Consider the following 93,828-nt stretch of genomic DNA (forward strand, 5'->3'; position numbering starts at 1 on the left):
TCTCGATCCCAAGCGCGCCGACGGCATTGCCGAAGACATCCTGTCGCTGGCGCGGGCGACGCGGCTCGACGCCGATGTGGCGATCGATCGCCAGACCCCGACGCTGGACGCGCTGCGCGCGATCGACGCGCATCTGTGCGACCTCAAGGAGATGCAGATCCGCGACGGCCTGCACATCTTCGGCCGCCCCCCGCAGCCCGCGCAGCGCGACGAACTGCTGGTGTCGATCGCGCGGCTGCCGCGTTCCGACCTCAAGCCGCAGGACGCCTCGCTGCATCGCGCGCTGGCGCGCGATCTCGGCCTGACCGATTCCACCGGCGCCTATTTCGATCCGCTGACACGCGACCTCGCCGCGGACTACACCGGCGCGCGCCCGGCGATCCTGGCCGATCTCGGCGACAACCTTTGGCGCACCAGTGGCGACACCGTCGAGCGCATCGAGGCGCTGGCGCTGCGATTAGTTGCGAAGCTCGGCCATGCGCCACCCTCTCCCACGAGGGGAGAGGGTGAAGAGCACGCATGGCCTCACGCCCGCCCGGTGCTCGACTGGATCGCGGCGTCGCTGCGTCCCGCGATCGAGGCCTGCGGCGACGCCGAGCGCAATGCGCTGCTGCGCGGGCTCGGCGGCCGCTTCGTCCGCCCCGGTCCGTCCGGCGCGCCGACGCGCGGGCGCCCCGATGTGCTGCCGACCGGGCGAAACTTCTTCGCGGTCGATGTCCGCGCGGTGCCGACGCCGTCGGCCTGGCGGATCGGCGCGCTCGCCGCCGAGCGGCTGGTCGAGTCCTATTGGCAGACCGAAGGCGAATGGCCGCGCGCGATCGCGCTGTCGGCGTGGGGCACCGCCAATATGCGCACCGGCGGCGACGACGTCGCGCAGGCACTGGCGCTGATCGGCGCCCGTCCGACCTGGGAAGACGCCACCGGCCGCGTCACCGGCTTCGCGGTCGTGCCGCTGGCGGAGCTGCAGCGGCCCCGAATCGACGTCACGTTTCGCGTTTCAGGACTGTTCCGCGACGCCTTTCCGACCCAGATGGACCTGATCGCCAGCGCCGTCGCGGCGATCGCCGCGCTCGACGAGCCGGACGATGCCAATCCGATCGCCGCCCATGTCCGCGCCCGCGCCGCCGAACTGATCGGCATTGGCAAGACGCCCGATGACGCGCGGCAGCAGGCGTCGCTGCGCGTGTTCGGCTCGAAACCCGGGGCCTATGGCGCAGGGCTGCAGGCGCTGATCGACGACGGCGGCTGGGACAGCCGCGGCGATCTTGCGGATGCGTATCTCGGCTGGAGCGGCTACGCCTATGGGGCCGGCAGCGACGGCAGCGAGGCCCGCGACGCCTTCGCCGCGCGGCTGCAGGCCACGCAGCTCGTGGCCCACACCCAGGACAATCGCGAGCACGACATTCTCGATTCCGACGATTACTACCAGTTCATCGGTGGACTCGCGGCGACCATCGAGACGCTCTCCGGAGCGGCGCCGAGGATCGCCCATGTCGACAGCTCTCGCCCCGAGGCGCCGCTGCCGCGGACGCTGGGCCACGAGATCAGCCGCGTGGTGCGCGGCCGCGCCGCCAATCCGAAATGGATCAAGGGCGTGATGCGCCACGGCTACAAGGGCGCCTCCGAGATCGCCGCCACCGTCGACTATCTGTTCGGCTTCGCGGCCTCGACCGACGCGGTCGGCAGCCATCATTTCGATCTGCTGTTCGCCGCCTATCTCGCCGACGAGCAGGTGCGCGACTTCATGCGCGACGCCAATCCGGCGGCGTTGCGCGACACCGCCGAACGCTTCGCCGAGGCGCTCCGGCGCGGGCTGTGGACGCCGCGCTCCAACCACGCCGCCGACCTGCTTGCCGAACTCACGACCCAGAAGGAAACCGCATGACCGACGCGTCCGATCGCGACGACAACGCCCGCCACGCCGAGAAGGCGAAGAAGCGCAAGGCCGCCCACGACAGGAAGCTCGAGGGCATGTCGGCCGACAAGGGGCTGCTGATCGTCCACACCGGCACCGGCAAGGGCAAGACCTCGGCCGCGCTCGGCATGGTGTTCCGCCATATCGGCCACGACATGCCGGTCGGCGTGGTGCATTTCACCAAATCGGAGAAATGGAACACCGGCGAGGCCAAGCTGCTGGCGAAATTTCCCGATCTGGTGACGCTGCACATCATGGGCGAAGGCTTCACCTGGGAGACCCAGGACCGCGAACGCGACGTCGCCGCCGCCCGCGCCGGCTGGGAGCGCGCCAAGGAGCTGATGCGCGACGACCGACATCGCATGGTGCTGCTCGACGAACTCAACATCGTGCTGCGCTACGACTATTTGCCGATCTCCGAAGTGATCGCCTTCCTGCTCGACGAGAAGCCCGCCGACAAGCACGTCGTCATCACCGGCCGCAACGCCAACCCGGCGCTGATCGAGATCGCCGATCTGGTGACCGAGATGACGCTGGTGAAACACCCGTTCCGAAATGGCGTGAAGGCGCAGAAGGGCGTGGAGTTTTGATGTCTCCCCTTCGCACCCGTCATTCCGGGGCGCCGCGCAGCGGCGAACCCGGAATCCAGACGTTCAGGGCACCGCGAGATTCCGGGTTCGCGCCTGACGGCGCGCCCCGGAATGACGACGGGGTAAGGGCACGGCCGCCTTCACCTCTCCCCGCTTGCGGGGAGAGGTCGGATCGCATCGCCAGATGCGATCCGGGTGAGGGGGCGTCTCCACGAATCGCAGCGCTCGGCCTCGTCGAAACGCCCCCTCACCCCACCCCTCTCCCCGCACGCGGGGAGAGGGAGCAGGCCGCGCTTGCAGCGATCGCATTGCTAAATGAGCGAACCCTGCAAAGCGGGCTCGTGCGATGACCCCCACCCCCGCGCTGATGATCCAGGGCACCTGCTCCAATGCCGGCAAGTCGACGCTGGTGGCTGGGCTGTGCCGGGCGCTGCTGCGGCGCGGCCTGCGAGTCGCGCCGTTCAAGCCGCAGAACATGTCGAACAACGCCGCCGTCACCGCCGATGGCGGCGAGATCGGGCGGGCGCAGGCGGTGCAGGCGCGCGCCGCAAGGCTGCCGCCGAGCGTGCACATGAATCCGGTGCTGCTGAAGCCCGAGACCGACACCGGCGCGCAGGTGATCGTGCAGGGGAAGCGCTTCGGCCGGCTCGGCGCGCAGAACTTTCTCGACAAGAAGGCGGCGCTGATGCCGCATGTGCTGGACAGCTTCGCGCGGCTCGCCGGCGACGCCGACATCGTGCTGATCGAGGGCGCTGGCTCCCCGGCCGAGATCAATCTGCGCCAGGGCGACATTGCGAATATGGGCTTTGCGCTCGCCGCGAATGTGCCGGTGGTGATCGCCGGCGACATCGAGCGCGGCGGCGTGATCGCCAGCCTCGCCGGCACCCATTTGGTGCTGAACGACGACGAGCGCGCCTTGGTGCGCGGCTATCTGATCAACAAATTCCGCGGCGACGTGCGCCTGTTCGACCACGGCCTGACCGCGATCACCGAGCTCACCGGCTGGCCGTCGCTCGGCGTGGTGCCGTGGCTGCCGCAGGCGGCGCTGCTCCCGGCCGAGGACGCGGTCGATCTCGACCGCGCCCGCGCCTCGTCCTCCAAGCGCATCATCGCGGTGCCGATGCTGGCGCGGATCGCCAATTTCGACGATCTCGATCCGCTCGGCATGGAGGCCGGCGTCAGACTGGTGTTCGTCCCGCCGGGCCAGCCGATCCCCGCCGAGGCCGACGTGGTGATCATCCCCGGCAGCAAGTCGACGCTGGGCGATCTCGCCTTCCTGCGCGCGCAGGGCTGGGACATCGACATCGCCGCCCATGTCCGCCGCGGCGGCCATCTGCTCGGCCTGTGCGGCGGCTATCAGATGCTCGGCCGCTCGATCGCCGATCCCGACGGCATCGACGGCGCGCCCGGTACGGTCGATGGGCTCGGACTGCTCGACATCGAGACGCTGATGCAGGGCGACAAATCGACCACGCTGGTCGCGGGTTCGCATTGCGCCACCGGCGCGCCGGTCGAGGGCTACGAGATCCACCTCGGACGCAGTTCAGGCCCGGACTGCGCGCGCCCGGTGGTGACGATCGACGGCCGCCCCGACGGCGCGATCTCGCGCGACGGCCGGGTGCAAGGCACCTATCTGCACGGGCTGTTTACGAACGACGCCTTCCGCAAGGCCTGGCTCGCCGGCCTCGGCATCGCCTCCGAGCTCGCTTACGAGTCACAAGTCGAAGCCGCGCTCGACGCGCTCGCCGATCATCTGGAGGCCCATCTCGACGTCGACGCGCTGCTGGCGATCGCGCGGTCGCGTCAGAGCACCAGCCAGAGCGCCGCGTAGATCAGGAACTGCACCGCGCAGGCCGCGATCAGCACGCGTGTGGCGCGGCCGATATCCGCCGGCGTCGCAGCGGCGCGCGCGCCGGCGTTGAGGAACGGATCGTCGGTCAGCTCGCCGCCGTACGTCCGCGGCCCGGCGAGCGCGACGCCGAGCGCGCCGGCCATCGCGGCTTCCGGCCAGCCGGCATTCGGCGAACGATGTTTGCGCGCGTCGCGGCGCATCACCGCGAAGGCCCGCCCGATCGATCCGCGCACCACCGGCGCGACCGCGGCGATCAGCAGACCCGACAATCGCGCGGGCACGAGATTGACGAGGTCATCGAGCCGCGCCGCCGCCCAGCCGAACGAGCGATAGGTCGGATTGAGATGACCGATCATCGAATCGGCGGTGTTGATCGCCTTGTAGATCAACAGACCCGGCAGTCCGAGCAGCGCCAGCCAGAACACCGGCGCGACCACGCCGTCGGAGAAATTCTCGGCGCTGGATTCGATCGCGGCGCGGCACACCCCGGCCTCGTCCAGCGACTGCGGATCGCGCCCGACGATCAGCGCCACCTTCTCGCGCGCGCCGTCGAGCCCGCTCACGCCGAACGCGGCGCGGACTGCGGCGACGTGTTGATACAAACTCCGCTGCGCGATCAGCGTCGCGGCGAGCGCGGCGACCGCAATCCAGCCGCCCCAGGCTTGCCGCAGCGGCGCCTGCAGCAGAATGCCGACACCACCGGCGAGCACGACGAGCACCAGCACCGCCAGCACCCCGGCGAGCTTGCGCCGGCGCTCCGACCAGGCGTCGCGATTGAGCGCGCGGTCGAGCCGGCCGATCAGCGCGCCGATCAGCACCACCGGATGCGCCATCCGTTTCCACAGCCAGTCGGGATCGCCGATCAGCGCGTCGATCAGCAGTGCCGCGACGACAATCAGCAGCGCGGTCGAATCGAACAGCATGTCAGCGCTCCAGCCGCGAGAGTTCCTCGGTCAGCCGATCGAGCGCGTCCGCCAGCATCGGCCCGCCGCACACCGTCAGCTTCTCGGGAATCGTGAGCCGCTTCGACGGCGGATACAAGCGTTCGAGCGCCGGGTGCAGCACGAAGGCGCGGCCTTCGTCCTCGGCGAAATCGCTGTCCTCCGACACCAGCAGATAGTCCGGCCGCAATCTCACCACCGCTTCGAGCGAGGCGAAGCCGCCATGCCCGATGCCGAGCGCGTCGGCGGCGTTGACGAGGCCGGCGGTCGACAGCAGCGAGGTGATCAGGCTGTCGCGGCCCGACACCCAGCCGCGCCGCTCCAGCGGCAATACGCGGAAAGGCCTGTCGGACGCGGCTTGGCGCGCTCGCGCGATCGCCGCATCGATCCGCGCATTCGCCGCCGTCGCGCGCTCGGGATGGCCGACCAGATCGCCCATCCGGCTGATCTGCGCCTTGGCGTCGTCGAGCGTGCGCGCCGCATCGAACTCGACGACGCGCTGGCCCTGCTGCTTCAGCAATTCGCGCGTCGCGCGCCGTGTGTAGCGGCCGCCGACGACGATGTCGGGCTTCAGCATCAACACGTCTTCGGCCTCGCCCGACAGCACCGGAAACCGGGCGGCCCGCTCCGACAGATAGGATCGCGCGGCGTCGCGCGCATAAGGGCTGAGGCCGAGGATCTGCTCCGGATCGGCGAGCGTGATCAGCAACTGATCGGTGCAGACATTGATCGACGCGAGCCGCGGCAGCGGCGCGGCAACCGCGGCGGACGACAGTCCCGCGATCAGCGCCGGCGCGAGAGCGAGCCAGGCGCGGGCGCGCATCGCTCAGACCCCGGCCCAGGGCAGGATCACGCCGCTGTCCTGATAGTCCGCCCGATAGGCGCTGACGCGAAACACCCGCTGCAGAATTTCGTCCGACAGCGCCTGATGCGGCGTGCCGTGCGCCGCGAGCCGCCCGGCCGCCATCACCAGCACGGTATCGGCGAAGCGCGCGGCGAGGCCGAGATCGTGCGTCACCACGATCACCAGCGTGCCGGCATCGGCGGCCTGCCGCAGCGTCTGCATCACGTCGAGCTGATAGCGCGGATCGAGCGAGGCGGTCGGCTCGTCGGCCAGCACCACCGGCGCCTCGACGGCGAGGACACGCGCCAGCGCGACGCGGCTGCGCTCGCCACCGGACAATTCAGTTACGTTGCGATCGGCGAACTGCACCACGTCGGTGATCCGCATCGCGCGCGCGACCGCCTCGGCATCGCGCGGCGACAACCGCGCCGGATCGGTGGCGCCGTGCGGAAACCGGCCGAGCGCGACCACGTCGCGCGCCGGCAGCGGCCAGTGCACCAGATGGCCTTGCGGCAGATAGCCGAACCGCCGGGCGCGCTCGCGCAGCGGCAGCGCCGACAGCGCATCGCCGCCGATCGTCACGTCGCCGCTCGCCTCGATCAGTCCGGCCAGCGCGCGCAGCAGCGTGGTCTTGCCGGCGCCGTTCGGCCCGACCAAAGCGACCAGATGGCCGCGCGCGAGGTCCAGCGACACGTCGTGCAGCACCTGCCGGCCGGACAGCGCGACGCCGAGGTTTCGCGCGGCGAGGAAGCCGTGTCCGCTCATGCGACGCCTCCGCCCAGCGCGCGGCGCTCGCGCATGATCAGATACAGGAAGAACGGCACGCCGATGATCGAGGTCAGCACGCCGACCTTGATGTCGGTGGTCGACGGAATGATCCGCACCGCGATATCGGCGGCGAGCAGCAGCGCGGCGCCGGCGAACGCGCTCGGGATCAACAATCGCGCCGGATCGTGGCCGATCAGCGGTCGCACCAGATGCGGCGCGACCAGGCCGATGAAGCCGATCGTGCCCGACACCGAGACCGCGCCGCCGACCCCGAGCGCGACGCCGACGATCACGATCAGCCGGAGGCGCGCGACGTCGACGCCGAGACTCTGCGCGGTTTCCTCGCCGAGGCTGAGCGCCCGGAACGCGGCGCGCTGACTGAGCAGCAGCGCGGCGCCCACAATGATGAAGGGCAGCGCCAATGCGACGTGACGGAAGCTGCGGTCCTCCAGCGAGCCGAGCAGCCAGAACGCGATTTCCAGACTGGCGAAGGGGTTGTTCGACAGATTCATCACCAGCGCGGTCGCCGCACCCGCGAGACTCGAGATCGCCAGCCCCGCGAGGATCAGCAGCAGCAGGCTGGCGCTGCGGCCGGCGACCGTGAGCAGGACGAACACCGAGACGAACGCCATGGTGATGCCGGCTACCGGCAATGCGTAGGAGCGGACATCGGCCCAGCCGAGCGAAATGATCAGCACCGCGCCGAACGCCGCCGATTGCGGCGCGCCGAACAGCGACGGCGACGCCAGCGGATTGCGCAGTAGGCCCTGCAATGCTGCGCCCGACAGGCCGAGTATGCCGCCGATCGCCAGCGCCAGGATGGCGCGCGGCAGACGGATCTGCTGCACGATGATCTCTTGCACCTCGCCGCCACGGCCGATCAACGCATCGATCACGGCGAGCGGCGACAGCTTCACCGGGCCGACGCCGAGCGAGCCGAGCGCGAGCAGGCCGACCACGATCATCAGGGCGGCCGTGACCGCCGCCGCGCGTGACGCGGGATTTGGACGCATCGTCATGTGGCGGTCATTTCTGCACGACAGGCGCGCGCTCGTCGAGCCGGTGATAGCCGTTGGCGCGGTAGATGATGGTCGAGACGATCCAGCTCGCAATGAACAATCCGACGATGCCGTAGCCGAGCGCGCCGAGATTCTCGTTGAGCTCGGAGATCCACTCCCAGAACGCGCCTTCGAGGTGCAGCCGCCCGCCCAGCAGCCCGAGCGTCTCGATGCCGCCGATCACGATCGCGACCAGCACCGAGACCGAGGTGATCGTCATGTTGTAGTACAGCTTGCGCACCGGGTTGCGATAGGCCCAGCCATAGGCGCCGAGCATCAGCACGCCGTCCAGCGTATCGACCAGCGTCATGCCGGCGGCGAACAGCGCCGGGAAGATCAGGATCGACCAGTGCGAGATCGAGCCCGCGCTGTTGGCGGCCAGACCGAACAGGCTGATCTCGCTGGCGGTCTCGAAGCCGAGCGCGAACAAGAGACCGATCGGATACAGCTGCCAGCTCTTGGAAATGAAGCGGAACAGCGGCCGGAACAGCCGCGCCAGCCAACCGCGCTGCTGCAGCAGCGCGTCGATATCGTCGTCGTGAACCACCTCGCCGGCGCGGACTTTCTTGAAGGCGCGATAGACGCCGCTCAGCACCGAGAGATTGGCGAGCGCGATCGCGAACAGGAACAGCGCCGACGCCGAGGTGCCGATCACGCCGCCGATCTCGCGATAGCCGGAGAACCGTTCCGTCAGCGAATTGGCCGCCAGCGCGATCGCCAGCGACGCCACCAGCACCACGGTCGAATGGCCGAGCGCGAAGAACAGCCCGACCGCGACCGGCCGCTTGCCCTCCTGCATCAGCTTGCGGGTGACGTTGTCGATCGCCGCGATGTGATCGGCGTCGAGCGCGTGACGCAGGCCGAGGCTGTAGGCGAGGACCGCGGTGCCGATCAGCACCGGCTGCCCGGCAAAGGCGGTCAGCGCCCAGGCCCAGGCGGCAATGTTGGCGATCACCAGCCCGCCGAGCACGGCGACCAGGCGGATGCGGAATCCATCGGAGGGCGGGGACACCCCGCTCCTGGACACAGCGGTGTTGGGAGCAGCGGCGTTGGAAGGAGAACTTTCGCGGGCAATGGTCTCGGACATCAGGGTCCCCGAACGGTGAGCAGTTTCCTGTCACCCATGCGGCGGACCGCCCCAGCCGCGCGCACCGCACGCTGGAAGATGACGCGGCTCAGGCCGGTCTCCTGGCTCGCGGGTCGTCGCAATCCCTCGCCTTCCCGCGCCCGAAGGGCGCAGTGGCATGATGAAGGATCGCTCGCCGCCTACAGTTGCGGGCGCAGCGCCGGCTTGAGACGCCAAAGGCGCCCGGACCGGCTTCCCTGTGCCGGGAGACTCCCGGCACACCTGAACGGTTCGATAGGAGGGGGGCGGACCCGCTTTGTCAATCGCCGCCTTGGTCGGGAGCGGTGCGCTCTACGCAGGCGTGCCGAGCTTGAGCCCGATCATGCCGGCGACGATCATCGACAGGCAAAGCACCCGCACCGCATTGGCCGGCTCGCCATACACCGCCATGCCGACCACGATGCTGCCGGTGGCGCCGATCCCGGTCCACACCGCATAGGCGGTGCCGAACGGCAGCGACTTCAGCGCAATGCTCATCAGGCCGAAGCTGGCGAGGATCGCCGCCAGCGTGCCGAGCGCCGGCCAGAACCGGGTGAAGCCGTCGGAGTGCTTCAGGCCCACCGCCCAGACGATCTCCATCAGGCCCGCTGCGAGCAGCGCGAGCCATCCGCTCACGGCGCGCGGCGCCGCGACGGCAGGGTCAGCACCGCGGCCTGCGCGTAGCCGCGATACGGCCGGTCGAATTTCAGCCCGGCGCCGGTGCGCACCGCGATCTGCATCAGCGTCGCCTCGAGTTCATCGCGCGGCGTGACGTCGAACAGCGCCAGCCAGCGGCGCAGCGCAGTGCGGATGGCCTGCGGCAGACCGCTCTGGTCGCCGAAATCGACGATGTGCAACTGGCCGCCCGGCTTCAGGCTGGCGACCGCCCGCTCGATCACCGCGGTCCACTCCGGGATCATCGACAGGCTGTAGGAGATCATCACCCGGTCGAACGCGATCGGTTGGCCGAACACCGCCTGCGCGGTGAAGCTGGTAGCGTCGCCATGGGCGACCTTCGCCGAACAGCTCAGCCCGGCGCGGGCGATGGCGCTGATCGCCGAAGTCAGCATTTCGGTCGAGACGTCGAAGCCGTAGAAGCGCACGCCCGGGTAGCGGCTCGCCGCCGCGATCAGGTTGCGGCCGGTGCCGCAGCCGATTTCCAGCACATTGTCGCCGACGGCGGGCGCAAGCCCGGCAATCATCCCGTCACGGCCCAGAAGATAGTAGCGACGCGTGGTATCATAGATATGCCGCTGATAGCGATACATCCGGTTCATGCGCGACGTCGCGTCGACCGGCCAGGACGGATCAGCAGAAATTTCGGAGCGGATCATGGTCACGGAGTACGCCCTCGATCTGGGATTGTCCGCCATCCATCCTATTTTGCGACGACATGGTGATGACAGATGCGCCGGCGGCGCGCGCCGGACTGTCGCAAAACTGCAGTGCGACGCGGCTATTCTCGAACGATTGCCGATTCGAGGGTGGTATGAATACGCAGCAGCTCATCGCGGACGCGGTCCGCAACAGTAAGGATCGCAGTGAATCGACGATCTGGGATCGTCTGTTTTCGATCTGGTTTCGACGTCTGGTCTATACCCAGATATGGGAAGACCCCGAGGCGGATCTCGCGGCGCTGCAATTGCCGATCGGCTCGACCATCGTGACGATCTCCTCGGGCGGCTGCAATGCGCTGTCCTACCTCACCGCGAAGCCCGCGCAGGTGTTCGCGGTCGATCTCAACGAGGCGCATCTGGCGCTGCTGAAGCTGAAGCTCGCAGGTTTGCGGGCGCTGCCGGACTACGAGCAGTTCTGGCGCTTCTTCGGCGAAGGTACCGCCGACGACAATGCCGACCTGTATCGGCAGCGGCTGCGGCCGCAGCTCGATGGTGACGCGCGCAGCTACTGGGACGAACGCGACTTCCGCGGCCGCGCGCGCCATCGCTACTTCACCGACGGCTTCTACCGTCACGGCGCGCTCGGCAGCTTCATCGGCTTCGCGCATCTGCTGGCGAAATTCGCCAAGATCGACCTCTCGGCCCTGCTGAAGGCGGCGCCGGACTCTCCCGAGCGCAAGGCGGCGCTGCAGCAGCTCGATCGCTTGTTCCACTCGCGCTTCGCCAGGCTGCTGACGCGCACGCCGGCGCTGCTGTTCAGCCTAGGCATCCCGCCGCAGCAGCGCGAACTGCTCGGCGGCGACCAGCCGCTCAACGAGGTGCTGCACGCGCGGCTGCTGCGGCTGATCAACGTCTATCCGAACGAGACTAATTACTTCGCCTGGCAGGCGCTGAGCCGCAGCTATCCCGGCCCCGGCGACAGCTGCCTGCCGCTGTATCTGCAGCGCAGCCGCTACCCGCAGATGCGCTCGGGCGCCGGCCTGATCATTCCGGTGCACCAGAACCTGCGCGTGTTCCTGGAAAATCTGCCGGCCCGGCAGATCGACGCCGTGGTGCTGCTGGACTCGCAGGACTGGATGGCGCCGGACGAGATCCGCGCGCTGTGGGACGCGATCGATCGGTCCGGCAAGGATTCAGTGCGGGTAATCTTCCGCACCGCGGGCGCCGAATCGCCGCTCGACACCGAGGCGCTCGCGCCGCTGCGGGAACTCTGGCAGCGCGACGCCGAGCGCAGCGCGATCGGCTTCGACCGCGACCGCTCCGGCATCTACGGCGGCTTCCACTGCTACACGCGACGCCCCGGCGCGAACTGATCGGACTGCGCGCGCGAGGGAGCAAGGCGCTGCCACCGCGACCTCTCCCGCTTGCCGGGGAGGTCGGATCGCATGGCGATCCGGGTGGGGAAAGCCTCTCCGAACAACGCGGACTCAGTGCTCGGCTCGCCCTCTCCCCAGCCCTCTCTCGCAAGCGGGAGAGGAGCGGGCTGTGCCTGCCTTGCCGAATGCCGCCTGATCGGGCAAGACTCGCGTCATATTTCGCAAATTTGACGAGGCCGGTTTGATCGACAAGCTCGAGCTGCTGATTGCGCTCGCCAAGGAACGCCATTTCGGACGCGCGGCGGAAGCCTGCGGCGTGACGCAGCCGACGATGTCGACCAGTATCAAGCAGCTCGAGGAAATTCTCGGGGTGATGCTGGTGCAGCGCGGTTCCCGGTTCCTCGGCTTCACGCCGGAAGGTGAGCGGACGCTGGACTGGGCGCGGAGGATCGTCGCCGATACCCGGGCGATGAAGCAGGAAATCAACTCTCTCAAGGGCAGCCTCAGCGGAGAGCTCCGGATCGCCGCGATTCCGACCGTGCTCGGCATGGTGGCGTCGCTGACCACCCCGTTCCGCGCGCGCTATCCGGATGTGCGCTTCAGCATTCAGTCCTGCACCTCGTCGGAAGTGCTGGGCCTGCTGGAAAATCTCGAAGCCGACGCCGGCCTCACCTACATCGAGAACGAACCCGTCGGCAAAGTCCGCACCATCCCGTTGTATCAGGAGAGCTACCGGCTGATCACCTCGCCGGACGGCATGTTCGGCGATCGCGATCAGGTGACGTGGAAGGAAGTCGGGCAGGTTCCACTGTGCCTGCTGACGCCGAACATGCAAAACCGCCGCATCATCGACCGCGCGCTGCGCGAAGCCGGCACCGAGGCGCTTCCGACCCTGACATCGAATTCGATCATCGTGCTTTACACTCACGTCAAGACCGGGCGCTGGGCCAGCGTGATGCCGGCGAAGCTCGCCGAAACGCTCGGGCTCGGCGACGGCGTCCGCACCATTCCGATCGTCGATCCGATGGTGTCCTACAGCATCGGCCTGGTGGTGCCGCCGCGCGAGCCCTACACGCCTCAGGTCGCGGCGCTGATGCAGACCGCGCGAGAGGTCGCGCCGTCGCTGCAGAACTGATCTGCGACAGACACCTCGGCAATCTGGTTCAAGAGTGGGAGCGTCCTCGTCATTGCGAGGAGCACTCGGATCGGCGCTTCGCGCCGTCCGAGCACAGGCTCCGCGACGAAGCAATCCAGAGCTCCGTGCACCGGGCCTGGATTGCTTCGCTTCGCTCGCAATGACGGGGAGAGGCTTTTATCCTGGTAACTGAATTTACTGGCCGCGCTCCGAGCTGCCGCGCCATCGGGCGCGCCTCGAAGGATGCGGATCAGTGCCCCGTCATTATCGTTTCCGTATCGCAGCATTGGACAGCTTTATTGATTCTTTGAACGATTCTCATTTTCATCGGTCGCGAGACAACGCCGAAAAGAGCGCCGATGCATAATGAATCATGGGATCCGACCCGCGCCGCTGAGATCATCGCCGGGTTGACGCACAAGGAAGGACCGACGCTGGTGATCCTGCACGCGCTGCAGGAAGCGTTCGGCCATGTCCCCGAGGCAGCCGAGCCGATGGTGGCGCAGGCGCTCAACCTGTCGCGCGCCGAGATCCACGGCGTGCTCACCTTCTATCCCGACTTCCGCCGCACGCCGCCCGGCCGCCACGTGCTGAAGCTGTGCCGCGCCGAGGCCTGCCAGGCCGCCGGCGGCGACGCGCTGGCCGCGCGCGCCGAGGATCGGCTCGGCGTCGGCTTCGGCGCCACCACCGCGGACGGCGCGGTGACGCTGGAGCCGATCTACTGCCTCGGCCTGTGCGCCACAGCGCCCGCGGCGATGCTGAACGATCGCGTGGTCGGCCGGCTCGACGCCCGCGGTCTCGATGCCTTGATGACGGAGGCGCAGCGATGACGATCCGCGCCTTCATCCCGCGCGATTCCGGCGCGCTCGCGGTCGGCGCCGACGAGGTCGCGGCCGAACTGAACCGTGTTGCGCATGAGCAGGGCGTCGCCCTCGATCTGGTCCGGCCCGGCTCGCGCGGGCTGTACTGGCTGGAGCCGATGCTCGAAGTCGAGACGCCGGCCGGCCGCGTCGCCTTCGGACCGACCACGGCCGAGGATGTCCCCTCGATCCTCGACGCGATCCTCAGCGACGCCCCGCATCCGCTGAAGCTCGGTCTCACCGAGGAGATCCCGTGGCTGAAGCGGCAGACCCGCCTCACCTTCGTTCGCTGCGGCATCGTCGATCCGCGCTCGATCGACGATTATCGCGCCCATGGCGGGTACAAAGGGCTCGAGCGCGCGCTCGGGCTCAGCTCCGAGACGATCATCGACGACGTCGTCAAATCCGGCCTGCGCGGCCGCGGCGGCGCCGGCTTTCCGACCGGCACCAAATGGCGCACCGTGGCGCAGGCCGGCCGCGGCCAGAAATACATCTGCTGCAACGCCGACGAGGGCGACAGCGGCACCTTCGCCGACCGGATGCTGATGGAGGGCGATCCCTTCATGGTGATCGAGGGCATGACGATCGCCGGGATCGCGGTCGGCGCCACCAAGGGCTACATCTATATCCGCTCGGAATATCCGCACGCGGTCGAGGCGATGAACGCCGCGATCGAGGCGGCGCGGCGCACCGGCTATCTCGGCGATCACATCTGCCATTCGACCGATCCTTTCGATATCGAAGTGAGAGTCGGCGCCGGCGCCTATATCTGCGGCGAGGAAACCTCGATGCTGGAAAGCCTCGAGGGCAAGCGCGGCACCGTGCGCGCCAAGCCGCCGCTGCCCGCGCACAAGGGCCTGTTCGGCCGGCCGACGGTGATCAACAACGTGCTGACCTTCTCGGCCGTGCCGTACATTCTCGACGGCGGCGCGCAGGCCTATGCGGATTGCGGCATGGGCCGCTCGCGCGGCACCAAGCCGATCCAGCTCGGCGGCAACGTCAGGCACGGCGGGCTGTTCGAGGTCGCGTTCGGCATCACGCTGGGCGAACTGATCGACGACATCGGCGGCGGCACGCTGAGCGGCCGACCGGTCCGTGCGGTGCAGGTCGGCGGGCCGCTCGGCGCGTACTTCCCGCGGGCGCTGTTCGACACGCCGTTCGACTACGAGGCTTTTGCTGCAAGGAGCGGCATGGTCGGCCATGGCGGCGTGGTGGTGTTCGACGACACCGTCGACATGGCCAAGCAGGCGCGGTTCGCGATGGAATTCTGCGCGATCGAATCCTGCGGCAAGTGCACCCCTTGTCGCATCGGCTCGACCCGCGGCGCCGAGACCGTCGACAAGATCATTGCCGGCGACAGGCCCGCGGCCAACATCGCCGTGCTGGAAGACCTCTGCAACACCATGAAGTTCGGCTCGCTATGCGCGCTGGGCGGGCTGGCGCCGATCCCGGTGCTGTCGGCACTGACGCACTTCCCGGAAGATTTCGGCCTCGCGCCGCGCCGCCTGCAGGCTGCGGAATAAAGGACGCTCCATGGCTCTGGTTCAGGAAATCGACTACGGCACGCCGCGCTCACCATCGACCACGATGGTGACGCTGACGATCGACGGCCGCAGCGTGTCGGTGCCGGAAGGCACCTCGATCATGCGCGCCGCGATGGAGATCGGTACCGCGATCCCGAAACTCTGCGCCACCGACATGGTCGACGCGTTCGGCTCTTGCCGGCTGTGCCTGGTCGAGATCGACGGCCGCAGCGGCACGCCGTCGTCCTGCACCACGCCGGTCGCCGACGGTCTCGTGGTGAAGACCCAGACCGAGCGGCTGAAGCAGATCCGCAAGGGCGTGATGGAGCTGTATATCTCCGATCATCCGCTCGACTGCCTGACCTGCTCGGCCAATGGCGATTGCGAATTGCAGGACATGGCCGGCGCGGTCGGCCTGCGCGATGTGCGCTATGGTTATAGCGGCGAGAAGCACCCCAATCCGGGGCTCGACGAGTCCAATCCTTACTTCACCTATGATCCGTCGAAGTGCATCGTCTGCTCGCGCTGCGTCCGCGCCTGTGAAGAGGTGCAAGGCACCTTCGCGCTGACCATCGCCGGCCGAGGCTTCGGCTCGTCGGTGTCGCCGGGAATGCAGGAGAGCTTCCTCGGCTCGGAATGCGTGTCCTGCGGCGCCTGCGTGCAGGCCTGCCCGACCGCGACGCTGAACGAGAAGAGCGTGATCGAGATCGGCACGCCGGAGCGCTCGGTGGTGACGACCTGCGCCTATTGCGGCGTCGGCTGCACCTTCAAGGCCGAGATGCGCGGCGAGGAAGTCGTCCGCATGGTGCCCTACAAGGACGGCAAGGCCAATCGCGGCCATTCCTGCGTCAAGGGCCGCTTCGCCTGGGGCTACACCAACCACAAGGAACGCATCCTGAACCCGATGATCCGGGCGAAGATCAGCGATCCGTGGCGCGAGGTCAGCTGGGACGAGGCGTTTACTTACGCGGCGTCGGAGCTGAAGCGCATCCAGGCCAAATACGGCCGCGACTCGATCGGCGGCATCACCTCGTCGCGCTGCACCAATGAAGAAACCTTCCTGGTGCAGAAGCTGATCCGCGCCGGCTTCGGCAACAACAATGTCGACACCTGCGCCCGGGTCTGCCATTCGCCGACCGGCTACGGCCTCTCCACCGCGTTCGGCACCTCGGCCGGCACCCAGGATTTCGACTCGGTCGAGCACACCGACGTGGTGATGATCATCGGCGCCAACCCGACCGACGGCCACCCGGTGTTCGCCTCGCGCCTGAAGAAGCGGTTGCGCCAGGGCGCCAAACTGATCGTGGTCGATCCGCGCCGGATCGACCTGGTGCGCTCGGCGCATGTCGAGGCCGCGCAGCATCTGCCGCTCAAGCCCGGCACCAACGTCGCCGTGCTGACCGCGCTGGCCCATGTCATCGTCACCGAGGGACTCACCCATGAGGCCTTCGTGCGCGAGCGCTGTGACTGGAGCGAATACGAGCACTGGGCGGCGTTCGTGTCCGATCAACGCAACAGCCCGGAAGCGACCGCGGCGATGACCGGCGTCGATCCGCAGGCGCTGCGCGAGGCGGCACGGCTGTTCGCCACCGGCGGCAACGGCGCGATCTATTACGGACTCGGCGTCACCGAGCACAGCCAGGGCTCGACCACCGTGATGGCGATCGCCAACCTCGCAATGGCGACCGGCAATCTCGGCCGGCCCGGCGTCGGCGTGAACCCGCTGCGCGGCCAGAACAACGTCCAGGGCGCCTGCGACATGGGCTCGTTCCCGCACGAACTGCCGGGCTATCGCCACATCTCGACCGACGCGGTGCGCGAAAGCTTCGAGGCGCTGTGGGGCGTGACGCTGAACAACGAGCCGGGGCTGCGCATCCCCAACATGCTCGACGCCGCGGTCGATGGTTCGTTCAAGGCGCTCTACGTGCAGGGCGAGGACATCCTGCAGTCCGACCCCAACACCAGACACGTCGCCGCCGGGCTCGAAGCGATGGAATGCGTCATCGTGCACGACCTGTTCCTCAACGAGACCGCGAACTACGCGCATATCTTCCTGCCCGGCTCGACCTTCCTGGAGAAGAACGGCACCTTCACCAATGCGGAGCGCCGGATTCAGCGGGTGCGCAAGGTGATGACGCCGCGCAATGGGCTGGAAGACTGGGAGGTGACGCTGCGGCTCGCCGAGGCGATGGGTTTCAAGATGAGCTACGAGCACCCGTCGCAGATCATGGACGAGATCGCGGCGCTGACCCCGACCTTCGCCGGCGTCTCCTACGCGCGGCTGGACGAACTCGGCTCGATCCAGTGGCCGTGCAACGCCAAGGCGCCGGACGGCACGCCGGTGATGCACATCGATGCCTTCGTCCGCGGCAAGGGCAAGTTCGTCATCACCGAATATGTCGCCACCGACGAGCGCACCGGGCCACGCTTCCCGCTGCTGCTGACCACCGGCCGCATCCTGTCGCAATACAATGTCGGCGCGCAGACGCGGCGGACCGCCAATACGGTGTGGCACGACGAGGACCGACTGGAGATTCATCCGCACGACGCCGAGCAGCGCGGCGTGCGGGATGGCGATTGGGTGCGGCTCGCCAGCCGCGCCGGCGAGACCACGCTGCGCGCGCTGATCACCGATCGCGTCGCGCCGGGCGTGGTCTACACCACGTTCCATCATCCGGACACGCAGGCCAACGTGGTCACCACCGATTACTCCGACTGGGCGACCAACTGCCCGGAATACAAAGTGACGGCGGTGCAGGTGGCGCCGTCCAATGGTCCATCGGAATGGCAGCGCGCCTATGACGAGCAGGCGGCCGCCGCCCGGCGGATCGCGGCGCCTGCGGAGGCCGCGGAGTGACGATGCGCCCGACCATCCACACCGGCCATACCCGGACCTGGCGCAACGGCCGGATGCAGGACGGCGCGCGCGCCATCCCCGAGGAGACGCCGGTCGCGATCAGCTACAATGGCGGCACCCATGCGGTGATGATGGCGACGCCGGCCGACCTCGAGGATTTCGCGATCGGCTTCAGCCTGAGCGAAGGCGTGATCGCGGCGCCGTCGCAGATCGAGACCTTCGAGATCGTGCCGCTCGACGACGGCATCGAACTGCGGATGTGGATCGGCGGCGCGCAGGCCGAGCGCCTGCAGCAGCGCCGCCGCCATATCGCCGGCCCGACCGGCTGCGGCCTGTGCGGCGTCGATTCGATCGCCGAGGCGCTGCGCCCGGCGGCGATCGTCGGGCCCGGTGGTCGCTTCTCGCCGCAGCAGATCATCGCCGCGATCGAGGCGATGCCGCCGCTGCAGACACTCAACATCGAGACCCGCGCCGTGCATGCGGCGGCGTTCTGGACGCCGGCGCGCGGCATCGTCGCCTTGCGCGAGGACGTCGGCCGCCACAACGCGCTCGACAAGCTCGCCGGCGCGCTGGCGCGGCAGCGGATCGCCACCGGCGACGGCATCGTGCTGCTGACCAGCCGCGTCTCGGTCGAAATGGTGCAAAAGACCGCCGCGCTCGGCGCGCCTTTGCTGGTCGCCGTCTCCGCACCGACCGCGCTGGCGGTGCGGATGGCGGAGGCCGCCGGCATCACGCTGGCCGCGATCGCGCGCGCCGACGGCTTCGAGGTGTTCACCCATCCCGGCCGGATCAGCGGCGGGACGCGCGAGGGAGCCGCCGATGTCGCCTGACCGGCTGGTCTACATGGCCAATCAGATCGGCACGTTCTTTCGCAGCCAGGGCGCGGACAGAGCGGTGCCCGGCATCGCCGAACATCTGAAGAAATTCTGGGATCCGCGCATGCGCAAGGCGATCGTCGCGCATCTCGACGCGGGCGGCGAAGGGCTCGCGCCGGACGTGCGGGCGGCCGTGGAGGCACTGAAAACCACACAATAAGAAGACGGCAAGGGACGAGAGATCAGCCCGAAAACGGGCGATTCAACAGGGGAAGGAAACGACATGACAACCTTGGAAGGAGCCGGACGGCTGTCCGGCGCGCGGCCGGGTCTGCTCGATCGCGAACGCATCATCGCGGCCGCCGGCTACAATCGCTGGCTGGTACCTCCGGCGGCGCTCTGCATCCATCTGTGCATCGGCATGGCCTACGGCTTCAGCGTGTTCTGGCTGCCGCTGTCGCGGGCCGTCGGCCTGTCCGCGCCCAAAGTCTGCGCGAACATGTCGATCTTCCAGGAACTGGTGACGACCACCTGCGATTGGCGCGTCGCCTCCATGGGCTGGATGTACACGCTGTTCTTCGTGCTGCTCGGCGCCTCGGCGGCGGTCTGGGGCGGCTGGCTGGAGCGGGTCGGTCCGCGCAAGGCGGGCTTCGTCTCGGCGATCTGCTGGTCGGGCGGGCTCGTGCTCGGCGCGATCGGCATCTACACGCATCAACTCTGGCTGCTGTGGCTCGGCTCCGGCGTGATCGGCGGCATCGGGCTGGGGCTCGGCTACATCTCGCCGGTGTCGACGCTGGTGAAATGGTTTCCGGATCGCCGCGGCATGGCCACCGGCATGGCGATCATGGGCTTCGGCGGCGGCGCCATGATCGGCGCGCCGCTGGCCAACATGCTGATGAACTATTTCAAGACCCCGACCGACGTCGGCGTCTGGCAGACCTTTCTGGTGATGGGCCTGATCTACTTCGTGTTCATGACCATCGGCGCGTTCTCGTATCGGATCGCGCCGCCGAACTGGCGGCCCGAGGGCTGGACGCCGCCCGCCAAGGCCAACACCATGATCACCGAGCATCACGTGCATCTGCGCGATGCGCACAAGACCCGGCAGTTCTGGCTGATCTGGGCGGTGCTGTGCCTCAACGTCTCGGCCGGCATCGGCGTCATCGGCATGGCCTCGCCGATGCTGCAGGAGATCTTCGCCGGCAAGCTGATCGGCCTGCCCGATCTCAGCTTCAACCAGCTCTCGGCCGAGCAGAAGACCATGATCGCCGGCATCGCCGCCGGCTTCGCGGGGCTGCTGTCGCTGTTCAACATCGCCGGCCGGTTCTTCTGGGCGTCGCTGTCGGACCACATCGGCCGCAAGAACACCTACTACGTGTTCTTCCTGCTCGGTATCGCGCTCTACGCGCTGGCGCCGACGCTGGCGGCGATGGGCAGCAAGGTGATGTTCGTGCTCGCCTTCGGCATCATCCTGTCGATGTATGGCGGCGGCTTCGCGACCGTGCCAGCCTATCTCGCCGACATTTTCGGCACCCAGTTCGTCGGCGCCATCCACGGCCGGCTGCTGACCGCCTGGGCGACCGCCGGCATCATCGGGCCGGTGGTGGTGAACTACATCCGCGAAGCGCAGATCGCCGCCGGCGTGGAACGGGCGCAGGTCTACGACTTCACCATGTACATCCTCGCCGGGATGCTCGTCGTCGGCCTGATCTGCAATGCGATGGTGAAGCCGCTGGCCGACAAATGGTTCATGAAGCCGGAGGAAGTCGCCGCGCTGCAGGCCAGGGGCGCGGCCGCCAACATCGAGGGCGGCTCCTACGGCATCGGCAAGGGCGGTCTCGACGCACGCGCCGCGGCGTTCTGGGCTTTCGTCGGCATTCCGCTCGCCTGGGGCATGTGGGTGACGCTGCAGAACGCGCTCAGGATTCTCTGAGTCAACACGATGATGCGGGGCGGCGGCCATCCGCCGTCCCGCGCGGCTTTCGACCTCGGCGCCTGACCGAATTCGCAGCCGCACAACAACCGGTGACGACCGCTTCCATTGGCCGGCACCGGATTGTTACTCCAGCTGATACTCCGGGAATGCACTGCATCAAGTGCATTGCAGCGAGCTTTGGTTGCGGCGGACTAATCGGCCGCGGCGGTGATCAGACGCGATTTGTTCGCAATCCTCCTTCTCAGTTGCGGCCGTTATGGTAGCGTCTGCCGGCTGGCGCTCCGACGCCGGTGGCGATGCCCAGGCGGTGTCGACAACAATAATGCGGCTGCATCAGCGGGCCGTGCGAGGGAGTGACGCGATGAAATCGGTCTTCAAACGATCCGTGATTGCGTGCGCTGTGGTCCTGGCGACCGCGACGATCCATCAGGCCGGCGCCCAGGGCCTCAAGAAATACGATTCCGACAAGAAGGACTTCTGGACCAACCCGCCGCCGGACTGGTTTCTCGGCGACGAGACCGAGGCGCAAAAGGGATTGGCGCCGCCGGCCGGGCCGCCGACCGGTTCGTCCGACGCCGAGCTCGCGGCGATGATGAAAAAGATCAAGCTGCCGCCGGGGTTCAAGATCGAGGTCTACGCCGCCGGCGTCCTCGCGGCGCGGCAGATGGCGTGGGGCGACAACGGCACGCTGTTCGTCGGCTCGTTCGGCCTCGGCAACGTCTATGCGGTCACCGACAAGGACGGCAAGAAGCAGGTCAGGACCATCCTCAAGGGCCTGAAGATGCCGACCGGCCTCGCGTTCCAGAACGGCGCGCTGTATGTGATCGATATCGACAAGCTGATCCGCTACGACAATGCCGAAGCCAATCTCGACAAGCTCGGCGACGGCAAGGTGGTGTATGACGACATGCCGTCCTACGTGGCGCACGGCTGGAAGTATCTGGCCGCCGACAAGGACGGCTGGTTCTACGTGCCGTTCGGCCCGCCCTTCAATATCGGCCTGCCGCCGACCTCTCTGTCGCAGATCCGCCGCGTCGATCCCAAGACCGGCAATGCCGAGCTGGTCGCGCTCGGCGTCCGCAATTCGGTCGGCGGCGACGTCGATCCGCGCACCGGCAAATACTGGTTCACCGAGAACGCCCGCGACTGGGTGAGCGACGACATGCCGAGCGACAAGCTCAACATGATCAGCAAGCTCGGCGAGCATTTCGGCTATCCGTATTGCCATCAGGGCGACATGCCGGACCCGAAATTCGCGATGGGGCACCAGTGCTCCGAGTTCACGCCGCCGGTGTTGAATCTCGGCGCACACGTCGCTCCGCTGGGGATGAAGTTCTACACCGGCGATCAATTTCCCGCCGAGTACAAGAACAACATCTTCATCGCCGAACACGGCTCCTGGAACCGGCACAAATATCAGGGCGCGCGGATCAAGCGGGTGATCGCCGATCCGGACGGCAAGAACGCCAGGCAGGAGATCTTCGCCGAAGGCTGGCTCGAAGGCGACCAAGGCTATCTCGGCCGCCCCGCCGACATCGTTCTGGCGAAGGACGGCTCGATGCTGGTGGCGGACGACTGGGCCGGCGCGATCTACCGCATCAGCTACAGCAAGTGAGCTGATGCGCTGATCATCACTCTCGACTCGTCATTCCGGGGCGCGAGCAAAGCTCGCGAACCCGGAATCCATACGCCCTGACTTCGCAACTCTGCGCCGCCGCCGGTGGACCCTGTCGCAAGAGACCCTGTCGCAAGACAAGGGATTATGGATTCCGGGTCTTCACAGCGGCCGGCTGGCGCCGTCCGCGACGAATCCCGGAATGACGAACTCAAATCATAACTCTGACGCAACAGAGAGAACCCGCATGCCTCCACTCGCCGCCATCGCTGCATTGGCCCTGCTGTGCGCCGCCTCGCCGCTCGCCGCCGCCGATCTCGGGGCCGGCAAGGCCAAGGCGGAGATCTGCGCGGGATGCCATGGCGAGAACGGCATCTCGGCGATGGAATATACGCCGTCACTGGCCGGGCAGCCCGACCTGTTCATCCAGTGGCAGCTTGTCTTCTTCCGCAGCGGGACGCGGCAAAACGCCAGCATGCGACCGTTCGTCGACGAGCTCAGCAACGAGGACATCCGCAATCTCGGCGCCTACTACGCCTCGCTGCCGCCGATGCAGAACAGCAAGCCCGACGATGACCCGGAACTGTCGCGCAAGGGGGCTCAGGCTGCGGCGGGGCGGCGCTGCGCCTCCTGCCACACCGACAACTACGCTGGCATCAAGGCCACCGCACGGCTCGCCGGCCAGCGCGAGGAATATCTGATCAAGGCGCTGAACGAATTCAAGTCCGGCCAGCGCTCCGGCGGCGCGATGGCGGCGATGGCCGACGTCGCCTATCCGCTGAGCGAGGAGGAAATCTACGCGCTGGCGCACTATCTCGCGCATCTGTGAGGTCTCCGCGCGTCAGCCCCGGAGCGCTCCCGGCATGGGACGCGAACGCGTGCGGCGCTGCAGCAACGGCCGCGAGCGGGCTGCGGGCGAGGCCGGGAACGAAGTCGCGTATTGGTCGTAGAGACACCGCACGGTCCGCACGGTGGCGACAATTGGAATGTTGCGCCCCACTGCCTGGTCCGCTCGTCCGTCTTACTCATGTCATGCGCCTGAAGATGTCGGCGCGCCCGCGAGGTTCCATGTCTCCCAAGAATTCGCCCCCAAAAAAGCCGGCTGCCGGGAAAGCGCCCCCCAAGAATTCCGAATCGACATCCGCGACGATCGCCGATGCCGGTATTCAGCGCGGCGAAGGCGGCGAGACCCACCAGGTTGCGACCGGCAAGACGCCTGTGCTGACCACGCGCCAGGGCACCCCGGTCAGCGACGATCAGAACAGCCTCAAGCTCGGCAGCCGCGGGCCGACGCTGATGGAAGATTTTCACTTCCGGGAGAAGATCTTCCACTTCGATCACGAGCGGATACCGGAGCGCGTCGTCCACGCGCGCGGCTTCGGCGCGCACGGCTTCTTCGAGGCCTATGAATCATTGGCCGATATCACCCGCGCCGACATCTTCCAGCGCGCCGGCGAGAAGACACCGGTGTTCGTGCGGTTCTCGACGGTCGCCGGCAACAAGGGCTCGGCCGATCTGGCCCGCGACGTGCGCGGCTTCGCGGTCAAGTTCTACACCAAGGAAGGCAACTGGGATCTGATCGGCAACAACATCCCGGTGTTCTTCATCCAGGACGCGATCAAGTTTCCGGACCTGATCCACGCCGCCAAGCAGGAGCCCGACCGCGGCTTTCCGCAGGCGCAGACCGCGCACGACAATTTCTGGGACTTCATCTCGCTGATGCCGGAATCGATCCACATGGCGCTGTGGATCATGTCGGACCGCACCATCCCGCGGTCGTTCCGCTTCATGGAGGGCTTCGGCGTCCACAGCTTCCGGCTGATCAATGCGGACGGCAAATCCACCTACGTCAAGTTTCACTGGAAGCCGAAGCTCGGCCTGCAGTCGGTGGCCTGGAACGAGGCGGTGAAACTGAACGGCGCCGATCCGGATTTCCATCGCCGCGATCTGTGGGACGCGATCCAGACCGGCAACTACCCGGAATGGGAACTCGGCCTGCAATTGTTCGATGACGCGTTCGCGGACGAATTCGACTTCGACATTCTCGACGCCACCAAGATCATCCCGGAAGAGCTGGTGCCGATCCGCCGCGTCGGCCGGCTGGTGCTGGACCGCACCGTCGACAATTTCTTCAACGAGACCGAGCAAGTCGCGTTCCAGACCGGCAACATCGTCCCCGGCATCGACTTCACCAACGATCCGCTGCTGCAGGGCCGCAACTTCTCCTATCTCGACACGCAATTGAAGCGGCTCGGCAGCCCGAACTTCAACGACCTGCCGATCAACGCGCCGAAGTGCCCCTTCCACACCTTCCAGCAGGACGGGCACATGACGCTGAACAACCCCAAGGGCCGCGCCAACTACGAACCGAATTCGTGGGGCGCCGAGGGCGGACCGCGTGAGACGCCGAAGGGATTCGAGACTTTTCCGGAGGAAGTCACCGGCGAGAAGCGGCGCGCCCGCGCCGAGCTGTTCGCCGATCACTACAGCCAGGCGCGGCAGTTCTACATCAGCCAGACCGAGATCGAGCAGACCCATATCAAGGATGCATTCGTCGTCGAACTGAGCAAGGTCGAGAGGCCCGACATCCGCACGCGCGTGCTGTCGCATCTGGTCAATGTCGACGAGGGTCTCGCAGCGATGGTCGCCGACGGTCTCGGCATGGACGTGCCGGAGGCGGCGGAGCCAGCGCGTGAGATCATCACCGACCTCGACCCCTCGCCCGCGCTCAGCATCCTGATGAACGGACCGAAGGACTTCTCGGGCCGCAAGATCGGCGTGCTGGTCAGCGACGGTACCGATGCCAAGCTTCTCGCGGCATTGCAGGCGGCGGCCGCCAAGCACGATGTGCTGATCGAACTGGTGGCGCCGAAAGTCGGCGGCTTCGAGACCTCGGACGGCGAGTTGATCCCCGCCAAGCAGAAGATCAATGGCGGGCCGTCAGTCCTGTATGATGCGGTCGCAATCCTCATATCCGAACAGGGAGCAGCGCTGCTGCAGGGCGAGGCGACGGCACGCGACTTCGTCGCCGACGCCTTCGCGCACGCCAAGTTCATCGCCTATGTGGACGCCGCCCAGCCGCTGCTCGACAAGGCCGGCGTCGAACCGGATGGCGGATTCCTCGCCTTGAGCAAGCCGGCGGATGCCGAGCGCTTCATCAAGCTATGCGGCAAATTGCGGTTCTGGGAACGCGAAGCGTCCGTTCACGCGGTGTAGCTTTACTACACATCGTACTCACGAAAATCGGCCGGCGAACCCGGCCGATTTTTATTGAGGTGAGGGATTGTGCAGAGGGCTTGTGCGGGCGACTTCGCAACGAAACGGCCGCGCCATTCCGCTCGACGGAATGGAAGAATCCGCTCGCGACGACGGCCGGGTTATTCTAGACAGCAAGGTGACCTTTCGCTCCGGACAACCACAGTCGGTCCCTTTTCATGCTGCAAAACGCCAGCCAGGCCGTCGGCGAAATCACCCAGCGCTGGCGTGCGATCGACGCCACCGAGCGCCGCGCGGATCCGTTCGGCGCGATGCGTCGCGCGGGTTTGTTTCGGATTGGGCTTCCGGGCGGCGACGCGTCGCTCGACAGTTTCAGCGCCATCGCGCTGGCCGAACAGGCGATCGCTGCGGCGACAGGCGAACTCGGCCTCGCCACCGCCTTTGCCGGACGCCAACTGATCGCGCGATTCTTCATCGCCGGCTTTGCCGACGACGCGCAGCGCAGTGATCTGCTGCCGCGCATCGCTGCGGGCGATTGCTGGGCCGCGGTGGCGATCTCCGAACCCGGCGCCGGTGCCCATCCGAAACATCTGCAGACCGCCGCCGAGCGACAGGGCGACAGTTTCGTCATCACCGGCCGCAAGGCGTGGATCACCAACGGGCCGGTCGCCGATATCTTCCTGGTGCTGGCGATCGTCGCGGTCGAGGACGGCCGAAAGCGCTACGGATTGTTCGCGGTGCCGCGCGATACGCCGGGACTGACGATCACGCCGATGCCGTCGCTCGACGTGCTGGCGCCGGCGTCGCATTGCGAACTCACGCTCGAGCGTTGCGCCGTGCCGGCCGCGGCGCGGATTGGCGGCGAGCGCGACGCCTATCCGGCGATGCCGCTGCCGTTCCGCGATATCGAGGACACCGTCGGCACCGCCACCACCGCGGGCTTTCTGGCGTGGCTGCTGCGGGCGATCGCGTCGCAGATCGAACCGAGCGAGGACCACGCGCTGCGGCTCGGGCGTCTCAAAGGGCAGGTCGCGCTGATCGACACCGCGAGCCGGGCCGCCATCCTGTCGCTCGACGACGGCACGCCGCCGGTGCCTGCGCGCTTGATCGGAATCCGCGCGCTCGCCGCCGGAATCGTCGACGAAGTCCGTGCTCATTTTGCCGTCGCGCGAACCGATGATGGCGTGAGCCGCGCGCTGGCGGCCTACGATGTCCTCGCCAATGTCGCGCGCGAGCCGCGCAAGCAGCGGCAGATCACTCTCGGCCAATCCCTCTGGAGCGAACGACACGAATGACCACACATATGCCGATCGAATCCATCGACGCCGTCACCGCGGGCCTCGCATCGGTCGGCTACATCGCCAGCCGGCAGATCGCGACCGCGGTGTATCTGGCGGAGAAGATCGAGAAGCCGATCCTGGTCGAAGGCCCGGCCGGCGTCGGCAAGACCGAACTCGCCAAGGCGCTGGCGGCCTGGCGCGGGCTGCGGATGATCCGGATGCAGTGCTACGAAGGCCTCGACGAGGCCAAGGCGCTGTACGAGTGGAAATACGCCAAGCAACTGCTCTACACCCAGATCCTGAAAGACAAGCTCGGCGAAGTGCTCGGCGGCGCCGAGACGCTGGCGGGCGCGCTCGACCGGCTGCATGATTTCGGCGACGTGTTCTTCTCCAAGGAATTCGTCGAGCCGCGCCCGTTGCTGCAGGCGCTGGAGCAACCCAATGGCTGCGTGCTGCTGGTCGACGAGATCGACAAATCGGATGCCGAATTCGAATCGCTGCTGCTGGAGATCCTGTCCGACTACCAGGTCTCGATTCCCGAACTCGGCACCATCAGCGCGGTGGTGAAGCCGCTGGTGCTGCTGACCTCGAACGGCGAGCGCGACCTGTCCGATGCGCTGAAGCGGCGCTGCCTGCATCTGCATATCGGCTTCCCCGAGCAGAAGCTCGAGGAGCGCATCGTCGAGAGCCGGGTGCCGGGCGCGTCCGAGACGCTGCGCCGGCAGCTCGTCGGCTTCATCAACCAGGTCCGCGCGCTCGACCTGAAGAAGCTGCCGTCGGTGAGCGAGACGATCGACTGGGCGCGGGTGCTGGTGCTGCTGCAATCGACCGAGCTCGACCACGAGACCGTGAAGGACACGCTCAACGTGCTGCTGAAATACGAAGCCGATATCGAAACCGCAACGCCGCAGGTCGCGGGCTTCGTCGCCAAGGCCGGGCGCGCCGGCACGTTCGGCTGATGCGCGAGGAGCTGCACCGCTTCTTCCGGGCGGCGCGCGGCGCCGGCGTGCGCGTGTCGCCGGCCGAAAGCATCGACGCGATGCGCGCGGTCGCGGATGTCGGCTTTTCCGATCGCACCACGCTGCGCGACACGCTGCTGCTGACGCTGGCCAAGAGCCAGGAGGAAAAGCAGGCGCTCGGCGACTGCTTCGACCTGTTCTTCAGCCACCCCGAGCCGCCGTCGGCAGCGGAGGACGAGTCCGAGACTGATAGCAGCGGCTCTGCGGCCGACAATGCGGCGTCGCCGCCCGGCGCCGGCGCGCCGCAGGACGGCGGCAGCGCACCGCCCGAACTCGGCGAACTCGCCCAGATGCTGCTGTCGCAGGATCGCAACGCCGTCGCTGCGGCGCTGGCCGGCGCCGCCAATGCGGCAGAGCTCTCCAACATTCGTTACTTCACCCAGCGCGGCCTGTTCCAGACCCGGATGATGGACGCGCTCGGCGTCGGGCGGCTGCGCGACGATCTCGACGCGCTGAAGAGCGCCAACCCGACGGAGGCCGAACGCCTCGCCGCCGCGCTCGACGGCCTGCGCGACGCGGTGCGCGAGCGCGTCTCGCAGGCGCTGCTGCTGTACGGCCGCGAGGAAACCGAAAATCTGCGCCACGAGATCCTGCGCAACGCGCCGCTGGCGCGGCTGGAGCGGCGCCAGGTCGCGCAGATGAAGGCGCTGATCCGCGCCATCGCGCGGCGGCTGCGCGAGCGCTACTCGAAGCCGCGCAAGCGGCAGCGCCGCGGCCATCTCGACGTCCGCCGCACCATGCGCCGCAACGCCGCCTGGGGCGGCATCCCGTTTCTCACCGCGTGGAAGCGACGCCACCGCGACCGGCCGAAGATCGTGGCGCTGTGCGACGTCTCCGGCTCGGTGGCGCAGGTCTCCGACTTCTTCCTGCTGCTGATCCACAGCCTGCACGAAGTGGTCGACGACGTCCGCTCGTTCGCGTTCTCCGGCCACCTGATCGAAGTCAGCGACATCCTCGACAGGCAGGAGCCGGAAGCGGCGATGCGCGAGATCATGGCGAAGGTCGGGTTCGGCTCGTCCGACTACGGCAATTCGCTGGCGGATTTCGAAAAGCGCTGGCTGCGCGCGGTGACGCCGAAGACCACGGTGATCGTGCTCGGCGACGCCCGCACCAACAAGCTCGATCCGCGCACCGACATCCTGCGGACCATCTCCGAGCGCGCCAAGCGCGTGGTCTGGCTCAATCCCGAAGGCCGGCTGGGCTGGGGCTTTGGCGATTCAGAAATGTTCCGCTACGCGCCGTTCTGCAACACCGTCCGGCAATGCGCGACGGCGAAGCAGCTCGAACGCGCGGTCTCCGATATCGTCGCCGCGTATCAGTAGTCGACGCGATGCGCTCGGCTCCGGCTCGTCAGGATTCGGCAAATCCCTGCGGATCGCTGAGCCGGTTGAGCCGCTGTGCGGCGGCCAGCGCGAAGCGCAGCATCATCAGCTTGCGGGTCGGCGCCGGCAGTTTGTGCTCGGGCGCCTCGCACTGCATATGCGCGCCGTAGCCGTCGGCGACGATCAGCCCGGTGTCGCCGGGAAAGATCTCGCACGGCAGATCCTGCGTGAAAGCAAAGAACAGCCGGTCGCAATGCGCCCGGTAGTCCGGCCATTTCTGGTCGGCGCGCAGATCCGCCAGCGAGGATTTGATCTCGACGATCCAGATCTCGCCGCGCTCGTTCAGCGCCACCAGATCGGCGCGCCGCCCCGACGGCAGCGGCAATTCGCTGACACAGGCGAAGCCCAGCGACCGCAGCAGCCGGCTGGTGCCGCGCGCGATCCTGAGCGCGGTTTCCGACTGCCGCAGATCGGGCGGCAAAATCATCTGAACGGCATTCGATTCCATCGCGACCAAGTCTAGCCGATTTCGGCGCCGGTGCCCAAGTCGCTCCTCCCGGCACGATTGTCGTCCCCGCGCGGGTCGCGAAGGCGGGGACCCGTATCGCAGGGCGTTTCGCGGCAGCTCACCACGACTCCGATCGAGCGCCCGGCGATGACGGCAGTGTTTTTCCGCCCTCAGCGATTTTGACTTGGCCTGTCCGGCAGGGCATGTTGCGGCCATGAGCAACACCTCCGACACCAAAGCCAAAGCCGGCGCCGCGATCATCCCGGTCACGCCGTTCCAGCAGAACTGCACGCTGTTGTGGTGCGAAGTCACCCGCAAGGCGGTGGTGGTGGATCCCGGCGGCGACGTCCCCGAGATTCTCGCTGCGATCGAAAAGACCGGCGTCAGCGTCGAGAAGATCTGGCTGACCCACGGCCATATCGATCACGTCGGCGGCGCCGCCGAATTGCGCGACGCGCTGAAGGTGCAGATCGAAGGCCCGCATCGCGACGACCAGTTCCTGCTCGACAATGTCGTGGCGAGCGGCCGCAGCTTCGGCATCGACGGCGTCCGCGACGTCACGCCGGATCGCTGGCTGGACGAAGGCGACAGCGTCAGCGTCGGCGAATTGACGTTCCAGATCCTGCATTGCCCCGGCCACTCGCCCGGCAGCGTGGTGTTCGTCAACGACGCGATGCGGTTCGCGCTGGTCGGCGACGTGCTGTTCGCCGGCTCGGTCGGCCGCACCGACCTGCCCGGCGGCAGCCATGCCACGCTGATCCGGTCGATCACCGACAAGCTGCTGCCGCTCGGCGACGATGTCGGCTTCATCTGCGGCCACGGCCCGGGATCGAGCATCGGCCAGGAGCGCATGACCAATCCGTTCCTGACCGGCGCGATGTAGCGCACGCACCACAAGGCAACGGGCCGCCCCTGAGGGACGGCCCGCTTTGATACGTGTACTGAAGTTAGTCGATGATTTCGACGATGCGCCGGGTGCCCGGCTCGACCAGAACCGTGCGGCCGTTCACCACCGTGTAGCGATATTCACGCGCCGAGTTGAACCGGTCCGGAACCTCGTAATAGGTCACGCCGTCGTCGGGCAGCACCGCGCCGACGCGGACTTCGTCGCGATAGGTGTAGGACGGACGACGCTGCTCGACGACGTAGCTGCGGAAGCGCGGGCGATCATCGACACCGAGAATGCCGGCGACGCCGCCGACGACACCACCGATGGTGCCCCCGACCACGGCGCCGACCGGGCCGGCGGCCCGCTCGCCGTCACGCGCACCGCGCTCGATGCCGCCCGGCACACCCTGGGCGTTGGCGACGGCCGGCGCGGCGAGCGCCAGGATGACAGCAGCGGTTCCGATAAAGCGATTGATCATGGCAAAGCTCCGATTCTGGGAAGGTGCTTGACAAGTCGCCGCGCCCGGATCCGTTCCGCACAATTCATCGCGGCCGGGGCCGGGGCCGGCCGCCCTCGCCGGCGCCGTCGATGAACGAAATGACAGCCTGGAACTAATTGGTAACCATCTCGCGCACGCGCGCCAGCAGATCGCCGTGGTCGAACGGCTTGGTGATCAGCTCGATACCGGCCTCGAGGATGCCGTCGGTCATCGCGGCGCTCTCGGCGTAGCCGGTCATCAGCAGCACGCTGATATCCGGCCGGTCGAGCCGTGCATGGTCGGCGAGCTGGCGCCCGTTGAGTCCGGGCAGCCCGATATCAGACAGCAGCAGGTCGATCGCCTCGTCGCCCTGCAGGATCGCCAGTCCGGACGGCCCGTCGACGGCCTCGAGCACCCGATACCCCTGATCCCGCAGCATCTCGACGATCACCGCGCGCACCACCGCTTCGTCCTCGACCACCAGCACCGTCTCGCCGCGGGCGGCACGCGCGCGCGGCCGCTTCGCCGGTTCCTGCCGCTCGCCCGCATCGCCGTGCTCGCGCGGCAGATACAACGTGACCGAGGTGCCCTCGGACCGCGTGCTGGCGATGCTGGCATGGCCGTGCGATTGCTGTGCGAAACCGTAGATCATCGACAGGCCGAGGCCGGTGCCCCGACCGAGCGGCTTGGTCGTGAAGAACGGCTCGAACGCCCGTGCGGCGACCTCGTCGCTCATGCCGACTCCGGTGTCGGACACCGTGAGGCAGACGTAATCGCCGGGCCGCAGCCCCGGCATCCCGGCGGCATCGAAGGTCGCGTTGCGCGTGGCAATCGTCAGCCGGCCGCCGTCCGGCATCGCGTCGCGGGCGTTGATCGCCAGATTGAGCAGCGCGCTTTCGAGCTGGTTGGGATCGCACAGCGTCGGCCACAGATCCGGCGCCGCCGCGATCTCGAGCTCGATCGCCTCGCCGATCGTCCGGCGCAGCAGATCCTCGAGCGAGACGACGAGCTGATTGGCGTCGACCGGCTTCGGCACCAATGGCTGACGCCTTGCGAAGGCGAGCAGCCGGTGGGTGAGTGCGGCCGCACGATTGGCAGAAATCATCGCGGCGTCGATATAGCGTGCGACGTTCTCGGTGCGGCCCTGCTCGAGCCGGGTCCGCATCAGATCCAGCGAGCCGACGATGCCGGTCAGAAGATTGTTGAAGTCGTGGGCGATGCCGCCGGTGAGCTGCCCGACCGCCTCCATCTTCTGCGACTGGCGTAGCGCCTCCTCGGTGACCTTGAGGCGCTCCGCCGCTGCCTTGTCGGCGGTGATGTCGCGCGCGACCGCGTAGCATGCGTCGGCGTCCGAGACGCCGGTCCAGGACAGCCAGCGATACGAGCCGTCTTTGGCGCGGATCCGGCTCTCGAAGCGCACCGTGCCGGCCCCCGCGCACAGCTGCGCCAGCTGGGCCCGTGTAATGCCGCCATCGGCCGGATGCTCGATCCATTCGGATGTGTTGTTCAGCAGCTCGGCCTCGGTCCAGCCGAGCGTGTTGGTCCAGGCCGGGTTGACGGTGCGCCAGACGCCGCTGCGGTCGGCGACCAGCAGCAGATCCTGCGACACATTCCAGATCCGGTCGCGCTCGCGGGTTTTTTCCTCGACGCGTTGCGCCAGCGTGGTGTTGAGCTGCGCGAGCTGGGCGGCGAGCCTGCGCGCCGCCTCCTCGCTCGCCTGCGCCTTCTGCTCGGCCTCGACCTGTTCGGTGACGTCGATATGGGCGCCGACCAGCCGGATCGGCGCGCCGCCGTCGCCGCGCTCGATCACTGCGCGCACCGAAATCCATCGCGTCTCGCCGTCGCTGGGGCGGATGATCCGGTAGCGGGCGACGTAGTTGCGGGCGTCGCCGTGCACCGCCTCGACGAACTGCCGTTCGGTCGCCTCGCGATCCTCGGGATGAACGCGCTGGACCCAGTCTTCGTGGGTTTCGGTCGCGGCCTCGGGCGGCAGGCCATGGACCAGGAGGTATTCCGGCGAGCGGCGATTGCGGAAACCGGCCCGCAAATCGACCTCGAGCCCGCCGATCCGGCCGATCTGCTGCACCCGCGCCAGCTCGGCCTCGCGTTCGCGCAGCGCCATCGATGCCGACACGTCTCGGGTCACGTCACGGCACACCACCAGCACGCCGCCGACCTGATCGTCCTGATCGATCGGGCTGAAGCCGTAGGTCCAGTAGACCTCCTCGCGGCGCCCGTAGCGCGTCACCGGCACCAGATGATTCTCGTGCCAGGTCGATCCGCCGCCGCTCATCACCTGCTCGATCTGCGGACCGATGATATCCCAGATCTCCGCCCAGCACTCGCGGCCGCGTTGCCCGAGCGCGGCAGGATGTCGCTCCGGCCCCATCGTCTGGCGGTAGGCGTCGTTGTAGAACTGGATCAGGTCGGGGCCCCACCAGATGAACATCGGGTGGTTGCTGTTGAGCAGGATCCGCAGCGCGGTGCGCAGGCTTTGCGGCCACGCCTCCGGCGGCCCGAGCGGCGAATGCGCCCAGTCATGGCCGCGCATCAGAGCGCCCATCTCGCCGCCGCGGGCGAGGAAATCCGGCGTCATCGAGCTCTTCAGGTCCAGCATTCAACCCGCGCGTTAGGCGACAGACGATCTGCGGCGAACACCCAATCTAACATCCGCCGTTGCGGGCGCAAACCTGCACGCCCGCGGTCGCCGACAGGCTCTATGGCCCGGTCGCTGTTGCCGGGGAGCGATTACTTCATCAGTCCGGCTGCGGTCAGCGCGCGGGTGATCACCGCATTGACGTCGAAGCCGCGGCGACCGCGCGGCGGCTCCTGGCCCGGTCGCGCGCCGGCGGCCGCGCGCGGCTTGAAGGTCTCCGCCCGGACGTCCTTCGCGGACATGACGCTGTCCGGTTCGGCTTTCGGCGGCGTCACCGACTTCTGGCGGTGAATGCGCCCGGTGAGCCCGAAGAATTCGGCGATGTGGTACGACGACGAGATCCCCGCTTCGAGCAGGTAGGCGCCGGCGACGCCGTATCGCTCGTCATTGGCGCGGCCGAGTGGCGTCCCGTGCGCCATGTCGGTGATGGTGTAGGATTCCACGGTCGCCTCGCCGCTCGAATTCCACCAGACCTGGTGGGGAAAGCCGACGACACTCCGCTGGGACATCGGCGCTTCCGGCAGTCCGTGCAGATCGAGCCATTGCTTCACCAGCGCATCGGCATTGGCGGAATTCACGGTGCGATCGGCGCTGCCGTGCCAGACCGACAGCTTCGGCCACGGCCCCTTGTGCGGCGACGCCTTGCGTACCAGATCGCCGAGCTCGTGGGCGGAACGCGGCGACGGATGCCGCATCTCCTTCAGCGCCTGCCGCACGGTGCCGGCGACTCCATAGGGCAGCCCGGCGATCACCGCACCGCCGGCGAACACATCCGGATAGGTTGCGAGCATCACCGTGGTCATCGCGCCGCCGGCGGACAGCCCGGTGACGAAAATCCGCGCCCGATCGATGTGGTAGGCAGCCGACATTCGCTCGACCATCTGCCAGATCGACGCGACTTCGCCGTGGCCGCGCTTGATGTCGTCCGGCACGAACCAGTTGAAGCAAAGATTGGGGTTATTGTCCCGCTTCTGCTCGGGCATCAGCAGGGCGAAGCCGTAGCGCTGCGCCAGCGTCGACCATCCCGCGCCGACATCGTAACCGGCCGCATTCTGGGTGCAGCCATGCAGCACGACCACCAGCGGGATGCGCTTCGTCAGCCCTTCGGGGATAAACGACAGCATCCGCAGGTTGCCGGGGTTGTCGCCGAAATCTGCGGTTTCAATCAGCGGGCTGGCGGCCTCAGCCGCCCGGGGCGCAGCATGCAAGCCACTGAGACTGTTGAATTTTCGCAAATGGGCGAGGAAGTCGATGGGATTTCTGTGAGACACGGCAACTCCTGATCCTCAGCCCGCTGACCAGAATATAATGCTGCGCTGCAGCAAGATAATAGGCAACCCTGAATTCCGTTCCTGCGATCGGATTGCAAAAACCCGCAGGCCGGAAATACCTCAAACTCGGCGGGCAATAACAAGGCATGGCGCCGGCCGAGGAACCGGGGTGGACCCCGGAGCACCGCGCCAATTGGACATCGCGGGCAGGCTTCAATCAACCACCGGCCGCGCCCGTCTGCTCAGATATTCTCCCGTCGCGATGGGGGCGCCGTCCGGGCTCTGCGGCAAGCGTTTGCTCGACGGCGCAGACGCCGATCTGACACATCGCGTCCGACACGAGGTCGCCGCGGCGCCGGAATTCGCCGGCGAGCGAGGCGAATTGCGCCCGCAACACGCGCATCGTCTGGAGCGAGACAATGGCGTGGGTGTTGCCGACCGGCGCCAGCCGCGCCCGCAGACTGCACGACTCGCTCTCGGCTCGCGCCGAGGCAGCCTCGGCCCGCGCAAGCCGTTCGGTCAGCGCCAGCCGCTCGGCGGCGGACTCGGCCTCGGCGCGCGCGAGCCTGTCCTGCAGATCGGCCAGCGCGCGATCACGCTGCGCGAGTTCTGCGCGCGCCGCCGCCGGCTTCGGCGCGATCGCGCAGCGCGAGGTCGCCGGCTCTGTCTGCTATCTGATCGCGCAGCAGGTCCTCGCTGTGCCGGACGCGCTCGATCAGTTCGTCGATCAGGCCGGCGGCGTGGCGGAGATAGCTGGCGCTCTGGCCGATCGCGACCAGTTCGGAGAAGCGCCGCAGAAATTTCGCGGTCTCCTGGCCGCTCGGGGATTCGGGCAGCAATTGGGGTCTGCTCATGCAGAGCGCCGGACAATTCGAGAGGGTGAACGCGGCGGACGCGGCGACTCAACGCGTAGCAACACGCTAACAACGACGCGGCGCATCCTCAACCATCTCCGCAAACCTCGGTGACGGCCGTTGTTTCGGCAGCTGTTTCGGCCTCGCGCGGGCAGCATCGGCCGCGGCGCGCGTGCGTATCAGCGCTGCTGATTCGCGGCGGCAGCCGTCAGTCGCAGCCGAACCGCCGCTCCAGCGCCTTGATCTCGGCAATCCGCTCGCGGACGTTTGCCGACAGCGGCACATCGCCCACGTCGTCGTAGGAGCACCCGCGATTGCCGAAATAACCGATCGCACGCCGCGTCTTGAAGCAATAGCCAGCGTCCTTGTAGTAGCTGTTGCGCTCCACCCACAGCGCCTGGCAGCTCTGGGCGCTGGCCGACGAGGCGGTGATCCCGGCGCCGGCGATCAACAGGCAGGCGCCCGCGATCAGTCGGGGCCAGCCGGCGAGGCCGGCCCGGCAAGATACGGTTCCAATCGATGCCATGGTCGTTGACCTCTTCCGCTGTCTCCCGCGCGGCCGCAGGCAGGCTCCGACGGCCGCGACGGGCAATCCTTGATCAGGAACAAAAATCGGGCACGGACGCACTGTCGCGCAACGAAGGTCGATTTGACAATGGCCCGGAAAACCCCGAGCAGAACCTCGCCCGCAGCGATGGCGGCGCCCGGTTGCGCCGTTCGCCGACCGGCAGGCCCGGACCGGAGTGGAAGTTGTCAGACCAGATGTACGACGTCTTCAAATTCCTCCACGTCGTCGGCGTGGTCGTGCTGGTCGGCAATGTCACGATCACCGCGTTCTGGAAGGCGTTTTCCGATCTCACCCGGGACCCGAAGATCGTCGCCCACGCCCAGCGCGGGGTCACCGTGTCGGATTTCATCTTCACGTTGATCGGCATCGTGCTGGTGATGGTGGGCGGCTACGGCGCCGCGATCGTCAAGGATATTCCGCTGTTCTCCTCGTTCTGGCTGGTCTCGGGACAGATCCTGTTCGCGATCTCCGGAATGATGTGGCTCGGCATTCTGATTCCGATCCAGATCCGGCAGGCCCGGCTCGCCCGCAGCTTCGCGGAGGGCGGCGAAATCCCGGAGCGTTACTGGCGCGACACCCGGACCTGGCTGGTTTGGGGCATCATCGCCACCGTGCCGCTGGTCGCGGCGATCTTCGTCATGGTGGTGAAGTTCTGACCCGCGGCCGGGCATTCGGCGGCGCGCCGCAACGATCGGGAAGGCCCTGATGTCCGTCGCGGAGATCGAACCGACCGTCGATCGCGAGGCGCTGCTGCCCGGCGCCCAGTTCATCGACGCCTATTGCGTTGCGATCGGCAGCAGGAACCTTGACGCCCGCCAGGCCGCGACCCGGATGATCGAGCACGGACCGGGCTGGATCGACGCGCTGATGCGGCTGCGCAATCTCGTCGTGGCGCCGTTCGGACTGAAGACACCGGCGCCGGGACCGGCGGCGGGCGACCGCATCGGCGTTTTTCCGGTGCTGGATGAGGCGCCTCACCGGATCGTTGCCGGCTTCGACGATCACCATCTCGACTTTCGCATCGTGATCGATGTGGAGAACGGCCCGGCCGAACGCCGTGTCGTCGCCACGACCCTGGTTCTGACCCATAACCGGCTCGGCCGAACCTATCTGGCGACCATCATGCCGTTCCACCGCTTGGTGGTGCGCACGATGCTGCACCAGCTCGAGCGTTGAGGCCGGAGGGAACTTCGGGAGACGGCAACCGTTGGCGAATGTGGACGGCGATACCAACCAGAATGGCGGCCCCTCGGCGCCCGACGAGAAGACGGCGACGCTCGCGCGCGCCTTCGATAGCGCTTGGGAGCGGTTCGTCGGGATCGAGGGCTCCCGGGCCGATACCGAGACCAACCGCAAGCAACTCGCCGCCAGGATCGTCGCATTGTCGCGCGCCGGCGAGACCGACGAGGCCACGCTGGCGCAATCCGCGCTGATTCATCTCTGCGTGCTGGCCGAAGCGTCGCGGCTCGGCAACCAACCGCCGGAATCTTCCGCCAATAGCGGCCTCGGCGCCATCGGCGGCGAGCCGCAGGCGCCCCATGCGCAGGCCTTCAGCCCGCAGACGGTCGCCGCGATGTCGGCCGCGCTCGAGCAATGCGTCGATACGCTGCCGCTGCAGGCGCCGTCGAGCGCGCTGCAGTTTCTGTCCGCCAACATTCTCGAACAGGCGTCGCGCGGCGAACAGGACCCGGAGCGGCTCAGCAGCAACGCGCTGGAAGCGTTGCGCAATCGCTGAATCAGGCGGCCGGTGGCAGCACTTCGGCGGCCGTGCCGGGCATGGCCCATTCCGTCACCCGCATCTCCAGATCACGGAAGTTCTGGCTGAGCTGCTCGAGCGCAAATCCCAGCGCGAAGAACCGCTCAGCCTGCTCGCCCGAGAAATCGCGCGTGAGGCCGTCGCGGCGGACCTCGCCGATTTCGGCCGCATAGGCGTCGAGCGCCGCAATCACCGCGCGCAGCGGCGGCGGCGGGCCGCGGTCGCGCAACGCCGCGGCGCTCGTGGCCAGATGCAGGGTCGCGGCGGCACGGAATGCATCCAGCGACGGACCGAGCCGGTCCTGCAAGGCCCCCGGCAGCGGCGCTGCGACGGCGCGGCCGACCATCACCAGATCGTGGCGCAGCCGCAGCAGCGTGCGGATCAGCGGCGCGATATCCGGCCCGCTCGACAGCCCGGTGGCCCGCTCGTGTTCGGCCTCGCCGCCGATTTCGTTGAGCGTCACCAGCGCGGCGCCGATGCCGTCCTGAAGCCGGTGCAGCGCGTCGTTGTCGAGGCCGCGGGTGAGGCCGGCGAGCAATTCGCCCAGCGCCACCGCCATCAGATCGAGCGCCCGTGCCGCCGCGGCAAGCGCCTGCGACTGCGCCCGTGACGGCAGCACCAGAAACGAAACCAGCAGCCCGGACAGCGAGCCGACCGCGACTTCCAGCACCCGGTCGATCGCCGAATCCAGCGGCGCCACCGGAGTCATGGTCGGCACCAGCAGCACGATGATCGCCGTGACGGTGGCGACGTTGAGGTTCGGCTTGACCGCCGCCAGCAACGCCAGAGGCGCGACCGCGAGCGCCAGCACGCCGAGCAGCGCCAGTTCGCTGTGATGCGGCACCAGAATGGTGATCGCCCCGCCATAGATCGCGCCGCCGATGGTGCCCACCAGATAGTCGAACGCGATCCTGACCGAACGGCCGACGCTGAGCTGGGTGACGATGATCGCGGTCAGCACCGCCCATAGCGGCAACCGCAGATGCAGCGCCTGCGCGGCCGCCAGCGCCAGCAGCGCGCCGAGCGTGACGCGCAGCGCCAGCCCCCATTGCGGCCGGCGCGGCCGCCAATGCGCGGGATATCGTGACCAGAATGGCTTCATGGCGTGCGTCGTGCGAACTTCCCAAAGATCGTCCAATGAGCATAGCAGTGCGTGCGGTGCAATCGGGCCCGGTCCGCAGCCCCGCTCTGCAGCCGGGCGGCTTGAACGATGCCGGCGCCACGCCTAATTTGCGGCGCAAAATGAAGGGAGCCATCATGGCCAACGAAACCGCCACGCTCGCAGGCTATGTCGCCGCGCTGCAATTCGACGACATTCCGCAGGACGTACTGGCGCGGGCCAAGGTGCTCACCCTCGATTTCCTCGGCAGCGCGATCCGCGCCCGCCGCGAGGCCGAATCGACGCCGGCGCTGCTGGCGATGCTGCGGGCATTGTCGCTGGACGGCGACGGTGCTGCGACCGTGTTCGGCGACGGCAAGCGCTGGACCCCGGCGGTGGCGGCGCTGCTCAACGGCGCGCTCGGCCATTCGCTGGATTTCGACGACACCCACGCCGATTCCTCGCTGCACCCATCGGCGCCGGTGGTGCCCGCCGCCTTCGCGGTCGGCGAGCTGGTCGGCGCCTCCGGCCGCGACGTGCTCACCGCGATCGTCGCCGGCTATGAAGTGTGCTGCCGGCTCGGCAATGCGCTCGACCCGACCTCGCATTACGCTCGCGGCTTCCACCCGACCGCCACCGCCGGCACCTACGGGGCCGCCGCCGCTGCCGCAAAACTGTTCGGCCTTTCCGAACAGCAGATCGTCTCGGCGTTCGGCGTCTCCGGCAGTCAGGCCGCGGGCTCGCTGCAATTCCTCGTCAACGGCGCCTGGAACAAGCGCTATCAGGTCGGCGCCGCGGCGATGAACGGCGTCATCGCCGCCACACTGGCGAACAACGACTTCATCGGCGCGACCGAATCGGTCGAAGGCATTCATGGCCTGCTGGTCGGCTACACCGACACGCCGCATCATGACAAAGCCGTCGCCGATCTCGGCCGCGTCTACGAGACCATGAAGATCGGCGTGAAGCCGTATCCGAGCTGCCGCTACACCCACGCCGCGATCGATGCGCTGATCGCGATGCGGCGCGAGCACAATCTGACGCCGGACCAGGTCAGGCGCGTCGAAATCGGCCTGCATCGCAACGGCATCACGCTGACCGGCGACGCCGCCACCAAGCGGCATCCGTCGTCGATCGTCGGCGGCCAGTTCTCGATGTTCTTCACCGGCGCGCTCGCGCTCGAACAGGGCAGCTTCGGCTGGGACGACTACAAGCGGCTCGGCGACCCTGCGATCGACGCGCTCGCGGACAAATTCGACGTCGTCCAGGACGCCCGGCTCGAAGGCAAGACCCATCCGTTCGGGGCGCGTGTGGCGATCACCACCGACGACGGCGTCCACGAGCGTATCTATGCCGATCCCTCCGGCGAGCCGAATTCGTTTCCGACCGACCAGGCGATGGCGCAGAAATTCCTGCAGCTCGCCCGCCCGGTGCTCGACGGCGGCGCGCAGCGCTTCGCCGACGCGATCATGACGCTGGAGCGCTTTGCCCACGTCGCGGAAGCCACCGGATTGGCCCGTCGATCCGCCGCATGAGGCGCTGACATCGTGGCATCGCTGGCGTGCGCCAGCGAGCGCGGGGCGCCGATCACGAAGCCGTGGCGAAACCATCGGCGGCGTGAAGCGTCTAGAAGCCGTCGCCTGGAATCTCTATGATTTCGGCTGAGAACGCGTCTTGCTCGCGACACGTCCAATCGGAATCAGGGGGAGAACTGCATGCCGCAAGCGACCGTCGATCGCGCGTCGGAATTTCTCGGCGGTCTGTTCACCAGCCTCACCGAGCGCGGGCGCAGCCTGTTCAAGTCGAGCAGCGACCAGCCGAAGAACAAGGACGAACTGATATCGCTCGGCGAGGCGCTGCTGTCGCGCCGTGGCGAGGCCACCGGCGTGGCGATGGCGAGCGCATTGCTGTCCGGCTACGACGGCGCCACAGAAGAGGATCAGCTCGGCTTTCTCGACGCGCTCGCAGAACAGTTCGGGCCCGACCTCGCGCAGCTCACGGCAGCCGTCGAAACCTTCCATGTCAGCGGCGCCTCACCGGATGCCGCCTCGCAACTCCTCAAGGCCGCAGAGCCGCGCCGGCAGGAGCTGATCCGCCGGCTCAACCTCGCGCCGGGCGGCACCGCGTCGCTGGTGCGGATGCGCGAGGCAGTGCTGGCGCATCTGCGCGACCATCAGCAACTCAGGAATGTCGACGACGATTTCGTGCATCTGTTCACCTCCTGGTTCAACCGGGGCTTTCTGGTGCTGCAACGGATCGACTGGAATTCGCCCGCCAACATTCTCGAAAAGATCATCCGCTACGAGCAGGTCCATGCCATCCATAATTGGGACGATCTGCGCGCGCGGCTGGCGCCGGCTGACCGGCGCTGCTACGGCTTCTTCCATCCGCAGCTGGTCGACGAGCCGCTGATTTTCGTCGAGGTGGCGCTGACGCTGGACCGGCCCGTGGCGATCGCGCCGCTGCTCGATCTCGACCGCGAGCCGATCGCCGCGAAGGCCGCCACCACCGCGGTGTTCTATTCGATCTCCAACACCCAGAAGGGCCTCGCCGGGATTTCCTTCGGCAATTTCCTGATCAAGCAGGTGGTCGAGGAGATCAAGCGCGAACTGCCCAATGTGCAGAGCTTCGTCACGCTGTCGCCGGTGCCGGGTTTCGCGAAGTGGCTGAAGCAGGAGCGCGCCAACGAGGAGTCGGCACTGCTCGATGCCTCCGCCCGCGCCGAACTCGCGGTGCTGGAGACGCCGGACTGGCAAGAGGACCCCGAGGTCGCCGAGCGCATCAGGCCGCTCGTGCTGCCGCTGGCCGCCGCGTACTTCCTGCAGGCGAAGAATCCGCGCGGCCAGCCGCTCGATCCGGTGGCGCGCTTTCACCTCGGCAACGGCGCGCGGCTGGAGAGCCTCAATTTCCTCGGCGACCGCTCGCCGAACGGGATGCGGCAATCCCATGGGCTGATGGTGAACTATCTCTATGCGCTCGACGAGATCGAGAACAATCACGAAGCCTTCGTCGAGCGCGGCAAGGTCGCCGCGGCGTCCGCCGTGCGCCGACAATTGCCGTCGAAACTGCTGACTGCCGAACCGCGCAAGAGCAACGGCGCGAAGCCTGCCGTGCCGCTGACAATCGCTCCGCCGGCGTGAGGCTTTGGGCCCAATACAATGAGGCAATGACTAACCCCGTCATTGCGAGCGAAGCGAAGCAATCCAGAACGCCGTGCACTGAGCTGGATTGCTTCGTCGCTTCGCTCCTCGCAATGACGGATCGCATCTTCGAGGAGAAGCAATCATGAGCTGGATGCCCACGATCGATCCGGAGCTCGGCGACCCGAAGACCTGCGACGCGCTCGAACTGATCATCGTGCCGCGCACCCGCGATCTCGGCGACGGCTTCGCGGTGCGCCGCGCGCTGCCGCACGGCAAGCGGCAGATGGTCGGGCCGTTCATTTTCTTCGATCATTTCGGCCCGGTGCAGTTCATCGCCGGCAAGGGCATGGACGTGCGGCCGCATCCGCATATCGGGCTGGCCACCGTCACCTATCTGTTCGACGGCAAGATCATGCACCGCGACAGCGAGGGCAATATTCAGGAAATCGCCCCCGGCGCGATGAACCTGATGACCGCCGGCCGCGGCATCGCGCATTCGGAGCGCACGCCCGACGTCGAGCGCCGCGACGGCCAGGCGATGCTCGGCCTGCAGAGCTGGATCGCCCTTCCCAAAGGGTCCGAGGAAATCGCCCCGTCGTTCCAGCACTTCGCCGCGGCGACGCTGCCGACCGTGACCGACACCGGCTTCACCGCGCGGGTGATCGCCGGCTCGGCGTTCGGCAAGAGCTCGCCGGTGACGATGGTGTCGCCGTGGTTCTACGCCGAGGTCAACGCGACGGCGGGCACCGCCGTGCCGCTCGATCCCGACCACGAGGAGCGCGCGATCTATCTGGTCGACGGCGAGATCGAGATCGCCGGCGACCGTCACGTTGGTCCGCGCCTCCTGATCTTCCGCCCCGGCGACCGCATCACCGTCCGGGCCGTGACCGACGCGCGGATGATGTTTCTCGGCGGCGACGCGCTGGAGGGCCCACGCCATATCTGGTGGAATTTCGTCTCGTCGAGCAAAGAACGCATCGAACAGGCCAAACAGGACTGGAAAACCGGCCGTTTCGCCGCTGTTCCGAACGAGAGCGAGTTCATTCCGCTGCCGGAATGATACACTCCCCGCTCCTTCGTTCCGCGCCGCCGGTCCGCCGGCCGACGCCTGCTGCCTGAAAGACCGCCCATGACCACGATGCTCTCGAGTGACCTGCCGCTGGAAAAGATCGGCCGCGGCAAGGTGCGCGACATCTACGCCGTCGACGCCGACCGGCTGCTGCTCGTCGCCACCGACCGGATCAGCGCCTTCGACGTGGTGATGGCCGAGACCATCCCGATGAAGGGCGCGGTGCTGACCCAGATCAGCGCCTGGTGGTTCGACCAGCTCGGCGGCGTGGTGCCGCACCACATGATCAGCGCCGACACGGCCGAGATCATCGACGCCGTCCCCGCGCTGAAGCAGCATCGCGACACGCTCGCCGGCCGGACCATGCTGTGCCGCCGCACCACGGTGTTTCCGGTCGAGTGCGTCATCCGCGGCTACATCACCGGCTCGGCCTGGAAGGAATACGTTGCGTCCGGCACGCTGGCCGGCGAGGCGCTGCCCGAAGGCCTGCAGGAAAGCGAGCAGCTTCCCTCGCCGATCTTCTCGCCGGCGACCAAGGCCGAAACCGGCCATGACGAGAACATCACGATCGCGCGGATGCGCGAGATCGTCGGCGACGAAGACGCCTACACGCTCGAGAGCATGACGCGGGCGGTCTACACCCAGGGCGAGGCCATCGCCCGCGAGCAGGGCATCATCATCGCCGACACCAAATTCGAATTCGGCCGCGACGCCAATGGCCGCATCATCCTGATCGACGAGGTGATGACGCCGGATTCGTCGCGGTTCTGGGCCGCCGACGCCTATCAGCCGGGCCGTCCGCAGCCCTCCTTCGACAAGCAGCCGCTGCGCGACTATCTCGACGCCGAGCGCCGCGCCGGCCGCTGGAACGGCGAAGCGCCGCCGCCGAAACTGCCCGACGCGGTGGTCGACGCCACCAGCGCCCGCTATCTCGACGCCTATCGGCGGCTGACCGGCGGCGATCTCGTGATCTCCTGACGAGATGATGTCGCGCAAGGCGGGCTTCGAAACCCTGCATCCGGAGACAGACTCATGAACGAAACGGTGCTGATCGAACGCGACGGCCCGGTGACAATCATCTCGATCAACCGCCCCGAGCGTCGCAACGCGGTCGACGGCGCCACCGCGAAGAAGCTGTACGACGCCTTCCTCGCCTTCGACGCCGACGAGACATCGTCGGTTGCGGTGTTCACCGGCGAGGGCGGCACGTTCTGCGCCGGCGCCGACCTCAAGGCGGTGGCGGCGGGCGACAGCGAGCGATCGCGGGACATCGCCGGCCACGACACGCTCGCGCCGATGGGCCCCAGCCGGCTACGGCTGGGCAAGCCGGTGATCGCGGCGATCGAAGGCCATGCGGTCGCCGGCGGGCTCGAACTGGCGCTGTGGGCCGACATGCGGGTCGCCGCCGAGGACGCCATTTTCGGGGTGTTCTGCCGCCGCTTCGGCGTGCCGCTGATCGACGTCGGCACCATCCGGCTGCCGCGGCTGATCGGCCATTCGCAGGCGATGGACATGATCCTCACCGGCCGCCCGGTCTCCGGCATCGAGGCGCAGCGAATGGGCCTCGCCAACCGGCTGGTCCACCGCGGCGAAGCCGCGCTGCACGCGATCACGCTCGCCAAGGAGATCGCGCAATTCCCGCAGACCTGCCTGCGCGCCGACCGGCTGTCGGCGCTGCAGCAATGGGACCTCGCCGAGGAAGACGCCATCATGAACGAAATGCGCGGCGGCCTGAAGGTGATCCAGTCCGGCGAAACCCTGTCCGGCGCCGAACGCTTCACCCAGGGCGAAGGCCGGCACGGCAAGTTCTGAGCGGGCGAAGCAGCGAAGCTGACTCGCCGCGCTTACCCGTCATCCTGAGGTGCGCGCTCTTGCGCGCCTCGAAGGATGAGCCGCAGGCACCGCGCTTGACGCCGCATCCTTCGAGGCACGCCCAACGGGCGTGCGACTCAGGATGACGATTCAATCCGTGTAGCAGCGCAGTCTACGGAGCAGCTGCGACCGGAATCAAATCGGCGACCTCAAAACAGCTTCAGCCCCTTCAAACTCGCATGGCCGTTCTTGCCGACAATGATGTGATCGTGCACCGCGACGCCGAGCGGTTCGGCGATCGCCACGATGGTCCTGGTCATCTGGATGTCGGCCTGCGACGGCGTCGGGTCGCCGGAGGGGTGGTTGTGCACCATGATCACCGCGGTCGCCGACAATTCCAGCGCGCGCTTGACGATCTCGCGCGGATAGACAGGGGTGTGGTCGACGGTGCCGACCTGCTGCAGTTCGTCGGCGATCAGCTGGTTGCGCTTGTCGAGAAACAGGATGCGGAACTGCTCCCTGTCGGCGAACGCCATGGTGGTCCGGCAGTAATCGATCACCGCCGACCATGACGACAGCACGGTGCGGCTCTTGACCTGCCCCTTGGTGACCCGCGCCGCCGCCGCCGCGACCAGCTTGATCTCGGTGATCGCGGCCTCGCCGAGGCCGGAGACCTCGCGCAGCCGCGCCTCGGGCGCGTGCATCGTCTCGGCGAACGAGCCGAACCGGGCGATCAGCGCCTTCGCCAGCGGCTTGACGTCGCGGCGCGGCAGCGCGCGGAACAGCACCAGTTCCAGCAATTCGTAGTCGCTGAGCGCGTCGGCGCCGGCGTCGCGAAACCGCTCGCGCAACCGCTCTCGATGACCGTGATAATGCGGCGCCTCGGCGAAGCCCGGCTGCTCCAGTTGCTCGCTGCTGTCTGCTGGCATCGGTCGCGTCGCGTTGCTGATCGCCTCAACCATGCCGTGCGCCGCGGCTTTTGCAACCGCCAATTGGCCGATGTCCCAGGCGGGAACGCCTCTCCGCTCAGTCCGCCGTCGGCAGCCGCCGCATGGTGAATTCGATGGTGTCGTCCGGCAGTTCGCGCCAGCTCTCGACGCCGCTCATATAGGCCGCCTTCGGCCAGGCCTCGAGAAACTCCCGCGCCCGGGCGCGGGCAGCGGGCCGAGGCAGGACAAAAGTCTCGCGCAGGAAGCCGTCGGCCGGCTTGCTGCGCCGCGCCATCCGCTCCGCCAGATCGCGGGGCCGGTCGTGCTGGCGATTGACCATCCTTCAAACTCCGCTACGCTACTACCGGCAATATAGGAGTAGCAGGGAACGAATCCGAGTCCCTGCGCTTGAGTCCGGCCTGTTCGGTTCCGTGTAGTGTCCTGCGTCAGTGGAGTATGCGTCAATGGCCCCCCGCGCCAATTGGAAAGGCTTTTTGCGGCTGTCGCTGGTGACCTGTCCGGTGGCGCTGTTTCCCGCCACCTCGGACGCGGAAAAGATCAGCTTCAACCAGATCAACCGCAACACCGGCCATCGCATCAAATACGTGAAGGTCGACGCCGACACCGGCGAGGAGGTCGCCTCCGACGACATCATGAAGGGCTACAAGGTCGATACCGATAGCTACATCGAGATCACCAAAGACGAGCTCGACGCGATCGCGCTGGAGTCGACCAGGACGATCGAGATCGATCAGTTCGTGCCGAAATCCGAGATCGACGATCTGTATCTGGTGCGGCCGTACTACATTGTGCCCGACGGCAAGGTCGGCCACGACGCCTATGCGGTGATCCGCGAGACCATCCGGTCGATGGACCGCGTCGCATTGGCCCGCGTGGTGCTGACCAACCGCGAACACGTCCTCGCGCTGGAAGCGCGCGACAACGGCCTGATGGGCATGCTGCTGCGCTATCCGTATGAAGTCCGCGATGCCGCGGACTATTTCGACGACATCCAGGACGTCAAGATCACCAAGGACATGCTCGATCTCGCCCGGCACATCGTCGAGCAGAAGTCCGGACATTTCGAGCCGGACAAGTTCGAGGATCACTACGAAGCGGCGCTGACCGAGCTGATCAACAAGAAAGTCAGCGGCCAGCCGCTCGCCGCCAAGGCGCGCCCGCGCGGCGACAACGTCGTCGACCTGATGGACGCCCTGCGCAAGAGCCTCGGCAATGCCAAAGCCGAGCCCGCGGCCAAGGCCGCGCCGGCCGAGAAGTCCGCGGCCAAGCCGGCCAAGGCGAAGAAGCGCAAGACCGCGCCGGGCCAGAAGGAAATGCTGCTGCCGATCAGCGGCGCCAGGACCGCCGCCGCGAAGGACGAGGCCGGCAAGGCCAAGAAGCCCGCCCGCAGTACAGCCGGTGGCAAGGCCCGCCAGGCGGGCTGACGCGTTCGACCGTGCGAGACCCGTTTGGGCCCGATGGCATCGGAACCGGCGCCCTCGACTGCTGATGTGATGCGTTCTGTTCAGGTCGGCATATAGAGTTCGTTAACGAGGCAGCCCTAGTTCTAGTACTGGGTAAAGCGTACAATGCTGCCGGATCGTCGATGAAAGAAGACCCTGCTGCTTCGGTTTTGCCGGACGAAGTCCGCGTACGGCTCTATGATCAGGCCCTGAATGACGCTCGCATCGGCGCCTGGGAATGCGACCTCGAGACCGAACGCCTGAGCTGGACCTCGGGCGTCTACGACATCTTCGGCTTTCCGGTGGGCAACCCGCTGCGGCGCACGAGCATCGTTGATCTCTATGTCGACGAATCGCGGCGCAACATGGAGCTTGCGCGCGCCGAGGTGATCCGGAGCGGTCGCCCGGTCACGCTCGATACCGAGATCAGAACGTGCCGCGGCGAAAGGCGCTGGATGCGCCTTTCGATCAATGCGGCGCGACAGGGCGGACGGCCGGCGCGGATCTTCGGCTCCAAACAGGACGTCACCTCCGATCGACAGGCCATCGAGAGCCTCCGGCAGCAGGCCGAGACCGATCCGCTCACCGGGCTGGCCAATCGTGCCCTTTTCCAGGTCCGCTATCGCGAGATCGTCAACGACGCCCTGAATCACGGCTTCGCCTCGGCGCTCGTTCTGATCGACCTCGATGGCTTCAAGGAACTCAATGATACGCTCGGTCATCTGGCCGGAGACGCATGCCTGTGCGAGGTCGCGCAGCGTCTGCGCCGCGCCTTCCACGATGCCGGCCTGGTCGGCCGGCTCGGCGGCGACGAATTCGTGATCATTCTGCGGGCTCCGACCCATCCCGCGCGGATCGCCCATGTGCTGCAGCAGACCGTCGTGATGTTGAACCGACCGCTGTTCTGGAACGGTCGCCGCATCGAGATCAGCGCCTCGATCGGAGCCGCTCTGGTCGGCCGTCCGCATCGCCGGCGAATCGCCGAGTTGTTCGCGGAAGCCGACCTCGCGCTCTACGAGGCGAAGGCCGCCGGCCGCAACCGCGCGCATCTGTTCGGGGACGAAGGGCAAAGCCGGGCGGCTTAGAGCGGGACGCGGGCGGACCGACGGAGCCGCGCCTTCGCCGACGTTGCGCATGCGCGAGCGAACGCACGACCGTGTCGGTCAGGACGCGCACCGGACCGGTCATGGTCTCGTTCCGCGCAGGATCAGGACAGCGCGCCCGGCCGGACAAATCGCGAGCTTTTCGCCGCCTTGCTAAACGGTTCGAGAATGGCGCGCTGCACCGGGTGAAGAAGAGAACTATGTCTACGCCATAGCCAGCCCTCTAGGCTCGCCCAAATGCAACGCCCCGAGGATCAGGCAAAATTCCACCAGGCCAGGACTATCGCGATGCATACTTCATCTGAAGGGTACAAGACCGGTGCCAGGGCCTATGTCAGCGGGCGACCAGGCTATCCGCCCGAGGCGCTGGACTGGTTGCGCGGCATCGTGGGTGTTGGACCCGGCAGGAAAGTCCTGGAGCTGGGTGCCGGAACTGGAAAGTTCATGCCCTTGCTGCGGCAATGCGGAGGAACGCGCATTGCCGTCGAACCCATTGATGCCATGCGCGCGCAACTCATGGCCGACTTTCCGGAGGTCGAGGCCCTCGCCGGTTCGGCCGAAGCCATCCCTTTGCCAGACGCATCCGTTGATGCCGTCGTCTGCGCGCAGGCCTTCCACTGGTTCGCCAACGCGGCTGCCTTGCAGGAGATCAGACGCGTTCTGTCGCCGGGCGGCGTGCTGGGGCTCATCTGGAACGGGCGAGATGAGACTGTGCCATGGGTCGCTGAACTGTCCGCCATCACGGACAAGTGGGAAGGAAATACGCCCCGCTATGTGACAGGCGAATGGCGTCGCGTATTTCCCGCACCGGGGTTTGAGTTTGTCGACGAACGACACGCCCGCAACGCACATGTCGGGACGGCAGAACAGGTCATTATCAAACGGACATTATCCGTCAGTTTCATCGCGGCCCTGCCTCAGCAGAAACAGGCCGAAGTCGAAGAGCAGGTGCGCGCGCTGATCGCGCGAACCCCCGAACTCTCCAAGGGCGGTGACATTTCCTTCCCTTATGAGACGAGCATGTTTGCCTATCGCACGATCTAATCAGAGCCAACGTCAGGCACTCGACTTGCTTCCTTGGACGATCCATAAATTATTCTCTCACTACTCTATGGATCATCCAGTTGGACCCGCTCAGCGATGTGATTGCCCTGCTACGGCCGAACACGGCCATCTCCAAGCCCATCTCCGGTCGGGGTGCATGGGCCGTGCGCTACGCCGCCCACGACGCCCCCGGCTTTACGATCATTCTCAAAGGCGAATGCTGGATTGCGTTTGAGGGCGAGGAGCCCTTGAGGGCGGAGACGGGCGCATTCGTACTGGTGCCCTCAACACCCGCCTTCACCTTGAGCAGTCGTCCCGGGATGATCGGGACGCCGACAGATCCGATGGACGTGCCTGTTCGCCATGGCGAGCAGGAGGGTGAGGCGGATTTCGAGTCGCTGGGCGGCACGTTTCGCATCGAGGCGGCCACTGCGCCGCTGCTGATTGCCCTGCTACCGCGGATGATCCACGTTCCGCCGTCCGGGGGGCGATCGGCACGGCTCGGTCGGCTGATTGATCTCATCGCCGAGGAGTGCCGTGGCGATGAGCCGGGCAAGGATATGATCCTCCAGCGCGTGTTGGAGGTGTTACTTGTCGAAGCCCTTCGCTCGCAGGGTGCGGCGATGGACGAGGAGCGCGCCGGTCTGCTGCATGGCATGCGCGATCCGGCCCTGGCGCGGGTCCTTGCGGCCCTGCATGCGGATGTGCGCGCAGACTGGACGGTTGCAAGCCTTGCCCGCATCGCCGGCCAATCGCGTTCCGCCTTTGCGGCGCGCTTCGGGGCTGTGCTCGGCTGCGGCCCGATCGAATATCTCGCCCGCTGGCGCATGGCGCTGGCCAAAGATGCATTGCGGCGCGGGGCCAAGACACTCGACCGGATCGCCGACGACATCGGCTACGAATCCGCCAGCGCCTTCAGCACGGCGTTCCGCAAGCGGCTCGGCTGCCCGCCGGGACAATTCGCCCGGAGGAATGGCAGCGTCGACCACGCCTGAAATCAAAGCGCGGCGATCTCCTTTACCGATCTGGACGATTGAACAATAGAAATGGATTTTGAATTATAGGTCGTCTGGTAGACCAGGACTATCAAGGAACCATCAGATGAATTGAGGTTCCTATGCAAACGATCCTGATCACCGGCACATCCTCTGGCTACGGCCTGGAGACGGCGCGCCATTTCCTCGACAGGGGCTGGAATGTCATCGCAGCGATGCGCCGCCCGGACCCCGGCCTTTTCCCTGCCTCGCCCCGGCTGCGTCTTCTGCCGCTCGACGTGATGAATGACGAGAGCATCGCCGCCACCGTCGCGGCGGCCGGGCCGATCGACGTGCTGGTCAACAATGCCGGCATCGGCGTCGTCGGCGCGTTCGAGGCGACACCCATGGCGCATGTCCGCAAGGTCTTTGCCACCAACACGTTCGGCGTCATGGCCATGTGCCAGGCGGTCATTCCGCAGATGCGCGAACGCCGCTCCGGTGTGATCGTCAATGTCACGTCGAGCGTGACGCTGGCCGCCATGCCGCTGGCGGCGGCCTATACCGCCAGCAAGCAGGCGATCGAGGGCTTTACCGGCTCGCTGGCGCATGAGCTTGGCTACTTCAATGTCCGCGCCAAACTGGTCGAACCCGGCTATGCCCCGACGACACGCTTCGCGGAGAACACGGACCTGCGGATCGAAGACCTGATCCCCCCTGCCTATGCCGGCTTCGCGACGCCCATCTTCGCGGAATTTGCTCACCCCGCCATGACGACGAAGGAAGCGGAGGTCGCCGCGGCCGTATGGGACGCGGTCCACGATAGGTCAGGCCAGCTTCAGTTTCCGGCTGGAGCCGACGCGGTTACACTCTACGAAGCCCGTCATCCGTGAGCGCAAAAGCGTCCTGATCATCACAGAACAATTAGCGCGGCATCGGCTCCCGCCGGTGCCGCCTGCTCTTCGATCATCTTTCCCATCCGGGACGCGAACCTCTCTCCGCCGAATGCCGCCGTTTTCACACGCAGAGCGAGGGAGTTTCCTGCGACTGCCGTCCGGCGCACAATCGACGGTTATCGCGTACTTTAGCGTGCAATCGCGGAATTTGGCGCGCCCGAAAGGATTCGAACCTCTGACCCCCAGATTCGTAGTCTAACAGGTGCCATTGTTCCGGCGGGGCAAAACTGCAAACCGGGCAGGAAGCCGCGGAAGGCTTTTCAATGGGTTAGCCGGCCGATTGCAAACTGTTAGGTGCTGCCGTGAGCATGCACCGGCGAACGCCCGCACGGCCGAAATCGTCGGCCGGATCAGACGCCATCCGCACCTTGCGCAGCTCGTGGATCGCGGCGAGACCATGCGCGCGTAAGCGCTTCCGCATCGACGACTCTGAGATCCCCGCAATCGACGGGGGCGCCCTTCTATGAGCTGGCAAGCGACCTCGTGGGCGGCAAAGCAGGTGACCGGATCGCCGGCGCGGAAGGCGCTGTTGCTGGCGCTGGCGAACTATGCCGACGCCGCCGGCATGTCCTATCCCGGCCAAGACACGCTCGCGCGCGACACTGAGCAGAGCATCGATACGGTTCAACGCCAAATGAAGCACCTCGCCGCCATCGGCCTGGTGCGGATCGAAAAGCGACCGGCGGTGAAGGGGCAATGGCCTGGCCTCGTCTACTTTCTGGCGATGCCTGTTGCAGAAATATCCGAGCCGCAAATTGCGGCCCGGTCCGCGCCGCACAGCTCTGCGTCCCGGTCCGGCGGCCACCGTGCCGCAAAACACCCCCCCGCCGTGCCGCAAAACGCCCCTTCACCGGGCCGCACAGCTTTGCGGCACGAACAGATAGAACAGATAGAACTTGCGCGCGGGGGCGCCCGCGCGAGCGCGACAGCTCGCGCTGTGCCGGCTGAACCGCCCAGGGCTGCCGAGGGGGACTTGCGGAAACGCAGCGCCTTCGCCGGCCGGCTGGGGGCCGGTGGTGAGGCATTGAGGCTTCGGATCGGTGATGACCGATTCGCGGCGTGGTTCGGCAAGGTCGAGCTGATCAGCGAGGTCGACGGCGAGATTGTGCTGTCCGCCCCGACGGCGTTCGCTCGCGACCACATCATCGCGCAATTCGAGACCGACGTGGAAGCCGCCTGGCGTGGCACCATGCCCGGCTTCCGGCGTGTCGTGATCGTGCACCAGCGAGGCGCGGCATGATCGCAGCCCCTCCCCGCACCAACGGAGGTTTTTTCCATCGTGGCAAGAACCCCCGAGGTTTGCTCCACCATGGGGCAAACCGGCTCGATCATGGCGCGGTTGCGCGCCACCATGGCGCGGTCCCTCCCGGAGGTTTGCGGCGCCGTGGCGCACACCTCCGGAGCGGTACGATGGCAGTCACAATCGGCGGAGGTTTCGGGCGCGGCATCCGGAACCTCCGCGTCGGTTTCTCCCAAAGTGAGGGAAACCGCCGAGGTTTGCTTCACCACGCACTCAGTGCGGCGGGCCGCGGCCTCCCCCCGCCCCTCCGGGCCCGTGCGACTGCGCAAACCCTCTCCGGATGGCATGGACCACCACCTATTACCAACGATCCATCAAATGTTGCAGAATGGCCACCGACAGTTGCGAGAGTTTGCGATAGTACGCTACTAACTGTCTCACACAAGATGTGTCTGGGGCACAGGCCTTTCTCGCGCCGCAGAGATAGTTGCGATAGTTTTCGCGCGCGTATGTATGCGCGAGAGGGGGTGGGGGAGCCGTGGCACCCCGGCGTTTGGACCACCCCTGCGTGGGCAGCGAACAATGACTCACGCGCGTATAGGGGAAAACTCTCTCTACTCTCGCACAATTCAACTAACTCACTCTCTCCACTACATAAAAACTCTCGCAATCTTTTCTACAAACTCTCTCTAACTATCGCAAACCCTCTCTCTTCCTCAGAGCAATCGATACCTCCTTGATGATCGGCTTTGAAACCTAGTCAGTACCGGATCGGAACTAACAAACTCGGGCGAAATGGAGCGGACGATGACGACGACACTTGTGGCGGGCGATCTTAAGGTGATCGATGGAGGCCTGAGGCTGGCCGACATTCGGTTGGCCGATGCGCTGGGCAAGAAGCCGGTCAACCTTCGAAGGCTGATCGATCGAAACCGCGCCGAGCTTGCGGGGTATGGCGGAATCATCGGGTCGCCCGCGTCGGGCAAGCGGCCGATCGATGCCGAGTACTGGTTGAACGAGGAACAGGCGTTGCTCATCTGCGTGCTGGCGCGGTGCGAACGCTCGCCGGCGGTTCGCCGGGATCTGATCGAACTGTTCACGCGGCAGCGGGTGACCCTGTTGCGCGAATGCCGGCTGATTTTCGGGACGCAGGCGGCCGCGAAGCTGTGGCGGCAATTCGGCCTTCCCGCGGTCGATGACGAGCCGGCTACGAAGCCTGCCCAGCGAGCCAAGCGCGCGTATGTCGACCAGGTAGGGCGCTTCCTCGCCGCCTCGACGCTGCGGCGGCCCGGCGCGCAGGTGCAATCGAGCGTCCTGTACGCGGCTTACAAGTCGTGGAGCAGCTCGACCGGTGCCGAGCTTGTGCTGAGCCAGAAGATGTTCTCGCTTATCGTCTCGGACCTGGGCTTTGCGAAGCGCTGCTCCAGCGTGATGTTCTTCGCCGGGCTGGCGCTGGTCAACCACCTCGCCCCGGTGGCTGGCGGCGCGGCGCATGGTCGGGTGGGCTGAGGCGGGTCCTTCCCCGCCAAAGCAACCCGCGGGTACGGGGGACCGCGGGATTTCAGGCTCTGAGATAAATTTTATAGCTCAAGTGAAAGCACTAAAAAGGCCGGCATTTGCGCATTTTGCATAGCTGGCCTTGGCCTTCCTCTCCAGCAATCGCCGCAGTCAAAGCGGCTGTCCCGGCGATGGCAAAACCGATCAGCCGTTCGAGGGTTGCGATACCGGCTGCCCTGACTTTGGGGGAGTGGGGGTTTTTGGTTGCCTCTCGGGGCATCGTCGCTGTGGATCGAATTACTTCCGTCACCCTTCGTCACCCTTCATCACCAAAACGGTCCGACTAAAGCGGCGCGCAGCGCGAAAAGCGGTTGCGGCGCAGCGGTTTCTTGCGAAGGCTGTCGATATGCTAAAACGCGCCATTCAGAAACTCGGACTATTCGTGCGCTCCTACGCCGGGGCCGGCGGCGGCCGGCGCTGGCGCGGGCAAGCCGAGATGCCGGTGATGCTGTCCGCGATGCACGCCGCGCGCGGGCCGCTGGCGCGGCGGACGCGCTACCTCGCCGGCAGCAATCCGCTGGCGGCCTCCGGTGTGGAGGCGTGGGTGTCCGGCCTGGTCGGCACCGGCATCAAGCCGCAATCAGCGCATGCTGATCCGTCCGTCCGATCCGCGCTCAACCTCTCATTCGAGAACTGGACGGACGAAGCCGATGCGGACGGGTTGACGGACTTCTATGGATTGCAGGCCATCATGGTCCGCCGCATGGTGATCGACGGCGAGGCGTTCGCGGTGCTCGGCACGATCGACGGTCGCTTACGGATTCGGTTGGTCGATCCCGAGCAAGTCGATCCGTCGCTCAACCGCGAACTGATCGACGGCAGCCGCATCGTGCAAGGCGTCGAATTCGACGCCGCCGGCCGGCGGGTCGCCTATCACGTCCTGCCGGAACGGCCGGGCATGCCGTTCGCGCATCTGCCGCTGAACGCCACGCGCGTCCCGGCGGATGACGTCGTTCACATGTTACGCCCCGAGGTGCCCGGCCAAGTCCGTGGCGTTTCGTGGTTCGCGCCGGTGCTGCTGCGCATTGCCGATCTCGATAGCTGGCGCGATTCACAATTGGTCCGGCAGAAGGTCGCCGCGGCGCTCGCCGGCTTCGTCACGAACAGCAGCGGCACGGGAGCGCCGTTCGAAGGCGAGCAAACAGGCGCGGCACTGATCGGCGGCCTGGAGCCGGGCACGATCAAGTTTCTCGACGCGGGGCAGGACATCAAGTTCAGCACGCCCGCCGACATCGGCGGAGAGGTGATCGACTTCGCCAAGATCACGGAACGCGAGATCGCGGTCGGCCTCGGGTTGCCGGCGTGGATTCTGACCGGCGACCTGAGCCAAGCCAACTACGGTTCGCAGCGCGGTGGCCTGGTCGAATTCCGTCGGCGGATCGAAGCCCTGCAACACGGCGTGATGTCGTTTCAGCTCATTCGCCCGGTCTGGCGCAGATGGGCAACTTTGGAAGTGCTGTCCGGCCGCGCCAGCGGCACCGTCGAGGCGGCGCTGCCGATGAAGGCGATTACGCCGCGGCAGCCGTGGATCGATCCAGCCAAGGACATCCGCGCCGAGATCGAAGCGATCGAGGCCGGCATCATGTCGCGCCGCGAAGCGGTGACCGCGCGCGGCCTCGACATCGAGGCGCTGGATATCGAGATCGCTGCCGACCGCACCCGCGCTGCGGCACTCGGGCTCGACTTCACCACCACCAAAACACCGAACACGGACGCCGGAAATGCTGACTCGCAGCAAGCCTGAGACTCCCGAACTACTGACCCGCGATGCGCCGGTGAGGGCGTCGACGTGGAACGCCGAGCGGCGAACCTTCGAGCTCGTTTTGTCCGCCGGTGCTTCTGTCGAGCGGTTCGACGGCGCCGGCGTGTTCGATGAGATCCTCGATCTGCGCGGGGCGCACGCGCCGCCGGTGCTGCCGCTGCTGAATGCGCACAACCGCTTCGACCTGCAGGGTCGGCTCGGCGATGTTTCTGGCGTCAAGCTGGTCCGCAGCGAACTGATTGGCACCGGCCGGCTGTCGCGGCACTCGCCGCTCGCGCAACAGATCGCGGCCGAGCTGGGTGATGGTGTCAAGCTCGGCGTTTCGATTGGCTACCGCGTGACCGCATGGTCCGAGCGTATGAACCAGAAAACACGGCGGCGCGAAAAGATCGCGACGACGTTCGAACTACTTGAAGCGAGCCTTGTCGCAATCCCGGCCGATCAGGCCGCTACAACTCGGAGCTTACCTATGGAAAATGAAGAGACCAACACCACGTCGCCGGCGGTCACCGTCCCGCCGCCGGCCTCGACCACCACGTCGTTGGCCACGATGACCCGCGCGGCCATCAACGTTGAAATTCGCTCGATCGCCAACACCGCCGGCCTCGGCGATGCCTGGGCAAACCGCCAAATCGACAACGAGGCGCAGCTCGACACGGTTCGCGCCGCAGCGCTCGCCGCGATGGCGCAGCGCTCGGCGGCGGCGAATTCGATCCGCAGCACCGGCGCGACGATCATCGCCGACCACAGCGACCCGGTAGCGGTCCGCTCGGCGATGGCCGATGCGCTGGCACACCGCCTGGCGCCGGGTGTGTGCAAGCTGGAGGGCCGCGCGATCGAATATCGCGGCTCCCGGATCCTCGACATGGTCGGCGAGCTCGCGACAGCCAACGGCGATCGGCTCAACCTTCGCGATCAGGACGCGCTGCTGCAGCGTGCGGTCGGCGCTCACAGCACCAGCGACTTCCCGCTGCTGCTGGCGGCGGCGGCGAACAAAGCGCTGCTGGCGCAATACCAGGTCGCCGCGCCGAGCTATCGGAAGTGGGCGGCCCGCAAGCCGTTCGTCGACTTCAAGGACCACCAGTTCCTGCGCGTCGGCGACTTCCCGGCCTTCAAGGAGATCGCCGAGAACGGCGAGGTCAAGTACGGCTCGATCAGCGAGAACGCCGAGAAGGTCGCCGCCAAGGAGTACGGGACGGGCATCGCGATCGGTCGGCGCGCACTCGTCAATGACGACCTTTCGGCGCTGTCGGACTTCTCCAGCATGATTGCACTGCGGGCTGCGGTGGACGAGAACCGCCTCGCCTATGGCGTGCTGAATGCGAACGGAAACCTGTCCGACGGCAAGGCGCTGTTCCACGCCGACCACGGCAACAAGGCGAGTTCCGGGACGTTGCTCGACGGCGGCGCTATCGCAACCGGCGTGGCGGCGCTGCGGGGTCAGAAATCACTCGACGGTCTCGTTCTCAACCTGCAGCCGGCCTATCTGGTGGTCGGCCCGGCCCGTGAGGTCGCCGCCCGCCAGTTGCTCGCCACGGTCATGGCGACGAAGTCGGCGGACGTGAACGTTTGGTCCGGTTTCGCCGAGCTGATCGTTGATGCCGAGATCACCGACAATCGGTTCTACATCTTCGCGTCGCCGGGCAGCGCTCCTGTCGTGGTTTACGGCTATGTCGGCGGCGCCGAAGGTCCGCAAGTCCGCACCGAACGCGACTTCGATACTCAAGCGGTCAAGGTCGCGGCCGGCCTCGACTTCGCCGCCGGCGCCGTCGATTTCCGCGGCGGCTACGTCAACGCGGGCGCCTGATCATGGCGACGGCCGAAGATCTGCAGGCGCAGCGGGTGGCGCTTGTCGCCGCCCGCGGCTCGGGCGAACTCCGGGTGATTTTTCATTCCGGAGGGACGCGGCGCGAAGTCGAGTATCGCAGCGTCGCTGAAATCACCGCGGCGATCGCCGCGATCGATCGCGACCTCGCCAGCCTGCAGGGCCGTCGCGTGACGACCTTCCTTCCCACCTTCAGCAACGGAATCGAATGACATGAAGAACTTCATCCAGTCCGGTGACGCCGTCACCGTTCCCGCTCCCGCCAATGTGTCGTCCGGCGACGGCGTCCAAATCGGCTCGCTGTTCGGTGTCGCCAATGCCGACGCCGTGAGCGGCGCCGACGTGGTGCTGTCGACGACCGGGATCTACACGCTACCGAAGACGTCTGCGCAGGCGTGGACGGTCGGCGCTACGATTCACTGGGATGCCGAGAACGGCGTCGCCACCACGTCGGCAGACGATGGCGGCACGCCGGCGACGGACTTCCTGCTGATCGGCCATGCGGTCGCCGCAGCGGCGAACCCGTCGGCGATGGGCACGGTGCGGTTGTCGATCTGAGCGCGACGGGCCGGCGGCGATGGCGAATTGGCGCGAGCTGGAAGCAAAGGTCGACCAGGTCACCGGCCGCACCTTCGGCGAGAGCGTGCGGCTGGCGTTCTTGAAGAACGGCGCTGCCGATCCGACCCGTTCTTCGGTGGATATCGTCGCAATCTTGCACACCGGCGGCGACCACAGCGCGGCGCTCGGCACCGGCTTTCTGACGTGGCTGTCGGCCGGCAAAGCCGAACTGGTGATCGACCGCAGCACCTACCACGTCGACGGGTTTCCGGACCTTCCGCACCCAATGCCGAAGAAGGGCGACAAGGTTCGCGCCAACGATCGCGCGGGCATGCCGTGGTGGGAAGTTGCGGCAACGTCAGATCGATATTCGAATTTGCTTGTGCTCACGCTGAACCAGGCGTGATCACGCGCAAAGAGTTAGGGCGGAGAACGAGCGGCTAGATCGGTCGTTGAGTTCGGCGCGTCCCGCCCGATACCAACGTCGGCGCGCCGAACGCGATCAGGGTGGGGTTGGCGCCCCAAACAGTGTGGACCCGCACGGCATCCTTACCCGTGCTCCCAAGCGCTCCCGCCGCTCCCGGCCTGGCAGGCCGGGGGTGGCTACATCCCACAGCAAAGGAGCCGACCATGATCGTAAAGCCTTCCGCCGTCCCCATCGCGCTGGCCGAAATTGCACGGCAGCGCGATCAGTACGCGCGCATCTATCGCGCCGCCGCGGCCTTGGCACCGGCCGTCTGTGCGGCGCTGCCCGCGGTTCGCGCGACCTGGCCAATCGCCGCGCGTGCAGCGGCATCGGCGAGCGCCGTTAGCGCGATCGTCGATCGCATCCGCAACAACACCTATCAACCAAGGAGCTTCCACAATGTCGACTGACACCGTGACCGTCAAACTGTCAAAGCCGATCGTGCATGACGCGAAGACAATCAGCGAGCTTGTGTTCAAGGAGTGCACCGCCGGCGACGCCTGTTTGTCAGACGCCGTCCAAGGCGAGAACACCAAGTTGCTCGCAATCCTGTCGGGCATGAGCGGCCAGCCGCTTCAGGTTCTGAAGCAACTGCCGATGCGCGACTACACCAGGGTGCTGGCCGCGACGGCGCCCCTGATGGGGGAGCCGCAAGCTGCAGCGGATGGATCGACGCTGTAGCACTGATAGCAAGCGAACTCTCGACGCCGATTCCGGCGGTCGAGAGCATGACGACGACGAAGGCGTTGCAGTATCACGCCGCGGCGATCCGGCTGATCAAGGCCAAGAACGGGGCCAAGTAGATGGGCACACTTACTTCGAAGCTGATCCTCGAACTGATCGACCGGCTGACCGGCCCCGCCAAGAAGGCCAACGCGGCGTTGACCGCGTTGACCGCCGCGCAGGCGCGGAACAGCGCCATGCTGGCGGCCACCTCTCAGAAATTGTTCGTCGCCACGGCAGCAGCTTACGGCCTTGCAAAGGGCATCGGAGCCCCGATCAAGGCGGCGATGGATTTTGAAAGCGCGATGGCCGACGTCAAGAAAGTCGTAGACTTCGACACCCCGGACGGCTTGGCGAAACTCAGCGGCCTGATTCTCGAAATGTCGAAGCGAATACCGATCGCCGCAACTGGCCTTGCCCAGATCAGCGCAGCGGCCGGCTCGGCCGGCATGAAGGAAACCGAGATTCCCGCCTTCACTGAAATGGTCGCGAAACTGGCCACGGCGTTCGACATGACAGCCGAAGCCGCCGGCGAGGCGATGGCGAAGATTAAAACCGGGCTTGGCTACACGGTGCCGCAGACCAGCGCGCTCGCCGACGCAATGAACTTGCTGTCGAACTCCATGGCGGCCAAGGCGCCGGCGATCATCGATTTTATGAAGCGTGTCGGCGTCGCTGGAAAGCAATACGGATTTAGCGCGACGCAGACGGCGGCGCTCGGCGCGGCGATGATCGCGGCCGGCGCGGAGTCCGAAGTCGCCGCGACCTCATTCCGCAACATCGGCAAAGCCCTCACCAAAGCCGACAACGTGAGCAAGGATACTGCCGCGGCATTCAAGCAGCTCGGGTTGACCTCGATGGGGGTTACGAAGGCGATGCAGAAGGATGCCGTCGGCACCTTCCGAAACGTGCTGGCGCGCATCGCGAAGCTGCCGAAGCATTTGCAGGCGAGCGTGCTGTCGCAGATTTTCGGCGATGAAGCGCGCGCCATCGCGCCGCTGGTCGACAACGTCAAGTTGCTTGAGGAAGCGATCGGGCTTGTGAGCAGCGAGACGAAATACCTCGGCTCGGCCGAGAAGGAATTCCAAGCGCGGACCGAGACGACCGCGAACGCTGTCCAACTCTTCAAAAACCGGCTGAACGTCCTTTCGGTCACGATCGGGTCAGCGCTGCTCCCGGCAGTGAACGACGCGATGAAGGCGATGCACCCCTTTGTGGAGCGGATGACGAAATGGGCGAAGGAGAACCCCGCGACTACGCGGGCTTTGGTCGGCACGGCTGCCGCGCTGATCGGGCTCCGTGTTGCAGGGCTCGCTGCCAAGTTGGCCTTGGGATGGATGTGGGGCGGCGTACTGGCGACCGCTGCAATCGGCTTAAAAGGGCTGTCGGCCGCGATCTGGCTCGCACAGGTTGCGCTATTCCCATTCGGAGCGGCGTTGCGGGCCGCGCGGACGGCTCTGATCGGATTTGCCGCCGCCGCCGCGATCGTCGGCTCTGGTGGAGCGCTCAAGATAGCCGCCGCCGCTTTGCTGGCGCTCCTTGGACCGATCGGGCTGGTGGCTGCGGCAGTCGGCGCCGCCGGCGTGGCGATCTACGCCTACTGGGACGAGATCAAGGGCGCGCTTGGGAAGGTCAACGATGCGTTGACCGGACTGACCGGCATCAACCTGTTCGAAGCCGGCAAGTCAATCTTGTCATCGCTTTGGGAAGGTATGAAGTCGGTGTTCTCGACCATGCTGGGATGGGTCAAGGCGATCCCCGGCGCGATCAAGAGCGCGATCGGGATGGGTGGCGGCGCCGCTGCAGGGGATGCTTCATCTGGAGCCGCTGGCGGTGCTCCCGCCGTCGCCGGCGCCCGCGCTGCTGGGGGACCCGTGCAGCGCGGAAGTACGTACTTGGTCGGCGAGCGCGGTCCGGAGCTGTGGCGGGCACCCGCGTCCGGTCGCATAGAGAACAGTGTGGACACCGTGCGGGCGATCAAGGCACAGGCGATCGCCGGCGCGGCAGGACGGGGCGGCGGCGGGAATACGATCAGCAACTCGGTGACGATCAGCGTACAGGCGGCGCCCGGGCAATCGGTGGAAGCCATCGCCGAAGCCGTCGAACGCAAGTTTTCGGCGAAGCTCGCGCAGCTCAGTCGCGGCGCCTATTCGGACGGGGTGAACTGATGAGACCTTCGCCGGCGGCGGATGTACCTGCCGGCGCGGAAGCTGGCGGTCGAGGTGTTCCAGCGCCTCGACCGCCCGCCCGCCGGCGCTTCGCATGAACTCACACGCAAAGGCGGCGCGCGGCGCCGATAGTCCCATGCAGGTTTCATCGATGGCGCATTCCGACAAGGCGATCGGCCCGCCGCGGGAGATCAGCAAGAGCGGGTTCGCGGGCTTGATCGGCGTCTCTCCCGGCCGCGTGTCGCAACTGATCAAAGATGGCCTGCCCGTCGAGGCCAGCGGCAAGATCGACGTCGCGCGCGGGAAGTTGTGGTTTCAAGAGAACGTCGACCAGCGCCGCAGCGACGCGCAGCGGCAGACCGAACTGCCGCTTAGCAATCGAGGCAAAGAGAGCCACAAAGAGCGGCTGCTGCGCGAGCAGGCCGATCAGGCCGCCATCAAAACCGCGCGCCTCCGCGGCGAGCTGGTGACTGCGGCAGCGGTTGAGGCGCGCTGGTCGGACGTGCTTCGCCGGCTGCGATCCAAGATCCTCGCCGTTCCGTCGCGGGTGCGGCAGTCGTGCCCGAACCTGACCGCGCGAGATGTCGCCACGTTTGATCTCGAGCTGCGGCGCGCGTTGGAAGATCTCGCGGGGCCGGACAATGTTTGATTGCACCGACACCCTCGAGGAAGTTGAACGCCGCGCGCTCGCGGTGCTGCGGCCGCCGCCGAAACTGACGCTTTCTGACTGGATCGAAAACAACGTCTATCTGCCCGACGGCGTGTCGTCGCTGCCCGGCCTGGTGCGGCTGTGGCCGTTTCAGCGCGAGATCGCCGACGCGATCGGAGATCCTGCGATCGAGCGCGTGACGCTGGTCAAGCCGGTCCGCGTCGGCTTCACCACGCTGCTGACCGGATCGCTCGGCGCGTTCGTCGCCAATGATCCGGCACCGATCCTCGCGCTGCTCCCGACCGAGGCGGATGCACGGGACTACATGGTCAGCGAGATCGAGCCTATCTTCTCAGCCTCGCCCGTGCTGGCAGGCGTGATCGGAGACGCGAAGGACGAGTCCGGCCGCAACACGATCCTCTCGCGCCGCTTCCCCGGCGGCTCGCTGAAGATCGTCGCCGCCAAGGCGCCCCGCAACCTTCGCCGGCACACAGCGCGCGTGCTGTTGGTCGACGAGGCGGACGGCATGGAAGTCACCGCCGAAGGCCCACCGATCGCGCTGGCGGAAAAGCGAACGCTGTCGTTCGCCGACCGCAAGATCGTCATCGGCTCGACGCCGACCTTTGAAGACGCGAGCTACATCCTGCGCAGCTACGCGCAGAGTGATCAGCGCATTTTCGAAGTGCCTTGTCCCGAGTGCGAGGCCCGCACCGAGATCGCATGGAAGCATATCGAATGGCCGTCCGGAAAGCCGCACCTCGCGCAGTTCGTCTGCCCGGTCTGCGGCTGCGCGATCGACGAACGGCACAAGGCTGGCATGGTCACCGCCGGCGCCTGGCGCGCGACTGCGCCGGACGTGTTCGGGCACGCCGGCTTTCGACTCAACGCGCTGGTGTCGCTGCTGCCGAACGCGTCGTGGGGCAAGCTCGCGGCCGAATTCGTCGCGGCGAAGGGTGATCGCACCACGCTGCAGGTGTTCGTCAACACCATCCTCGCGCAGGGCTTCCGCGCCGATGGCGGGGAGGAGGTCGACGACGAAGCGCTGGCGAAGCGCGCCGAGCCGTTCAGTTGCGAGGCGATGCCCGAAGCGGTGCTGACGATCACCGCCGGCGTGGACGTCCAGCGCGACCGCCTCGAAATCACGCTGCTCGGCTGGGCAGAAGATGGCACGATGTTCGTGCTCAAGAGCCTGGTGATCTGGGGTAAGCCGGCGGACGATTCGACCTGGGCCGAACTCGACGAATTTCTGAAGTCGCGTTTCCCTCACCCCTTCGGCGGCTCCCTCGCGATCGACGCGACGGCGATCGATTCCGGCGATGGTGAGACGATGGAATGCGTCTATCGGTTTTGCTTCCCGCGCGCCGCGCGGAAGATCTTCGCGATCAAGGGCGACGGTGGATTTCGGCGGCCGTTCATCGAACGCTCGACGTCGAGCAAGACCCGCGGCGGCCTGCTGTTCATCGTCGGCACAGACCCGGTGAAGGATCACGTCGCCGCCAAGCTGACCAGCGGCAGCAACGGGATTCGGTTCTCGGACACGCTGCCGGCGAGCTGGTTCGAGCAACTCTGCAGTGAACGCGCAATCGTCCGCTATGTCCGCGGCCAGCCCGCGCGGCGGTTCGAACGCATCCCCGGCCGGCGTGCCGAAGCACTGGATTGCGTCGTCTACGCGGTGGCGATCCGGCAACTGCTGAACCCAAATTGGGCTTCCCGCGCCGAGGCGCTGCGCAGCCCCGAACTCGCGCTCGCGCCGGCGCCGCGGCCGCGGGTGATCAGGTCGAGCTGGATGGATGGGTGAGACTCGGATATCATAGTGACTGCTGCCGATGCGGCGCGGGCCAAGCAAAGGTGGTTTAGCGATGACTGGAAAAACGCTGAAGGAGATGCGCGACCTCGCGAAGCGGCACGCGGAGCTAGGTGGTCACAGGATCAAGCGCTGGAATCGTCAGAACGGATTGCTTTACTACACCGCCATCTGTGAGAAATGCCGCGCTGAAGTTCGCGTGTATTCCCAGGCGGTAGATCAGCCGCTCGAAGAGTCGTTGAAGGACGACGGCAAGCTCATTGCGAGGGATCACGATCGATATTGGACGGGACACGACTACAATTTTGCGGACGGCCTCGCTCTCATGAAACAGTGTGACCGAAGTTAGGCCAACGATAAGGCCGTCCTCATTGCAGAGGACGACCCTTGGCCAACGCAGATCGAAGCCAAGGATCGCTGATTTGGTAATCAGCACGCGCGCCGAGGCGCCACCTTAAGGTGGGGATGGATTTCTAAGCAGGTCAGTAAGGAACGGGGTTGAAGATGGACGACTCACCTGCTGCAACCGAGCCGCGTCAGCCCCACCCTGCGATGCTAGAATTAGTGAGGGCTCTCGCGCGGGCGGCTGCTCGGGCGGATCACGAGCGAGAGATGCAGGCACAAACCGACGCACCGAAGCGCCCCCCCCCCCGGAAGGGGAGTAGATTTTTAAGCAAATCAGTGGTGGAGTGTCCGTGGGCTTCAGAACCCGGACCAGAGCTTAGGCCGCACATCCTTGGTCAGGATGCTCCCGATTGGCGTCGGGGGTGACGGCTGAATTCAGCTTCGCCAATTTGCGAAGTTGAGACGGACGCACTTGGCGGTGCGGCTCCGAACCCTGCCATATTGGCCGGGGTCGGGCGTGCTGTCCAGAGGGGCAACCCTTAAAAGCGCTCGGCGTGTCGCTCTGGCACGTTCTGAACCCCCGGCTGCAGCGGCCGTCCCGCTGCGCGGGCCTTCAGAAGCCCTCAGACCAGAGCACCACCATGACCTATCAACATCCCCTGTGTCCGCCCCCGCGCGGCGCGGACAACTACCTTGCTACCGAAGCCCGAATTGTTGCCGAGGACGATTCGCACATCGCGATCATGCTGCGCATCCCGAAATCGGCCATCGCCCGCAACCTCGCCTTCCTCGCCGCGCTCGCCGACGTGATGCCGGCGGCCGATCAGCCAGGCGCGCCGCGCGCCGCGGCGAGCTGAGGGAGGCGATCATGGTTCAACACCCTTACGGCGGCCCTGTGGTTAACCAAAGCTTGGCGACGAGCGCGACGGGCGATCGGCCGTCGGCCACGCTGCGCGCGCCCAGCGAGCCCGCTGAGCCTTGTAACCGCGTCTCCAGGAGATCACTCGTGACTGCACTGCTCGCCCTCGCACCGGTCGCCGCGCTCACCCGCACCATCAAGCCAGCACCCGCAGAGGCTGGACCACTCGGCGCGTCTGCCGCTGTGCGCCCTGACCCGGTATTCGCTGCGATCGAGCGCCATCGGGCTGCCGTCGAGCTCGCTCGGGCAAGAGCGCTCGATGTCGAAAAGCTCCAACTCCAGCTGCCGGCTGGGATTTCGGACGAATCCGATCGGCTCGATCGGGAGTTTGCCAAAGCGATCGCGCCGGTGCTTCCGGCGGCGAAGTCCCTGGCGGCCACCAAGCCGACGACCGTCCTCGGCCTGCTCAGCTTCCTGAGCTATGTCGAAAGCAGAACGATCGACGATGCCGAATTCGATGAAGGCTTCATCGACCATCTCGAGCTGCAGCTTCTGCGCACGTCCGGCGGCGCCGCGGCTGCCCTGCTGCGAAGCAATGATTCGACCGTGCCAACGATCCCGGCGCCTTCCACCGCGCCGGACCAGCCGGACCCCGTCGATCCGATCTATGCGAAAATCCGCGACGCGAAGTCGACATGGAGCCGCTGGGCTCGCATGATGGGCGACCTCGACGCAGATGAGATCAGCGCGGTCCGGCGGATCGGTCCCAAGCCCGATGACGCCAAGGCCTTGCGCGCGTGGCACCGGACCGCCGGCATCGATCATAAACGCAAATCGGCAGTCGCTCGCGCCGAACGCGAAGCGCATCGCGCCGCGCTGACATTCTCCCGCACCAAGCCGACCACGGCAGCCGGCGTGGCCGCGGCGCTGACGTACGTTCAGGCCGAACTGCGCGACAGCGAGTTCGAGCCGATCGCGATGAAGTCGATCACGGGGGCGCTGCGGCGGCTTGCGCAGCGGGAAGCGACGATGGTTTAGCGGACCTGGGGAAGAGCGGCGCGGCTCGCACGGGCCGCGCCGCCTTCGGGGTTTACGACCGTAACGCTGCATGATAGGATTTTTGTCATACTCCGAAGTTGTATAACACGCGTTAATGATCGTTGACTTAGCAGCGCCGATCTGCGATTCATTTGGAATGACGCTCGATGACCTCTTTGAAGATTTCCGCTTTCGGCAAGCCGATCTGCTGCAGCTCGTTCCCGGCCTCAACCAGGGCATGCTGCAGGCTTGGAAGGCGCGCGGCTATTACGACGTCGATCGTGACGAATCGGACGGCGCGCCACCGTTGGCCGATCGTCGCCGCAAGCACGCAAAGGCGCTTTGGACGGGGAGCGGCGTCATCGCTACCCGGTTCGTTGTGGAGACAGCCAATCTCGGCATCAAGCCGAGTGAAGCATTCGGCCTAGCTGACCGCTTTGTGGCCGACGTCGAGGACTTCATGGGACGGTTCAAACCGTCGCTCAACGAAGCGACCGGCCTCGAAGAATACACATTCGAAGCGGCGCGCGCCGAGGACTACAGGCGCGTCGAAATAGTCCGGCGGTCGAGTGGAAAGCTGTCAATTGTTCCAGCGGAGATGGTGTCCGACGCCGGCAAGCGCGTCCTGATGAACGCGATGCTCTACGGACAGCTCGCGTCGGTCGCCGTCGAAAGCGATCTGATTTTCATGGTGACGCTGAACGGCATCATCCGCCACACGGCCGGCCGCGACCGACAGACGGGCACCATCGTTCGCCAAAACGAGGAGTGATTGATGGGCGATAACAATCAGGCTTGGATGCCGAATCGCAAAGGCGTGCTGCAGCTAACCGCAGCGTCGAGTTATCTGCGCAAAAATTGGCATCTCAACTACTCAGCGGCCGCCCTCACGCAGCTCGCAGCGACTGGTGAAGGCCCGCGGTTCTACATCTACAACGGCAAGATGCTCTACCCCTTGGCCGAACTCGACGCCTTCGCCGAAGCCAAGCTAGGGCCGCTGCTGTCGCAATCCGCGCCCGCCCTCCAAGCCGTAGCATCGACGAAGAAGGTTGACGCCGCTGCAGATAGGGCGAGCCGGCGCGCCAAATGGCGCAAAAGGTAGCGGGGGCATTATGGACGCGAAGCGCCTCAGCACAGAGAACCTCCGCCGCGAGAGCGCGGCGGAGTACTTGCGAGAGCGCTACGGCCTGCGCTGCTCGGCGACGACGCTCAAGAAATACGCGACGGCCGGCGGCGGCCCCCGCTTCCACCGCGTCAATCGGACGGCGCTCTATCCGATCGCTGAACTCGATCGATGGGCGGTGCAGAAGCTCGGACCGCTGCGCGCTCGCGCATCCGATCGCCCGCACAGCGAGGCAATCGCCGAATTCGACAACAGCGCCGGCGCGCCGGCGCTGAACTGACAACGCGATCAACATCGAGGACCGCGGCGATGGCTCGGCTGCAGCAGACCTTCAAGCAAGGCGACGTGTCGCGCGCGGTCAAAGGCGCGCTGGCGGCCGGCATCAAGGTCGAAAGCGTCGAGATCACGCCGGGCGGCAAGATCATCATCAAGGCCGAATCCGATCGGCCCGCGGCGGCGGCCGCCTCGCCGCTGGACGATTGGAGAAGCAGCCGTGGTTCGCGCTGAGATCAAGGGCGTCTTCTGCACGTACAAGCATCGCGGCACGCCGCGAGAGCGGCGCTACTGGTATCACCGCAAGACGAAGCGCCCGCTGCGCGGCGAGCCCGGCTCGCCCGAGTTCATGATCGATTTCGCCGAAGCCGAGAAGCTGATCGTCGATTACCACGCGGGCCGGCTCAATAGCCTGATCCGCAAATACACCTCATCAGACGAATTCCTGAAGATGCTCGCGCCGAGCACGCAAATCGATCGGCGGCGGATGCTGACGACGGTCGAGGCCGAGTTCGGCGACATGCCAATGCCGGCGCTGGAAGACCCTCGGGTGCGGCGCGATTTCCTCGACTGGCGAGAGCGTGTGTCGCGATCGTCGGGACCGCGCGAGGCCGACCACCGGCTGTCCGCCGTCTCAGCAATGCTGACATGGGCCGTCGAGCGCGGCCATCTGCTCACCAATCACGTCAAGGGTTTCCGCCGCCTCTACCATTCCGACCGATCAGAGGTGATTTGGCTTCCCGAACACGTCGAGGCCTTCATGAAGGTCGCGCCCGTCGAGCTGCAGCGAGCGCTGATCATCGCTTTGCATACCGGTCAGCGGCAGGGTGACATCCTGCGGATGCCGTGGTCGGCCTATGACGGCAAGGCGGTGACTGTGCGGCCGGCGAAGAACAACCGCGCCGGGCGCCGCGCCAAGCCCGTCCGCGTACCTTGCACCAAGGCGCTGCGCGCGATGCTGGCCAAGCTGGAACGCGGCTCCCCGCTGATCCTGACCACCAAGACGGGCCGCGCATTCCAGAAGCGGCACTTCGCGCGGCAATGGGAGATCGCCACCAAGGCGGCCGGCCTGGACGCCGTGGTGATCGACGGCGGCGAACCCGCCGGGTTGCACTTCCACGACCTGCGCGGGACCGCCGTCACGATGCTTTCGGAGGCCGGCTGCACGCCGCAGGAAATCGCGACGATCACCGGCCATTCGCTGAAGCGGATCCACGAGATTCTGGAGCGATACCTCGCCCGGACGCGGGCGCTCGCCGAGGGCGCTATCGCCAAGTTCGAGAACTCTCCGAGAACGAAATTTGCAAACCGGCTGCAAACTCGCGCGGTCGGCAAGCCAGCCAAGAAGGCAAAAGCCCATGGAAAATAAGGCTTATATTGGCGCGCCCGAAAGGATTCGAACCTCTGACCCCCAGATTCGTAGTCTGGTGCTCTATCCAGCTGAGCTACGGGCGCGTCTGCCGCGGTTTCTCCGAATCGATCCGGAGCCGCTGGCGATCCGCAGCGGCAGGCGCTGCGAAGGCCGCCATAGCTAGCGGCTCAGATCGGGCTTGGCAAGCGTCGCCGACGAGCTTTCTCGCGGGAGACGGGATCGGGCTGGTTCAGGCCCTGGCGCGCTCGTTGCGCAGGCTGTGCAGATCGACCGGCCGATCCGGAATCGAAATCCGGAAGGTCGCGCCCAGCGTTCCCTCGACCAGCTTGATGTCGCCGCCATGGGCGCGGACCAGCTCGGCGGCGATGGCGAGGCCGAGGCCGGAGCCGCCGGCCCGGACCGAGCCGTGGAACGCCTCGAACAGATGGTCGCGGGCCTTCTGAGGCACGCCGGGGCCGGTATCCGACACTTCCAGAATGGTCACCGAGCCCTCGCGGCGGCCGGTGATGCGGATCTGCTGCAGGGCGGCGTCGCTGCGCGGCTGGCTCTCCAGCGCCTGCGCGGCGTTGCGCACGAGATTGAGCAGCACCCGGAACAGCTGGTCCGGGTCGGCATCCATGGTCAGCCCGCGCTCGATCGCCGAGACCCAGGTGACCGAGCTGACGGCGGTGTCGGAAGCGAGCCCGGCGGTCTCGCGGACTTCGTTGACCACCGGCTCGATCAGGATCATCCGGCGATCCGGCGCGGCTTCCTGGGCCCGGCCGTAGGACAGCGTCGACTGGCAGAACGCGATCGCGCGCTCCAGCGAACGCACCAGCTTCGGCGCGAAGCGCTGCACCCGCGGATCGGGCACGCTGGAGAGCTGGTCGGACAGCAGCTGCGACGACGCCAGCAGGTTGCGCAGGTCGTGGTTGATCTTCGACACCGCGAGGCCGAGCGCGGCGAGCCGGCTCTTCTGATGCAGCATCGACACCAGGTCGCGCTGCATGTCGGACAATTCGCGCTCGGCGAGGCCGATCTCGTCGCCGCGCGGTCCGGGCACCACGATCGAGGCGGGGCTCTCCGGATCGCGGCGGAAATTGACCATATTGGCGGTCAGCCGCCGCATCGGCCGCACGAACAGGAAATGCAGCGCCAGATAGATCAGCGCCGTGGTCAGGCTGGTGATGGTCAGCGACACCAGCAGCAGATTGCTGGAGAAGCGGTACATCGCGATTCGCAGCGGCGCCTCGTCGATCACCACTTCGATGAACTGGGCGCCGCCTTCGGCCGGACCGATCACCCGGACCGTCTGGTTGCCGCTCTCCAGCATCACCACGAAGGCATCGATGATCGCACCCCACGGCGTGACCTGGCGCATGTCGACCACATGGTCGATCGTTGTCGGCAGGTTCGATGTTGCCAGCAGGCGGCGCTGCTGGCCCATCTTGATCGCCACCGCGCGGGCATCGATGCTGTCCAGCACCTGCCGGGCCAGCGTGTCCGGCACCGTGCCCGACGGCGAGGCATCCAGCACCAGCGCGGCCGTATTGGCCGCCGCGAGCCGGTCGTTGAGCCGGTTCAGGCGGAAGTTGGCGATCGACGGCACATAGATCAGGATTTCCGCGATCAGGATCAGCGGAATCGTCAACAGCAGCAGCTTCCCGGACAAGCCGATCTTCGGCTCCAGGCCTCGCCGCCATGCCCGTGTCTCAGGCTGTTGATCCGTTGCCTGCACCCGAATTGCCCTGACTTCCATTCCGCCTGGATTCGGCGCAATGAATATATGTCTCAAAATGCGCCCTGGACAACGCCAGGTCAAATTACCGTTCGATCATCTACGGTTTGCGCGGCCCGGATTTTCATCGCCGACTATGCCTAACGCCTGATTGGCGAAATCGACGACGCGATGCGGCAAAAGCATCATCGCGCGCAATTGACGAGGCCATGTCGCTCCCGTATAAGCCGCGCCTACTGTCCGCGATGGCCCGGCTCGACCGGGGCGGTTCATTTTTTGGGCTGCTTTCGGCTCATCTGTGAGCCTCATCATCGGGCTTACCTCAACCTTCTGAATGACTTACCCGGTCAGCGGAGAACGACCCGTGAAGCGGACTTATCAACCGAGCAAACTGGTGCGCAAGCGCCGTCACGGCTTTCGCGCCCGTCTCGCCACCGTCGGTGGCCGCAAGGTGCTCGCGGCGCGCCGCGCCCGCGGACGCAAGCGTCTGAGCGCCTGAGCGGGTCCTCCCGGGATCAGAGCATGGACCGATTACGGCAGCGGGCGGACTTCATCGCCGTTGCCAGCGGGCCGCGGATCAGTGGGCCTGCCTTCGTGCTGCAAGGCCGACGCCGTGACGACCAAGGTCCGGTCCGGGTCGGCTTTACCGTGACCAAGAAGATCGGCACCGCGACCGAACGCAACCGAATTCGCCGCAGACTGCGCGAATTGGTCAAGCGTGCGGACCGCGGTTCCATGCTGCCAAACAGTGACTATGTGCTGGTCGGCCGCCGTGCGGCGCTGAGCCGCGACTTTGCTGTCATGCTCGGCGATCTGCGCTCCGCGCTCGACCGCATTGCGCGGCGGTCGTCGAAACCGGATTGAAGCGAGACCTGACCCGATGAGCGACAATCGCAACACCATCCTCGCCGTGATCCTATCGGGCCTCGTGCTGCTCGGCTGGCAGTACTTCTTCAACATCCCGCAGATGGAGAAGCAGCGCGCCGCCCAGCAGGCGCAGCAGCAGCAGGACGCGGCCAAGCAGCCGACCGAGGCCCCTGCCGCGACGACGCCGGGTGCGCCGAGCGCTCCGGCGGCCCCGGGTACACCGGCCGCGAATGCGCCGGCCAACCGGCAGGCCGCCACCGCTCCGGTGGTCAGCCGCGAGGCTGCGATCGCGGCGTCGCCGCGGATCAGGGTCGAAACCCCGCGCCTCGACGGCACGATTTCGCTGAAGGGCGCGCGGATCGACGATCTGTCGCTGACCCAGCTGCGCGAGACGGTCGATCCGAAATCGCCGCCGATCCATCTGTTCTCGCCATCCGGCAGTGCCAATCCGTATTACGCCGAATTCGGCTGGGTCGGCGCGGCAGGCTCCAATGTGAAGCTGCCCGACCAGAACACGCTGTGGCAGCAGCAAGGCTCCGCAACGCTGACGCCGGGCAATCCGGTCACGCTGACCTGGGACAATGGCGAAGGCCTCACCTTCCGCCGTCAGATCGCGGTCGACGACCGCTATCTGTTCACCGTCAAGGACGACGTCACCAATGTCGGCAGCGCCCCGGTGACGCTGTATCCGTTCGCGCTGATCTCGCGCCACGGCACCCCGCATGTCGAGGGCTACTACATTCTGCACGAAGGCCTGATCGGCTATCTCGGCGAGCACGGCCTGCAGGAATACGGCTACGCCAAGATCGACGAGGCCAAGACGGTCGGCTTCAAGGCGACCAATGCCTGGATGGGCATCACCGACAAATACTGGGCGTCGGCGCTGCTGCCGGACACCAATGCGCAGCTGCAGGCGCGGTTCTCGTCGAACCAGGTCGGCGCCACCCGCACCTACCAGACCGATTACCTCGAAGACGCCAAGACCGTGCCGATCGGCGGCACCGTGACCGCCAACGCCCGGCTGTTCGCCGGCGCCAAGGAAGCGCGCGTCGTCGGCATCAACTTCCCGTTCGCCGGGCTCGGCGGCTACAACCAGCAGCTCGGGCTGAACCATTTCGACCTGCTGATCGACTGGGGCTGGTTCTACTTCATCACCAAGCCGATGTTCCTGGCGCTCGACTTCTTCTTCCACCTGTTCGGCAATTTCGGCATCGCCATCCTGCTGGTGACGGTGCTGATCAAGGTGCTGTTCCTGCCGCTGGCGAACAAATCCTACGCCTCGATGGCCAAGATGAAGGCGATCCAGCCGCAACTGCTCGCGCTGAAGGAGCGTCATCCGGACGACAAGGCGAAGCAGCAGCAGGAGATGATGGAGATCTACCGCAAGGAGAAGATCAATCCGGTCGCCGGCTGTCTGCCGGTGCTGCTGCAGATCCCGGTGTTCTTCTCGCTGTACAAGGTGCTGTTCGTCACCATCGAAATGCGGCACGCGCCGTTCTTCGGCTGGATTCACGATCTGTCGGCCGCCGATCCGACCAATTTGTTCAACCTGTTCGGCCTGATCCCGTTCGATCCGACCTCGATCCCGGTGCTCGGCCATTATCTGGTGCTGGGCGTCTGGCCGCTTCTGATGGGCTTCACGATGTGGTTCCAGATGAAGCTCAATCCGCAGCCGCCGGATCCGACGCAGCAGATGATCTTCGCCTGGATGCCGGTGATCTTCACCTTCATGCTGGCGCACTTCCCGGCCGGCCTCGTGATCTACTGGGCCTGGAACAACCTGCTGTCGGTGGCGCAGCAGGCCTACATCATGCGCCGCAACGGCGTGAAGGTGGAGCTGTTCGACAACCTCAAATCGTCGTTCAGTAAAAAGAAGAAGACGGCGTGACGCCCCGTCATTCCGGGATGCGCGCCGAAGGCGGGCAGACCCGGAATCCCGAGGTTGTTGCGCACAGAGATTCCGGGTTCGCGCGCAAGGGCGCGCGCCCCGGAATGACGGCCGTGCCCGGGGCGCGGCCGGGCCTCTCTCGGACGCTGGCCCGATGACCGACTCCATCGACCCGGACCTGATCGAGCGCGGCCGCAAGACCTTCGCCGGCGACTGGCAATTCATCTGGGCGTCGCCGTCGATCGAGACGCTGCCGCCGATGGACGGCCTCGAGGTCGCGTTCGCCGGCCGCTCCAACGTCGGCAAATCCAGCCTGATCAACGCGCTCACCGGTCGCAACGCGCTGGCGCGAACCTCGCACACGCCGGGCCGCACCCAGGAACTGATCTTCTTCGACGGCCCGAAGGACGCGGGGCTCCGGCTGGTCGACATGCCGGGTTACGGCTACGCCGCCGCCTCCAAAGCCAAGGTGGCGTCGTGGACGACGCTGATTCACAAATTCCTGCAGGGCCGGGCGACGCTGGCCCGCGTCTATGTGCTGATCGACGGCCGCCACGGCCTCAAGGACGTCGACCTCGACATCCTGAAGACGCTCGACAAGGCCGCGGTCAGCTACCAGATCGTGCTGACCAAGGCCGACCAGGTCAAAGCCGCCGAACTCGCCGAGCGGGTCGACGCGACCAGGACGGCGCTGGCGAAACACCCCGCTGCTTTCCCGGAATTGCTGATGACCTCGTCGCGCACCGGCGCCGGCATGCCCGAGCTGCGCGCCGCGATCATCCGCCTGCTCGACGAGCGCCGCTGATGCCAGTTCTCTTCCGCCTGCTGATCGTGTTCGCCGGACTTTACGGCGCCGCCGGCGTCGCGCTGGCCGCCGCCGCCACCCATATGCCCGACGCAGCGCGGCTGGGTCCTGCGTCGTCGATGCTGCTGTTTCACGCCAGCGCCATCGCGGCCGCGGTGCTGCTGGCCGAGCGCGGCCTCGTCCATCGCGTCCCCGGCCTCGCCGCCACCTTCGGCTTCGTGCTCGGCACCGCGCTGTTCGCCGGCGACCTGTCGCTGCGGCAGTTCGCCGGCCAGTCGCTGTTTTCGATGGCGGCGCCGACCGGCGGCATGCTGCTGATCGGAAGCTGGCTGCTGCTGGCGGTCGCGGCCTTGGCGGCGCGCCGGTAGCGCGTCCGCGTCCGGCGCATAGGTGGCCCCTTTGATCGGCCGCGCCGAAATGCTAGCGGTTCTCCCCGCCCGACCTGCCCCACCAATCCGAAGACCCATCGCGAAACCCAGCGAAAGACCCGCTTCATGACCGACGCGCCAATCATCAGCCCGCTCGATCAGGCCCGGATCCTGTCCGAGGCGCTGCCGCATATGCAGCGCTACGACGAGGAAACCATCGTGATCAAATATGGCGGCCACGCCATGGGGGCGGAAAACGACGCCAAGGCGTTCGCCCGCGACATCGTGCTCTTGGAGCAGACCGCGGTGAACCCGGTGGTGGTGCATGGCGGCGGCCCGCAGATCGCCACCATGCTGAAGCGGCTCGGCATCAAGTCGGAATTCGCCGCCGGGCTGCGCATCACCGACGGCGCCACCATCGAGATCGTCGAGATGGTGCTGGCCGGCTCGATCAACAAGCAGCTGGTCGGCTACATCAACGAGGCCGGCGGCAAGGCGGTCGGCCTGTGCGGCAAGGACGGCAACATGGTCACCGCCAGCAAGGCGACGCGCACCATGGTCGATCCGGATTCGCGGATCGAGGAAGTGGTCGATCTCGGCTTCGTCGGCGAACCCGAGAAGGTCGATCTCACGCTGCTGAACCAGCTGATCGGCCACGAGCTGATCCCGGTGCTGGCGCCGCTGGCGACCTCGTCGAGCGGCCAGACCTTCAACGTCAACGCCGACACTTTTGCCGGCGCGGTCGCCGGCGCCCTGAAGGCCAAGCGGCTGCTGCTGCTGACCGACGTGCCGGGCGTGCTCGACCAGAACAAGAAGCTGATCCCCGAACTGTCGATCAGGGACGCCCGCAAGCTGATCGCCGACGGCACCATCTCCGGCGGCATGATCCCCAAGGTCGAGACCTGCATCTACGCGCTCGAACAGGGCGTCGAGGGCGTCGTCATCCTCGACGGCAAGGTGCCGCACGCGGTGCTGCTCGAACTGTTCACCAACCAGGGCACCGGCACGCTGATCCACAAGTGATGGACGCGGCCGAGCGCATCTCCCAGCGTCATGGCCGGGCTCGTCCCGGCCATCCACGTTCTTGCTTCCGGCTGCCGCCGAAGACGTGGATGGCCGGGACGAGCCCGGGCATGACGAAGGTGATTGGCGCGGCGCGCCTGCTACGCACACGGCAATCTTTCCACCCGCACAGTCCTCATCCTGAGAGCCTGACTGGAAATGCTGGCCGCGAAATCAACGCCCTATCCCCGTCATTGCGAGCGAAGCGAAGCAATCCAGAGGCGCCGAGAATGGGGCTTCTGGATTGCTTCGTCGCTTCGCTCCTCGCAATGACGAACCTAAGTGCCTTGATCTGGTGCTCTCATTTTGAGTCAGACTCTGAGGAGGCCGGCAACGCCCGTAGGGCGGTGCCGGGCGTCTCGAAGGATGGCCGCGTGGCCGCATGGTTCGAGACGGCGCGCTGCGCGCGCCTCCTCACCATGAGGTTGGACTTGCGGCGGACGCTTTTCGTTGCGGCGTCCTTTGCGATGATCGGCAGCTCCACCGCGCACGCCGACCTCAAGCTCTGCAACCGCATGAGCTACGTGATCGAGGCTGCGATCGGGATCGACGACCAGGCGACGACGGCGACGCGCGGCTGGTTGCGGCTCGATCCGGCGCAATGCCGCGTCGTGCTGCAGGGCGCGCTCACCGCCGACCGGGTGATGCTGCATGCCCGCTCGCTCCCGGTCTACGGCGCCTCGCCGGTGCCGCAGAACGGCACCGACCGGCTGTGCATCACGCAGGAGAATTTCGTCATTGCCGCCGCGCGGCAGTGCCGCAGCGGACAGGCGCTGGCGGCGTTCACCGAGATCAGGCCGACCCGGACCGAGGACGGCACCATGGTCGCCTATCTGGCCGAGGACAGCGGCTATGACGACGAACAGGCCAAGCTCGCCGCGATCCAGCGGCTGCTGGTGATCGCCGGCTACGACGCCGCGCCGATCGACGGGGTCGACGGCCCGAAGACGCAAGGAGCACTCGCCGCCTTCCTGAAAAGCCGCGGACTCAAATCCGACGTCGTCAACGCGCCGGACTTCTTCGATACCATGATCAAGGCGGTCGAGGCGCCGTCGGCGACCGGGCTGACCTGGTGCAACGACACGAAGAACAAGATCATGGCCGCGGTCGGCGAGGACGACGGCAGGACGATGACCAGCCGCGGCTGGTACCGGATCGAGCCCGGCAAATGCCTGCGTCCCGACCTCGGCGCGCAGCCGAAGCGGGTGTTCAGCTTCGCCGAAGCGGTCGACGGCAATGCGCGGCCGGTCCGGATCAAGGACAAGCCGCTGAACTGGGGCGGCGCGACGCTGCTGTGCACGCGCGACAGCAAATTCGAGATCAGCGAACAGGGCGACTGCTCGGCACGCGGGCTGAACGCCACCGGCTTCGCGCCGGTCGACCTCTCCGGCGGCAGCAGAACATTGCGGTTTGCGACACCATGAAACAGCCCTCCATCCGCGGCTTCGGCCGTGTCGAGACCTGGGTGTTCGACCTCGACAACACGCTGTATCCGCATCACGTCAATCTGTGGCAGCAGGTCGACGTGCGTATCCGCGATTTCGTCGCCGACTGGCTGAAGGTGACGCCGGACGAGGCGTTCCGGATCCAGAAGGACTACTACAAGCGCTACGGCACCACGATGCGCGGCATGATGACCGAGCACGGCGTCAGCGCCGACGATTACCTGGCCTATGTGCACGCGATCGATCACTCGCCGCTGGAGCCGAACCCGGCGATGGGCGCCGCGATCGCGCAATTACCCGGCCGCAAGCTGATCCTGACCAACGGCTCGACCGCCCATGCCGGCAAGGTACTGGCGCGGCTCGGCATCGGCCATCACTTCGAGGCGGTGTTCGACATCGTCGCCGCCGAACTGGAGCCGAAGCCGGCGCCGCAGACCTATCACCGCTTCCTGACGCTGCACGGCGTCGACCCCGCCAAAGCCGCGATGTTCGAAGACCTCGCCCGCAACCTCGCGGTGCCGCATCAGCTCGGCATGACCACGGTGCTGGTGGTGCCGGACGGCAGCAAGGAGGTGGTCCGCGAAGACTGGGAACTGGAGGGCCGCGACGCCGTGCATGTCGACTACGTGACGGAAGATCTGACGGGGTTTCTGGCGGGGATACTCGCGCCGAGGTGAGGCACGATCCGTCGACAATCACAGCCGTCGACGCCCGCGAAAGCGGGCGACCCAGCCCGTAGGATGGGTTAGCGCGTAGCGCGTAACCCATCGGCCGCAACCGAGGCAAGATGGGTTACGGCGCAAGGGCGCCTAACCCATCCTACGGCCGGCGGACGGGAGCGCCTTGACTCTCCCGGGCCGAATCCGGACAACACCCGTCAAATTTCTCCCTGAACTCCCCGCTCCAAGGACCTCCCGATGTCGCTCTCCGCCCTGGAAACCACCATCAATACCGCTTTCGACGCGCGCGACACGGTCAGCGCTGCGACCAAGGGTGAGGTTCGCGATGCTGTCGATCACGCGCTCGATCTGCTCGACAAGGGCGAGGCGCGCGTCGCCGAGCGCGAGGCGTCGGGCACGTGGACCGTCAACCAGTGGCTGAAGAAGGCGGTGCTGCTGTCGTTCCGGCTCAACGACATGAGCACGATTCCCGGCGGTCCCGGCGGCGCGCAATGGTGGGACAAGGTGCCGTCGAAATTCGAGGGCTGGGGCGAGAACCGTTTTCGTGATGCCGGCTTCCGCGCGGTGCCGGGCGCGATCGTGCGCCGTTCCGCCTTCATCGCGAAAAACGCGGTGCTGATGCCGTCCTTCGTCAATCTCGGCGCCTATGTGGACGAGGCCACGATGGTCGACACCTGGTCGACGGTCGGCTCCTGCGCTCAGATCGGCAAGCGCGTCCACATCTCCGGCGGCGTCGGCATCGGCGGCGTGCTGGAGCCGCTGCAGGCCGGTCCGGTGATCATCGAGGACGACTGCTTCATCGGCGCCCGCTCCGAAGTCGCCGAGGGCGTGATCGTCCGCAAGGGCGCGGTGCTGGCGATGGGCGTATTCCTCGGCGCCTCGACCAAGATCGTCGACCGCGAAACCGGCGAAATCTTCGTCGGCGAAGTGCCCGAATACGCCGTGGTGGTGCCCGGCATGATGCCCGCGAAGCCGCTCAAGAACGGCAATCCGGGCCCGGCGACGGCCTGCGCGGTGATCGTCAAGCGCGTCGATGAGCGCACCCGCTCCAAGACCTCGATCAACGAATTGCTGCGGGACTAAGCGCGCCGTGACCGCGACCGCGACCGCGCTAGAGATCGCCCAGGCGCTGCTGCGCTGCCCGTCGGTGACGCCGGCCGATGCCGGCGCGCTCGGCGTGCTGGAGGCGCTGTTGAAAGACGCGGGCTTTGCGACGCATCGCGTCACCTTCAGCGAGCCCGGCACCGCCGACATCGACAATCTTTATGCCCGGATCGGCGACGCCGCGCCGCATCTCTGCTTCGCCGGCCACACCGATGTGGTGCCGCCGGGCGACGACAGTGCCTGGAGCCACGGCGCGTTTTCCGGCGACGTGGCGGATGGTCTGCTGTATGGCCGCGGCGCGGTCGACATGAAGGGCGGCATCGCCTGCGCGGTGGCGGCGACGCTGGACTATCTGGCCGCCCATGACGGCAAGGCCAAAGGCTCGATCTCGTTCCTGATCACCGGCGACGAGGAAGACGTCGCCGTCAACGGCACCGTCAAGCTGCTGCAATGGGCGGCGGAGCGCGGCGAGACCTTCGATCACTGCATCGTCGGCGAGCCGAGCAATGTCGAGGCGATCGGCGACACCATCAAGATCGGCCGCCGCGGCTCGCAATCCGGCGTACTGATCGTCGACGGCCAGCAGGGCCACGTCGCCTATCCGCACCGCGCCGCCAATCCGATTCCCGATATCGCGGCGCTGATCACCGCGCTGAACGACGAACCGCTGGATCAGGGCTCGGCACAGTTCCAGCCGTCGAACCTCGCCTTCACCTCGGTCGATGTCGGCAATCCGGCCACCAATGTGATCCCCGCGCAGGCGCGGGCGAAGTTCAACATCCGTTTCAACGATCACCATACGCAGGAGTCGCTGCGCGCGCTGGTCGAGCAGCGCCTCGCCGCCGCCTGCGGCAACCGCATCCGCGCCCGGATCGAGTGGCTGCCGTCGAACGCCGACGTGTTCGTGACGAAGCCCGGCGGCTTCACCGATCTGGTGTCGGCATCGATCGCCAACATCACCGGCCGTACCCCCGAACTCAACACCGGCGGCGGCACCTCGGACGCGCGCTTCATCGCGAAGTACTGCCCGGTGGTCGAATTCGGCCTGGTCGGCCAGACCATGCACCAGATCGACGAACGCACGCCGGTCAGCGATCTCGACAAGCTCACCGCGATCTATCGCGGCGTGCTGGAGAGATACTTCAGGTAAACGACCTCTCTTTCGTCATTCCGGGGCGCGCGTAGCGCGAGCCCGGAATCCATACTCACTGTCAGGGGTTATGGATTCCGGGCCTGTGCCGCTGCGCGGCCCATCCCGGAATGACGAACGAGATGTTTGTGACCCTTAGAGCAGCTCTGCTTTTGATGGAATCACCGCCGTCATCCTTCGAGGCTCGCTGCGCTCGCACCTCAGGATGACGACTCCGCATTCGAGAATGCCGCGCCGCTTCAATCAAGCGATGAACAGCTCTAGTACTCAGTAATCCACCTGCACCAGGTACAATCCATCCGGCGGCGCGACGGGACCGCAGGCCGAGCGCTGCCGTGCCGCCAGTGCGGCGGCGAGATCGTCGGCGCTCCAGCGCCCCTCGCCGACCCACACCAGCGAGCCGACCATCGAGCGCACCTGGCTGTGCAGATAGGAACGGGCATTGGTGATGATTTCGACGGCGTCGCCGTTCCGCACGACGTCGAGCACGTCCAGCGTCTTGTCCGGCGAGGCGGCCTGGCATTCGGTGTCGCGGAAGGTGGTGAAGTCGTGCTTGCCGATCAGCACTTGCGCTGCGCGGTGCATCGCGTCGGTGTCGAGCGGCTTCGGCACCCGCCACACCTTGCCGATCTCGAGCGCGAGATTCGAGCGGCGGTTGACGATGCGATAGCGGTAGTGCCGCCGGATCGCCGAGAACCGCGCCTCGAAATCATCCGGCACGAGTTCGGCGGACAAGATCGCGATCGGATGCGGCCGCACATGGGCGTTGAGCGCGTCGCGTAGCCGATCGGCGCGGAACGGCTTGGCGATATCGAGATGCGCGACCTGCCCCAGCGCATGCACGCCGGCATCGGTGCGGCCGGCGCCGTGCACGCGCACCGCCTCGCCGCAGGTCGCCAGCGCGGCGGCCTCGAGCGCGCCCTGCACCGACGGCAGCGTCGGCTGCAACTGCCAGCCGCAGAACGGCGCGCCGTCATATTCGATGGTGAGCTTGTAGCGGGGCATGAACCTATTCGGTGTCATTGCCGGGCTTGACCCGGCAATCCATCATTCAACAGAGATTTGTTTCGAGGATGGATGCGCGGGTCAAGCCCGCGCATGACGCTGTGCAATACGCTCAGCTAACCACCCGCGCGCCCGCCGCGATCGGCGTGCCGCGCAAAAACTCGTCGGCCTGCATCGGCTGCTTGCCGGCGCGCTGCAATTGCAGCACGCGGATCGCGCCGTCGGCACAGGCGATGGTGAGATCGTCGCCCAGCACCTCGCCCGGCGTACCGCTGCCGCCGGCCAATGCACAGCGCAGGATCTTCACCCGCACCGCCTCGCCGTCGATCGGCAATTCGCACCACGCACCCGGAAACGGCGACAGCCCGTGAATATGCCGCAGCACCGCCTGCGCCGGCCGCGCGAAATCGATTTTCGCCTCGGCCTTGTCGATCTTGGCGGCGTAGGTGACGCCGTCTTCGCTCTGCCTGGTGAGTTGCAGCCCGCCGCGCTCCAGCGCCGCCATCGCCCGCACCATCAGGTCGGCGCCGAGCCGCGCCAGCGCGTCGTGCAGATCGGTGACGGTCATCGCATCGGTGATGGCGATCCGCTCGGCCATCGCGACGTCGCCGGTGTCGAGGCCGACGTCCATCTTCATCACCATCACGCCGCTCTCGGCGTCGCCCGCCATGATGGCGCGGTTGAGCGGCGCGGCGCCGCGCCAGCGCGGCAGTAGCGAGCCGTGCAGATTGTAGCAGCCGAGCGGGGGCGCATCGAGGATCGCCTGCGGCAGGATCATGCCGTAGGCCACGACCACCGCCGCGTCGGCCTCGTGGCTGCGGAATTCCGCCAGCGCCTCGTCGGTCTTCAGCGTCTTCGGCGTCAGCACGGGAATCCCGAGCCGCTTCGCCTCCTGCGCCACCGGGCTGTCCTGCAGCTTCATCCCGCGCCCGGCCGGCTTCGGCTCGCGGCTATAAACCGCCGCGATGTCGTGCCCGTGCCCCGACAAAGCGAGCAGCGTCGGCACCGCGAAATCGGGCGTGCCCATGAAGACGAGGCGAAGCGGCATGGGAGATCTGATCCAGTAAAGTTAGGGCGTGAGCTCGAATGGATTGATGACATTCAAACCCAGCCCGGAGAAACCAGAGGCATCACGCGTCGCCAGATCGGCGTGATGAACGATGGCGATTGCGGCGATCAGTCCGTCCATCAATCCGATCGGCCTGCCCTGCTTCTGCCGGTCGGCGGCGAGGCGGCCGTAAGCTGCCGCTGCACTCGCATCCAATGACAGAATTCGACCTTGATATTGATCGTGCTCGAGCCTGTCGGCTCCAGCCTGCAACAGGTCGCGCCGGGCGCCGGGTGCCAGCAGCGCGATGCCAAAACGGATCTCTGCAAGCACCGGCGCACAGATGAAGAGCGTTTGATGCGGTTGCGCATCCATCCACGTACGAACGGCCAGATGAGGCGTGGCGCGGAATCCTTCCGAGACGACATTCGTATCGAGAATGATCATGAAAAATCGGGCGGATCGCTTGCCAGGTCGGGAATCTCGAACACCAGATCATCGCCACGATATTCTGGCGGAATCAGGTTGAAGAGTTCGGTCCCGAGGCGTCGCGGGGGCTCGGCGGAACCAAGCCCTTTTTCGATCAGCGCCTTGGCGGCTTCCGACAGGCTCGTTTCCGACGCGCGCGCTTCGCGCTCGATCCGCTCCTTCAATTCCGCTGAGACGTTTCGGATCAACAGGTCTGGCATTCGGAATCTCCGGCGGCGATATCAATGATATCACCACCGGCCCACCCAGGCAACGCCGCTCAGCCGGCGCGCTTTGCCGCCTTCTCGAACTTCCGGATCACCATCGCGCGCTTCAGCTTCGACAGATGGTCGACGAACAGCACGCCGTTGAGGTGATCGATCTCGTGCTGGATGCAGGTCGCGAACAGGCCGTCGGCGTCCTCTTCCTTCACGTTTCCATCGAGATCGGTGTAGCGGATCCGCACCGTCTTCGGGCGCTCGACCTCGGCGTAGTATTCGGGGATCGACAGGCAGCCTTCCTCGTAGACGTTCAGCTCCTGCGAGGCGCCGACGATCTCCGGATTGATGAAGGCGCGCGGATCGCTTTTGCCGTTGCCCTCCTTGCGCACGATATCCATCGTGATCAGCCGCACCGGCTCGGCGATCTGGATCGCCGCCAGCCCGATGCCGGGGGCCTCGTACATGCTCTCGAACATGTCGTCCGCGAGCTTGCGGATCTCCGGCGTCACCTCGGCGACGGGCTTGGAGATTTCACGCAGCCGCTTATCGGGCAGGATGATGATTTCGCGCAGGGCCATGGCGGCGATTTAAGGGGCGCAGGCTTTGCGGTCAATCCGGGACCGACCGGAGGGTCTGCCACTTTCGGCGCGGCGGATGCGAGAATGCCGGATCCGGTCGATTAGCCGGAAATTAACCGGATTGTTCTCTGTTCGTTCCGAATCGAGGGGGATGTGCTACTCAGACTTCCCGATCTTCCGGCTCGCTCAGGGCCTAGTCATGCCGAGGGCAACGATGATCGAGTGGTTGGATTTGAGCGGGTTCGGGCCAATCCTTGCGCGATTGCGTCGCCGGCTCGATCGGATGCCAAATCGCGGCTTCTCCCAAATCGGCGCATTGCGGAAGCTCGGGCGGGTCGCCTTGATTCTTGTGGCGCTCGGCATCGTCGGTGCGCCGATCGTCTGGCTGCTCGCAAGGTGATCCCCCTGCATGAATGAGATTCTGTTTACCCTCGGCGACATCCCGATCAGCCTTGGCGTAGCCATGAGCGGATTCGGAGCAGCGGCGGTGGCGCTGCTCGCGATCATCGCAATCCTCGTCGCGCGCGGCCAAGCTGCGGGCAGGACGGTGATCGACGACCGGCTGGCGCACTTGATGCGGACCCAGCACGAAGCCAATGGCCGGGTCGATGCAATGGGCCGGGCGCTAGCCGGGCGCCAAGCCGAAATGGCCAAGGCAATGAGCGAACGGCTCGACAGCGTCACGCACCGCTTCGGCCATTCGCTGACCCAGTCCACGCGCTACACCATGCAGAGCCTGCAGGCGCTGCACGAGCGGCTCGGCATCATCGACCGGGCGCATGACAACCTCACCGAGCTGACCGATCAGGTGACGACGCTGCGCGACGTGCTCGCCAACAAGCAGGCGCGCGGCGCCTTCGGCCAGGCGCGGATGGAGTCGATCGTCCAGGACGGCATGCCGAAGGGCGCCTACGCGTTCCAGTACACGCTGTCGACCGGCAAGCGGCCGGATTGCGTGGTGTTCCTGCCGGATCAGCGACCGCTGTGCATCGACGCCAAATTTCCGCTGGAGGCCGTCACCGCGCTGCGCGAGGCGCGCAGCGACGACGAGAGAAAGGCCGCATCGCAGCGGCTGCGGATCGATGTGATGCGGCATGTCGACGACATCGCCGGCAAGTACCTGATCCCCGGCGAGACCCAGGACACCGCGCTGATGTTCGTGCCGTCGGAATCGGTCTATGCGGAGATCCACGACGGCTTCGACGACGTCATCCAGAAGGCGTATCGGGCCCGCATCGTCTTGGTATCGCCGTCGCTCCTGATGCTGGCGATCCAGGTGATGCAGCAGATCCTGAAAGACGCGCGGATGCGCGACGCCGCCGACCAGATCCGCACCGAGGTGCTGAGCCTCGGCGACGACCTCGCGCGGCTGCGCGAGCGCGTCACCAAGCTGCAGACGCATTTCGGCCAGGTCAATGACGACGTCCGCCAGATTCTCGTCTCGGCCGACAAGATCGAACGCCGCGCCGCGCGGATCGAGGAACTGGATTTTGCGGCGCCCGAACAGCCGGCGGGACCCGAGGCCCCCGCGCCGACGCCAAGCAGCGAGGCGCCGCTGGTGCCCGAGCGCACCGAGCTGTTCGGCTCGCGCGCGTTCAAAATCGACGAAGTCGCTTCGACCTGAGAGTCTGACTCAAAATGAGAGCAACAAGATCAGGCACTTGAGTTCGTCATTGCGAGGAGCGAAGCGACGAAGCAATCCAGAAGCCCCATACTCGACGCCTCTGGATTGCTTCGCTTCGCTCGCAATGACGGGGATAGGGCGTTGATTTGGCGGCCCCGCGTTTCCAGTCAGGTTCTAAGTCTGCGACGGCGTCCCAAAGGAGCCGTCATCACCCGCGAAAGTGGGTGATCCATTATTTCAGAGCATCTGTTGCCGAACGACGTCCTCGCCGGATATCCCGCATGCTTCACAACAAGCGGCGGTGAGTACTGGGTCGCCCGGTCGAGCCGGGCGATGACGGCTTCGAACCCGACGAATGCCCCCGACCCTCGAATCTGCTACCACCTCCCGCATGACCGCTCCCGACGCCGCATCCAATCCAGAGCCGCTGCCTCCCGTCGCCCCGGCCAAGCCGGGCTGGGGCGAGGCGATGACGGTGTATCTGCAGCCGCGCGTACTCATCGTGCTGTTTCTCGGCTTCTCGTCCGGGCTGCCGCTGGCGCTGTCGGGCTCGACGCTGCTGGTGTGGATGCGCGAATCCGGCGTCGATCTCGGCACCATCGGCCTGTTCGCGCTGGTCGGCACGCCCTACACGCTGAAATTCATCTGGGCGCCGGTGGTCGACGCGCTGCACGTGCCGCTGCTGTCGCGGCTATTCGGCCGCCGCCGCGGCTGGCTGGTCGCGACCCAACTGCTGCTGATCGGAGCGATCCTGCTGCTGGCGCTGACCGATCCGGCGCATGCGCCGCTGTTCGTCGCGATCGGCGCGCTGCTGGTCGCGGCCGCGTCGGCGACGCAGGACATCGTGGTCGACGCGTTCCGGGTCGAGAGCCTGCCGGAGAACGAGCAGGCCGCCGGCATGGCGTCCTACGTCGCGGCCTACCGGATCGGCATGCTGATCTCGACTGCGGGCATCCTGTTTCTGGTCAGCGCCTATGAGGGCACCGGCCTCGAGCGATCCGCGGCGTGGATGTGGGGCTATGTGACGATGGCCGGCATGGTGCTGATCGGCACGGTCACGGCGCTGCTCGCGACCGAACCGGAGCAATCGCGCCGCGCCGAGGCCGCCACCAGCGGCGACACCGCATTCACCCGGGTGACGCGCGCGGCGATCGGCGCGTTCTCGGAATTTCTCATCCGCAAGGATGCGCTGGCGGTGCTGGCTTTCGTGGTGCTGTTCAAGTTCACCGACGCGTTCTCCGGCACCATGACGGCGCCGTTCGTGATCGATCTCGGCTTCACGCGCAACGACTACGCGGCGATCGTCAAGGGCGTCGGCCTCGCCGCCACGCTGATCGGCGGCTTCGCCGGTGGTTACGTGGCGCGGCGCTACTCGCTGGTGGCGAGCCTGTGGATCGGCGCGGTGCTGCAGGCGCTGTCGAACCTGGCGTTCGCCTGGCTGGCGACCGTCGGTGTCAATCAATGGGCGCTGGCGCTGGCGATTTCGGTCGAGAATTTCACCGGCGCGATCGGCACCGTCATCTTCGTCGCGTACCTGTCGGCGCTGTGCCAGAACCCGCTGCACACCGCGACGCAATACGCGCTGCTGACGGCGCTGTCGGCGGTGGGGCGGACGTACTTGTCGGCCGGCGCCGGCTATGTGGCGCAGGCGACCGGCTGGCCGGCGTTCTTCATGATCAGCGTCGCGGTCGCCGCGCCCAGCCTGGTACTGCTGCTCTGGCTGCAGCGCCGCGGCCATTTCGCGGCTCTGGGGCCGGTCAAGGTGTGAGGAAGATTTCGCAAAGCGTCATTGCGAGCGAAGCGAAGCAATCCAGAGGCGGTGCACAGAGCTGGATTGATTCGTCGCTTCGCTCCTCGCAATGACGGCGAGCTAGCAGCCGCGGCGCTCAGTTCACCAGGCTCCATTTCGTCACCACGGCCTCGCTGTACTGCCCGGCCTCCTCGGCGCAGGCGACCGACTCGACCTTCAGCGCGACGTGCTTGCCGAGATGCGATTTGAGCTGCGCCGCCTGGGCATCGCCGGCGGGCACGATCTGGAACGTCTCCGGCCCGTTCTCGAGATTGCACAGGCCGGACGGCGGCGGCAGCCGGCGCGGCTCGCTGACGAGCTGATACACCGGGCCCTTCTTGCCCTTGGCCCTGGCGCGCGAGCGCATCGCGGTGAGTTCGCCGCTGAGCACGTCGCCCACCTTCATCGCCTTCGGCTTCGGCAGCGCCGCCTGGCTTTCGGTGGCCTGCGCCAGCGCAGGCGGGACCGGGAGCGCCAGCAGCGCGGCGAGAATCAGCGAGGGCTTCAGCAGTCGTTCGATCATCAGGTCCACTTCCGGAGTTCAGAACAGGGTCCGCTGCCGCATCGCGGCCGACAGCGTGCCTTCGTCGAGATAGTCGAGTTCGCCGCCGACCGGCACGCCGTGCGCCAGCCGCGTCACCTTGACGCCGGCGTCCTGCAGCAGGTCGGTGACGTAGTGCGCCGTGGTCTGGCCGTCGACGGTGGCGTTGAGCGCCAGGATGATCTCGCTGACCGCGGCATCATGGGCGCGCGCGACCAGCGCGTCGATGGTCAAATCGTCGGGGCCGACGCCATCGAGCGGCGACAGCGTCGCGCCGAGCACGTGATAGCGGCCATTGGTGGCGGAAGCGCGTTCGAGCGCCCACAGATCGGCGACGTCGGCCACCACCACGATGATCGACGGATCGCGACGCGGATCGGTGCACACCGTGCAGGGATTCTGCGTATCGATGTTGCCGCAGGTCTTGCAGACCTCGATCTTGTCGATCGCGACCTGCAGCGCCGAGGCGAGCGGCGCCATCAGCGCGTCGCGTTTCTTGATCAGATGCAGCGCGGCGCGCCGCGCCGAGCGCGGGCCGAGACCCGGCAGCCGCGCCAGCAGCTGGATCAGACGTTCGATCTCGGGGCCTGCGACCGCAATGGCCATCGGGACAGCTTATCCGTTTCGGTGAATCAGATCGGCGGCACGCACGAGCGAGACGCCCGCCGGCACGTCGGCGAGAACTTGCGAATCGGTATTCCTGGAAGACTAGCCCAGCCCGAGGCCGGGCGGCAGGCCGAGCCCGCCGGTCAGCGCCTGCATCTTCTCCTGCATCGCGGCTTCCGCCTTGCGATGCGCGTCGGCCAGCGCCGCGACCAGCAGATCTTCCAGCACCTCGCCCTCGTCGGGCTTCAGCAGCGACGGATCGATCGAAACGCCGCGCACTTCCATCTTGGCGGTCATCCGGACCTTGACGAGGCCGCCGCCGGACAGGCCCTCGACCTCGATCTGGTCGAGCTCCGCCTGCATCGCCTTCATCTTCGACTGCAACTGCGCCGCCTGTTTCATCATGCCGAGGAAATCAGCCATGATCGGTTCCTTTCAAAAGAGCCAGAATTCTCAAGAATCGTCGTCGTCGTCGATCGGATCGATGGGGTGCTCGATACCCGAATCGGCCGGGGCCGGCTCGGTGGCGAGCCGCCGCACCTCGATCAGCTTGGCGCCGGGAAAGCGCGCCAGCACCTCCTGCACCCGCGGATCGCTCTCCGCGGCGCGCTCGCGCTCGTTCTTCTGCGCCTCGTTCTGCGATCGCAGCGTCGGCTGTCCCGGCTCGTTCGACACGATCACGGTCCAGCGCCGCCCGGTCCATTGTTCGAGCTTGCGGCCGAGGTCGCCGATCAGGCTGCGCGCGGCGGTGCGCTCCAGCGCCAGTTCGAGCCGGCCGTCCTCGATCCGCACCAGCCGCACATCGGCTTCCAGCGCCATCCGGGTCATCACATCGCGCTTCTCCGACGCCAGTGCGACGAGCTGCGGGAAACTTGTGATCGTCAGCGCCGCGGGGGTCGGCTGCGGAGCCGCGGCGGGCTGCGGCCGCGCCATCGACGGCTGGCTCATCGTCGCGCCACCGCGCGGCGCCATCGCGGCCGGCGCAGCGTAATTTGGCGGAGCTGATGCCATTGCGGAGGGCGAAGCCGACGGCGCGCCACGCGGCGCACTGCCGCCGGAAGGCAGCGAACCGCCGCCACCCTGTTCGATCATCCGGATCGCTTCGTCCGGCGTCGGCAGATCGGCCGCGTAGGCGATCCGCACCAGCACCATCTCGGCGGCCGCGGCCGGGCGCGTCGCGCTCTGCACTTCGGCGATGCCCTTCAGCAGCATCTGCCACATCCGCGACAGCACCCGCATCGACAGCCGGGTCGCGAATTCGCGCCCGCGCAGCCGCTCGGTCTCGCCGAACGCCACATTGTCGGCGGTCGCCGGCACGATCTTGACCCGCGTGACGAAGTTCACGAACTCGGCGAGATCGCTCAGCACCACCACCGGATCGGCGCCGGTGTCGTATTGGTCGCGGAATTCGGCGAAGGCGGCGGCGATATCGCCGCGCGCCAGCGCGTCGAACAGCTCGATGACGCGGGTGCGGTCGGCGAGGCCGAGCATCTGCCGGACCTGATCGGCCCGCACCAGGCCGGCCGCATGGGCGATCGCCTGGTCGAACAGCGACAGCGAATCCCGCACCGAGCCTTCGGCGGCGCGGGCGATGATGCCGAGCGCTTCGGCCTCGACCTCGACGCCTTCCTTCTCGGCGATGCCGCCGAGGTGCTTCATCAGCACGTCGGCCTCGACGCGGCGCAGGTCGAAGCGCTGGCAGCGCGACAGCACCGTCACCGGCACCTTGCGGATCTCGGTGGTGGCGAACACGAATTTGGCGTGCTCCGGCGGCTCCTCCAGCGTCTTCAGGAAGGCGTTGAACGCCGCCGTCGACAGCATGTGGACTTCGTCGATGATGTAGACCTTGTAGCGCGCAGACGCCGGCGCGTAGCGCACGCTGTCGTTGATCTGGCGGACGTCGTCGACGCCGGTATGCGAGGCGGCGTCCATTTCCAGCACGTCCATGTGCCGGCTTTCCATGATCGCCTTGCAGTGCACGCCGTGCACCGGCATGTGGATGGTCGGCCCCTTCACCGACCCGTCCGGCAGCTCGTAATTCAGCGCCCGCGCGAGAATCCGCGCGGTGGTGGTCTTGCCGACGCCGCGCACGCCGGTCAGGATCCAGGCCTGCGGAATCCGCCCGGTGTCGAAGGCGTTGGAGACGGTGCGCACCACCGCTTCCTGGCCGATCAGATCCTCGAAACTGTTGGGACGATATTTGCGCGCCAGCACCCGGTAGGCGCCGGCTGGTGCAGCGCCCAACGGGGTGCCCGAGCTGGAACCCAGGGCGAGGCCGGACTGGTCCGCATCTTCCGAAGGGGTCGCGGGAGGGCCAGCGTCGGTCATCGGTGGTTCCGCAATGTGTTCTCTCTCGGGGCCGCATTGCGGAACGGGACGGAGGCTGTCCGGCGGAGCATTTGATCCGCTTCGCGCCCGACAGACGCCCGACACCTGGCGGGGCCCGGCAGGCCGGGCCGATACGCCACCTTTGGATCGACCGGCGCGCGACGGCCGAAAAACGGTAGGAGACTGACGAGCGACCCGATCCGGACCTCGTTAGGGCTGCTTCCTTCCGGACCTGACCCGGTTGGCGAGTGGCTCGTCCACCGCCAATCTCCCGGTCCCTATTTGGAGCCAAAACCGGCCGAATGCAAGCGGGCGCGCGGCGTCTTGGACCTTCGGACAGGGCAAGCCCACAACGTGGCGGCAGCGGCGATGAATTCCGCATCGCGCCGCGGCTTTCGTGGCCTCGGCCGAGTTGCTATGAGAGGCCGAGGCCCGCCCCCGCAACCACGCAAGAGCCCGCTTTTGCCAACGGGCCGATGGAACCGACATGCCCTCCGATTGGTCGCTCAGCCCGCAGCTCGAAAAAGACACCATCAACATCGGCGACCTGCCGCTCAGCCGCGTGCTGGTGATCAAGGATGCGAATTATCCGTGGCTGCTGTTGGTGCCGCGTCGCGCCGGCGCGGTCGAGATCATCGACCTCGACGAGGTCGAGCAGGCGCAACTGACGACCGAGATCTCCCGGGTCGGCCGCGCCCTGAAGGAGATCACCAAATGCGACAAGCTGAATATCGCGGCGCTCGGCAATGTGGTGCCGCAGCTCCATGTCCATGTGATCGCGCGGCGCTCCAACGACGCCGCCTGGCCGCGGCCGGTGTGGGGCGTGGTGCCGGCGCTGCCGCACGACGCCGAGGAAGTGCAGCAATTCATCAACGCGCTGCGGCGCAAGGTCTGGCTGGGTTGAGCCGATGAGCAGCGTGTTTCCGCTCGGCCAGCCGGCCTTCGTCAGCAACATCCTCGACCGCGCCGCGCATCTGCGCAGCGACGATTCCAAACTGATGGCGATGGAGGACAAAAGCGACACCCGCGCCTATGTGGTGCATCGCGATTCGCTGGTGGTGAAGCACGAGGCGGGCGGCCCGCGCGCGCTGCTGTCGATCAGGGAGGCGCTGGCGCTCGGCGCCAATCCCGGCACGATCTTTCTCGGCCTGCGCGACGGCGCGGCGGTGTTCGGCATGGGCATCGGTGCAGCCGCGGTCGAGACGCTGATGACCCGCAGCGATGCCGGGATCGCCGAGCTGCGCGGCATGGCGATGCAGGGCATCCTGCCCGCCGAGCAGCTGTCGGCGATCGCGATGGCGAAGTTGATGGTGAGTTGGCACCAGCGCCACGGTTTTTGCGCCAATTGCGGCGCCCGCACCGCGATGTCGCAGGGCGGCTGGAAGCGCGACTGCCCGACCTGCAAGGCCGAGCATTTTCCGCGCACCGACCCGGTGGTGATCATGCTGGTGACGTCGGGCGACAAATGCCTGCTCGGCCGGCAGAAGCCGTTTCCGGCCGGGATGTATTCGTGCCTCGCCGGCTTCGTCGAGGCGGCGGAGACGATCGAGGACGCGGTGCGCCGCGAGATCTATGAGGAGTCCGGCATCCGCTGTTCCGAGGTGCGCTACTACATGACGCAGCCGTGGCCGTATCCATCTTCGCTGATGATCGGTTGTACGGCGATCGCAACGACGGAAGACATCACCATCGACTTCACCGAACTCGAGGATGCGCGCTGGTTCTCGCGCGACGAGGCCGCCGCGATGCTCAATCGCCAGCATCCGGACGGCCTGGTCGGGCCGCACCCGTTCGCGATCGCGCATCATCTGGTCGGCCGCTGGCTGGAGCAGACATCATGACGAACACCGCAAAGCCCAACCCGCGCATTCTCTGCGTCGGCATTCCGGTCCGCGACCTCACCTTCCGGATCGAGGCGGTGCCGGGCCGCGGCAACAAGATCCCCGCCAGCGCTTATGAAGAGATCTCCGGCGGCAACGCGCTCAATGCCGGGATCGGCATCGCCCGGCTCGGCGGCACCGCGACGATGTGCGGCCCGATGGGCGACGCCAGCGAAGCCGCCGCGCGCTTCATCTTCGACAAGCTCGGCGAGGAAGGCATCGCGACCAGTCGCCTGATCCACATGCCGGGGCTGGTGACGCCGATCTCCGCGGTGATGGTCGATCCGACCGGCGAACGCACCATCGTCACCTTCCGCGATCCGAAGCTGTGGAACGTCGCGCTGCCGGACGCCGACGAACTGCTGAAAGACTGCGACGCCATCATGATCGAGAGCCGCTGCGCCGGCTTCGCCACGCCGCTATGCGCCGAGGCGACGAAGCGCGGGATTCCGGTCGTGGTCGACATCGACAGCGCGATGTCGCTCAACGAAGGCCTGCTGACCGCGTCGTCGCACCTGATCTTCTCGGCCGAAGCGCTGCACGCCACCGCCGGCACCGACGACGACGAGGCGGCGCTGAAGAAAGTCGCGAAGCTCACGCATGCCTTCGTCGCCGTCACCCGCGGCCCGAAGGGCACGCTGTGGCTCGACGCCGAGAAGACGTTTCAGCAGACCCCGGCGTTTCCGGTGCACGTCGTCGACACGCTCGGCGCCGGCGACATCTTCCACGGCGGCTTCGCGGTGGCGTTCAGCGAAGGCCAGGACATCGCCAGCGCGCTGCGCTTCGCCTCCGCCGCCGCGGCGCTGAAATGCACCCGGCCGGGCGGGGCGTTCGCGTGCCCGGACCGCGAAGAGGTCGAGGCGTTTCTCGCCGACAAGGCGAAGTAATCGACTGCGGCGAGGCAGAGCCTGCGCTCAGCCATCGCCGTCATTACCGGGCTCGACCCTACGTCATTA

General features: G+C 66.7%; 93 protein-coding genes, 1 tRNA gene, 1 other RNA gene and 1 riboswitch (1 of these 96 only partly in view). Of the genes, 67 read left to right on the plus strand and 28 right to left on the minus strand.

Annotated features, from left to right (window positions below):
- The 3 genes from cobN to ACTZWT_RS22845 all read left to right on the plus strand — a co-directional run.
- Nucleotides 1–1,885, plus strand: partial view of a cobaltochelatase subunit CobN gene (cobN, locus tag ACTZWT_RS22835; protein ID WP_444771974.1) — the 3' portion only. Its footprint begins 1,862 nt before the window's first position; only the last 1,885 of its 3,747 coding nucleotides appear in the window; its start codon lies beyond the left edge, outside the window; its stop codon occupies nucleotides 1,883–1,885.
- Entirely contained in the window at nucleotides 1,882–2,505 is a 624-nt protein-coding gene (cobO, locus tag ACTZWT_RS22840) for a cob(I)yrinic acid a,c-diamide adenosyltransferase (protein WP_444771975.1), read from the plus strand. Before cobN ends, cobO begins: the two co-directional genes overlap by 4 nt.
- A 346-nt stretch (nucleotides 2,506–2,851) precedes the next feature.
- A complete protein-coding gene (locus ACTZWT_RS22845) occupies nucleotides 2,852–4,336 on the plus strand; it encodes a cobyric acid synthase (RefSeq protein ID WP_444771976.1) in 1,485 nt (494 codons plus the stop codon).
- On the opposite strand, the gene cbiB is transcribed toward ACTZWT_RS22845, so the two are convergent.
- From cbiB to ACTZWT_RS22880, 7 genes are all read right to left on the minus strand, one after another.
- Nucleotides 4,309–5,280: an adenosylcobinamide-phosphate synthase CbiB gene (gene cbiB / locus ACTZWT_RS22850; protein WP_444771977.1), complete on the minus strand. Its 972-nt coding sequence runs from the start codon at nucleotides 5,278–5,280 to the stop codon at nucleotides 4,309–4,311. The genes ACTZWT_RS22845 and cbiB overlap by 28 nt on opposite strands.
- Nucleotide 5,281: 1 nt before the next feature.
- Complete coding sequence (locus tag ACTZWT_RS22855) at nucleotides 5,282–6,121, minus strand: ABC transporter substrate-binding protein (protein WP_444771978.1); 840 nt, start codon at nucleotides 6,119–6,121, stop codon at nucleotides 5,282–5,284.
- Between the two features lie 3 nt (nucleotides 6,122–6,124).
- The gene (locus tag ACTZWT_RS22860) at nucleotides 6,125–6,907 is read right to left on the minus strand and encodes an ABC transporter ATP-binding protein (RefSeq protein WP_444771979.1); all 783 of its coding nucleotides are present in this window, start codon (nucleotides 6,905–6,907) and stop codon (nucleotides 6,125–6,127) included.
- Entirely contained in the window at nucleotides 6,904–7,929 is a 1,026-nt protein-coding gene (locus ACTZWT_RS22865) for a FecCD family ABC transporter permease (protein WP_444771980.1), read from the minus strand. The genes ACTZWT_RS22860 and ACTZWT_RS22865 overlap by 4 nt, the downstream gene beginning before the upstream one ends.
- A gap of 7 nt (nucleotides 7,930–7,936) precedes the next feature.
- Nucleotides 7,937–9,055 (minus strand): HoxN/HupN/NixA family nickel/cobalt transporter, encoded by a 1,119-nt coding sequence (locus ACTZWT_RS22870; protein WP_444771981.1) that lies wholly within the window; start codon nucleotides 9,053–9,055, stop codon nucleotides 7,937–7,939.
- Nucleotides 9,056–9,129: 74 nt separating this feature from the next.
- Nucleotides 9,130–9,335: riboswitch (cobalamin riboswitch) on the minus strand.
- A 50-nt stretch (nucleotides 9,336–9,385) separates the two neighbouring features.
- Nucleotides 9,386–9,709, minus strand: a complete 324-nt coding sequence (locus ACTZWT_RS22875) for a DMT family transporter (protein ID WP_444771982.1) — start codon at nucleotides 9,707–9,709, stop codon at nucleotides 9,386–9,388.
- Nucleotides 9,706–10,407, minus strand: a complete 702-nt coding sequence (locus ACTZWT_RS22880; RefSeq protein ID WP_444772062.1) for a class I SAM-dependent methyltransferase — start codon at nucleotides 10,405–10,407, stop codon at nucleotides 9,706–9,708. Before ACTZWT_RS22880 ends, ACTZWT_RS22875 begins: the two co-directional genes overlap by 4 nt.
- A 155-nt stretch (nucleotides 10,408–10,562) precedes the next feature.
- Here ACTZWT_RS22880 and ACTZWT_RS22885 point away from each other — a divergent pair, with 155 nt between their 5' ends.
- The 14 genes from ACTZWT_RS22885 (at nucleotide 10,563) to ACTZWT_RS22950 (ending at nucleotide 29,364) form a co-directional block, all read left to right on the plus strand.
- On the plus strand, nucleotides 10,563–11,783 hold the full coding sequence (locus ACTZWT_RS22885) for a DUF3419 family protein (RefSeq protein WP_444771983.1): 1,221 nt from the start codon (nucleotides 10,563–10,565) through the stop codon (nucleotides 11,781–11,783).
- 244 nt (nucleotides 11,784–12,027) lie between these two features.
- Nucleotides 12,028–12,921, plus strand: coding sequence for a LysR family transcriptional regulator (locus tag ACTZWT_RS22890; RefSeq protein WP_444771984.1), 894 nt, complete (start codon nucleotides 12,028–12,030; stop codon nucleotides 12,919–12,921).
- A gap of 359 nt (nucleotides 12,922–13,280) precedes the next feature.
- On the plus strand, nucleotides 13,281–13,751 hold the full coding sequence (locus tag ACTZWT_RS22895; protein WP_444771985.1) for a formate dehydrogenase subunit gamma: 471 nt from the start codon (nucleotides 13,281–13,283) through the stop codon (nucleotides 13,749–13,751).
- Nucleotides 13,748–15,304, plus strand: coding sequence for a formate dehydrogenase beta subunit (locus tag ACTZWT_RS22900; protein ID WP_444771986.1), 1,557 nt, complete (start codon nucleotides 13,748–13,750; stop codon nucleotides 15,302–15,304). The genes ACTZWT_RS22895 and ACTZWT_RS22900 overlap by 4 nt, the downstream gene beginning before the upstream one ends.
- Nucleotides 15,305–15,314: 10 nt before the next feature.
- Nucleotides 15,315–18,161 carry a formate dehydrogenase subunit alpha gene (fdhF, locus tag ACTZWT_RS22905; protein ID WP_444771987.1) on the plus strand — a complete coding sequence of 949 codons (2,847 nt, stop codon included), beginning with the start codon at nucleotides 15,315–15,317 and terminating at the stop codon, nucleotides 18,159–18,161.
- 2 nt (nucleotides 18,162–18,163) lie between these two features.
- Complete coding sequence (gene fdhD, locus ACTZWT_RS22910) at nucleotides 18,164–18,991, plus strand: formate dehydrogenase accessory sulfurtransferase FdhD (protein WP_444771988.1); 828 nt, start codon at nucleotides 18,164–18,166, stop codon at nucleotides 18,989–18,991.
- Entirely contained in the window at nucleotides 18,981–19,196 is a 216-nt protein-coding gene (locus ACTZWT_RS22915) for a formate dehydrogenase subunit delta (protein WP_444771989.1), read from the plus strand. Before fdhD ends, ACTZWT_RS22915 begins: the two co-directional genes overlap by 11 nt.
- A gap of 63 nt (nucleotides 19,197–19,259) precedes the next feature.
- Entirely contained in the window at nucleotides 19,260–20,909 is a 1,650-nt protein-coding gene (locus ACTZWT_RS22920; protein ID WP_444771990.1) for an OFA family MFS transporter, read from the plus strand.
- Nucleotides 20,910–21,273: 364 nt separating this feature from the next.
- Nucleotides 21,274–22,527 carry a PQQ-dependent sugar dehydrogenase gene (locus ACTZWT_RS22925; RefSeq protein WP_444771991.1) on the plus strand — a complete coding sequence of 418 codons (1,254 nt, stop codon included), beginning with the start codon at nucleotides 21,274–21,276 and terminating at the stop codon, nucleotides 22,525–22,527.
- A 247-nt stretch (nucleotides 22,528–22,774) separates the two neighbouring features.
- Nucleotides 22,775–23,356: a c-type cytochrome gene (locus tag ACTZWT_RS22930; RefSeq protein WP_444771992.1), complete on the plus strand. Its 582-nt coding sequence runs from the start codon at nucleotides 22,775–22,777 to the stop codon at nucleotides 23,354–23,356.
- Nucleotides 23,357–23,595: 239 nt separating this feature from the next.
- Complete coding sequence (gene katE / locus ACTZWT_RS22935) at nucleotides 23,596–25,743, plus strand: catalase (protein WP_444771993.1); 2,148 nt, start codon at nucleotides 23,596–23,598, stop codon at nucleotides 25,741–25,743.
- A 218-nt stretch (nucleotides 25,744–25,961) separates the two neighbouring features.
- On the plus strand, nucleotides 25,962–27,038 hold the full coding sequence (locus ACTZWT_RS22940; RefSeq protein ID WP_444771994.1) for an acyl-CoA dehydrogenase family protein: 1,077 nt from the start codon (nucleotides 25,962–25,964) through the stop codon (nucleotides 27,036–27,038).
- On the plus strand, nucleotides 27,035–27,982 hold the full coding sequence (locus tag ACTZWT_RS22945; RefSeq protein WP_444771995.1) for an AAA family ATPase: 948 nt from the start codon (nucleotides 27,035–27,037) through the stop codon (nucleotides 27,980–27,982). Before ACTZWT_RS22940 ends, ACTZWT_RS22945 begins: the two co-directional genes overlap by 4 nt.
- Nucleotides 27,982–29,364, plus strand: a complete 1,383-nt coding sequence (locus ACTZWT_RS22950; protein WP_444771996.1) for a VWA domain-containing protein — start codon at nucleotides 27,982–27,984, stop codon at nucleotides 29,362–29,364. The genes ACTZWT_RS22945 and ACTZWT_RS22950 overlap by 1 nt, the downstream gene beginning before the upstream one ends.
- Nucleotides 29,365–29,392: 28 nt before the next feature.
- Here the strand turns inward: ACTZWT_RS22950 and ACTZWT_RS22955 are convergent, their stop codons facing one another.
- Nucleotides 29,393–29,872 (minus strand): MmcB family DNA repair protein, encoded by a 480-nt coding sequence (locus ACTZWT_RS22955; RefSeq protein WP_444771997.1) that lies wholly within the window; start codon nucleotides 29,870–29,872, stop codon nucleotides 29,393–29,395.
- Nucleotides 29,873–30,086: 214 nt separating this feature from the next.
- Here ACTZWT_RS22955 and ACTZWT_RS22960 point away from each other — a divergent pair, with 214 nt between their 5' ends.
- Nucleotides 30,087–30,755: an MBL fold metallo-hydrolase gene (locus ACTZWT_RS22960; RefSeq protein ID WP_444771998.1), complete on the plus strand. Its 669-nt coding sequence runs from the start codon at nucleotides 30,087–30,089 to the stop codon at nucleotides 30,753–30,755.
- A gap of 64 nt (nucleotides 30,756–30,819) precedes the next feature.
- Here the strand turns inward: ACTZWT_RS22960 and ACTZWT_RS22965 are convergent, their stop codons facing one another.
- The 5 genes from ACTZWT_RS22965 to ACTZWT_RS22985 all read right to left on the minus strand — a co-directional run bounded on the left by ACTZWT_RS22965 (nucleotide 30,820) and on the right by ACTZWT_RS22985 (nucleotide 36,546).
- Entirely contained in the window at nucleotides 30,820–31,239 is a 420-nt protein-coding gene (locus tag ACTZWT_RS22965; protein ID WP_444771999.1) for a DUF1236 domain-containing protein, read from the minus strand.
- A 133-nt stretch (nucleotides 31,240–31,372) separates the two neighbouring features.
- The gene (locus tag ACTZWT_RS22970) at nucleotides 31,373–33,856 is read right to left on the minus strand and encodes a PAS domain-containing protein (protein ID WP_444772000.1); all 2,484 of its coding nucleotides are present in this window, start codon (nucleotides 33,854–33,856) and stop codon (nucleotides 31,373–31,375) included.
- 131 nt (nucleotides 33,857–33,987) lie between these two features.
- The gene (locus ACTZWT_RS22975; RefSeq protein WP_444772001.1) at nucleotides 33,988–35,166 is read right to left on the minus strand and encodes an extracellular catalytic domain type 1 short-chain-length polyhydroxyalkanoate depolymerase; all 1,179 of its coding nucleotides are present in this window, start codon (nucleotides 35,164–35,166) and stop codon (nucleotides 33,988–33,990) included.
- Nucleotides 35,167–35,759: 593 nt separating this feature from the next.
- On the minus strand, nucleotides 35,760–36,020 hold the full coding sequence (locus ACTZWT_RS22980; protein WP_444772002.1) for a hypothetical protein: 261 nt from the start codon (nucleotides 36,018–36,020) through the stop codon (nucleotides 35,760–35,762).
- Between the two features lie 208 nt (nucleotides 36,021–36,228).
- Nucleotides 36,229–36,546: a YARHG domain-containing protein gene (locus tag ACTZWT_RS22985; RefSeq protein ID WP_444772003.1), complete on the minus strand. Its 318-nt coding sequence runs from the start codon at nucleotides 36,544–36,546 to the stop codon at nucleotides 36,229–36,231.
- Nucleotides 36,547–36,782: 236 nt separating this feature from the next.
- Between ACTZWT_RS22985 and ACTZWT_RS22990 the strand changes: the two genes are divergently transcribed.
- The 3 genes from ACTZWT_RS22990 to ACTZWT_RS23000 are packed head-to-tail and all read left to right on the plus strand — an operon-like array spanning nucleotide 36,783 to nucleotide 38,323.
- On the plus strand, nucleotides 36,783–37,244 hold the full coding sequence (locus ACTZWT_RS22990) for a DUF2269 family protein (protein WP_444772063.1): 462 nt from the start codon (nucleotides 36,783–36,785) through the stop codon (nucleotides 37,242–37,244).
- Between the two features lie 49 nt (nucleotides 37,245–37,293).
- Nucleotides 37,294–37,764, plus strand: a complete 471-nt coding sequence (locus tag ACTZWT_RS22995) for a DUF2867 domain-containing protein (RefSeq protein WP_444772004.1) — start codon at nucleotides 37,294–37,296, stop codon at nucleotides 37,762–37,764.
- A 40-nt stretch (nucleotides 37,765–37,804) separates the two neighbouring features.
- A complete protein-coding gene (locus tag ACTZWT_RS23000; RefSeq protein ID WP_444772064.1) occupies nucleotides 37,805–38,323 on the plus strand; it encodes a hypothetical protein in 519 nt (172 codons plus the stop codon).
- A 1-nt stretch (nucleotide 38,324) separates the two neighbouring features.
- Here ACTZWT_RS23000 and ACTZWT_RS23005 read toward each other — a convergent pair whose 3' ends face one another.
- A complete protein-coding gene (locus tag ACTZWT_RS23005) occupies nucleotides 38,325–39,446 on the minus strand; it encodes an FUSC family protein (protein ID WP_444772005.1) in 1,122 nt (373 codons plus the stop codon).
- 155 nt (nucleotides 39,447–39,601) lie between these two features.
- Between ACTZWT_RS23005 and ACTZWT_RS23010 the strand changes: the two genes are divergently transcribed.
- From ACTZWT_RS23010 to ACTZWT_RS23030, 5 genes are all read left to right on the plus strand, one after another.
- On the plus strand, nucleotides 39,602–40,978 hold the full coding sequence (locus ACTZWT_RS23010; RefSeq protein WP_444772006.1) for an MmgE/PrpD family protein: 1,377 nt from the start codon (nucleotides 39,602–39,604) through the stop codon (nucleotides 40,976–40,978).
- A gap of 180 nt (nucleotides 40,979–41,158) precedes the next feature.
- Nucleotides 41,159–42,583 (plus strand): malonyl-CoA decarboxylase, encoded by a 1,425-nt coding sequence (locus ACTZWT_RS23015; RefSeq protein ID WP_444772007.1) that lies wholly within the window; start codon nucleotides 41,159–41,161, stop codon nucleotides 42,581–42,583.
- A 145-nt stretch (nucleotides 42,584–42,728) separates the two neighbouring features.
- Nucleotides 42,729–43,646, plus strand: a complete 918-nt coding sequence (locus tag ACTZWT_RS23020) for a pirin family protein (protein WP_444772008.1) — start codon at nucleotides 42,729–42,731, stop codon at nucleotides 43,644–43,646.
- A gap of 69 nt (nucleotides 43,647–43,715) precedes the next feature.
- A complete protein-coding gene (locus ACTZWT_RS23025) occupies nucleotides 43,716–44,633 on the plus strand; it encodes a phosphoribosylaminoimidazolesuccinocarboxamide synthase (protein WP_444772009.1) in 918 nt (305 codons plus the stop codon).
- A gap of 54 nt (nucleotides 44,634–44,687) precedes the next feature.
- Complete coding sequence (locus ACTZWT_RS23030; RefSeq protein ID WP_444772010.1) at nucleotides 44,688–45,467, plus strand: crotonase/enoyl-CoA hydratase family protein; 780 nt, start codon at nucleotides 44,688–44,690, stop codon at nucleotides 45,465–45,467.
- A gap of 209 nt (nucleotides 45,468–45,676) precedes the next feature.
- Here ACTZWT_RS23030 and radC read toward each other — a convergent pair whose 3' ends face one another.
- Both radC and ACTZWT_RS23040 read right to left on the minus strand, forming a co-directional pair.
- Entirely contained in the window at nucleotides 45,677–46,396 is a 720-nt protein-coding gene (radC, locus tag ACTZWT_RS23035; protein WP_444772011.1) for a RadC family protein, read from the minus strand.
- 97 nt (nucleotides 46,397–46,493) lie between these two features.
- A complete protein-coding gene (locus ACTZWT_RS23040; RefSeq protein ID WP_444772012.1) occupies nucleotides 46,494–46,736 on the minus strand; it encodes a hypothetical protein in 243 nt (80 codons plus the stop codon).
- Between the two features lie 124 nt (nucleotides 46,737–46,860).
- Between ACTZWT_RS23040 and ku the strand changes: the two genes are divergently transcribed.
- The 25 genes from ku to ACTZWT_RS23165 all read left to right on the plus strand — a co-directional run bounded on the left by ku (nucleotide 46,861) and on the right by ACTZWT_RS23165 (nucleotide 69,695).
- Entirely contained in the window at nucleotides 46,861–47,841 is a 981-nt protein-coding gene (gene ku / locus ACTZWT_RS23045) for a non-homologous end joining protein Ku (RefSeq protein ID WP_444772013.1), read from the plus strand.
- Between the two features lie 161 nt (nucleotides 47,842–48,002).
- Nucleotides 48,003–48,944, plus strand: coding sequence for a diguanylate cyclase domain-containing protein (locus ACTZWT_RS23050; RefSeq protein ID WP_444772014.1), 942 nt, complete (start codon nucleotides 48,003–48,005; stop codon nucleotides 48,942–48,944).
- Between the two features lie 255 nt (nucleotides 48,945–49,199).
- On the plus strand, nucleotides 49,200–50,006 hold the full coding sequence (locus tag ACTZWT_RS23055) for a class I SAM-dependent methyltransferase (protein ID WP_444772015.1): 807 nt from the start codon (nucleotides 49,200–49,202) through the stop codon (nucleotides 50,004–50,006).
- An 80-nt stretch (nucleotides 50,007–50,086) separates the two neighbouring features.
- Entirely contained in the window at nucleotides 50,087–51,001 is a 915-nt protein-coding gene (locus ACTZWT_RS23060; RefSeq protein WP_444772016.1) for an AraC family transcriptional regulator, read from the plus strand.
- Between the two features lie 122 nt (nucleotides 51,002–51,123).
- A complete protein-coding gene (locus ACTZWT_RS23065; protein WP_444772017.1) occupies nucleotides 51,124–51,873 on the plus strand; it encodes an SDR family oxidoreductase in 750 nt (249 codons plus the stop codon).
- 526 nt (nucleotides 51,874–52,399) lie between these two features.
- Nucleotides 52,400–53,176, plus strand: a complete 777-nt coding sequence (locus tag ACTZWT_RS23070) for a helix-turn-helix domain-containing protein (RefSeq protein WP_444772018.1) — start codon at nucleotides 52,400–52,402, stop codon at nucleotides 53,174–53,176.
- 807 nt (nucleotides 53,177–53,983) lie between these two features.
- On the plus strand, nucleotides 53,984–54,685 hold the full coding sequence (locus ACTZWT_RS23075; protein ID WP_444772019.1) for a hypothetical protein: 702 nt from the start codon (nucleotides 53,984–53,986) through the stop codon (nucleotides 54,683–54,685).
- A gap of 130 nt (nucleotides 54,686–54,815) precedes the next feature.
- Nucleotides 54,816–56,477 carry a phage portal protein gene (locus tag ACTZWT_RS23080; protein ID WP_444772020.1) on the plus strand — a complete coding sequence of 554 codons (1,662 nt, stop codon included), beginning with the start codon at nucleotides 54,816–54,818 and terminating at the stop codon, nucleotides 56,475–56,477.
- Nucleotides 56,455–58,302: a prohead protease/major capsid protein fusion protein gene (locus tag ACTZWT_RS23085; protein ID WP_444772021.1), complete on the plus strand. Its 1,848-nt coding sequence runs from the start codon at nucleotides 56,455–56,457 to the stop codon at nucleotides 58,300–58,302. The genes ACTZWT_RS23080 and ACTZWT_RS23085 overlap by 23 nt, the downstream gene beginning before the upstream one ends.
- A gap of 2 nt (nucleotides 58,303–58,304) precedes the next feature.
- Complete coding sequence (locus ACTZWT_RS23090) at nucleotides 58,305–58,532, plus strand: phage head-tail joining protein (RefSeq protein ID WP_444772022.1); 228 nt, start codon at nucleotides 58,305–58,307, stop codon at nucleotides 58,530–58,532.
- A 1-nt stretch (nucleotide 58,533) separates the two neighbouring features.
- Nucleotides 58,534–58,878, plus strand: a complete 345-nt coding sequence (locus tag ACTZWT_RS23095; RefSeq protein WP_444772023.1) for a DUF2190 family protein — start codon at nucleotides 58,534–58,536, stop codon at nucleotides 58,876–58,878.
- A 19-nt stretch (nucleotides 58,879–58,897) separates the two neighbouring features.
- Entirely contained in the window at nucleotides 58,898–59,284 is a 387-nt protein-coding gene (locus ACTZWT_RS23100; protein ID WP_444772024.1) for a hypothetical protein, read from the plus strand.
- 224 nt (nucleotides 59,285–59,508) lie between these two features.
- A complete protein-coding gene (locus tag ACTZWT_RS23105; RefSeq protein ID WP_444772025.1) occupies nucleotides 59,509–59,754 on the plus strand; it encodes a hypothetical protein in 246 nt (81 codons plus the stop codon).
- The gene (locus tag ACTZWT_RS23110; RefSeq protein WP_444772026.1) at nucleotides 59,744–60,025 is read left to right on the plus strand and encodes a phage tail assembly protein; all 282 of its coding nucleotides are present in this window, start codon (nucleotides 59,744–59,746) and stop codon (nucleotides 60,023–60,025) included. The genes ACTZWT_RS23105 and ACTZWT_RS23110 overlap by 11 nt, the downstream gene beginning before the upstream one ends.
- Nucleotides 60,026–60,147: 122 nt before the next feature.
- Nucleotides 60,148–62,235 (plus strand): phage tail tape measure protein, encoded by a 2,088-nt coding sequence (locus ACTZWT_RS23115; protein ID WP_444772027.1) that lies wholly within the window; start codon nucleotides 60,148–60,150, stop codon nucleotides 62,233–62,235.
- Between the two features lie 151 nt (nucleotides 62,236–62,386).
- Entirely contained in the window at nucleotides 62,387–62,884 is a 498-nt protein-coding gene (locus ACTZWT_RS23120) for a DNA packaging protein (protein WP_444772028.1), read from the plus strand.
- A complete protein-coding gene (locus ACTZWT_RS23125) occupies nucleotides 62,877–64,682 on the plus strand; it encodes a phage terminase large subunit family protein (RefSeq protein ID WP_444772029.1) in 1,806 nt (601 codons plus the stop codon). The genes ACTZWT_RS23120 and ACTZWT_RS23125 overlap by 8 nt, the downstream gene beginning before the upstream one ends.
- Before the next feature lie 61 nt (nucleotides 64,683–64,743).
- Nucleotides 64,744–65,037: a hypothetical protein gene (locus tag ACTZWT_RS23130; protein ID WP_444772030.1), complete on the plus strand. Its 294-nt coding sequence runs from the start codon at nucleotides 64,744–64,746 to the stop codon at nucleotides 65,035–65,037.
- A 550-nt stretch (nucleotides 65,038–65,587) separates the two neighbouring features.
- Nucleotides 65,588–65,890 carry a hypothetical protein gene (locus ACTZWT_RS23135; RefSeq protein ID WP_444772031.1) on the plus strand — a complete coding sequence of 101 codons (303 nt, stop codon included), beginning with the start codon at nucleotides 65,588–65,590 and terminating at the stop codon, nucleotides 65,888–65,890.
- Between the two features lie 149 nt (nucleotides 65,891–66,039).
- Nucleotides 66,040–66,930, plus strand: coding sequence for a hypothetical protein (locus ACTZWT_RS23140; RefSeq protein WP_444772032.1), 891 nt, complete (start codon nucleotides 66,040–66,042; stop codon nucleotides 66,928–66,930).
- Between the two features lie 157 nt (nucleotides 66,931–67,087).
- The gene (locus ACTZWT_RS23145) at nucleotides 67,088–67,702 is read left to right on the plus strand and encodes a hypothetical protein (RefSeq protein ID WP_444772033.1); all 615 of its coding nucleotides are present in this window, start codon (nucleotides 67,088–67,090) and stop codon (nucleotides 67,700–67,702) included.
- A gap of 3 nt (nucleotides 67,703–67,705) precedes the next feature.
- Complete coding sequence (locus ACTZWT_RS23150) at nucleotides 67,706–68,032, plus strand: hypothetical protein (RefSeq protein WP_444772034.1); 327 nt, start codon at nucleotides 67,706–67,708, stop codon at nucleotides 68,030–68,032.
- On the plus strand, nucleotides 67,980–68,333 hold the full coding sequence (locus ACTZWT_RS23155; protein ID WP_444772035.1) for a hypothetical protein: 354 nt from the start codon (nucleotides 67,980–67,982) through the stop codon (nucleotides 68,331–68,333). Before ACTZWT_RS23150 ends, ACTZWT_RS23155 begins: the two co-directional genes overlap by 53 nt.
- A 29-nt stretch (nucleotides 68,334–68,362) precedes the next feature.
- Nucleotides 68,363–68,560, plus strand: a complete 198-nt coding sequence (locus tag ACTZWT_RS23160; RefSeq protein WP_444772036.1) for a hypothetical protein — start codon at nucleotides 68,363–68,365, stop codon at nucleotides 68,558–68,560.
- 115 nt (nucleotides 68,561–68,675) lie between these two features.
- Entirely contained in the window at nucleotides 68,676–69,695 is a 1,020-nt protein-coding gene (locus ACTZWT_RS23165; protein ID WP_444772037.1) for a tyrosine-type recombinase/integrase, read from the plus strand.
- A gap of 9 nt (nucleotides 69,696–69,704) precedes the next feature.
- Here ACTZWT_RS23165 and ACTZWT_RS23170 read toward each other — a convergent pair.
- Nucleotides 69,705–69,781 (minus strand) — tRNA-Arg (locus ACTZWT_RS23170).
- 146 nt (nucleotides 69,782–69,927) lie between these two features.
- Nucleotides 69,928–71,436, minus strand: a complete 1,509-nt coding sequence (locus tag ACTZWT_RS23175) for an ATP-binding protein (RefSeq protein WP_444772038.1) — start codon at nucleotides 71,434–71,436, stop codon at nucleotides 69,928–69,930.
- Between the two features lie 343 nt (nucleotides 71,437–71,779).
- Here ACTZWT_RS23175 and rpmH point away from each other — a divergent pair, with 343 nt between their 5' ends.
- From rpmH to dapE, 10 genes are all read left to right on the plus strand, one after another.
- Nucleotides 71,780–71,914 carry a 50S ribosomal protein L34 gene (gene rpmH / locus ACTZWT_RS23180; RefSeq protein ID WP_011471298.1) on the plus strand — a complete coding sequence of 45 codons (135 nt, stop codon included), beginning with the start codon at nucleotides 71,780–71,782 and terminating at the stop codon, nucleotides 71,912–71,914.
- A 23-nt stretch (nucleotides 71,915–71,937) separates the two neighbouring features.
- Nucleotides 71,938–72,279, plus strand: a complete 342-nt coding sequence (gene rnpA / locus ACTZWT_RS23185; protein WP_322515347.1) for a ribonuclease P protein component — start codon at nucleotides 71,938–71,940, stop codon at nucleotides 72,277–72,279.
- A 16-nt stretch (nucleotides 72,280–72,295) separates the two neighbouring features.
- Entirely contained in the window at nucleotides 72,296–74,170 is a 1,875-nt protein-coding gene (yidC, locus tag ACTZWT_RS23190; RefSeq protein ID WP_444772039.1) for a membrane protein insertase YidC, read from the plus strand.
- Between the two features lie 154 nt (nucleotides 74,171–74,324).
- Nucleotides 74,325–74,975: a ribosome biogenesis GTP-binding protein YihA/YsxC gene (yihA, locus tag ACTZWT_RS23195; RefSeq protein ID WP_444772040.1), complete on the plus strand. Its 651-nt coding sequence runs from the start codon at nucleotides 74,325–74,327 to the stop codon at nucleotides 74,973–74,975.
- Nucleotides 74,975–75,343, plus strand: coding sequence for a DUF423 domain-containing protein (locus ACTZWT_RS23200; protein ID WP_444772041.1), 369 nt, complete (start codon nucleotides 74,975–74,977; stop codon nucleotides 75,341–75,343). Before yihA ends, ACTZWT_RS23200 begins: the two co-directional genes overlap by 1 nt.
- Before the next feature lie 126 nt (nucleotides 75,344–75,469).
- Nucleotides 75,470–76,366 carry an acetylglutamate kinase gene (argB, locus tag ACTZWT_RS23205; RefSeq protein ID WP_444772042.1) on the plus strand — a complete coding sequence of 299 codons (897 nt, stop codon included), beginning with the start codon at nucleotides 75,470–75,472 and terminating at the stop codon, nucleotides 76,364–76,366.
- Nucleotides 76,367–76,824: 458 nt separating this feature from the next.
- Nucleotides 76,825–77,829 (plus strand): DUF1036 domain-containing protein, encoded by a 1,005-nt coding sequence (locus ACTZWT_RS23210; RefSeq protein WP_444772065.1) that lies wholly within the window; start codon nucleotides 76,825–76,827, stop codon nucleotides 77,827–77,829.
- On the plus strand, nucleotides 77,826–78,527 hold the full coding sequence (locus ACTZWT_RS23215) for a pyrimidine 5'-nucleotidase (RefSeq protein ID WP_444772043.1): 702 nt from the start codon (nucleotides 77,826–77,828) through the stop codon (nucleotides 78,525–78,527). Before ACTZWT_RS23210 ends, ACTZWT_RS23215 begins: the two co-directional genes overlap by 4 nt.
- Nucleotides 78,528–78,767: 240 nt before the next feature.
- Nucleotides 78,768–79,613 carry a 2,3,4,5-tetrahydropyridine-2,6-dicarboxylate N-succinyltransferase gene (gene dapD / locus ACTZWT_RS23220; RefSeq protein WP_444772044.1) on the plus strand — a complete coding sequence of 282 codons (846 nt, stop codon included), beginning with the start codon at nucleotides 78,768–78,770 and terminating at the stop codon, nucleotides 79,611–79,613.
- Nucleotides 79,614–79,620: 7 nt separating this feature from the next.
- The gene (gene dapE / locus ACTZWT_RS23225) at nucleotides 79,621–80,784 is read left to right on the plus strand and encodes a succinyl-diaminopimelate desuccinylase (RefSeq protein WP_444772045.1); all 1,164 of its coding nucleotides are present in this window, start codon (nucleotides 79,621–79,623) and stop codon (nucleotides 80,782–80,784) included.
- A 267-nt stretch (nucleotides 80,785–81,051) separates the two neighbouring features.
- On the opposite strand, the gene truA is transcribed toward dapE, so the two are convergent.
- The 5 genes from truA to def all read right to left on the minus strand — a co-directional run bounded on the left by truA (nucleotide 81,052) and on the right by def (nucleotide 84,104).
- Nucleotides 81,052–81,789: a tRNA pseudouridine(38-40) synthase TruA gene (gene truA / locus ACTZWT_RS23230; RefSeq protein WP_444772046.1), complete on the minus strand. Its 738-nt coding sequence runs from the start codon at nucleotides 81,787–81,789 to the stop codon at nucleotides 81,052–81,054.
- Between the two features lie 112 nt (nucleotides 81,790–81,901).
- Nucleotides 81,902–82,837, minus strand: coding sequence for a methionyl-tRNA formyltransferase (gene fmt, locus ACTZWT_RS23235; RefSeq protein WP_444772047.1), 936 nt, complete (start codon nucleotides 82,835–82,837; stop codon nucleotides 81,902–81,904).
- 21 nt (nucleotides 82,838–82,858) lie between these two features.
- A complete protein-coding gene (locus tag ACTZWT_RS23240) occupies nucleotides 82,859–83,284 on the minus strand; it encodes a type II toxin-antitoxin system VapC family toxin (protein WP_444772048.1) in 426 nt (141 codons plus the stop codon).
- Nucleotides 83,281–83,526 (minus strand): hypothetical protein, encoded by a 246-nt coding sequence (locus ACTZWT_RS23245; RefSeq protein WP_444772049.1) that lies wholly within the window; start codon nucleotides 83,524–83,526, stop codon nucleotides 83,281–83,283. Before ACTZWT_RS23245 ends, ACTZWT_RS23240 begins: the two co-directional genes overlap by 4 nt.
- Before the next feature lie 59 nt (nucleotides 83,527–83,585).
- Entirely contained in the window at nucleotides 83,586–84,104 is a 519-nt protein-coding gene (def, locus tag ACTZWT_RS23250) for a peptide deformylase (RefSeq protein WP_444772050.1), read from the minus strand.
- Nucleotides 84,105–84,318: 214 nt separating this feature from the next.
- On the opposite strand from def, the gene ACTZWT_RS23255 reads away from it, so the two are divergent.
- The 3 genes from ACTZWT_RS23255 to ACTZWT_RS23265 all read left to right on the plus strand — a co-directional run bounded on the left by ACTZWT_RS23255 (nucleotide 84,319) and on the right by ACTZWT_RS23265 (nucleotide 87,496).
- Entirely contained in the window at nucleotides 84,319–84,504 is a 186-nt protein-coding gene (locus ACTZWT_RS23255) for a hypothetical protein (RefSeq protein ID WP_444772051.1), read from the plus strand.
- A gap of 9 nt (nucleotides 84,505–84,513) precedes the next feature.
- Entirely contained in the window at nucleotides 84,514–85,728 is a 1,215-nt protein-coding gene (locus tag ACTZWT_RS23260; RefSeq protein ID WP_444772052.1) for a DNA recombination protein RmuC, read from the plus strand.
- Between the two features lie 391 nt (nucleotides 85,729–86,119).
- Nucleotides 86,120–87,496 (plus strand): AmpG family muropeptide MFS transporter, encoded by a 1,377-nt coding sequence (locus tag ACTZWT_RS23265; protein WP_444772053.1) that lies wholly within the window; start codon nucleotides 86,120–86,122, stop codon nucleotides 87,494–87,496.
- Between the two features lie 118 nt (nucleotides 87,497–87,614).
- Here the strand turns inward: ACTZWT_RS23265 and ACTZWT_RS23270 are convergent, their stop codons facing one another.
- The 5 genes from ACTZWT_RS23270 to ffs all read right to left on the minus strand — a co-directional run bounded on the left by ACTZWT_RS23270 (nucleotide 87,615) and on the right by ffs (nucleotide 91,264).
- Nucleotides 87,615–88,040: a hypothetical protein gene (locus ACTZWT_RS23270; protein ID WP_444772054.1), complete on the minus strand. Its 426-nt coding sequence runs from the start codon at nucleotides 88,038–88,040 to the stop codon at nucleotides 87,615–87,617.
- Nucleotides 88,041–88,058: 18 nt separating this feature from the next.
- Nucleotides 88,059–88,664 carry a recombination mediator RecR gene (gene recR, locus ACTZWT_RS23275; protein ID WP_444772055.1) on the minus strand — a complete coding sequence of 202 codons (606 nt, stop codon included), beginning with the start codon at nucleotides 88,662–88,664 and terminating at the stop codon, nucleotides 88,059–88,061.
- A 102-nt stretch (nucleotides 88,665–88,766) separates the two neighbouring features.
- A complete protein-coding gene (locus tag ACTZWT_RS23280) occupies nucleotides 88,767–89,087 on the minus strand; it encodes a YbaB/EbfC family nucleoid-associated protein (protein WP_444772056.1) in 321 nt (106 codons plus the stop codon).
- 30 nt (nucleotides 89,088–89,117) lie between these two features.
- A complete protein-coding gene (locus tag ACTZWT_RS23285) occupies nucleotides 89,118–90,992 on the minus strand; it encodes a DNA polymerase III subunit gamma/tau (protein ID WP_444772057.1) in 1,875 nt (624 codons plus the stop codon).
- 175 nt (nucleotides 90,993–91,167) lie between these two features.
- An RNA gene (ffs, locus tag ACTZWT_RS23290) (signal recognition particle sRNA small type) lies at nucleotides 91,168–91,264 on the minus strand.
- Between the two features lie 215 nt (nucleotides 91,265–91,479).
- Between ffs and ACTZWT_RS23295 the strand changes: the two genes are divergently transcribed.
- From ACTZWT_RS23295 to ACTZWT_RS23305, 3 genes are read left to right on the plus strand one after another with little or no spacing between them, the layout of a single operon-like run.
- Nucleotides 91,480–91,896, plus strand: a complete 417-nt coding sequence (locus ACTZWT_RS23295; RefSeq protein WP_444772058.1) for an HIT domain-containing protein — start codon at nucleotides 91,480–91,482, stop codon at nucleotides 91,894–91,896.
- A gap of 4 nt (nucleotides 91,897–91,900) precedes the next feature.
- Entirely contained in the window at nucleotides 91,901–92,833 is a 933-nt protein-coding gene (gene nudC, locus ACTZWT_RS23300) for an NAD(+) diphosphatase (protein WP_444772059.1), read from the plus strand.
- A complete protein-coding gene (locus ACTZWT_RS23305) occupies nucleotides 92,830–93,759 on the plus strand; it encodes a sugar kinase (protein WP_444772060.1) in 930 nt (309 codons plus the stop codon). Before nudC ends, ACTZWT_RS23305 begins: the two co-directional genes overlap by 4 nt.
- Nucleotides 93,760–93,828 lie beyond the last annotated feature (69 nt).

Source organism: Rhodopseudomonas sp. NSM, from assembly GCF_052445935.1.
Lineage (GTDB): Bacteria > Pseudomonadota > Alphaproteobacteria > Rhizobiales > Xanthobacteraceae > Rhodopseudomonas.

Bases quoted from the DNA above. Each gene is read 5' to 3' on its own strand.
- cobO (WP_444771975.1), top strand. From the start codon at position 1,882: ATGACCGACGCGTCCGATCGCGACGACAACGCCCGCCACGCCGAGAAG.
- ACTZWT_RS22845 (WP_444771976.1), top strand. From the start codon at position 2,852: ATGACCCCCACCCCCGCGCTGATGATCCAGGGCACCTGCTCCAATGCC.
- cbiB (WP_444771977.1), bottom strand. From the start codon at position 5,280: ATGCTGTTCGATTCGACCGCGCTGCTGATTGTCGTCGCGGCACTGCTG.
- ACTZWT_RS22855 (WP_444771978.1), bottom strand. From the start codon at position 6,121: ATGCGCGCCCGCGCCTGGCTCGCTCTCGCGCCGGCGCTGATCGCGGGA.
- ACTZWT_RS22860 (WP_444771979.1), bottom strand. From the start codon at position 6,907: ATGAGCGGACACGGCTTCCTCGCCGCGCGAAACCTCGGCGTCGCGCTG.
- ACTZWT_RS22865 (WP_444771980.1), bottom strand. From the start codon at position 7,929: ATGACGATGCGTCCAAATCCCGCGTCACGCGCGGCGGCGGTCACGGCC.
- ACTZWT_RS22870 (WP_444771981.1), bottom strand. From the start codon at position 9,055: ATGTCCGAGACCATTGCCCGCGAAAGTTCTCCTTCCAACGCCGCTGCT.
- ACTZWT_RS22880 (WP_444772062.1), bottom strand. From the start codon at position 10,407: ATGATCCGCTCCGAAATTTCTGCTGATCCGTCCTGGCCGGTCGACGCG.
- ACTZWT_RS22885 (WP_444771983.1), top strand. From the start codon at position 10,563: ATGAATACGCAGCAGCTCATCGCGGACGCGGTCCGCAACAGTAAGGAT.
- ACTZWT_RS22895 (WP_444771985.1), top strand. From the start codon at position 13,281: ATGCATAATGAATCATGGGATCCGACCCGCGCCGCTGAGATCATCGCC.
- ACTZWT_RS22900 (WP_444771986.1), top strand. From the start codon at position 13,748: ATGACGATCCGCGCCTTCATCCCGCGCGATTCCGGCGCGCTCGCGGTC.
- fdhF (WP_444771987.1), top strand. From the start codon at position 15,315: ATGGCTCTGGTTCAGGAAATCGACTACGGCACGCCGCGCTCACCATCG.
- fdhD (WP_444771988.1), top strand. From the start codon at position 18,164: ATGCGCCCGACCATCCACACCGGCCATACCCGGACCTGGCGCAACGGC.
- ACTZWT_RS22915 (WP_444771989.1), top strand. From the start codon at position 18,981: ATGTCGCCTGACCGGCTGGTCTACATGGCCAATCAGATCGGCACGTTC.
- ACTZWT_RS22920 (WP_444771990.1), top strand. From the start codon at position 19,260: ATGACAACCTTGGAAGGAGCCGGACGGCTGTCCGGCGCGCGGCCGGGT.
- ACTZWT_RS22925 (WP_444771991.1), top strand. From the start codon at position 21,274: ATGAAATCGGTCTTCAAACGATCCGTGATTGCGTGCGCTGTGGTCCTG.
- ACTZWT_RS22930 (WP_444771992.1), top strand. From the start codon at position 22,775: ATGCCTCCACTCGCCGCCATCGCTGCATTGGCCCTGCTGTGCGCCGCC.
- katE (WP_444771993.1), top strand. From the start codon at position 23,596: ATGTCTCCCAAGAATTCGCCCCCAAAAAAGCCGGCTGCCGGGAAAGCG.
- ACTZWT_RS22940 (WP_444771994.1), top strand. From the start codon at position 25,962: ATGCTGCAAAACGCCAGCCAGGCCGTCGGCGAAATCACCCAGCGCTGG.
- ACTZWT_RS22945 (WP_444771995.1), top strand. From the start codon at position 27,035: ATGACCACACATATGCCGATCGAATCCATCGACGCCGTCACCGCGGGC.
- ACTZWT_RS22950 (WP_444771996.1), top strand. From the start codon at position 27,982: ATGCGCGAGGAGCTGCACCGCTTCTTCCGGGCGGCGCGCGGCGCCGGC.
- ACTZWT_RS22955 (WP_444771997.1), bottom strand. From the start codon at position 29,872: ATGGAATCGAATGCCGTTCAGATGATTTTGCCGCCCGATCTGCGGCAG.
- ACTZWT_RS22960 (WP_444771998.1), top strand. From the start codon at position 30,087: ATGAGCAACACCTCCGACACCAAAGCCAAAGCCGGCGCCGCGATCATC.
- ACTZWT_RS22965 (WP_444771999.1), bottom strand. From the start codon at position 31,239: ATGATCAATCGCTTTATCGGAACCGCTGCTGTCATCCTGGCGCTCGCC.
- ACTZWT_RS22970 (WP_444772000.1), bottom strand. From the start codon at position 33,856: ATGCTGGACCTGAAGAGCTCGATGACGCCGGATTTCCTCGCCCGCGGC.
- ACTZWT_RS22980 (WP_444772002.1), bottom strand. From the start codon at position 36,020: ATGAGCAGACCCCAATTGCTGCCCGAATCCCCGAGCGGCCAGGAGACC.
- ACTZWT_RS22985 (WP_444772003.1), bottom strand. From the start codon at position 36,546: ATGGCATCGATTGGAACCGTATCTTGCCGGGCCGGCCTCGCCGGCTGG.
- ACTZWT_RS22990 (WP_444772063.1), top strand. From the start codon at position 36,783: ATGTACGACGTCTTCAAATTCCTCCACGTCGTCGGCGTGGTCGTGCTG.
- ACTZWT_RS22995 (WP_444772004.1), top strand. From the start codon at position 37,294: ATGTCCGTCGCGGAGATCGAACCGACCGTCGATCGCGAGGCGCTGCTG.
- ACTZWT_RS23005 (WP_444772005.1), bottom strand. From the start codon at position 39,446: ATGAAGCCATTCTGGTCACGATATCCCGCGCATTGGCGGCCGCGCCGG.
- ACTZWT_RS23010 (WP_444772006.1), top strand. From the start codon at position 39,602: ATGGCCAACGAAACCGCCACGCTCGCAGGCTATGTCGCCGCGCTGCAA.
- ACTZWT_RS23015 (WP_444772007.1), top strand. From the start codon at position 41,159: ATGCCGCAAGCGACCGTCGATCGCGCGTCGGAATTTCTCGGCGGTCTG.
- ACTZWT_RS23020 (WP_444772008.1), top strand. From the start codon at position 42,729: ATGAGCTGGATGCCCACGATCGATCCGGAGCTCGGCGACCCGAAGACC.
- ACTZWT_RS23025 (WP_444772009.1), top strand. From the start codon at position 43,716: ATGACCACGATGCTCTCGAGTGACCTGCCGCTGGAAAAGATCGGCCGC.
- ACTZWT_RS23030 (WP_444772010.1), top strand. From the start codon at position 44,688: ATGAACGAAACGGTGCTGATCGAACGCGACGGCCCGGTGACAATCATC.
- radC (WP_444772011.1), bottom strand. From the start codon at position 46,396: ATGCCAGCAGACAGCAGCGAGCAACTGGAGCAGCCGGGCTTCGCCGAG.
- ACTZWT_RS23040 (WP_444772012.1), bottom strand. From the start codon at position 46,736: ATGGTCAATCGCCAGCACGACCGGCCCCGCGATCTGGCGGAGCGGATG.
- ku (WP_444772013.1), top strand. From the start codon at position 46,861: ATGGCCCCCCGCGCCAATTGGAAAGGCTTTTTGCGGCTGTCGCTGGTG.
- ACTZWT_RS23050 (WP_444772014.1), top strand. From the start codon at position 48,003: ATGAAAGAAGACCCTGCTGCTTCGGTTTTGCCGGACGAAGTCCGCGTA.
- ACTZWT_RS23055 (WP_444772015.1), top strand. From the start codon at position 49,200: ATGCAACGCCCCGAGGATCAGGCAAAATTCCACCAGGCCAGGACTATC.
- ACTZWT_RS23065 (WP_444772017.1), top strand. From the start codon at position 51,124: ATGCAAACGATCCTGATCACCGGCACATCCTCTGGCTACGGCCTGGAG.
- ACTZWT_RS23070 (WP_444772018.1), top strand. From the start codon at position 52,400: ATGAGCTGGCAAGCGACCTCGTGGGCGGCAAAGCAGGTGACCGGATCG.
- ACTZWT_RS23075 (WP_444772019.1), top strand. From the start codon at position 53,984: ATGACGACGACACTTGTGGCGGGCGATCTTAAGGTGATCGATGGAGGC.
- ACTZWT_RS23085 (WP_444772021.1), top strand. From the start codon at position 56,455: ATGCTGACTCGCAGCAAGCCTGAGACTCCCGAACTACTGACCCGCGAT.
- ACTZWT_RS23090 (WP_444772022.1), top strand. From the start codon at position 58,305: ATGGCGACGGCCGAAGATCTGCAGGCGCAGCGGGTGGCGCTTGTCGCC.
- ACTZWT_RS23095 (WP_444772023.1), top strand. From the start codon at position 58,534: ATGAAGAACTTCATCCAGTCCGGTGACGCCGTCACCGTTCCCGCTCCC.
- ACTZWT_RS23100 (WP_444772024.1), top strand. From the start codon at position 58,898: ATGGCGAATTGGCGCGAGCTGGAAGCAAAGGTCGACCAGGTCACCGGC.
- ACTZWT_RS23105 (WP_444772025.1), top strand. From the start codon at position 59,509: ATGATCGTAAAGCCTTCCGCCGTCCCCATCGCGCTGGCCGAAATTGCA.
- ACTZWT_RS23110 (WP_444772026.1), top strand. From the start codon at position 59,744: ATGTCGACTGACACCGTGACCGTCAAACTGTCAAAGCCGATCGTGCAT.
- ACTZWT_RS23115 (WP_444772027.1), top strand. From the start codon at position 60,148: ATGGGCACACTTACTTCGAAGCTGATCCTCGAACTGATCGACCGGCTG.
- ACTZWT_RS23120 (WP_444772028.1), top strand. From the start codon at position 62,387: ATGGCGCATTCCGACAAGGCGATCGGCCCGCCGCGGGAGATCAGCAAG.
- ACTZWT_RS23125 (WP_444772029.1), top strand. From the start codon at position 62,877: ATGTTTGATTGCACCGACACCCTCGAGGAAGTTGAACGCCGCGCGCTC.
- ACTZWT_RS23130 (WP_444772030.1), top strand. From the start codon at position 64,744: ATGACTGGAAAAACGCTGAAGGAGATGCGCGACCTCGCGAAGCGGCAC.
- ACTZWT_RS23145 (WP_444772033.1), top strand. From the start codon at position 67,088: ATGACGCTCGATGACCTCTTTGAAGATTTCCGCTTTCGGCAAGCCGAT.
- ACTZWT_RS23150 (WP_444772034.1), top strand. From the start codon at position 67,706: ATGGGCGATAACAATCAGGCTTGGATGCCGAATCGCAAAGGCGTGCTG.
- ACTZWT_RS23160 (WP_444772036.1), top strand. From the start codon at position 68,363: ATGGCTCGGCTGCAGCAGACCTTCAAGCAAGGCGACGTGTCGCGCGCG.
- ACTZWT_RS23165 (WP_444772037.1), top strand. From the start codon at position 68,676: ATGATCGATTTCGCCGAAGCCGAGAAGCTGATCGTCGATTACCACGCG.
- ACTZWT_RS23175 (WP_444772038.1), bottom strand. From the start codon at position 71,436: ATGGAAGTCAGGGCAATTCGGGTGCAGGCAACGGATCAACAGCCTGAG.
- rnpA (WP_322515347.1), top strand. From the start codon at position 71,938: ATGGACCGATTACGGCAGCGGGCGGACTTCATCGCCGTTGCCAGCGGG.
- yidC (WP_444772039.1), top strand. From the start codon at position 72,296: ATGAGCGACAATCGCAACACCATCCTCGCCGTGATCCTATCGGGCCTC.
- yihA (WP_444772040.1), top strand. From the start codon at position 74,325: ATGACCGACTCCATCGACCCGGACCTGATCGAGCGCGGCCGCAAGACC.
- ACTZWT_RS23200 (WP_444772041.1), top strand. From the start codon at position 74,975: ATGCCAGTTCTCTTCCGCCTGCTGATCGTGTTCGCCGGACTTTACGGC.
- argB (WP_444772042.1), top strand. From the start codon at position 75,470: ATGACCGACGCGCCAATCATCAGCCCGCTCGATCAGGCCCGGATCCTG.
- ACTZWT_RS23210 (WP_444772065.1), top strand. From the start codon at position 76,825: ATGAGGTTGGACTTGCGGCGGACGCTTTTCGTTGCGGCGTCCTTTGCG.
- ACTZWT_RS23215 (WP_444772043.1), top strand. From the start codon at position 77,826: ATGAAACAGCCCTCCATCCGCGGCTTCGGCCGTGTCGAGACCTGGGTG.
- dapD (WP_444772044.1), top strand. From the start codon at position 78,768: ATGTCGCTCTCCGCCCTGGAAACCACCATCAATACCGCTTTCGACGCG.
- truA (WP_444772046.1), bottom strand. From the start codon at position 81,789: ATGCCCCGCTACAAGCTCACCATCGAATATGACGGCGCGCCGTTCTGC.
- fmt (WP_444772047.1), bottom strand. From the start codon at position 82,837: ATGCCGCTTCGCCTCGTCTTCATGGGCACGCCCGATTTCGCGGTGCCG.
- ACTZWT_RS23240 (WP_444772048.1), bottom strand. From the start codon at position 83,284: ATGATCATTCTCGATACGAATGTCGTCTCGGAAGGATTCCGCGCCACG.
- ACTZWT_RS23245 (WP_444772049.1), bottom strand. From the start codon at position 83,526: ATGCCAGACCTGTTGATCCGAAACGTCTCAGCGGAATTGAAGGAGCGG.
- def (WP_444772050.1), bottom strand. From the start codon at position 84,104: ATGGCCCTGCGCGAAATCATCATCCTGCCCGATAAGCGGCTGCGTGAA.
- ACTZWT_RS23255 (WP_444772051.1), top strand. From the start codon at position 84,319: ATGATCGAGTGGTTGGATTTGAGCGGGTTCGGGCCAATCCTTGCGCGA.
- ACTZWT_RS23260 (WP_444772052.1), top strand. From the start codon at position 84,514: ATGAATGAGATTCTGTTTACCCTCGGCGACATCCCGATCAGCCTTGGC.
- ACTZWT_RS23265 (WP_444772053.1), top strand. From the start codon at position 86,120: ATGACCGCTCCCGACGCCGCATCCAATCCAGAGCCGCTGCCTCCCGTC.
- ACTZWT_RS23270 (WP_444772054.1), bottom strand. From the start codon at position 88,040: ATGATCGAACGACTGCTGAAGCCCTCGCTGATTCTCGCCGCGCTGCTG.
- recR (WP_444772055.1), bottom strand. From the start codon at position 88,664: ATGGCCATTGCGGTCGCAGGCCCCGAGATCGAACGTCTGATCCAGCTG.
- ACTZWT_RS23280 (WP_444772056.1), bottom strand. From the start codon at position 89,087: ATGGCTGATTTCCTCGGCATGATGAAACAGGCGGCGCAGTTGCAGTCG.
- ACTZWT_RS23285 (WP_444772057.1), bottom strand. From the start codon at position 90,992: ATGACCGACGCTGGCCCTCCCGCGACCCCTTCGGAAGATGCGGACCAG.
- ACTZWT_RS23295 (WP_444772058.1), top strand. From the start codon at position 91,480: ATGCCCTCCGATTGGTCGCTCAGCCCGCAGCTCGAAAAAGACACCATC.
- nudC (WP_444772059.1), top strand. From the start codon at position 91,901: ATGAGCAGCGTGTTTCCGCTCGGCCAGCCGGCCTTCGTCAGCAACATC.
- ACTZWT_RS23305 (WP_444772060.1), top strand. From the start codon at position 92,830: ATGACGAACACCGCAAAGCCCAACCCGCGCATTCTCTGCGTCGGCATT.